This window comes from Escherichia sp. Lx600-2 (assembly GCF_036662595.1).
Classification (GTDB): Bacteria; Pseudomonadota; Gammaproteobacteria; order Enterobacterales; family Enterobacteriaceae; genus Escherichia; species Escherichia coli.
Genome location: NZ_JAYQWM010000012.1, coordinates 1 through 88,580, shown reverse-complemented (window position 1 = coordinate 88,580; position 88,580 = coordinate 1). Strand labels below are relative to the sequence as shown.

Below are 88,580 nucleotides of genomic sequence, written 5' to 3'. Positions count from 1 at the left end.
ATCGTTATGAAGGGAAGTCCTGAGAATTATTTAACTCCTGCGGAATATTTAATAGACGAGCTATTTCCTTGTTAGCTTCGCGTTGGTAACACGCCAGAATCTTGTTAGTAATCAGGTGTAATGAACTCTCATCTTTTCTTTCAAAGGACTTCCCTTCATAACGATTAGTCGAACCATCAGGTTGTGTAAATATAATGACTGTATGTCCTTCACGAATCCCATTATTAAAAGCTGAGGCAAGTGTAATTTCTATTTCCACCTTAGATAAATCCGCTCGCTCCCCTTCAGGATTATTCATAACAAACTTCATTATCTCACTACCATCATTATTTTTGATATAAGATGAGGACTTAATATGAGCCATCATATTTCTACCCGCTTCGTTGGAGCGTTTGCTAAAATCCACATAACCCAGGGTAAATATCTTAGCCAAAAACTCCAAAAATGCTCTGGGAGAAAGAATATTGCTTCTGCTATTCTGCCCTCCGGCAATTCGGGCAAAATCATTCATTCCCACATACCAGGTATCTAAGTCTTCATTTTTTTGTTTACAATTGTCGGCTGATGTAATGTTTTGAGAAAAATTCCAACCTGATATTTTGCTCATGACGGACTCCTTGAGTTAATAAGAACGTCTAAGCATTACAAATTTTACTCACAAAAAAATATCAAAAAACGCTCTTTTCACAAACTCGCCGTAAACCTGGAGTTATTTACGGCGAAAAGTCATCACGCCATCAGCATCTTCACTACTGCTTTGCGAACCTGGGCTGGTGCACCCACTGCGCACAGCGGTTTATGCACTTCCCCCGGATAAAACACAACAAAATCACCTTCATTAAGGATAACTGTTTTCTCATCAACGCCTTCCGGCAAAAATGCGATGTCTTTATCAGCTAACCAGTCGGTATCCGGCGTGCCTGCAGGTTGCGTGCTGAAGGTCATGCCTTCCTGACCTTTTAACACAATCTGAATGTCGAGATAGCGGGCATGGTACTCCGCACGGCGGGCTTCGTACGGCTCGGTCATATCTTCCGAGATAAGATAAAACAGACGATTGCCTTCGATATCGTGCTTGCCCTTTGGCGTTTCTGCCGTAACGTGTGCTTTGATATGCTCAATCGCCTGGCGTAACTCCTGGGGTAGCCACGGCTGAAGATTATGAATATTTCCGATGATCATCTTTTCCACTCCTTAATTAAAACAACGTTTCATTTCTATCGTTATACGAAAAGATGATCAATTCCGCTAGCCTTAACGCGTGAATTATTGTCTTATCACAACTTATCGGCAGGCGCGTTCCCGCCTTTCGGATCAAGGCCAGCATCACTCCTTGAGAAGAGTTTTTATCGCTTCCCCCGCCAGTGCAGCTGTTGCACAGAGTTGTTCGATTGAGTGCCCCTCCCGTGCCTTCGCAGAAAGCCCTGACATCACGGTACTCATAAAATCAGTCACACATTGTGCGCTTTGTGGATGCCGCCTGGCGATATAGTCATAAATGGTCGTTTCTGCGGCGTGATAATATTGAACGGCAATATCACGCGCTAGTGGATCATGACTATGAATACCTTCAAGAACCATACAGCCAGCGCAGCCGCCGTTTTGGCTATATCTGCGCGCCGCTTCTTTTAATACCTCAACCAGGCACTCGCCTACTGGACGATCATCACGAAGAATATCGGCAAGCGGAATAGCTTCCGTACCGACGTATTCATTGAGTACACGGCTAAATAACCCAGCTTTACTGCCAAAAGCCGCGTAGAGGCTCGGGGGGTTAATACCAAGATAATCAGTAACTTCAGCAACACTGACAGCATCGAAACCTTTTTGGTGAAAAAGCACTTTTGCCGCAGAGATTGCCTGCTCAGGAGCGAAACGTCTGGGACGACCTGGAACGCGAGATTGTTTTTTAGTGACCATTACAAAACCTGTTGACAGAAAGTTAAAACAGTTTTGTAATGCATGTTACATAATAAATCAAGGAGTCCTTATGGGCGCTTTTACAGGTAAGACAGTTCTCATCCTCGGTGGCAGTCGTGGTATCGGTGCCGCTATCGTACGTCGTTTCGTCACCGATGGGGCCAATGTACGATTCACCTATGCGGGGTCGAAAGATGCCGCTAAACGCCTGGCACAAGAGACTGGAGCGACAGCAGTATTCACAGATAGTGCTGACAGAGACGCTGTCATTGATGTCGTTCGTAAGAGCGGCGCATTGGATATCCTGGTGGTAAATGCAGGTATTGGCGTCTTTGGCGAGGCCCTGGAATTAAATGCCGACGATATTGATCGCCTTTTCAAAATCAATATTCATGCTCCTTATCATGCCTCTGTTGAAGCCGCCCGGCAGATGCCCGAAGGCGGGCGCATCTTAATCATCGGCTCCGTGAATGGCGATCGTATGCCTGTTGCAGGCATGGCTGCTTATGCCGCCAGCAAATCTGCCCTGCAAGGCATGGCGCGCGGGCTGGCCCGTGATTTTGGACCGCGTGGGATCACCATTAACGTCGTCCAGCCAGGGCCAATTGATACCGACGCTAATCCCGCCAACGGGCCAATGCGCGATATGTTGCATAGTTTGATGGCTATCAAAAGACATGGGCAACCGGAAGAGGTCGCTGGTATGGTCGCATGGTTAGCAGGGCCAGAAGCCAGTTTTGTTACCGGCGCGATGCATACCATTGATGGCGCGTTTGGCGCATAACCGACTACGCTCAATTAAGCCCAGCCATTATCCATGATGTCTGGGTTTTGTTTACTCACGTCGTCCGCTAAAAGCGGCTCCCGGTAAAGAGAAATCTTCTGTTCATGTCGTAAATCTTGAGGATAACCAAATGGTAGAAAGAACCGCTGTTTTCCCTGCTGGCCAACATTCACTGTATGCAGAACATCGTTATTCTGCGGCTATTCGTTCCGGCGATTTGCTGTTTGTTTCCGGGCAAGTAGGAAGTCGAGAGGACGGAACACCAGAACCCGATTTTCAGCAACAAGTCAGACTGGCATTTGATAATTTGCATGCGACCCTGGCTGCTGCGGGATGCACTTTTGACGATATCATTGATGTTACGAGCTTCCATACCGATCCAGAAAACCAATTTGAAGACATCATGACGGTGAAAAATGAAATATTTAGCGCCCCACCTTATCCAAACTGGACGGCGGTAGGTGTTACATGGCTGGCAGGCTTTGATTTTGAAATTAAAGTGATAGCGCGCATCCCTGAGCAGTAAGCAATAGTGTTAGCCGTTCGTTTTCACACTCCGCCCTATAAGTCGGATGAATGGAATAAAATGCATATCTGATTGCGTGAAAGTGAAAAAGAAAAAAGCAGGAAATGTCTGCAATTATTGATACCGAACGACCGTTCCCCTGCAGAATCACAACAAATAAAAATGCATGTATTTTGACTTATAATTCAAATAAACCGTTTGCGCTGACAAAATATTGCATCAAATGCTTGCACCGCTTCTGACGATGAGTATAATGCCGGACAATTTGCCGGGAGGATGTATGGTTCAGTGTGTTCGACATTTTGTCTTACCGCGTCTGAAAAAAGACGCTGGCCTGCCGTTTTTCTTCCCGTTGATCACCCATTCCCAGCCCCTCAATCGAGGGGCTTTTTTTTGCCCAGGCGTCAGGAGATAAAAGATGGCTAATCCGCTATATCAGAAACATATCATTTCCATAAACGACCTTAGTCGCGATGACCTTAATCTGGTGCTGGCGACAGCGGCGAAACTGAAAGCAAACCCGCAACCAGAGCTGTTGAAGCACAAAGTCATTGCCAGCTGTTTCTTCGAAGCCTCTACCCGTACCCGCCTCTCTTTCGAAACATCTATGCACCGCCTGGGTGCCAGCGTGGTGGGCTTCTCCGACAGCGCCAATACATCACTGGGTAAAAAGGGCGAAACGCTGGCCGATACCATTTCGGTTATCAGCACTTACGTCGATGCGATAGTGATGCGTCATCCGCAGGAAGGTGCGGCGCGCCTGGCCACCGAGTTTTCCGGCAATGTACCGGTACTGAATGCCGGTGATGGCTCCAACCAACATCCGACGCAAACCTTGCTGGACTTATTCACTATTCAGGAAACCCAGGGGCGTCTGGACAATCTCCACGTCGCAATGGTTGGTGACCTGAAATATGGCCGCACCGTTCACTCCCTGACTCAGGCGTTAGCGAAGTTCGACGGCAACCGTTTTTACTTCATCGCGCCGGACGCGCTGGCAATGCCGCAATACATTCTGGATATGCTTGATGAAAAAGGGATCGCCTGGAGTCTGCACAGCTCTATTGAAGAAGTGATGGCGGAAGTAGACATCCTGTACATGACCCGCGTGCAAAAAGAGCGTCTGGACCCGTCCGAGTACGCCAACGTGAAAGCGCAGTTTGTTCTTCGCGCCAGCGATCTCCACAACGCCAAAGCCAATATGAAAGTGCTGCATCCGCTGCCGCGTGTTGATGAGATTGCGACGGATGTTGATAAAACGCCACACGCCTGGTACTTCCAGCAGGCAGGCAATGGGATTTTCGCTCGCCAGGCGTTACTGGCACTGGTTCTGAATCGCGATCTGGTACTGTAAGGGGAAATAGAGATGACACACGATAATAAATTGCAGGTTGAAGCTATTAAACGCGGCACGGTAATTGACCATATCCCCGCCCAGATCGGTTTTAAGCTGTTGAGTCTGTTCAAGCTGACCGAAACGGATCAGCGCATCACCATCGGTCTGAACTTGCCTTCTGGCGAGATGGGCCGCAAAGATCTGATCAAAATCGAAAATACCTTTTTGAGTGAAGATCAGGTAGATCAACTGGCATTGTATGCGCCGCAAGCCACGGTTAACCGTATCGACAACTATGAAGTGGTGGGTAAATCGCGCCCCAGTCTGCCAGAGCGCATCGACAATGTGCTGGTCTGCCCGAACAGCAACTGTATCAGCCATGCCGAACCGGTTTCTTCCAGCTTTGCCGTGCGAAAACGCGCCAATGACATCGCGCTCAAATGCAAATACTGTGAAAAAGAGTTTTCCCATAATGTGGTGCTGGCCAATTAATTGCGGTTGGTAATAAAAGTCTGGCTCCCTATAATGAGCCAGACTTTTTACCGCTGTAATAAAGGAGAAATCATGAGCAAAACTATCGCGACGGAAAATGCACCGGCAGCTATCGGTCCTTACGTACAGGGCGTTGATCTGGGCAATATGATCATCACCTCCGGTCAGATCCCGGTAAATCCGAAAACGGGTGAAGTACCGGCAGACGTCGCTGCACAGGCACGTCAGTCGCTGGATAACGTAAAAGCGATTGTCGAAGCCGCTGGCCTGAAAGTGGGCGATATCGTTAAAACCACCGTGTTTGTGAAAGATCTGAACGACTTCGCAACCGTAAACGCCACTTACGAAGCCTTCTTCACCGAACACAACGCCACCTTCCCGGCACGTTCTTGCGTTGAAGTTGCCCGTCTGCCGAAAGACGTAAAAATTGAGATCGAAGCGATCGCTGTTCGTCGCTAATCTTGATGGAAATCCGGGCTATCATGCCCGGATTAAGTCTGATGACAAACGCAAAATCGCCTGATGCGCTACGCTTATCAGGCCTACGTGATTCCTGCAATTTATTGAATTTATTGGCCGGATAAGGCATTTACGCCGCATCCGGCATGAACAAAGCTTACTTTGTCTACAATCTGAATCGGGGCTATCGTGCCCAGTTTATTCTTTATTGCCAGCCGTAACGACGGCTATAAAATCCTTTCACCAACTGGGTTAACGTCATATACCCTGCCAGAATCGCAACCAGCCACGGGAAATAGCTTAACGGCAGCGCCTGCAGCTGCAGATAACTGGCCAGCGGTGAAAACGGCAATGCGATCCCGACAATCATCACGATCACGGTCATGATCATTAACGGCCACGATGCACAGCTCTGAATAAACGGCACACGGCGGGTACGGATCATATGCACAATCAGCGTTTGCGACAGTAAGCCCACCACAAACCATCCCGACTGGAACAGCGTTTGCGTTTCCGGCGTGTTGGCATGGAATACCCACCACATCAGGCAAAACGTCAGAATATCGAAGATCGAGCTGATCGGTCCGAAGAAGATCATAAAGCGCCCCAGATCCGCCGGATTCCAACGTTGCGGCTTTTGAATTTGCTCGTCGTCGACGTTATCAAACGGGATCGCCACCTGTGACACATCGTACAGCAGGTTCTGAATAAGCAAGTGTAACGGCAACATCGGCAGGAAGGGCAAGAAAGCACTCGCTACCAGCACGCTGAACACATTACCGAAGTTAGAGCTCGCCGTCATTTTGATGTATTTCAGCATGTTGGCGAAAGTGCGACGTCCCTCAATAACCCCCTCTTCCAGCACCATCAGGCTTTTTTCCAGCAGGATGATATCAGCCGCTTCACGGGCTATATCTACCGCGCCATCCACAGAAATGCCGATATCCGCAGCGCGTAAGGCGGGCGCATCATTAATACCATCGCCCATAAAGCCAACCACATGCCCTTCGCGCTTCAGTAAGGTCACAATGCGTTCTTTATGCATCGGCGTCAGACGAGCAAACAGCGTGGTGCGCTGTGCGAGATTTGCCAGTTCGTCGTCAGATAGCGTTTCAATATCACTACCAATGACCACCTCTCCCGCGTCCAGCCCCACTTCATGGCACACTTTCGCTGCAACTAACTCACTGTCGCCAGTAAGGATTTTTACGGTAATTCCACTCGCTTTTAATGCCTTCAGTGCCGGAGCAGTTGTCTCTTTTGGCGGATCAAGGAAAGCAATATATCCTTCGAGGATCAGGTCGGATTCATCCGCCCGCTGGTAATCTCCTTCACGCGCTGGCAGGTATTTCGTCGCCACCGCAACCACGCGCAGCCCCTGACGATTCAGCGTATCAGTAACCCGCTTAATCTTACGCAGCATGATGTCATCGAGCGGCACAATCTCGCCATTGTGACGCACCTGCGAACACACATTGAGGATTTCCTGCAATGCACCTTTGCAAACCAGCTGATGGTGCTCGGTATTTTCTGCCACTACCACCGACATCCGGCGACGCTCGAAATCAAACGGAATCTCATCGATTTTTTGCCAACGACTGGCCAGCGAGCGCGCTGACTCTTCATCCGTACCTTCGAGCACCGCTGTATCGAGCAGGTTTTTAAGTCCGGTCTGATAATGACTGTTCAACCACGCGCTATGCAGCACGCGTTCGCTGGTTTTACCGGAGATATCGGTATGATTCTCCAGCACAATTTTGTCCTGTGTCAGGGTGCCAGTTTTATCAGTGCACAGAATATCCATTGCGCCAAAGTTCTGAATAGCATCCAGATGTTTGACGATCACTTTCTGTTTCGACAGCTTTACTGCGCCGCGCGCCAGCGTCGAGGTAACAATCATCGGCAACATTTCCGGCGTTAAGCCTACCGCGACCGAAAGCGCAAACAGTGCCGCTTCCCACCAGTCGCCTTTGGTGTAACCATTGATTAACAGCACCACCGGAGCCATCACCAGCATAAAGCGAATCAGCAGCATACTGACGCGGCTGATCCCTTGCTGAAAGGCATTCGGCTCGCTTTCCTGCTCACTAACACGCCCCGCCAGTTGACCAAACCAGGTATTGGCACCTGTAGCAATCACCATTGCTTGTGCCGTGCCGCTCACCACGGTGGTGCCCATAAAACACAGGGTGTCGCACTCCAGCGGATTGCTGTGCTCCGGCTGGCGAGTGGTAGCTGCTTTTTCTACGGGCAGAGACTCACCGGTTAACGACGCCTGAGCGACGAACAGATCCCGCGCCTGCAAGATACGTAAATCTGCCGGGATCATATCCCCCGCCGCCAGTTTTATAATATCGCCGGGCACCAGCTGGTCGATCGGGATCTCCAGCCAGCCATTTTCGCCTTTGTCGTTAATTACGCGCAGCACCGTCGCAGTATTGCTGACCATCGCTTTCAGGGCATCTGCCGCTTTAGTGGAACGTGCTTCCTGAATAAAGTTCAGCAACGTAGAAATAGCGACCATTAGCGCGATAACGCCCGCGGCAAATAAATCTTCCGTGGCGTAAGAAATAGCGCCGAGAATGGTGAGTAAAATATTAAATGGGTTGCGATAGCAGACCCATAAATGTACCCACCACGGCGACGGTTGTTGTGCGGGTAATTTATTTTCACCATGTTGTTCGCGGGCAGATTCCACTTCCGCCTGATTTAACCCTTCCGGATGGGTGTCGAACGTTTTCCATAATTCTTCTTCGGGCATCACCGCCATTTTCAGGCAATGCGCACTTAAGGACGGCGGGACCGCCGTATTCACTGTCTGCTGCGCGCCAGGCAATGGATCGCGATGAACCAGACGGGAAGGTAAATGGCGAATGAGCCGGGTAAAAATTTCTTTAAACATAAGGAGTCCCTCCGCACTGTCTGAAACAGTACAGAAATGTCTTCAGGCGTGGCGAAGCCTTACCTGAAGGTAATAAAGCTGAGCAGGGACGTTAAAACGTCACGGCCTTACGCATCCGGTAACGCCGTGAAAAGACGGGCTTACCGGAAAAGTTTTAATCTCCGTCGAGGGAGAGGCGTGGGATCAGGTTCCATATAACCTCCGGTAAGTGAAAAAAGCGCCGCAAATAATAAGGAGAATCCAATAATATTCGTAGCATCTATGGCGATATAATACCTGCTGGCAACTAAACCAACGATAAACCAGACTTTACCCATTGCTGAATGCACGGGTAAAGTTAGGCTCAAATAATTAAACAACACGTTACAGGACAACAGGATGCAAAATCGGCTGACCATCAAAGACATCGCACGCTTAAGCGGCGTGGGGAAATCTACAGTTTCCCGGGTGCTGAATAACGAAAGCGGCGTGAGCCAGCGCACCCGCGAGCGTGTTGAAGCAGTGATGAATCAGCATGGATTTTCCCCTTCCCGCTCTGCGCGCGCTATGCGTGGGCAAAGCGATAAAGTGGTCGCCATCATTGTTACCCGTCTGGATTCGTTGTCAGAAAATCTCGCCGTTCAAACCATGCTGCCAGCGTTCTATGAACAAGGTTACGACCCAATCATGATGGAAAGTCAGTTTTCCCCACAATTAGTTGCCGAACATTTGGGGGTGCTGAAACGGCGTAATATCGACGGCGTAGTGCTGTTCGGTTTTACTGGCATAACAGAAGAAATGTTAGCCCACTGGCAGTCATCGCTGGTTCTGCTGGCGCGTGACGCAAAAGGTTTTGCTTCGGTCTGTTATGACGACGAAGGGGCAATCAAGATCCTGATGCAACGGCTGTATGACCAGGGGCATCGTAATATCAGTTATCTCGGCGTGCCGCATAGTGACGTGACGACCGGGAAGCGACGTCACGAAGCCTACCTGGCGTTCTGCAAAGCGCATAAACTGCATCCCGTTGCCGCTCTGCCAGGCCTTGCTATGAAGCAAGGCTATGAGAACGTAGCAAAAGTGATTACGCCTGAAACTACCGCCTTACTGTGCGCAACCGACACGCTGGCACTTGGCGCAAGTAAATACCTGCAAGAGCAACGCATCGACACCTTGCAACTGGCGAGCGTCGGTAATACGCCATTAATGAAATTCCTTCATCCGGAGATCGTCACCGTAGATCCTGGTTACGCCGAAGCTGGACGCCAGGCGGCCTGCCAGTTGATCGCACAGGTAACCGGGCGCAGCGAACCGCAACAAATCATCATCCCCGCCACCCTGTCCTGATCGTTTCCTGAACGATAAATTGTGATCTTCGCTGCGTTTCGGGAACGTTCCCGTTTTTAAATTTTTCCGCGCAATATATTCTGCAGCCAACCAAAAATGTCATCTGCCATGGGGCTTTATGATGAGCAAAATAAACCAAACGGATATCGATCGGTTGATTGAACTGGTCGGCGGGCGCGGCAATATTGCGACAGTGAGCCACTGTATTACTCGCCTGCGCTTTGTCCTCAACCAACCGGCCAATGCCAGACCGAAAGAAATTGAGCAACTCCCCATGGTGAAAGGCTGTTTCACCAATGCCGGGCAATTTCAGGTGGTGATTGGCACCAATGTGGGTGATTACTATCAAGCACTAATAGCGTCAACCGGACAGGCGCAGGTTGATAAAGAGCAGGTAAAAAAAGCCGCCCGGCAGAATATGAAATGGCATGAGCAGTTGATCTCTCATTTCGCGGAGATCTTCTTCCCGTTGCTGCCCGCGTTGATTAGCGGCGGTTTGATCCTCGGTTTTCGCAATGTGATCGGCGATTTGCCCATGAGCAACGGTCAAACGCTGGCGCAAATGTACCCTTCCCTGCAAACGATCTACGATTTTCTGTGGTTGATCGGTGAAGCGATCTTCTTCTACCTGCCGGTCGGGATTTGCTGGTCAGCGGTGAAAAAAATGGGCGGCACGCCGATCCTCGGTATCGTGCTTGGCGTGACACTGGTTTCTCCACAGCTGATGAACGCTTATCTGCTCGGGCAGCAGCTGCCGGAAGTGTGGGACTTTGGCATGTTCAGCATCGCCAAAGTAGGCTATCAGGCGCAGGTGATCCCGGCACTGTTAGCCGGACTGGCGCTGGGCGTTATTGAAACTCGCCTTAAACGCATCGTGCCGGATTACCTCTATCTGGTGGTGGTACCCGTCTGTTCGCTGATCCTCGCGGTGTTCCTCGCCCATGCGCTGATTGGTCCGTTTGGTCGCATGATTGGCGATGGCGTTGCCTTTGCGGTACGTCACCTGATGACCGGCAGCTTTGCTCCGATTGGTGCGGCATTGTTTGGCTTCCTGTACGCGCCGCTGGTGATCACCGGCGTACACCAGACCACCCTTGCTATTGATTTGCAGATGATTCAAAGCATGGGTGGCACGCCAGTGTGGCCGCTGATTGCGCTGTCGAATATCGCTCAGGGCTCCGCCGTGATAGGCATTATCATTTCCAGCCGCAAGCACAATGAACGCGAGATCTCCGTGCCTGCCGCTATCTCCGCCTGGCTTGGGGTCACTGAGCCTGCAATGTACGGCATCAACCTGAAATATCGCTTCCCGATGCTGTGCGCGATGATTGGTTCTGGTCTGGCAGGATTGCTATGCGGCCTGAACGGCGTTATGGCGAATGGCATCGGCGTAGGCGGCCTGCCGGGAATTCTCTCGATTCAACCGAGCTACTGGCAGGTGTTTGCGCTGGCAATGGCTATCGCCATCATCATCCCGATTGTACTCACCTCGTTTATCTATCAGCGGAAATACCGCCTGGGCACGCTGGACATTGTTTAATTTTCTTCGGGGCGCAATTGCGCCCTCTCGCATTTGCAGGAATAACGTAATGACTAATCTTCCCCACTGGTGGCAAAACGGCGTTATCTACCAGATTTATCCAAAGAGTTTTCAGGACACCACGGGTAGCGGCACCGGCGATTTACGTGGCGTTATCCAACGCCTGGGCTATCTGCATAAACTGGGCGTTGATGCCATCTGGCTAACCCCCTTTTATGTCTCTCCCCAGGTCGATAACGGTTACGACGTAGCGAACTATACGGCGATTGATCCCACTTACGGCACGCTGGACGATTTTGACGAACTGGTGACGCAGGCAAAATCGCGCGGGATTCGTATCATTCTCGATATGGTGTTTAACCATACCTCTACCCAACATGCCTGGTTTCGCGAGGCGCTGAACAAAGAAAGCCCTTACCGCCAGTTTTATATCTGGCGCGATGGCGAACCAGAAACGCCACCGAACAACTGGCGTTCAAAATTTGGCGGTAGTGCGTGGCGCTGGCATGCGGAAAGCGAACAGTACTATTTGCATCTCTTTGCACCAGAGCAGGCGGATCTCAACTGGGAGAATCCAGCGGTACGCGCAGAGCTGAAAAAAGTCTGTGAGTTCTGGGCCGATCGTGGGGTCGACGGGTTGCGCCTGGATGTGGTGAATCTGATCTCCAAAGACCCACGTTTCCCTGATGACCTGGATGGCGACGGGCGTCGCTTCTACACCGACGGGCCACGAGCACACGAGTTTTTGCACGAGATGAACCGCGATGTGTTTACGCCACGCGGGTTAATGACCGTAGGTGAAATGTCCTCCACCAGCCTTGAGCATTGCCAGCGATACGCGGCACTGACAGGCAGTGAATTGTCGATGACCTTTAATTTTCATCACCTGAAGGTCGATTATCCCGGTGGTGAAAAATGGACGCTGGCTAAACCTGACTTTGTGGCGTTGAAAACATTGTTCCGCCACTGGCAACAAGGAATGCACAACGTGGCATGGAATGCCTTGTTCTGGTGTAACCACGATCAGCCGCGCATTATTTCTCGCTTTGGTGATGAAGGTGAATACCGCGTGCCTGCGGCAAAAATGCTGGCGATGGTGCTGCATGGCATGCAGGGAACGCCGTATATCTACCAGGGCGAAGAGATTGGCATGACCAACCCGCATTTCACGCGCATTACTGACTATCGCGACGTGGAGAGCCTCAATATGTTTGCCGAGCTGCGCAACGATGGTCGTGATGCCGACGAGTTATTGGCAATCCTCGCCAGTAAATCCCGTGACAACAGCCGCACGCCCATGCAATGGAGCAACGGCGATAATGCCGGGTTTACGGCTGGCGAACCGTGGATTGGCCTGGGCGATAACTATCAACAAATCAACGTAGAAGCCGCGCTGGCCGATGAGTCCTCGGTGTTTTACACCTACCAAAAGTTAATCGCACTGCGTAAGCAAGAAGCCATCCTGACATGGGGCAATTACCAGGATCTGCTGCCAAACAGCCCTGTATTGTGGTGCTATCGCCGTGAATGGAAGGGGCAAACCTTGCTGGTCATTGCCAACCTTAGCCGTGAGATCCAACCCTGGCAGCCAGGGCAAATGCGCGGCAACTGGCAGCTTGTGATGCATAACTACGAAGAAGCCTCACCACAACCCTGTGCCATGAATTTACGGCCTTTTGAGGCTGTCTGGTGGTTACAGAAGTAAATCTTCCCTAAGCCCCGGTAATGCCGGTCATTCCGGGGTTTTGTCTGTCAGCATGTTGTTTTTGTTGATTTTTCAACCAGCAAATTCATTAAAAAATTTACATAACGCTGTAGCGCCCGTCATCCGTACGCTCTGCTTTTTACTTTGAGCTACATCAAAAAAAGTTAAAACATCCTTGATGCAAAGCACTATATATAGACTTTAAAATGCGTCCCAACCCAATATGTTGTATTAATCGACTATAATTGCTACTACAGCTCCCCACGAAAAAGGTGCGGCGTTGTGGATAAGCGGATGGCGATTGCGGAAAGCACCGGAAAACGAAACGAAAAAACCGGAAAACGCCTTTCCCAATTTCTGTGGATAACCTGTTCTTAAAAATATGGAGCGATCATGACACCGCATGTGATGAAACGAGACGGCTGCAAAGTGCCGTTTAAATCAGAGCGCATCAAAGAAGCGATTCTGCGTGCAGCTAAAGCAGCGGAAGTCGATGATGCCGATTATTGCGCCACTGTTGCCGCGGTTGTCAGCGAGCAGATGCAGGGCCGCAACCAGGTGGATATCAACGAGATCCAGACCGCAGTTGAAAACCAGCTGATGTCGGGTCCATACAAACAACTGGCTCGCGCTTACATCGAGTACCGTCACGATCGCGACATTGAACGTGAAAAACGCGGTCGCCTGAACCAGGAGATCCGTGGTCTGGTCGAGCAGACCAACGCCTCGTTACTCAACGAAAACGCCAACAAAGACAGCAAGGTGATTCCAACCCAGCGCGACCTGCTGGCCGGGATCGTGGCTAAACACTATGCACGTCAGCACCTGCTGCCGCGTGACGTGGTGCAGGCACATGAGCGTGGCGATATTCACTATCACGATCTCGATTACTCACCGTTTTTCCCGATGTTCAACTGCATGTTGATCGACCTGAAAGGCATGCTGACCCAGGGCTTTAAAATGGGGAACGCCGAGATTGAACCGCCGAAGTCGATCTCAACGGCAACCGCGGTAACTGCGCAGATTATTGCTCAGGTTGCCAGCCATATTTATGGCGGCACCACCATTAACCGTATCGATGAAGTGCTGGCACCGTTTGTCACCGCCAGCTACAACAAACATCGCAAGACCGCAGAAGAGTGGAGCATCCCGGACGCAGAAGGCTACGCTAACTCTCGTACCATTAAAGAGTGCTACGATGCCTTCCAGTCGCTGGAGTACGAAGTAAACACCCTGCATACCGCCAACGGTCAAACGCCGTTTGTAACTTTTGGTTTTGGTCTGGGCACCAGCTGGGAATCGCGCCTGATTCAGGAATCTATCCTGCGTAACCGTATCGCAGGTCTCGGTAAAAACCGTAAAACTGCGGTGTTCCCGAAACTGGTGTTTGCGATTCGCGATGGTCTGAACCATAAAAAAGGCGATCCGAACTACGACATCAAACAGCTGGCGCTGGAGTGCGCAAGCAAGCGCATGTATCCGGATATCCTGAACTACGATCAGGTAGTGAAAGTCACCGGTTCGTTTAAAACCCCGATGGGCTGCCGCAGCTTCCTCGGCGTGTGGGAAAATGAAAACGGCGAGCAGATCCACGATGGTCGTAACAACCTCGGCGTGATCAGCCTGAACCTGCCGCGTATTGCTCTGGAAGCAAAAGGCGATGAAGCCACCTTCTGGAAGCTGCTGGATGAACGTCTGGTGCTGGCACGTAAGGCGCTGATGACCCGTATCGCTCGTCTGGAAGGCGTGAAAGCGCGCGTGGCCCCGATCCTTTATATGGAAGGTGCTTGTGGCGTGCGTCTGAATGCTGACGATGATGTTTCTGAAATCTTCAAAAACGGTCGTGCGTCTATTTCGCTGGGTTACATCGGCATCCACGAAACCATTAACGCGCTGTTCGGCGGCGAGCATGTTTACGACAACGAGCAGCTCCGCGCGAAAGGTATCGCGATTGTTGAACGTCTGCGTCAGGCAGTGGATCAGTGGAAAGAAGAAACGGGTTATGGTTTCAGTCTCTACAGCACGCCGAGTGAAAACCTGTGCGACCGCTTCTGCCGTCTCGATACTGCTGAGTTTGGCGTGGTGCCGGGCGTGACCGATAAAGGTTACTACACCAACAGTTTCCACCTTGATGTGGAGAAGAAGGTTAACCCGTACGACAAGATCGACTTTGAAGCGCCTTACCCGCCGCTGGCGAACGGTGGTTTCATTTGCTACGGCGAGTATCCAAACATTCAGCACAACCTGAAAGCGCTGGAAGATGTCTGGGATTACAGCTATCAGCATGTACCGTATTACGGCACCAATACACCGATTGATGAGTGCTACGAGTGTGGCTTTACCGGTGAGTTCGAGTGCACCAGCAAAGGCTTTACTTGCCCGAAATGTGGTAACCATGACGCCTCCCGTGTGTCGGTAACTCGCCGCGTGTGCGGATATTTAGGTAGCCCGGATGCACGTCCGTTTAACGCTGGTAAGCAGGAAGAAGTTAAGCGCCGCGTTAAACATTTGGGGAATGGGCAGATAGGTTAATCTTCACTCTGCGCTAAGCAAATGCCGGATGCGGCGTAAACGCCTTATCCGGCCTACATTTGGCAACGGCTGTGTAGGCCTGATAAGACGCGACAGCGTCGCATCAGGCATTGATTACCGGATGCAGCCTACACGCGGACTGATAAGCCAGGCGAAATAATGAATTATCATCAGTACTATCCTGTCGACATCGTCAACGGCCCCGGCACTCGCTGCACCCTGTTTGTCTCCGGGTGTGTTCATGAATGCCCCGGTTGCTATAACAAAAGCACATGGCGGGTAAATTCTGGTCAGCCATTTACCAAAGCAATGGAAGACCAGATCATTAACGATCTGAATGACACTCGTATCAAACGCCAGGGGATTTCCCTCTCCGGCGGCGATCCGCTGCATCCGCAAAACGTGCCGGATATTCTGAAACTGGTACAACGCATCCGCGCCGAGTGTCCGGGTAAAGACATCTGGGTGTGGACAGGCTATAAACTCGACGAACTCAACGCTGCGCAAATGCAGGTTGTTGATTTGATTAACGTGCTGGTCGACGGCAAATTTGTGCAGGATTTAAAAGACCCTTCCCTGATCTGGCGCGGCAGCAGCAATCAGGTGGTGCATCATTTGCGATGATAAGTTCCCTGTTACCTGAGTGCAGGCAACAGGGAAATGAGGAATTAACGATACTTCTGGTGATAGGCGTTGCGGGTCGTTTTCAGTTGCTCTGCGGCAGCCTGCGCTTCTTTTACTTTACCTTCATTTGCCAGCTTCAGCGCGTCGTCAATCTGACCGACCAGAATATCGAAACCGTGGCGGAAGTCTTTCATTTCCGGGCTGTCCGGTGATTTGCCTTCAAGCTTCGGCGGCGTCGCTTTTTGCGCATCCAGCGCTGCGGCGCGCATCTTCGTTAACGCGTCTTTGACTTGCGCCGCGTTATCGGCTTTTTCGACCACTTTTAAATTGTCGTTGAGGGTTTCCATATTGTCTTCAAGATCAGCGGCAAACGACGCCGAACTGAATACCAACGAGGAGACTGCAAGAATAGCTAACAGGCTTTTACGCATTGCTCACTTCCTTTTTTATTATGAAGATTTGGCGCGGCAGGTCGCGCCAGTTTTTTACTGCCCGGCGATTTTCATCTCCGGCAACAGCACAGAACCACACTGTATATTACTGCGTGTTTCAATATCGTTACCGACGGTGACAATATTGCGCCACATATCTTTTAAATTACCTGCGATGGTGATTTCACTAACGGGATACTGAATTTCGCCATTCTCTACCCAGAAGCCCGCTGCACCACGGGAATAATCACCGGTAATGGCACTCACGCCCTGGCCCATCAGCTCCGTCACCACCAGCCCGGTGCCCATCTCTTTGAGCATTTGTTCGAAGCTTAGCCCTTGTCCGGCAATCCGCCAGTTGTGAATACCGCCCGCATGTCCGGTGCTTTTCAGCCCCAGTTTCCGCGCCGAGTAGCTGGTCAGCAGCCACTGAGTCAGGATGCCATCTTTAATAATATCGCGACGCTCGGTGCGCACACCTTCGCTGTCGAATGGCGTCGACGCCAGCCCTTTCAGCAGATGCGGATGCTCTTCAATGGTCAGCCAGTCCGGCAGAATTTGTTTACCCAGCGAATCCAGCAGAAAGGTAGATTTACGGTAAACCGAGCCACCCGCTATCGCCCCCACCAGATGGCCAAAAAGCCCGGTTGCCACTTCATTGGCAAAAATGACTGGCGCTTTCATGGTGGAGAGTTTACGCGGTGACAGGCGCGATAAAGTACGGCGAGCACAGTCGGCCCCAACCCACTCTGGCGTTTGCAGATCGCTCATCGCACGACCAATGGTGTAGGCGTAATCACGCTCCATATCGCCATTTTCTTCGGCAATTACACAGCTGGAGAGTGAATGACGCGTAGAGCAGTAACCCTGCAACATGCCGTGGCTGTTGCCAAAAACTTTGACACCGTAGTGGCTGTTAAAACTGCCGCCTTCGGTATTGGTAATGCGTTTGTCCGCCTGCAATGCCGCCTGTTCTGCGCGGGCCGCCAGTTCAATGGCATCATCCGGGGAAACTTCAGCAGGGTGGAACAAGTCGAGATCTGGTGCGTCAAAGGCCAGCAGTTCTTTGTCTGCCAGGCCGGCACAGGGATCTGGCGAGGTATAACGGGCAATATCCAGCGCCGCCTGTACAGTACGGGCAATGGCCTGCGGGCTTAAATCGGTGGATGATGCGCTACCTTTGCGGTTCTGGTGATAAACAGTGATCCCCAGCGCGCCATCGCTATTGAATTCAACATTCTCCACTTCACCATAACGCGTGCTTACGCTAATGCCGGTGGTCTTGCTGACGGCAACTTCCGCACCGTCCGATTTGCCTGAGGCCAACTCCAGCGCAGTGGAAACTGCTTCTTCCAGAATCTTGCGCTGCGCTTCAACTTGAGAGATTACTTTCATTGCAAGTGCCATAATGTAGAGAGTTTCTCTGAAGTCTAACAGAGAACCGTTTTTCAGTGCGCATCTTAACTGGTAACATTAGCCTCTTTTTTTTAAGGAGCCTGAGATGACTAAGCAGCCCGAAGACTGGCTCGACGACGTTCCCGGTGATGACATCGAAGACGAAGACGATGAAATTATCTGGGTCAGTAAAAGTGAAATTAAACGTGATGCCGAGGAGCTAAAACGCCTTGGCGCGGAAATTGTTGATCTGGGGAAAAACGCGCTGGATAAGATCCCGTTAGATGCGGATCTGCGCGCGGCTATTGAGCTCGCCCAGCGTATTAAGATGGAAGGTCGCCGCCGCCAGTTGCAGCTCATCGGTAAGATGCTGCGCCAGCGCGACGTAGAGCCTATTCGTCAGGCGCTGGATAAGCTGAAAAACCGTCACAACCAGCAGGTGGTGCTGTTCCATAAACTGGAAAACCTGCGCGATCGTCTGATCGATCAAGGTGATGACGCCATCGCTGAAGTATTGAATCTGTGGCCCGATGCCGATCGTCAGCAACTGCGTACACTGATCCGCAACGCGAAGAAAGAGAAAGAAGGGAATAAGCCGCCGAAATCCGCACGCCAGATTTTCCAGTATCTGCGCGAACTGGCGGAGAATGAAGGGTAATTTTCGTTGTTGATGTGAGTATGGTTTGCCGGATGCGGTGCACCTGTAGGCCTGATAAGACGCATCAAGCGTCGCATCAGGCACTATGCTCAAATGCCGGATGCGGCGTGAATGCCTTATCCGGCCTACGCACACTATATCAGGCTGAGGCCGAATTACTGCGCAGCTTCCGCCTTCTTCGCCAGACCATCCAGCAGTTTCTGATGGATCCCACCAAAACCGCCGTTGCTCATCACCAGAATATGGTCGCCAGGCTGAGCGGTTTTCACCACCATATCTGCCAGCGTATCCACATCGCCACTCCAGTGTGCAGGCTGAACGCAGGCTTCTGCCACTTCTGCCACCTGCCACGGAATATGCGCCGGTTGCAGCAGGAAGACTTCATCGGCACGACCTAATGAAGGTGCCAGATCGTCTTTGCAGATCCCCATTTTCATGGTATTCGAGCGCGGTTCCAGCACAGCAATAATGCGCGCCGTACCACCAACTTTGCCACGCAGCGCCGCAAGCGTTGCCAGAATCGCCGTCGGGTGATGGGCAAAATCGTCATATACCGTCACACCATTCGCTTCACCACGCAACTCCAGACGGCGACGAGCATTAATAAACGAACCCAGCGCGTTAGCGGCATCTGCCGGCGCTACACCAACATGGCGAGCCGCTGCAATCGCCATCAGGCCATTGTGCATATTATGTTCGCCTACCAGCGACCATTTCACTTCGCCCACTTTTTCGCCATCCAGCAAAACTTCCCATTCGGAAGCATCGGTGGTCAGCTTTTTCGCCTGCCAGTGACCCTGCTCACCCACCAGCTCCTGCTCGCTCCAGCAGCCCATCGCCATGGTCTGTTTCAGGTTGATGTCATTTTCCGGCCAGATAATACGGCCCTGCCCCGGAACGATACGCACCAGATGGTGGAACTGTTTCTGGATCGCTTTCAGGTCGTCAAAGATATCGGCGTGATCGAACTCAAGGTTGTTGAGGATCAGCGTACGCGGGCAGTAATGGACAAATTTAGAGCGTTTGTCGAAGAAGGCGCAGTCATACTCATCCGCTTCGATAACAAAGAAGTCGCTTTCGCCCAGACGCGCCGAAACCTCAAAGTTCCCCGGCACACCGCCGATCACAAATCCCGGTTTGTAACCGCACTGTTCCAGAATCCAGGTCGCCATTCCCGCGGTGGTAGTTTTGCCGTGTGTACCGGCAACGGCCAGCACCCAGCGGTCGCGCAGCACAAAATCGTGCAGCCACTGTGGACCTGACATATAAGGGATGTTTTTTTCCAGTACCGCTTCCACACACGGATTTCCACGGGTCATGGCGTTGCCAATAATCACCAGATCCGGCTGCGGATCGAGCTGGCTGGCATCGTAACCCTGAATCAGCTCAATGCCTTGCTTCTCAAGTAAGGTGCTCATCGGCGGATACACATTGGCGTCCGAACCCGTTACTTCATGGCCTAACTGGCGCGCCAGCATCGCCAGACCGCCCATAAATGTGCCACAAATTCCTAAAATATGAATGCGCATACGTCACTATCCTTTTTTAATCTGCCGCTCATTTTACGCATATGTCGGGCAAGTGAGAAACGCATTTCAGGATAATCCGCAATTTGCTGGCGCGATTCACCTGAGCGCAACATTGAGATTATTTGTTAAGATTGTTGCGGTCGCTTTACTCCATAAACATTGCAGGGAAAGTTTTATGAAAACGTTAGGTGAATTTATTGTCGAAAAGCAGCACGAGTTTTCTCATGCTACCGGTGAGCTCACTGCTTTGCTGTCGGCAATAAAACTGGGCGCCAAGATTATCCATCGCGATATCAACAAAGCAGGACTGGTTGATATCCTGGGTGCCAGCGGTGCTGAGAACGTGCAGGGCGAGGTTCAGCAGAAACTCGACTTGTTCGCTAATGAAAAACTGAAAGCCGCACTGAAAGCACGCGATATCGTTGCGGGCATTGCCTCTGAAGAAGAAGATGAGATTGTCGTCTTTGAAGGCTGTGAACACGCAAAATACGTGGTGCTGATGGACCCCCTGGATGGCTCGTCCAACATCGATGTTAACGTCTCTGTCGGTACCATTTTCTCCATCTACCGCCGCGTTACGCCTGTTGGCACGCCGGTAACGGAAGAAGATTTCCTCCAGCCTGGTAACAAACAGGTTGCGGCAGGTTACGTGGTATACGGCTCCTCTACCATGCTGGTTTACACCACCGGATGCGGTGTTCACGCCTTTACTTACGATCCTTCGCTGGGCGTTTTCTGCCTGTGCCAGGAACGGATGCGCTTCCCGGAGAAAGGCAAAACCTACTCCATCAACGAAGGAAACTACATTAAGTTTCCGAACGGGGTGAAGAAGTACATTAAATTCTGCCAGGAAGAAGATAAATCCACCAACCGCCCGTATACCTCACGTTATATCGGTTCACTGGTCGCGGATTTCCACCGTAACCTGCTGAAAGGCGGTATTTATCTCTACCCAGGCACCGCCAGCCACCCGGACGGCAAACTGCGTTTGCTGTATGAGTGCAACCCGATGGCATTCCTGGCGGAACAAGCGGGCGGTAAAGCGAGCGATGGCAAAGAGCGTATTCTGGATATCATCCCGGAAACTCTGCACCAGCGCCGTTCGTTCTTTGTCGGCAACGACCATATGGTTGAAGATGTCGAACGCTTTATCCGTGAATTCCCGGACGCGTAATCTCCTGCGCCTCTCCACACGGAGAGGCGTTTTTATCGCTGCGCAATATTGACTCTTGTCACTGGCGAACTCTGACGATTCTCCCACAGCACCGTTAATCCACGCTGTAAGGCAATAAAAATGAACAGCAAAATGCCGATGGCGATTTTCGTCCACCAGGAACTCAGCGTACCGTCAAAGTTGATATAAGTCTGAATTAGCCCCTGAATCGCCACGCCAAAAAGCGTCCCTAATACCGTTCCAACGCCACCGCTCAAAAGCGTACCGCCAATTACCACTGAGGCGATAGCATCCAGTTCCACACCTACGCCCGCCAGCGCATATCCGGCCTGGGTATAAATCGAGAAGACAATCCCCGCCAGCGTTGCCAGTCCGGTGGAGAGCATATAAATGCGAATAGTGGTGCTGCGGGTAGAAATCCCCATCAGGTTTGCCGACGTTGCGTTGCCGCCAATGGCGTATACCTGATTACCAAAACGGGTACGATGCGCGAGGAATATGCCGATAACCACCACCGCCAGCATCAGCAGTCCCATCGCACTTAAGCGACCGCCGCCAGGGATTTTCCACGCAAGGCTTGAGAGCGTGTCATAAATGGGATGGTTTATCGGAATCGACTCTTCCGAAACGAGATAGCTGACACCGCGCAAAAAGAACATCCCCGCCAGGGTAATGATAAATGCCGGGATCTTCAGGGCGTCGATCAAAAGCCCCATAAATGCGCCGAAGGCACAGCCCATCACCAGCACTAGCGGAAACGCCAGTAGCGGCGAGAGGCCGAAATCGCCAATCACTTTTGCCAGAAACACGCCAGTAAAGGCGATCACCGAACCGACGGAGAGATCGATCCCACCGGAGAGGATCACAAAGGTCATGCCAACGGCAATGATCCCAAGAAAGGCGTTATCGGTCAGGATATTGCAGATCACTCTTGTGGAAGCAAAACCGGGAAACTGGGTCAGGCAGTAAAGATAACCCAACACAAAGACGCCGATGGTGATCATCAGTGGCAAATTACGTTTTATCACGGCTACGTACTCCTTTAATCAGACTGATAAAGCGTTGCGACTGGACAATCAGCACGCAAAGAACCACCACCGCTTTTACAACCTGGTTCATCTCTGGCGGAAAGCCCGAAAGCAAAATTCCGGTGTTCATCCCCTGAATAATCAGCGCCCCCACCACCGAAAGCAGTAGGTTAAAACGTCCGCCCATCAGCGATCCGCCGCCAATAACCACCGCGAGAATGGCGTCCAGCTCCAGCCATAACCCGGCGTTATTGGCATCGGCACCGCGAATATCCGCCGCCACGATAATGCCCGCAATCGCCGCACACAGCCCGCTCAACACGTAGGTAAGCATGACGATGATCCGCGTGTTTACCCCGGCATTTTTTGCCGCCCGAATGTTGATACCAACGGCTTCGATAAACATCCCCAGCGCCGTTTTGCGGGTCAACAGCCAGAACAGGATAAGCGTCAGCACCGCGATAATGACCGGCGTTGGCAGGAACAACAGCGATCCACTGCCAAACCATGAGAGATCCGGCGAGTTAAACGTGACGATCTGTCCGGAGGTGATCAGTTGCGCCACGCCGCGCCCGGCGACCATCAGGATCAGGGTGGCAACAAACGGCTGAATTTTGAGGATCGCTACCAGTATGCCGTTCCACAATCCCGCCAGGATGCCAGTGCCCAGGGCGCTTAACAAAACAATCGGCAGGCTGAATCCCGCGACCGTCATCGCAGCCGTTGTGGCTCCGGCGATAGCCATCACCGCCCCCACGGAGAGATCAATCCCACCTGTTGCGATCACCAGCGTCATTCCGATAGCCAACAGCGCAACGGGGGCCGCACGGTTAAGAATGTCTATGGGGCTACCGAATAAACGCCCATCCTGGAGCACCACCTGCCAGAAATGCGGGGCCACCAGGCTATCGACCAGCAGCACCAGCAACAGTGCCGCCAGCTGCGGCATTCCCGTTGGCCAGCGAAAGCGCCTTTTCGGCGGCGTAGTGTCCGGGAGAGATTGAGGCATCACACTGTTCTCCTTACGCCGCAATGGCGTTCATGATCGCCGGAACGGAAAGCTCTGCCAGCGGGATCTCCGCCACCTGTTTGCGATCGCGCATGATGATCACCCGGTCGGCATAGCCCACCAGTTCTTCCAGTTCGGAGGAGATCACCAGCAGCGCCAGACCATCGGCGCATAGCGTTTCAATCAGGCGGATGATCTCGGCGTGGGCACCAACATCAATGCCGCGAGTTGGCTCATCAAGGATCAGAAATTGCGGTCGGGTCAGTAGCCAACGTGAAAGCAACACTTTTTGCTGATTGCCGCCAGAGAGAAATTCAATCGGTTGTTCAGTTGAAGGTGTGCGAATGCCAAGCTGGCGGATAAAGCGTTCGGCAATCTCTTGCTGTTCTTTGCGGGAAATGGGACGTAGCCAGCCGCGCTGGGCCTGGAGAGCGAGGATGATATTTTCCCGCACCGAGGCGGCAGCGATGATGCCATCGGTTTTCCTGTCTTCCGGGCAGAAGCCAATGCCCAGTACCGAAGCCTGATGTGGCGATCGCAGGTTTTGCGGTTTGCCTTTGATCAACGCCGTGCCGCTGTCAGCAGGTTTGATACCGAAGATCACTTCGGCGGTTTCGGTACGTCCTGATCCCAGCAATCCAGCCAGACCGACGATCTCGCCGGGGCGTACTTCGAGATCAAACGGTGCGATCGTTCCTTTTTTGCCGTAATTTTTGAACGCGGCAACGGGTTTGTCGCTCAACAATGTTCGCCCGGCACGCTGTAGCGCGTGGGTATCCAGCTCGCGCCCCAGCATCATTTTTACCAGTTCGATCTGCGGTAGCTCGCACGTTTCCCGACAGCCTACGAAACTGCCGTTGCGTAAGACGGTGATCCGATCGCTGACCTGATAGACCTGATCGAGAAAGTGAGTGACAAAAATCAGGCTGACGCCGCGATCGCGCAACTGACGCATCAGGTCAAACAGTAACTCCACTTCCTGGGTGTCGAGACTGGCGGTGGGTTCATCGAGGATCAGCACTTTGGCAGAGAGATCGATAGCCCGGCAAATAGCGACGATTTGCTGCATCGCGACTGAAAAGCGGTTGAGCGGTTCGCGCACGTCGAGGGAGAAACCGTAAGATGCCATCAGTTCGGTGGCGCGCTTTTCCATCTCTTTGCGGCGTAGAAGGCCGAAGCGTTTGGGTTCGCGGCCTATAAATAGATTATCAGCGACCGACATATTGGGTAGCAGGTTTACTTCCTGATAGACGGTGCCGATACCGAGTTGTTGTGCATGGGCGGTATTTTTCGGTGAGATAGCCTGGCCTTCCAGCCAGATGGTGCCGCGATCGGCGTGGTATACACCAGTTAATGCTTTGATTAGCGTTGATTTTCCTGCCCCGTTTTCACCGAGCAGCGCCATGATTTCGCCGCGGCGCAGGCTGAAATCAACGTTGTCTAACGCTTTGACGCCGGGGAAAAATTTACTTAATCCTTCGGTGCGGAGGATCTCCTGGTGTTGGTTAGTCGTCATGGTTTCCCCCGGTGTAAAGCGTGCTCCCAGTAGGCATGATAAGACGCGGTAAGCGTCGCATCAGGCTTCAGCGCACCACCGCCGGATGCGGCGCGAGCGCCTTATCCGGCCTACGAATCGGCATCAGGCATAGCAACCCTCAATACCCCATATTTTTCTTCTTCTCTAACTCTTCTTTTGCGGTATCAGGCAGATAAAGGGTGGATTTGGTCAGCGTCAGCTTTTCAGGCATGGTGCCGTCTTTTTTGTATTTCTCCAGCGCGTCGAAGGCGGGACCTGCCATATTCGGCGTCAGTTCAACACTGGCGTTCGCTTCGCCATCAATCATCGCTTTGTAGATATCCGGTACGCCGTCGATAGAACCTGTCAGAATATCTTTGCCTGGTTTCAGGCCCGCTTCTTTAATTGCCTGAATTGCACCAATCACCATGTCGTCGTTATGGGCGTAAACCATGCAGATGTTTTTGCCGTTGTTTTCCGCTTTGATAAAGCTCTCCATGACTTCTTTGCCTTTACTGCGGGTGAAGTCACCTGACTGCGAGCGGATAATTTTGATATTTGGCGCATTCTTAATGGCTTCGGCAAAGCCTTTCTTACGGTCAATGGCGACGCTGGCCCCAACAGTGCCCTGCAGCTCCACCACGTTGCATGGTTTGCCATTCACTTCTTTTACCAGCCAGTCACCAATCAACTTGCCTTCGAGAATGTTGTCGGCAGTGACGGTGGTCATATAGAGAGATTTGTCTTTCACATCAATAGAACGATCGAGCAAGAAGACCGGGATTTCGGCATCTTTCGCCTCTTTTAATACCGGTTCCCAACCAGTCGCAACCACCGGAGCGATAAAGATCGCATCCACCCCTTGCGCGACGAAGGAACGTACCGCTTTAATCTGGTTTTCCTGCTTTTGCTGACCATCGGCAATTTTCAGCGTAATTCCGCGTTTTTCGGCCTCACTTTTCGCCACATTGGTTTCTGCGGCGCGCCAGCCAGATTCCGATCCGACCTGCGAAAATCCTACGGTTAATGGAGCGGCCAACGCCATAGACGACATGGCTGCCGAGACTGCAGAGACTACAAGTAAGCGTTTCCACATAGGGTTGTCCTCGTCGGGGTAATTATTATTGGTGAAAAGATGTTCGCGAAAAAACTATAGACAATTCGTTATGTAACGGATTGCGTTACATCACACTTCAAAGAAGTAAATAAAACGTTAATCACAAGTTTGTAATCGCTTTCATCTCACTATGAAAAATGCGGCTACGGTTATGGATTTTCCTGCTCTGTATACCGTCTTAAAATTGGCGAAAAAGGAAAATGAAGACGAAAACAAGCGAAGACATTCGGCGCGAGTTGGCTATAATACTCGGCACTTGTTTGCCACATATTTTTAAAGGAAACAGACATGAGCTTACTCAACGTCCCTGCGGGTAAAGATCTGCCGGAAGACATCTACGTTGTTATTGAGATCCCGGCTAACGCAGATCCGATCAAATACGAAATCGACAAAGAGAGCGGCGCACTGTTCGTTGACCGCTTCATGTCCACCGCGATGTTCTATCCGTGCAACTACGGTTACATCAACCACACCCTGTCTCTGGACGGTGACCCGGTTGACGTACTGGTCCCGACTCCGTACCCGCTGCAGCCGGGTTCTGTGATCCGTTGCCGTCCGGTTGGCGTTCTGAAAATGACCGACGAAGCCGGTGAAGATGCGAAACTGATTGCTGTTCCGCACACAAAGCTGAGCAAAGAATACGATCACATTAAAGACGTTAACGATCTGCCAGAGCTGCTGAAAGCGCAGATCGCTCACTTCTTCGAGCACTACAAAGACCTCGAAAAAGGCAAGTGGGTGAAAGTTGAAGGTTGGGAAAACGCAGAAGCCGCTAAAGCTGAAATCGTTGCTTCCTTCGAGCGCGCAAAGAATAAATAAGTTCTTCTAGCGCAATAACCCTGAACGCCGGGCTTCGGTTAGTAAGGGTTTTTTTATGCCCGCGATAAATAAACTCTCTATTCCACCATCATTATTCTCAGCGGTTGCAAGGCTTGAACGGTAAGAACAAGCAAACCCGACCACCATTTTGCTGTTCATAGCCACTTGCTGGAAGTTAGCCGACCTCACTCATACTCACCGTTCAAAGCGTGCCCCCGTTTTACCCCTGCACATTTGTGAACGCCAGCAGAGTTTTTTATGCGATTGCAGATATGGAAAGCGGCTCGGAGAGAAAAGCAAAAGATGGAAAAGTTACAAAAAAAAATCGCGAGATACATCGCATAAAACAACGCCACCCGAAGGTGGCGTGCTTTTATTATTACTTATCCCTGTCTAACCAGTCGCCGCTTTCAATTAGCTTTAATCCATCGACGGGTCGTTGATAAACGTACATCCATGCACTCCCGTACGGCGTCTGAATCAACTGGCGCGCGTATTCACCGCCCCTGGTGCGCAAGGCATCAAGTTCGGCCAGCGTGGCGTTGTCAATACGATAAACTTCACCGTGTACTGTTCCGTTCCCCGGAACTGCGCCTGGATAGTGGCCCAGGCTATACAACTGGTAGTTATCGATACTGAAATCGCCCAGTAACTGGGCATTGGTCATCCAGTGACTGTTGCCTTGTTTGTGGCGTAAACTGCCGTAGACAAATATTCGCATTGCTAAAACTCGAACTGATAGAGCAAATCCAGTGCCTGGTCTACACCAGACACGGCTTCCAGATATAGCTTAGGCATCAGGCGATAACGTAACGTGAGTGTTGCTATAGAGTCAAATATACCCACGCCGTATTTCACTTGCAGACCTGGCAATACATAGCCGCTGACCACTACCTGGGAGGAGTCGCCTACTCCCTGGGTGTCGAGCGCTAAATTGCTTACGCCAAACGTCTCGCCGATTTTACCCACAATCTGGCCACTTTGCGCAACCCCCAGACCAATCAGCATCGAGGTCATTGCCGCACTGTCGCTCTGATCGCTCTCCAGCCCTTGTCCACGTAGCAAATAAGACAATGCAGCTTGTTGCGACATCGCCGGGTCAGAGAAGATCTCCGCTTTCGGTTCGTCCGCCAGACCAGTGACGCGAACTCCGGCGATTACGTCGTCTTCTGTAGCATCCGGGTTACGAATAGCTTCAATATTAAGATACGGTTGATCCGGCGGACCAGAGAACAGTAACTCACCTTTACGCACAATCAGATCCTGACCATAGGCATGGAAGCGCCCTTCAGGGATGTTGATCTGCCCGTTCAGGCCCAGCCCTTGTTTGTCCTGAACGACGTTAAGATCGCCCGTCAGCCGCGCTTTCAGGCCAAAGGCGTCAATGCGCACATTGTTGCCAACGTGGACAATCAGGTTACTGTTAATCGGAATCGACGCCGTTTTCGGCTCTTCCGGTTGCAGGTTATCGTTAAGCATCACCACATCGCTGGAGACGCCTACTGCGCTTTCCGGCAGATCGTGCACCACGATGCGCGCCCACGGGACATCCACGCGACCATCGAGGGTAAACAGGTTTGGTGTAGCCTCGAAGACAACATCTGGCGATACATCCATTCGTACCATCGGCGGCACGGTGATCCGCACTTTACTGCCTTTCGCCGTTACCCGCGCCCGCCAGTTTTCAATTTGGCTCCAGTCGGCATCACCGTTCAGGTAGATTTCACCCTGCTGGGTCCGTACTGTACCGGCAAGCGTCGAGCGCATACCATTAAAGTTGACCGCAAGCTGGCTCGGTTGCATATCAAACGGCATAAAGTTGCCGTCGATATCCACACCCGTAACCTGAAGCTGACCAAACAACTGCGGGCTTTGCACATCACCACCCAGACGCAAGTTGGCACTCACCATCCCCGCTGCTTTTTCCCCACGGGTAAAGATGGGGTTTATCATCGCAAGGTTGAAGTTACGGATATTGACGTTGCCACCAAGATTACGGCGGCCTTGCGGATCGGTCACCTGCACCTGTCCATCAAACTGGCCGTTATTGGTCAGGCGGATGGTCCAGCCCAATTCGGCACGGTTGTTACGCAATTCCGCCGTCAGATTCAGTGTCTGAAACGCCACGGGCAGCGCCGCATCGTTGACGGTTTGCGTTACCTGCACGTTACGCCCCGAAAGGGTGATACTGCCCTGCGGCAGCCCCTCTTTGGTGGTGTCCCAGGCAACGTCCGCTTTACCCGTGAAGATACCGCTGGCCTGAGTGGTTTCTGGCATAAATGGTTTCAGCATGGCCAGGTCGAAGCGGTTGAGATTCACCACCGCACGCCCTTCGGCACCCGCATCGATAGTTTGCGGCACGCACAGTTCCGCATTCGGGTTAAGCCAGCAGTGTGGCCCGATGCTGATTTTTTGCTCCTTATTGCGGTAATCCAGCGCAATATCGCGGGTCAGCGACCACGGGCCGACCGGCGTCTGGAAGCGGGTATTGCTAAGAGTTCCCTTCCAGCGTTCTTCTTTGCGATCAAAACTTCCTGCCAGATTAAGCTGCCCGGAGACAGGCTCGCCCTGAATCCGCAACTGTAACTCGTGCTGTTTTTCGCTGCCTTTGGCATTCAGGGTGACGAGGTTGATATTTACATCCGGCTGCGAAATTTGCTCAACGCGTACGTCGAGTTTCCCGGCGATCTGATCGGTGGATTTAATGTCGCCTTCCACGCGAACCTGCGCCACGGAAAGTTCCTGCCAGCGCAGGCCGCGCGCGGTGATATCTGCCAGTAGTTGTGGCGCTTCCACCGTGCCGCGTACTTTCACCAGCCCTTTCGCTGTACCGCCAAGCCCCGGCAGCGCGTTATCCAGCCCCGGCGCGTTGATGGTGGCATCAAGATTGAGATCTTTTACCCCCAGCTCGCCTTTCACTTCGGCACTGTTTGGCCCCAGTTCCAGATGAAGCCCTGGGATCATCCACTGCATATAACTGTTGCCTTTCAGCGTGCCGTCAACGTTCACTTTGTCCTGTTTGACGTTACCGGTCAGCTTCAGTTCTGGCACCTCCATCTGCCAGGTGCCGCCGTACAGGCTACCGCGGGTTTTAATCAAGCCATTGAGTTTCGACGGCCACTCTGGGATCTCTTTGGCGGTGTTAATGCCGTTAAGCGTTAGCTCACCGCGCCAACTAATGGCCTGCTGCCAGTCGAGCAACGCCTTGAGTTCAGTTTTCCCTTCCAGCGCCGCGACGGTGAGTTTGTCGAGATTGACCTGCTGTTCATTACCTTTGGCATCAAGGGTAATGGTGGCTGGCGGGATCTCCAGTCCCTTCACTGCCGTACGCATAGAGAGCGTGTAATCGGTCATTTTGCCGGTAAGTTTCAGTTTCAGATCATCCGCCTGATACTGCTTCTCACCAGTGAACGGCCAGTAAATCTGTTTGCTGTTCACTTCCACGTTGAGCGGCAATCCGGCTTCCGCCAGTCGCGTCTGGGCGCGTAAATCCATATCCACCGGACCGGAAAGATTAACGCCAATCTCCAGCTGTTCGCGCAGCGCGCCGCCCACTTTCAGCTTCACCTTTTCACCTTTCAACGGCTCCACGTTCAGTGTACTATTGAGAGTGATGTCCACCGGCCAGTTGTCTGACAGCTGCGCCGTGCCGCTGGCGTTGACGATCCCTTGACTGGAATCGATATCCAGGGCGTCCAGTTTAGTATTGCCGTCAATGCTGCTCACTTTCAGCAGCATGGTGCTCACGGTGATGTCCGTGTCGCCCGTCACGCGCAACTGCTCGCCCTTAAACTCTTCAATGTTCAGGTTAAGCGGCAAATGCACGTCGGTCATTTCCGGCAATACCGGGCGAGAAAAGAGATCTTTCAGCGTTTCGCCGAGCGGCTTTTCCTCCGGCTGCGGATTTTCAATTTTCGGTTCGACCACTTCTTCCTGCGCCACTTCCGCCACTTTCGGCAGAGCAATCAGCAGGCCTTTCAGCGACGTCGGTTTCAGGGTCAGGGTTTTCTCCTGCCAGTTCAGGCCGGAGGTAAAGTTCATCACCGATACCGTGGTGTCATCAATCTTGATGTTGACGTTGTCCAGTGCCACCCGTGTTAGGGTGATGGGATACGGCGTGGAGAGATCCAGCGGACCGCTATCTTCCTCTTCTTCAACCTGTTCAGAAGGGGGCATTTTTTTGCTGTCGATATTGACCTGGATGTCTTTCAGCGCCAGATCATTAATACAAACACTGCTGTTCCACAGGCACTCAAGCCCGACCGCCAGATGCAGATTGCCTGCTTTTACCGCCACGCCTGGCTGCTCATAACGAACGTCAGACAAGGTGAGATCGCGCCAGCCGCCGGTGACCTTGCCAACATCCAGTCCTGGCACCCAGCGATCCGCCGCTTTAAATACCAGATGCAGGCCGCTGGTGGTGCCCACCAGAAACGCCACCGATCCCAGCAACAGTAAGATAACGATAACCACGCCGAGGCTGATTTTTTTCCATAAACTCATAATTCTGGCCCCAGACCGATGTAAAACTGTAACCCGTGTTCGTCTTTATCCGCGACCGGTACGGCAAAATCGAGTTTGATTGGCCCGACCGGCGATTCCCAGCGTACGCCGACCCCGGTACCGGTTTTAAAGTCGCTGCGGCGAATATCGCTTACCGCTTCGCCACTATCGACAAACACCGCGCCCCACCATTTTCCGGTCACGTTGTACTGGTACTCCAGCGATCCGGTTATCAACTTCGAGGCCCCTTTCAGGTCACCGTTGGCGTATTTCGGAGCGATAGATTTGTATTTGTAGCCACGAATACTGCGGTCGCCCCCGGCGAAAAAACGCAGATCCGGCGGTACTTTGTCGAAATCACCGGTTTCAATCCAGCCCAGCGTGCCGCGTGTCACAAAACGATGGCGATCGTACAGTGTGCGGATCCAGACGTTTTGTGCCTGGAAAACGGAGAAATCGACATCTGAGCCCCAGGCAGTGTTGGAGTAGTCGATAGAGTAGCGTTGCGAGTCGCCCCAGGTTGGCATCAGGCCACCACGAGAACGCGTGCGGCTAATCATCACCCCAGGATAAAACAGCATCGTGGTGTTGGTAATTTCACCCTGGGTAAAGTGGTCGAGACTCCAGCGCAGGTTAATGGCACGCTGCCAGCCGCTGGAGAGATCCCAGTAGCGAGAAGCCACCAGCGTAGTGGAGTCAGATTCGGTATCGTTCAGGTCAGTGCGCTTAAAACCGCCCTGCACCAAATAATATTGTTCCAGTGGATTCTTCAGCAGCGGCATTTTATAGCTGAAGTCGAGGATCTGTTCCGGCGCGGAAATACTGGTACTGGTGGTCAGACTGTGACCGTATGAGTTCATCCACGGTTTTTTCCACGTCGCTTTCACGCGCGGTCCCACGTCCGTAGAGTAACCGACCCCGGTTTCGATGGTGTTTTCTGTTCGCGGCGAAACCACGCCCGTCAATGGTAATACTTTCGTTTCGCGCGCTTTATCAAATTGTGGAGCCACCACCACCGAGTTAAACCAGCCGGTAGCAGAAAGTCGGCGGTTCAGTTCCGCCAGATCTTTCGATTCGTACTCATCGCCCTCTTTAAACGGCACCAGATTTTGCAGGTATTCATCGCGGATTTGTGATCCTTCAAAGGTCACATGCCCAAAGCGGTAACGTTCGCCACTGTTATAATCAATATCCCAGAAGGCTTTATGCAGGCCGAGCGCAATGCCCAGCTGCGCTTTGGTAAATTCGCTATCGAAATAACCTTTACGCAACGCAATGCTGGTTAAGGACTTTTTGAAATTTTCATAATCGCCCTGGTTCAGCACCGTGCCAATAGCCGGGCGAGTATCGAGCAATTTCAAATAGTCTTTATCGGTCCGCGCGCCGCCGCGCAATACCACATCGGTGCCGCCAATTAACACCGGCACGCCTGGCGTGACTTTGGCGATCAATACCTGCCGCCCTTTCTTTGGCGGTGGACGGAGATCAAATTCAATGGTCGGCTGGTAATAACCCAGCGCTTTCAGACCTTCGCGGATGGCATCATCGACGCGTGCGCGAAAGCGACGGTCTGGCGTCACTTCATCACTTTCAATCGTAGAAAGCTGCGCACGAACGTTCTTTTCCAGCTGTCCCGATAACCCCTCGACCTGTAGACGGACGTTCGCGGCGACGGCAGATCCGCTTAAGCAGAGTAAGCTTACACAGCATAACTGTCGGATATAGCGCACATTTTCTCCTGAATATCCTTTTTTCCTGCCCCTGGAACGCCGTTAAACGGCTTAACAAAAATCCAGTAATATGGATTAAAAAGCAGACTAAACCCCAAATATTTCTTATGTTTTACTTTAGACCTATTCACGGTGGTTATTGTGTGCAAATACGCCTCTTGTTACAACCTTAACCCCAATGACCGATTTTCGGGAGAGCGACACCATGAGTTTATTTGATAAAAAGCATCTGGTTTCCCCCGCCGATGCCCTGCCTGGACGTAACACCCCGATGCCCGTAGCCACGCTGCATGCGGTCAACGGTCACTCAATGACCAATGTACCTGACGGAATGGAGATTGCCATTTTTGCGATGGGTTGTTTCTGGGGTGTGGAGCGTCTGTTCTGGCAGTTACCCGGCGTTTACAGCACCGCCGCAGGCTATACCGGAGGCTATACGCCAAATCCGACTTATCGGGAAGTGTGCTCCGGTGATACGGGTCATGCCGAAGCGGTACGCATTGTTTACGATCCTTCCGTCATCAGCTATGAGCAGTTGCTACAGGTATTTTGGGAGAATCACGATCCCGCCCAGGGAATGCGTCAGGGCAATGACCACGGCACGCAGTATCGTTCAGCGATTTATCCGCTGACCCCAGAACAGGATGCCGCAGCTCGCGCCAGTCTGGAACGTTTTCAGGCGGCGATGCTTGCCGCCGATGATGATCGTCACATCACCACGGAAATCGCTAACGCCACACCGTTTTATTATGCCGAAGATGACCACCAGCAATATCTGCATAAAAACCCGTATGGTTACTGTGGAATTGGCGGAATTGGCGTCTGTCTGCCACCGGAAGCATAGCGTTACGGGTACAAATGTAGATTGTTGATAAAGTGCGCTTTATTTATGCCAGATGCGGCGTAAACGCCTTACCAGGCCTACAAAATCGTCCAAATTCAATATATTGCAAGGACTGCGTAGGCCTGATTGGCATAGCGCATCAGGCAGTATTGCATTTATCAGCAGTCTGAATTTTAACCCTCTGGCGACTTTACAGTACCTTACGCTATACTAGCCACTGAAAATGCCGGTTCACTTTCTTCGAATCGGCTTTCAATGTGTATTTCACACAAATTAATCAACTTCCCCTTCCGAGGATCTGGCCTGAAAGGTCGGATAAGATATGTTAAACAGTATTTTAGTCATACTCTGCTTGATCGCTGTAAGTGCGTTCTTCTCGATGTCCGAGATCTCGCTTGCCGCCTCACGCAAAATCAAACTTAAACTGCTGGCTGATGAAGGCAATATAAATGCCCAACGCGTTCTGAATATGCAGGAAAATCCCGGCATGTTCTTTACCGTGGTCCAAATCGGTCTGAACGCAGTGGCGATTCTCGGCGGTATCGTCGGTGATGCGGCATTTTCTCCAGCTTTTCACAGCCTGTTCTCCCGCTATATGTCGGCAGAGCTCTCTGAGCAACTGAGCTTTATTCTCTCTTTCTCGTTAGTGACTGGCATGTTTATCCTGTTTGCGGATTTAACCCCGAAACGCATCGGTATGATTGCGCCAGAAGCTGTCGCTTTGCGTATCATCAACCCGATGCGCTTCTGCCTGTACGTTTGCACCCCGCTGGTGTGGTTCTTCAACGGACTGGCGAACATAATCTTCCGTATTTTCAAACTGCCAATGGTACGTAAAGATGACATCACTTCTGATGACATCTACGCGGTAGTGGAAGCCGGTGCGCTGGCGGGCGTGTTACGTAAACAGGAACACGAGCTGATTGAAAACGTCTTTGAGCTGGAATCCCGTACCGTTCCGTCGTCAATGACACCGCGTGAAAACGTGATTTGGTTTGATCTCCACGAAGATGAGCAAAGTCTGAAGAATAAAGTGGCGGAACATCCGCACTCTAAGTTCCTCGTCTGTAATGAAGATATTGACCACATCATCGGTTATGTCGATTCTAAAGACCTGCTGAACCGCGTGCTGGCTAACCAAAGCCTGGCACTGAACAGCGGCGTACAAATTCGCAACACGCTGATTGTGCCGGATACGTTAACCCTTTCAGAGGCGTTGGAAAGTTTTAAAACCGCAGGTGAAGACTTCGCGGTGATCATGAACGAGTACGCGCTGGTAGTGGGGATCATCACCCTCAACGACGTGATGACCACGCTGATGGGCGATCTGGTCGGCCAGGGGCTGGAAGAGCAGATTGTCGCCCGTGATGAGAACTCATGGCTGATTGACGGCGGCACCCCAATTGACGACGTCATGCGCGTGCTGGATATTGACGAGTTCCCGCAGTCGGGCAACTACGAAACCATCGGCGGCTTTATGATGTTTATGCTGCGTAAGATCCCGAAACGCACCGATTCGGTGAAATTCGCCGGCTACAAATTTGAAGTGGTGGATATCGATAACTACCGCATCGACCAGCTGCTGGTGACCCGGATCGACAGCAAGGCCACCGCCCTTTCGCCAAAACTGCCTGACGCTAAAGATAAAGAAGAAAGCGTCGCGTAACCCCCAGAAACATCAACGGCTCCTGAATCAGGAGCCGTCTTATTACTGCATAGCACTTTGGTTAAGCCATCTCTGTTTGCAGACGCATAACCTGACGGTTAACTTCGGACATCACTGACAAATGCAGCTTATCCTTCACTTTTGGGATAAGAATCTTACCCTTATCAAATTCAAAAGCGCCAACGTCCTTGATGTATAACCGTCCACGGAACAGGATCTTTACGTACTTCGCCACCTGAAGTGGGTTGTACCGTTGGAAAATTTTCATTGTTATCTCCTGCTGAGTATTACGCCTGTGCGGTGCCACAATCGGCCCAACTATTATGAGGCGCAAATTTTAATGCTTAGTGACTATAGACTATCCGGGCAATGTTTCCACCGCGTATAACTTTTTTTACCTAAAGGTTACAATTATTCAGAATTATCTTTTTACCGAAGCGCGGTCTTCAGTATAAGCATTCATTTTTCATATGATTTGTGCGCTTGACCGCAAACTGGCATCACACTTGCGGGAAATTCGATAAATAGCACATATGATTAAAACTCAGACCCAAGTGGTCGGATCACCTGCATATCATAAGAAGGAAACACCATGACCCTAAGCAAGATTCTGGCACTCACCTGCCTGCTGTTGCCGATGATGGCTTCCGCACATCAGTTCGAAACCGGTCAGCGAGTGCCGCCGATTGGCATTACCGATCGAGGCGAGTTGGTGCTTGATAAAGATCAGTTTAGCTACAAAACCTGGAACAGCGCACAGTTAGTGGGAAAAGTGCGAGTACTGCAACATATTGCTGGTCGCACCTCTGCAAAAGAGAAAAACGCGACGCTGATTGAAGCGATAAAATCAGCGAAGTTACCGCACGATCGCTACCAGACCACCACCATTGTTAACACCGACGACGCGATTCCGGGTTCAGGGATGTTTGTGCGCAGCAGTCTGGAGAGTAATAAAAAGCTTTATCCCTGGTCGCAGTTTATTGTCGATAGCAATGGCGTCGCGCGCGGTGCCTGGCAGCTGGATGAAGAAAGTTCCGCTGTAGTGGTGCTGGATAAGGATGGTCGCGTGCAATGGGCCAAAGACGGGGCGCTCACACAGGAAGAGGTGCAGCAAGTGATGGACCTGCTGCATAAATTAATTAATAAATAGACACTCTGAATCCCGGATTCAGGAACGACTCGCGCGGAGTGTAATCCAGCGGTTTACCCTGCCAGTCATGAACGTGCGCTCCGGCAGCTGCAGCCACAGCATGACCAGCGGCGGTATCCCAAATATTCGTTGGTCCGAAGCGCGGGTACAGCTGCGCCTGCCCTTCCGCCACCAGGCAGAATTTCAGCGAAGAGCCGATGGACGTGGTCTGATGTTCGCCAAGCTGTTGCAGATACTCTTTCAGCTCCGCATCTGCATGGGAACGGCTGATAACCACCAGCGGCGGGCGCGCATCGCGGACCTGAATCTGCTTGCGCACACCGCACTCTTCTTTCCAGGCCTTGCCTTCTGCCGCGCTGTACATTACGTTCATTACCGGCGCATACACCACACCTAAAATCGGTTTGCCATGGTCAATGAGCGCAATGTTAACGGTGAATTCGCCATTACGTTTAATAAACTCTTTAGTGCCATCCAGCGGGTCCACCAGCCAGTAACGCTGCCAGTGCTGACGGACTTCCCAACCGGGAGGATCTTCTTCAGAAAGGACCGGAATCTCCGGTGTCAGCGTACGTAAACCGTCCATGATAACGGTGTGAGCGGCAATATCCGCTGCCGTTACCGGAGAATTGTCCGCTTTGCTGACGACGTCCATCGGTTTCGTCCCGTCGTAGACCTGCATAATGGCATCGCCTGCATTCCGTGCAAGCTGGCATACTTGATCTAACATTTCTCCACCTCGTCTCTGTGAGCGGTGTTAACTTATTGTTTTACTTATACCCTATCGTTAATGAATGCGCCAACTGTGATAGTGTCATCATTTTCAAAGCGTAAAATTGTGGCATTCTTCACTGTTCTATAAGTAAGGCGTTTATTCTCCCTTTTCTTTCGTATTCCCGATGATAAAAGGATGTCCCTGATGATTAAGTTTAGCGCAACGCTCCTGGCCACGCTGATTGCCGCCAGTGTGAATGCAGCGACGGTCGATCTACGTATCATGGAAACCACTGATCTGCATAGCAACATGATGGATTTCGATTATTACAAAGACACCGCCACGGAAAAATTCGGACTGGTACGTACGGCAAGCCTGATTAACGATGCCCGCAATGAAGTGAAAAACAGCGTACTGGTCGATAACGGCGATTTGATTCAGGGGAGTCCGCTGGCCGATTACATATCGGCGAAAGGATTAAAAGCAGGTGATGTTCATCCGGTTTATAAGGCGCTGAATACGCTGGATTATACGGTCGGTACACTCGGCAATCATGAATTTAACTACGGTCTGGATTACCTGAAAAATGCGTTGGCGGGAGCGAAATTCCCTTATGTAAATGCCAACGTCATTGACGCCAGAACCAAACAGCCAATGTTTACACCGTATTTAATTAAAGATACCGAAGTGGTCGATAAAGACGGAAAAAAACAGACGCTGAAGATTGGCTATATTGGCGTCGTGCCGCCGCAAATCATGGGCTGGGATAAAGCTAATTTATCCGGAAAAGTGACGGTGAATGATATTACCGAAACCGTGCGCAAATACGTGCCTGAAATGCGCGAGAAAGGTGCCGATGTCGTTGTCGTTCTGGCGCATTCCGGGCTATCTGCCGATCCGTATAAAGTGATGGCGGAAAACTCAGTTTATTACCTCAGTGAAATTCCTGGCGTTAACGCCATTATGTTTGGCCATGCTCACGCCGTTTTCCCAGGTAAAGATTTTGCTGATATCGAAGGGGCTGATATCGTATCGAAGGGGCTGATATCGCGAAAGGCACGCTGAATGGTGTTCCGGCGGTAATGCCGGGCATGTGGGGCGATCATCTTGGGGTGGTCGACTTACAACTCAGTAATAACAGCGGTAAATGGCAGGTGACGCAGGCGAAAGCGGAAGCACGGCCGATTTACGACATCGCCAATAAAAAATCCCTCGCGGCGGAAGACAGCAAGCTGGTAGAAACACTCAAAGCCGATCACGATGCCACACGCCAGTTCGTCAGCAAGCCAATCGGTAAATCCGCCGACAATATGTATAGCTATCTGGCGCTGGTGCAGGACGATCCGACCGTGCAGGTGGTGAACAACGCGCAAAAAGCGTATGTCGAGCATTACATTCAGGACGATCCGGATCTGGCAAAACTGCCGGTGCTTTCAGCTGCTGCACCGTTTAAAGTTGGTGGTCGCAAAAATGATCCGGCAAGCTATGTGGAGGTGGAAAAAGGCCAGTTGACCTTCCGTAATGCCGCCGATCTTTATCTCTACCCCAATACGCTGATTGTGGTGAAAGCCAGCGGTAAAGAGGTGAAAGAGTGGCTGGAGTGCTCCGCCGGACAGTTTAACCAGATTGATCCTGACAACACGAAACCACAGTCACTCATCAACTGGGATGGTTTCCGCACCTATAACTTTGATGTGATTGATGGTGTGAATTATCAGATTGATGTTACCCAGCCTGCCCGTTATGACGGCGAGTGCCAGATGGTTAATGCCAATGCGGAAAGGATTAAGAACCTGACCTTTAACGGCAAGCCGATTGATCCGAACGCCATGTTCCTCGTTGCCACCAATAACTATCGCGCTTACGGCGGCAAATTTGCCGGTACGGGCGACAGCCATATCGCTTTTGCTTCACCGGATGAGAACCGCTCGGTGCTGGCAGCGTGGATTGCTGATGAGTCGAAACGTGCGGGGGAAATTCACCCGGCGGCAGATAACAACTGGCGTTTAGCACCGATAGCCGGCGATAAGAAACTGGATATCCGTTTCGAAACTTCCCCGTCAGATAAAGCCGCAGCGTTTATTAAAGAGAAAGGGCAATATCCGATGAATAAAGTCGCGACCGATGATATCGGGTTTGCGATTTATCAGGTGGATTTGAGTAAGTAAAACACTTCTTTTTCGGCCTATAAATCATCAACCGCATCCGGCACTTTTGTCGGATGCGATGCTGGCGCATCTTATCCGCCCTACAAGCCATGCACCGTAGACCAGATAAGCTCAGCGCATCCGGCAGTTATGCCGCACGTTCATCCCGCACCGCCAACACCTCGGGCAAATTCAACTCAATCCAGTCCGCCAGTGCAGCAACCTTTTCGCTCACCTGCTCGCCCAGCGGCGTGAGGCTGTATTCCACATGCGGCGGCACCACCGGATACGCGATACGGTTAAGAAAACCATCCTGTTCTAACGCCTGTAACGACTGCGCAAGCATCTTTTCACTCACCCCACCGATTTTGCGCCGCAGGTCGCTAAAGCGATGAGTACCTTCGCGTAGCGCCACCAGAATCAATACCCCCCAACGGCTGGTGACGTGTTTCAACACCTCGCGCGACGGGCACTGTTCCGCAAAGAGATTACCCTCTTTCAGTTGTTGCGACAGGCTAACCTGACTCATTTCATACTTACCTTTTTGTACGTACTTACTAAAAGTAAGTTTAGGTGTTAGCGTATTTAAACACAAGACAAAACGATGGAGACTTCCCATGATCGCTATTACTGGTGCCACTGGCCAACTTGGTCACTATGTTATTGAATCCTTGATGAAAACGGTTCCTGCCAGCCAACAAATAGTGGCTATCGTTCGTAATCCGGCAAAAGCCCAGGCCCTGGCAGCACAAGGCATTACCGTGCGTCAGGCTGACTACGGCGATGAAGCCGCACTGACATCTGCACTTCAGGGAGTGGAAAAACTACTGCTGATCTCTTCCAGCGAAGTGGGTCAACGTGCCCCGCAGCATCGTAATGTTATTAATGCCGCAAAGACGGCTGGCGTGAAATTTATCGCTTATACCAGTCTGCTTCACGCGGATAAATCTCCGCTCGGCCTCGCCGATGAGCACATCGAGACGGAGAAAATGTTGGCTGATTCTGGCATCGTTTACACCCTGCTGCGCAACGGCTGGTACACCGAAAACTATCTCGCCAGCGCCCCGGCAGCACTGGAGCACGGCGTATTTATCGGTGCCGCGGGCGATGGCAAAATTGCCTCGGCAACGCGGGCAGATTATGCGGCAGCTGCGGCACGCGTGATTAGCGAAGCCGGTCACGAAGGCAAGGTTTACGAGCTGGCGGGCGATAGTGCCTGGACGTTGACACAGTTAGCGGCAGAGCTGACCAAACAGAGCGGCAAACAGGTTACCTATCAAAATCTGAGCGAAACCGATTTCGCTGCGGCGCTGAAAAGCGTTGGCCTGCCTGACGGACTGGCGGATATGCTGGCGGATTCTGACGTTGGCGCATCGAAAGGCGGTCTGTTTGATGACAGCAAAACGCTGAGCAAATTGATTGGCCGCCCAACGACAACGTTAGCCGAAAGCGTAAGCCATCTTTTTAATGTTAATAAATAGTTAATTAAAGTGGCATCCTCCCGCATCCTCTCTGATAATGACGGGATGCCGGGAGCAATCATGTCTGCTTCCTGAACGTTTCTTCTGACAGACCAATGGATGCCAGTAATGATTAGCGGCGTGCTGTACGCCCTGTTAGCAGGGTTGATGTGGGGGCTTATTTTTGTCGGGCCGTTGATCGTGCCGGAATACCCGGCGATGTTGCAGTCGATGGGGCGTTATCTGGCGTTAGGGTTAATTGCGCTACCCATTGCCTGGCTGGGACGCGTGCGTCTGCGTCAGTTGGCGCGTCGCGACTGGCTTACCGCCTTGATGCTCACTATGATGGGCAACCTCATCTATTACTTCTGCCTTGCCAGTGCCATTCAACGTACTGGCGCGCCTGTTTCTACGATGATTATTGGCACCCTGCCGGTGGTCATTCCTGTCTTTGCCAATCTGCTTTATAGCCAGCGCGACGGCAAACTCGCGTGGGGAAAACTCGCCCCGGCACTGATTTGTATTGGCATCGGCCTGGCGTGTGTGAATATTGCTGAGTTAAACCACGGACTCCCCGATTTTGACTGGGCACGTTATACCTCTGGCATCGTGCTAGCGTTAGTTTCCGTGGTCTGCTGGGCATGGTATGCCCTGCGCAACGCCCGCTGGCTGCGGGAAAATCCCGACAAACATCCGATGATGTGGGCGACGGCGCAGGCGCTGGTCACGCTGCCGGTTTCTCTCATCGGCTATCTCGTCGCCTGTTACTGGCTGAATATACAAACGCCGGACTTCTCCTTACCTTTTGGCCCCCGTCCGCTGGTGTTTATTAGTCTGATGGTTGCGATAGCCGTGCTTTGCTCATGGGTTGGCGCACTCTGCTGGAACGTCGCCAGCCAGCGATTACCGACAGTGATTCTCGGGCCGCTGATCGTTTTCGAAACACTGGCAGGTTTGCTGTACACCTTTTTGATACGCCAGCAAATGCCGCCGCTGATGACGCTGAGCGGTATCGCGCTGTTAGTGGTTGGCGTGGTCATTGCAGTCAGAGCAAAACCGGAAAAGCCTTTAACTGAATCTGTCTCAGAAAGTTGACATACTGGCAGTGAGTTAAATAAGCCTCTGCTACGTAAGGGTTATAGCATTTGCCTTAAAGATGCATTTAAAATACATCTTATCTTATTAAGAATGAGGTATCAGCTATGGCTTATCGCGACCAACCTTTAGGTGAACTGGCGCTCTCTATCCCTCGCGCTTCGGCTCTGTTTCGTAAATATGATATGGATTACTGCTGCGGCGGTAAGCAAACGCTGGCGCGTGCGGCGGCACGTAAAGAACTGGATGTTGAGGTCATTGAAGCTGAGCTGGCAAAGCTTGCTGAACAACCGATTGAGAAAGACTGGCGTAGCGCCCCGCTGGCAGAAATCATCGACCATATCATCGTGCGCTACCACGATCGTCACCGCGAGCAACTGCCGGAGCTGATCCTGCAAGCGACTAAAGTCGAGCGCGTTCACGCCGACAAACCGAGCGTGCCAAAAGGGCTGACAAAATACCTGACCATGCTGCATGAAGAGCTTTCCAGCCACATGATGAAAGAAGAGCAGATCCTCTTCCCGATGATCAAACAAGGCATGGGCAGCCAGGCAATGGGGCCAATCAGCGTAATGGAAAGCGAGCACGATGAAGCGGGCGAACTGCTGGAAGTGATCAAACACACTACCAATAACGTCACACCGCCGCCAGAAGCCTGCACCACCTGGAAAGCGATGTATAACGGCATTAATGAACTGATTGATGACCTGATGGATCACATCAGTCTGGAAAACAATGTACTGTTCCCACGCGCGCTGGCGGGTGAGTAATCTAAAAGCTGGATGGCATTGCGCCATCCAGCATGATAATGCGGTTATTTCCGCAGTTCAGCAGCCCGCTTCTTACCAATAAACAACCAGCCCAGCCCCAGCGCGATAAACCACAGTGGGGTAACCAGCAGAGCCTGGCGGGTGTCATCTTCCAGCGTCAGCAGCACGATGACGAACACAAAGAACGCCATACATACCCAGCACATCAGCTTGCCGAGCGGCATCTTGTAGATTGACTTCTCATGCAGGTGCGGACGCTGTTTGCGATACACAAGGTATGAGCAAAGGATAATCGTCCAGACAAACATAAACAGAATCGCGGAAACCGTCGTGATCATCGTGAACGCGCCAATCACGCTTGGATTCACGTACAACATCACCACGCCGCCGAGCAGACAGATACAAGAGAAGGTCAGCCCTTTCGCGGGTACTGCGCGTTTAGAGAGTTTAGCGAACGCTTTCGGTGCAACACCTTCCTGCGCCAGACCAAACAGCATGCGACTGGTAGAGAAGACGCCACTGTTAGCGGAAGAAGCCGCAGACGTCAGCACCACAAAGTTGATCACGCTGGCAGCAGCAGGCAGCCCCACCAACACGAACAGTTCAACAAACGGGCTTTTATCCGGGACTACCGAACTCCACGGCGTCACGGACATAATCACAATCAGCGCGAAGACGTAGAACATAATGATGCGGATCGGAATAGAGTTAATTGCACGCGGCAGTGATTTCTCTGGATCTTTGGTTTCCGCAGCAGTAGTACCTACCAGCTCAATCCCCACGAAAGCGAAAACCGCTATCTGGAATCCGGCAAAGAAGCCACTTAAGCCTTTCGGGAACCAGCCGCCGTCATTCCACAAATGCGCAAATGACGCTTCCACACCAGTCGGTGACTGAAAGTGCATCGCCACCATGACCAGGCCGACGACAATCAACGACACGATGGCGACGATTTTGATCATCGCAAACCAGAACTCCATCTCACCGAACATTTTCACGGTGGCGAGGTTCAGGGTCAGCAACAGCACTATCACCGCCAACGAGGCGACCCAGTCAGATAGCCCCGGAAACCAGAACTGCGCATAAGCCGTGATGGCAACCACGTCCGCCATACCGGTAACCACCCAGCAGAACCAATAAGTCCAGCCAGTGAAATATCCTGCCCACGGCCCTAATAAATCGGAAGCGAAGTCACTAAAAGATTTGTATTCCAGATTCGAAAGCAGCAATTCCCCCATTGCCCGCATCACGAAAAAGAGCATAAAACCGATGATCATATAAACGAAAATGATCGACGGCCCGGCAAGGCTGATTGTTTTACCGGATCCCATAAACAACCCCGTACCAATGGCGCCGCCAATGGCAATAAGCTGAATATGCCGGTTTGTGAGATTGCGCCGTAGCGACTGTTCAGCCGGAGCCTGATCATCGGCAACGACTTTTACCTGATCTACCATGTTTTTTCTTCCTGTCTGTGTTGTTCAGGCTCTGCGGCCTTTAGTCAGTCTATGATACGACGAATCTGTATCGGGACTCATCGATATTAGGAAACAATACGTGGGATGAATACTAAGATTTAGATCTAATGTTAATTTTATGTTTAAAGTGAGTGTCATATCACGGTGATAACGCGAAACAGCTCACAAAAATACACGCTTACGGAGCGTTTGCAACACAAAATATCGCCGATTGGCAAACTGAAGGGTTTATTGCTAAATGCCTGCTCCCCTCTGGCTCGAGGGGAACAGAATACGCTGCTTAGAGGATTTCCAGCAGCTCGACTTCAAACACCAGGGTGCTGAACGGAGGGATGGATGCGCCAGCGCCGCGCTCGCCATAGGCCAGTTCCTGCGGGATAGTCAGTTCCCATTTAGAACCTACCGGCATCAGAGTCAGTGCTTCAATCCAGCCAGGGATCACGCCATTAACCGGGAATTCAGCGGGTTCACCACGAGCAACGGAGCTGTCAAACACGGTGCCGTCGATCAGTTTACCGGTGTAATGAACACGAACGCGGTCAGTACGTGCCGGAATTGCGCCTTCACCCTGGTTGATCACGCGGAATTGCAGGCCAGATTCGGTGCTGTTCACACCTTCTTTTTTGGCATTTTCTTCAAGATATTTCACACCTTCGGCAGCCATCGCCTGGAAACGCTGACGACGAACGGCATCGGCGCGTTCGTGGATTTCACGCAGCGCGCGATGCACCACATCAACCGGAACAGCCGGATGTTTGCCTTCCAGCGCATCTGCAATACCAGCCACCAGCGCCTCCGGCAGCAGCCCTTGCAGGCCAGATTCACTCAGTTGTTGGCCTACCTGTAAACCAATGCCGTAGCTTGCTTGCGCTTCGATGGTGTCAAAAGTTGGGGTGGTCATCGTATTTCCTTTCTTAGGGTATAAAAGTAGCGGGCAGCATATCAGCCACACTTCTTTGGGTAAAACTTTGTCGCAGGAATGATGACAAATCCCGGGGAAAAAGAAACAATAGCAATATCCCGTATGAATATAATAAAGGCGGGTTTACCACGGACATCATAGCGTTAGCTTATTCATAGGCTATGATTGAGGAACAAGACGCGGAGCAGGAGGAAACCATGCCCGGGCGCTTTGAACTAAAACCAACCCTGGAGAAAGTCTGGCACGCGCCGGACAATTTTCGCTTCATGGACCCGCTGCCGCCGATGCATCGTCGGGGGATCATTATTGCCGCCATTATATTGGTGGTCGGATTTCTGCTTCCATCTGATGATACGCCCAACGCGCCGGTGGTGACGCGTGAAGCGCAGTTAGATATTCAGTCGCAATCACAACCGCCGACAGAAGAACAGCTGCGGGCGCAATTAGTCACACCACAAAATGATCCTGATCAGGTGGCTCCGGTCGCTCCAGAACCTATACAGGAAGGCCAGCCAGAAGAACAGCCGCAAACTACCCAAACACAACCATTCCAGCCAGATAGCGGAATTGATAATCAATGGCGCTCTTACCGTGTCGAACCCGGTAAAACGATGGCGCAGCTGTTCCGCGACCACGGACTGCCCGCTACCGATGTCTATGCAATGGCGCAGGTAGAAGGCGCGGGTAAGCCGCTGAGTAATTTGCAAAACGGGCAGATGGTGAAAATCCGCCAGAACGCCAGCGGCGTGGTGACGGGCTTAACTATTGATACGGGGAATAATCAACAGGTCCTGTTTACCCGCCAGCCGGATGGCAGTTTTATTCGTGCGCAGTAGATGAAGGATCAACCAAAAGCCAGCTAAGGAGCGTCTCTTTGATGACCTTACGTCTGGCTTCCAGTGCCTGGGGGGAAACCATACTGATATGATAAACCAGGCCAAGCGTATGCTGGTTGATCAAATAATATCCCCCAAGCGCAGCAATATTAATATTCACCTGCAATGGGTCGATATCTGGCTTAAAAATATTGTGTTTCTTCCCTTCATCCAATAAGGATTCCATTAACTGCAAGTGCGCATGGTTAATTTCTAAGAGACGCTGTGATTTTGCATAATGCACACCTTTACTTTGATTTTCACTATGCACAATTTTTAAAAACCAGGGGTTAGCAATATAATAATCCCATGTAAAATCAATAATTTTCTCAATGGCTTTTTGTGGCGGAAGATCTGAGAAATCAAGGGCCTTTTCTTTTTGTCGAATATCGTTCCAGGTATATTCCAGTACTTCAATAAATAAATTTTCTTTATTACCAAAGTGATGATAAACCGTCTGTTTACTACACCCCGCAGCCTTAACAATATTATCGACCCTGGCCCCTTCATAACCATATTCGGCAAATTCATTAACCGCGCATAACAGCAGCTTTTCCTTCAGGCTCTGTACGTTGCTGGTATCAAGATACATAACGCTTCCCCACGACCTCTTCAAGATAACTATCTTAACCCGATTAATTAGAAGCTCCAGTAAAAAGGATAAAAACTTGTACTTTCATCAAGTTATCAAATGTCCTGTGATCACTATCGCATATCAACCAACCAGATGGTTGATCTTTCTTGCGGCACGTCGCAAGCTAATTGTCACTTAGAAAACAATATTCAAAAAAAGAGAGCTATTGTATGAAATCCACTCGTCCTGTTGCCGTGATTACCGGAGCCGCTCGTGGTATTGGAAAGGGCTGTGCGCTGGAGCTTGCTCGTGGCGGATTTAACCTGCTGATTAACGATCTTCCCGATGCCGACAGCGTAGAAAAACTGCATATCACACAACAAGAATGTATAGCTGAAGGCGTGGAAGTGATTTGCTTCCCTGCCGATGTCGGCGATCTCTCCTTGCATGAAGAGATGCTCGACGCGGCGCAAAACCTGTGGGGACGTCTGGACTGCCTGCTCAACAACGCAGGCATTTCAGTGAAAAAACGCGGTGACCTCCTCGACCTCGAACCAGACAGCTTCGATCAAAACATTGCCATTAACACCCGCGCGCCGTTCTTCCTTGCTCAGGCATTCAGTAAGCGCTTACTGGCACAGCCGAAACCGGAAGCGGAGCTGCCGCACCGCTCGATTATTTTCGTCAGTTCCATCAACGCCATCATGCTGGCGATGAATCGCGGCGAATACACCATTGCCAAAACCGCCGTTTCTGCCGCTGCTCGTCTGTTTGCTGCTCGCCTTTGTAATGAACAAATTGGCGTTTATGAAGTGCGCCCTGGTCTCATCAAAACCGATATGACTATTCCAGCAACGGCTTATTACGACGAACTGATTGCCAAAGGTCTGGTGCCGTGGGGACGTTGGGGTTATCCGGCTGATATTGCTTCCACCGTCCGCGCGATGGCGGAAGGTAAACTGATTTACACCTGTGGTCAAGCGGTCGCCATCGACGGCGGCTTAAGTATGCCGCGCTTCTGAGGCTGAATCATGAGAGATCTGTTACAACGCCCGGATTTATTCAGTATCAATACCGCGACACTGGGCTATAAAACGCCGCTACCCGCCATTATTGATGCCTGCGCCGCACGCGGTATTGGCGCAATTGCCCCCTGGCGCAGGGAGTTGCAGGGTGAAGATCTCCAGCAAATCGCCCGCCAGCTTGCCGCCAGTAACATGAGCGTTTCCGGTTTGTGCCGTAGCACTTACTACACCGCGCCGACACTGGCGGAACGCAAACTGGCGATTGATGATAACCGCCGGGCGCTGGACGACGCAGCGGTCCTTAACGCCGCCTGTTATATGCAGGTGGTTGGCGGGTTACCGCAGGGAACAAAAGATTTGTACGAAGCGCGGGAACAAGTAAAACAAGGGATTCGCCAGTTGCTGCCACATTCGAAAGATGTCGGCGTGCCAATTGCGCTGGAGCCGCTGCACCCGATGACTGCTGCCGACCGCTCTTGCCTGTGCACGTTACGTCAGGCGCTGGACTGGTGTGATGAACTCGATCCCGATGGTGAGTTTGGCCTCGGCGTGGCGGTGGATGTTTATCACGTCTGGTGGGATCCGGAGCTCGCCAGTCAGATCCTGCGTGCCGGAAAACGCATCCTCGCGTTTCATGTTTCCGACTGGTTAGTACCGACCACCGATCTGGTCAATGACCGGGGAATGCCGGGAGATGGCGTCATCAATATTCCGTCAATTCGTCGGCTGGTTGAAAACGCCGGATTTAATGGCGCTATAGAACTGGAAATATTCTCGCCTTACTGGTGGCAGAAAGATATTAACAGCACGCTGGATATTAGCGTCGATCGCATCGCGCATTATTGTTAAGGAATGATCATGAGTGACCAACCCGTTCTGTTCAGCAGAGCGGCGGCTTCTTGCCGCCTGACATTGAACCGTGAAGATAAATGTCATGCTATTAATGAAGAAATGATCGAATCTCTCGACCATTATTTAAATGAAATTGAAAACGACACCACATTACGATTAGTCGAATTAACGGCAACCGGCGATAAATTCTTTTGTGCGGGTGGCGATATTAAATCGTGGTCGGCCTATTCGCCATTAGATATGGGCAGAAAATGGATTAAACGCGGTAATGACGTTTTTAATCGCCTGCGCAACTTACCCCAATTAACCGTTGCGAATCTCAACGGTCATACCATCGGCGGTGGTATTGAACTGGCCTTGTGCTGCGATATTCGTATTGCCCGCCCCGGCGCGAAATTCTCTAACCCGGAAGTGATGCTCGGCATGGTGCCTGGCTGGATGGGCATTGAACGTGTGCTTAATCAGGTTGGTCCGGTGGTCGGTCGCCAGATGCTGATGCTGGGTAAACGCCTGACGGCGCAGGAAGCCCAGGCGGCGAATTTAATTGATGAAGTGGTAGAAAAAGAACAGGTGGAAAACTGGATGGCGAACCAGTTAGCGCAGCTGGAAAAATGCGGTCCGGTGGCACTGGCGCATATTAAGCAACTGATTCTGGCACTGGAAAATAAACATGCCGATTACCCGCACCAGCTACTGGCCGGATTAATGTCTGCCACTCAGGATTGCCAGCAGGCGACGCGCGCCTTTGCCGAAAAAAGTAGCGTGAGCTTCCATAATCAATAAGGAAATTGTATGCGTAAGATAACAACCGCCGAGGCACTGGCGGCGCAAATTCAGGACGGTGCGATTATTGCTATTAGCGGTAACGGCGGCGGTATGGTGGAAGCCGACCATATTCTGGCTGCTATTGAAGCGCGTTTCCTGCAAACCGGACACCCTCGCGACCTGACGCTAATCCACTCGCTGGGTATTGGCGATCGCGACTGCAAAGGCACTAATCGTTTTGCGCACGCAGAGATGCTCAAACGCATTATTGCCGGGCACTTTACCTGGTCGCCCAAAATGCAGGCGCTGGTAAAAAATAACACGATTGAAGCCTACTGCTTTCCTGGTGGCGTGATTCAGGCACTGCTACGGGAGATCGGCGCCGGACGTCCGGGGCTTTTTACCCACGTTGGGCTGGGATCGTTTGTTGATCCACGCAATGGCGGCGGTAAGTCGAATGAATGCACTACCGACGAGCTGGTAGAACTGATTGAAATCGACGGTGAAACCAAACTTCGTTATCGCCCTTTCAAAGTGGATTACGCGATTTTGCGTGGCACTTATGCCGATCCTCGAGGCAACGTCAGCCTTGAAGAAGAAGCGATTGATATGGATAGCTATTCCATGGCGCTGGCAGCACACAACAGCGGCGGTAAAGTGTTCGTACAGGTACGCGATGTGCTGGAAGCTGGCGCGATTGAACCACGCCGGGTTAAATTACCGGGCATTCTGGTTGATGGCATCGTTGAACACCGCGAACAGCCACAAACCTATCTTGGCGGTTACGACCTGACCATCAGCGGCCAACATCGCCGTCTGAGTTCTAACGACGCTATTGAACTGGTTAGTCATCCGGTACGTCGCCTGATTGCCCGTCGGGCAGCACGCGAACTGGTAGCTGGCGCTTCAACCAACTTTGGCTTTGGTATTCCCGGCGGCATTCCAGGAGTAGCGCTGCGCGAAGGCGTTCCTTACCAAAGTTTATGGCTGAGCGTCGAGCAAGGCGTACATAACGGCATGATGCTGGATGATGCTCTGTTTGGTTGTGCCCGCAACGCCGATGCCATTATTCCATCACTCGATCAATTTGAGTTCTACAGTGGCGGAGGGATCGATATCACCTTCCTCGGCATGGGAGAGATGGATCAGTACGGTAACGTCAACGTCTCCCATCTCAATGGCAATCTGATTGGCCCCGGCGGATTTCTCGAAATTGCGCAAAATGCCCGTAAAGTGGTGTTCTGCGGCACGTTCGACGCTAAAGGCAGCAAGATCGATATAACACCAGATGGCTTGCATATCGCCCAGTCAGGTCAAATCCCTAAACTGGTTACCAAGGTGGAAAAAATCACTTTTAGCGCCGCCTACGCACAGCAAAGTGGTCAGGAAGTGTTGTATATCACTGAACGCGCAGTATTCCAGTTAACGGCAGAAGGCGTTGAATTAATTGAAATCGCGCCGGGTGTGGAGATTGAGCGCGACATTCTGCCGTATATGGCTTTCCGTCCAATTATCAAGCACCCACGCCTGATGGAAAGTAGCCTGTTTACGCCGATGGAGGATGCATGAGTCAGCTTGATGACACCATCCTTGATGCGCTGACGCACGTTACTTTCCCAAAGGGTTTTGCACAGGCAGAGCCCGCATGGGTTGTCACGGTAGACGGTGTTGATTACCCACTCTGGCAAACAGATGCCCTGGTAGTCGGCAGTGGTGCAGCCGGGCTGCGTGCAGCTGTGGAACTTAAACGCCGCCAGCAAAATGTGCTGATCGCCACCGCCGGGTTATATATGGGGACGTCGGCATGTTCTGGTTCCGATAAACAGACACTGTTTACCGCCGCTACCGCGGGCAACGGCGACAACTTCACCAAACTGGCAGAGGCACTGGCGAGCGGTGGGGCGATGGATCACGACACCGCTTATGTCGAAGCGGTAGGTTCTCTGCACACTCTTGGCGGGTTGCAATATCTTGGTCTGGAATTACCGGAAGATCGCTATGGCGCGATTCTTCGTTATCAAACCGACCATGACGAAGCCGGGCGTGCAACCTCGTGTGGGCCGCGTACCTCAAGGTTAATGGTGAAAGTGCTGTTGGAAGAAGTACAGCGCCTCGCCATTCCAGTGTTGACCAGTGCAACAGTGATTAAACTGCTGCATCAGCGTGACGAAAACGGCGAAGACCGTGTTGCGGGGGCAATCCTCGCGACCGGTCATCGCGCCCATACCCCTTGGGGGCTGGCAATTGTGACTGCGCCCAATGTGGTACTGGCAACAGGAGGGCCTGGCGAGCTTTATCGCGACAGTGTGTACCCACACAAATGTTTTGGCTCGCTGGGGCTGGCGCTGGAGGAAGGCCTGACGCTAACCAATCTGACCGAAAGCCAGTTTGGTATAGGCACGCCGCGTAGCACGTTTCCGTGGAATTTATCCGGCACCTATGTACAGGTGATCCCGTATATCTATTCCGTGGATGCTGAGGGTAACGAGTATAACTTCCTCGCGGATTACTATCGCACCACCCAGGAGCTGGCTTCAAACATTTTCCGTAAAGGCTATCAGTGGCCGTTCCACGCCACTCGGGTGATGGATTTTGGCTCCAGCTTGTTAGATATGGCGGTGGCGCAAGAGCAGCAACATGGTCGTCGGGTGTTTATGGATTTCAATCGCAATCCTGAAGCGGTGCCTGGTGATTTGCCCTTCACATTAGATCGACTGGACGACGACGTTCGCGCGTATCTGGAAAATAACGACGCTCTGGCAGCATCGCCCATCGAACGGCTGCAACGAATGAATCCGCTGTCTATCTCGCTGTATAAGATGCACGGTTACGATCTCACCGCGCAGCCTCTGCAGTTCGCCATGAATAATCAGCACATGAATGGCGGCATTGAAGTGGATATCTGGGGACAAACATCCCTGCCCGGTTGTTTTGCGGTGGGAGAAGTAGCCGGAACTCACGGCGTTACCCGACCAGGCGGTGCGGCGCTGAATGCCGGACAGGTTATTGCCGTGCGTCTGGCGCGCTTTATTGGTTGCACACAAAAGCGGTCTGTTGAGGGTGATGTCGCGCAGCTGGTAGCCTCATCTCTGAATATAGTCAGAGAAGTTATCGCTCAGGCACTGGTAAATGAGAACGGAATGGCGCTGGTAACGGTGAAAGAAAAAATCCAGGCGCGAATGTCTGATTACGCCGGATTTATTTGTCATGCCGATAAAGTTCGTCACGCCACCCGTGACGCCCTGCTGCTAAGTGAGTTTGTACAACAACACGGTTTAACCATCAATCACGCAGGCGAAATTGCCGAACTATTTATGTGGCGGCATATGGCGCTGACTTCGGCCGCGGTATTAACGCAATTGACGCATTATATTGACGCAGGTGGTGGCAGTCGTGGGGCGCGGATGGTTATTGATCCACAAGGCAAATGCCTCCCACAAACTCGTCGCGGCGCAAAAGAAGAATGGCGTTTTCGCTCTGAACGGGCTGAAGACAAAAATCACAGATTAACGATTAAATATTCGCAAGGTTCTTTTATTACCGAAGTGAAGTCTTTACGTATGCAACCGTGTATTAACGGTATTTACTTTGAAAAAAACTGGCCAGAATTTTTAAATGGAGAAATTTACACACAATAATTTTCAATATTTCCTCTGTACCTGATTTTTATTACCTATTACACGGAAACACCAACAACCAGGGTTTATTAATATAATTAAAAGGTTTAAACATGAATAAAATAAAGAATTACCGGTGGCATATGATTGCCCTCGTATGCTTTATCACTGTAATCAATTATCTGGACAGAACGGCGTTAGGTATTGCGGCTCCAACGATTATGGAGACAACCGGAATAACTAAAGAGCAATATTCATGGATTGTCAGTGCATTCCAGTTGGCCTATACATTAGGGCAACCGGTAATGGGCTTCTTTATTGATACCGTGGGTCTGAAGTTAAGTTTTGCGATATGTGCCGCAATTTGGGGCCTGGCGACAATGGGCCATGCACTAACCGGAACGTGGTCAGGTCTGGCATTTATGCGCGCCCTGATGGGTTTCAGCGAAGCGTCGGCAATTCCGGCGGGTGTAAAAACCGCATCAACATGGTTCCCGGCAAAAGAGCGTGGCGTGGCGACAGGTGTTTTCAATATGGGCACCTCACTCGGCGCGATGCTTGCTCCACCGTTGATTGCCTGGTGCATTATGTTTCATAGCTGGCAATTTGCGTTTATTGTTTCAGGTAGCCTTGCTTTGCTCGCGGCTTTATTTTGGTTCTTTTGTTATAAAGATCCGAAAGATGCCAAACGCCTTTCTGATGAAGAGCGCCACTATATTGAATCAGGGCAAGAACAGCATCTTAAAACAGATAAGAAAGAAAAAACGTCAATCAAGCATATCCTCAGCCAACGTAATTTCTGGGGGATTGGCATCGCGCGTTTTCTCGCAGACCCGGCATGGGGAACCATTAACTTCTGGGTGCCGATTTTCTTCGTCGAAACGCTGCATTTTAGCCTGAAAGAAATTGCCATGTTCGTCTGGCTGCCTTTCCTGCTGGGCGATCTCGGCTGTTTAGCCAGTGGTTTTGTCGCGAAGTTCTTCCACGATCGCGGCGTGAGTTTAATTAACTCACGAAGAATTACCTTCACTATTGCAGCCGTCATTATGATGACGATTGGCCTGGTGAGTATTGTCGAAAATCCCTACATTGCCGTATTACTGATTAGTATTGGCGCGTTCTCGCATCAATGTCTTTCTACTGTAGCAGCAACTCTGGGTGGCGATCTGTTCAAAAAAGACGAAGTAGCTACCGCAGTGGGTATGGCAGGAGCCTGTGCGTGGAGCGGTCAGTTGATTTTCAACCTGTTTATCGGGGCATTCGTTCACATTATCGGCTTCGCGCCGTTCTTTATTGCCCTGGCTTTCTTTGACATTATTGGCGCCATTGCGCTGTGGACGCTTATCAAAGTTAAAGATGAAGAACCGCAAGTACAGTTAGCGACAAGCTAATTAATAGATATCAGAGCGTTATACTACCAGTTGTAACGCTTTCGCTATAAAGCAAAACGCCGACCACTGGTCGGCGTTTTTACGTCTCGTTGAATAACGAATTATTCAGCTACTACGTTTACGATCACTTTCGCGAATACTTCGCTGTGAACCTGGAAGCTCACTTCGTGTTCGCCAGTGGTACGCAGAACGCCGTTCGGCAGACGAACTTCGCTCTTAGCCACTTCAACGCCAGCTGCAGTTACAGCGTCAGCGATGTCGCGAGTACCGATGGAACCGAACAGTTTACCTTCGTCGCCAGCTTTAGACGCGATGGTAACAGTTTCCAGTGCATTGATTTTCTCAGCGCGAGCATTAGCAGCTGCCAGAACTTCAGCCAGTTTAGCTTCCAGTTCAGCGCGACGTGCTTCGAAGAATTCAATGTTTTTCTTGGTAGCTGGAACAGCTTTACCCTGCGGTACCAGGAAGTTACGAGCATAGCCCGCTTTAACGTTTACCTGATCACCCAGGCTACCCAGGTTTGCTACTTTATCAAGCAGAATAACTTGCATTACCTTATCCTCTCAAAGTCGTATTAATGGACCGTGACCGATTACTGATGGCGATCAGTGTACGGCAGCAGGGACAGGTAGCGAGCGCGTTTGATAGCGCGAGCCAGCTGACGCTGGTATTTTGCACGGGTACCGGTGATACGGCTTGGGACAATCTTACCGCTTTCGGTGATGTAGTTTTTCAGCGTAGCGATATCTTTATAGTCGATCTCTTGAACGCCTTCCGCGGTGAAACGGCAGAACTTGCGACGACGGAAATAACGTGCCATATGGCTAGTCTCCAGAATCTATCAATTCAATCTGCTCGGCATGCAAAACCATTTTGCTCAGTCCGTTCTTTGCCTTGTGGCATGAAATGAACCCCTGAACGGTTATGCGACTGCCGACCGTTATACTGTGAGTAATGGCCTGGTTTTCGTGTCCGCTAACAATAACGGGCATTTGACACCATGCCTGCCGGTGAAAACCGGCTTCCTCCTGCACAGAACGATGCTCAAGCACGAACTGGCAGTGAGGAATTCCTGATGGACTGACCTTTCGAAGGGGAGTCCTGCACACGGTGCCGGACAACACCAGACGGTTGGTCATCAGAAATTACTCTTCAGAATCCCCAGCTTCAGCATCATCAGCGGTTTCGTTTGCGAAATCATCGCGACGCTCACGGCGCTCGTCTTTCGCTTTAACCATTGGAGATGCTTCGGTAACAGCGTGCTTGGTACGCATAACCATGCTGCGGATAACGGCATCGTTGAAGCGGAAGGTAGTTTCCAGCTCATCGATCACTTCCTGCGGAGCTTCAACGTTCATCAGAACGTAGTGTGCTTTGTGCAGTTTGTTGATCGGGTAAGCCAGCTGACGGCGGCCCCAGTCTTCCAGACGGTGGATCTTGCCTTCTGCACCAGTGATGGCAGCAGTGTAGCGCTCGATCATGCCCGGAACCTGTTCGCTCTGGTCAGGATGGACCATAAAAACGATTTCGTAATGACGCATCGAATTGCTCCTTACGGATTATTCAGCCTCCTGTCTGGGTCAGCCGAATCCCGGGGAGGCAAGGAACGTGTTAAAGGTCGGCTGAAAAATGACGCGTTATAGTACTGACATACCCCGCTAAACTCAAGGGCGGAGCAGAAATAAATCTCCCCTTTCGCAAATAACCTCTAAACCGCTGATTTGAAGTTCATCACATTCCGTCACAGTGTTTTTTCGAACAACTGCATCAGAAATGGTCACCATCAACTTCTTTATCATTGATTAAAATTAAATCAGAAGATCATCACAGAGGAGAGCACACAAAGTCAGCCGTCGAGGAGGTATCTATGTTCAGTCGAGTTTTAGCCCTTCTGGCTGTGCTTTTGCTAAGTGCAAATACATGGGCAGCCATTGAAATTAATAACCACCAGGCCAGAAATATGGACGATGTGCAAAGCTTAGGCGTGATTTATATCAATCATAATTTCGCCACTGAAAGCGAAGCACGTCAGGCATTAAATGAAGAAACAGATGCGCAAGGCGCAACGTACTACCACGTAATTCTGATGCGGGAACCGGGGAGTAACGGCAATATGCACGCCAGCGCGGATATTTATCGCTAGCACCAGGTATAACCAACGAAACATTGCCATAGTTTGCTTTGCCCCCTTCGCAGGGGGCTTTTTTTGAAAAACGGCTGCGGAATTAGACCAGTTATCTCCCGAGGAAGGAAATTTCCGCAGCGCGTGTTTTACTTCTGCCCGTAATAAGCGTTAGGGCCGTGCTTACGCATGAAGTGTTTATTCATCAGGAAGCTGTCGATGTGATTGAGTTGTGGATTAATACTGCGCGCAATCCACGCCATTTTCGCCACTTCTTCCATCACTACCGCGTTATGCACCGCGTCGTGGGCATCTTTCCCCCAGGCGAACGGTCCGTGCTGATACACCACAATTCCCGGCGTATGCAGCGGCTCGGCGTTGCCCAGCGTTTCGATAATCACTTTGCCAGTGTTCAGTTCATACTCACCCTGCACCTCTTCTTCGCTTAATCCACGCGTACACGGGATATCACCAAAGAAGTAGTCAGCGTGCGTGGTGCCTAACGCCGGGATCGCCAGCCCCGCCTGCGCCCATGCGGTGGCATGAGTGGAGTGGGTATGGACAATGCCGCCAAGCGACGGGTAACGACGGTAGAGTTCGAGATGCGTCGCAGTGTCGGAAGATGGGCGATACTCCCCTTCCACCACCTTGCCGCTCATATCAACCACCACCATATCGGCCGCTTTCATGGTTTCGTAGGCAACGCCGCTGGGCTTGATCACCACCAGCCCGCGTTCGCGGTCGATAGCGCTGACGTTGCCCCAGGTAAAGGTCACCAGCCCGTAGCGCGGCAGCTCCATGTTGGCTTCAAATACCTGCTGTTTTAGCTTTTGCATTATGCCGCCTCCACCATGCCCGCTTTCGCCATGCGCGCTTTCACCCAATCACGCGCTTTCGCCACTTCTGCCGCCGGGTCTTCCGCCGTTTCGCTCCACATCTCAATCAGGTACGGCCCGCAATAGCCACTCTGTTTGAGCGTTTCGAAACAACGTTCGAAATCCACTACACCTTCGCCAAACGGCACGTTTTTGAAGACGCCAGGTTTGGTGTCTTTCACATGTACTGCGACGATATGCCCGATTCCGGCCTGCAACTCCATCTGCACATCGTTGTCCCACGCCGACAGGTTGCCGATATCCGGGTAGAGCTGGAACCACGGATTGTTGAGATAGTGCGCGTAGCCCAGCGCCTTGCTGATGGAGTTCATCAACGGATAATCCATGATCTCCATCGCCAGCGTCACCTGCGCGCGGCTTGCCATCTCAACGCTCTCTTTCAGGCCGTCACGAAAACGACGACGCGTTTCGTTATTGGCTTCCTGATAGTAAACGTCATAGCCCGCCAGCTGGATCACGCGAATGCCGACGTCCTGAGCGAACTGGATAGCTTTACGCATAATCTCCAGCCCCTGCGCCCGCACCGCGTCATCTTCGCTACCCAGCGGGAAACGACGATGAGCAGAAAGGCACATTGACGGTACGCGTACGCCGGTTTCAACAATCGCGTTCACCAGCGCCAGACGCTGATCGCGGCTCCAGTCGAGGCGCGACAGGCGCTCGTCCGTTTCATCTACCGACATCTCGACAAAATCGAAGCCCAACGTTTTTGCCAGTTGCAGGCGTTCCAGCCAGCACTCCCCGGCGGGGAGCGCTTTTTCATAGATGCCAAGCGGGATTTGTTTGGACAACATATCCGCTCCTTAGCCCCACAGTTCGGCGATGGAACGTTTGAACTGACGTGCGGCTTCCACCGGAGAAGCGGCATCACGGATACTACGGCCCGCGATAAAGACGTGAATCGGAATGCCTTTGAACAGTGGCAGATCTTCCAGCGCCAGGCCACCAGTGACGGTCACTTTGAAGCCCATATCGGAAAGACGTTTGATCGCGGTAATGTCCGCTTCGCCCCACGCCACGCCTGCGGCCTGCGCGTCACGGCTGCGGTGATAAACCACCTGCTGAATGCCTGCGTCGCGCCACTGCTGCGCCTGTTCCCAGGTCCAGTAGCCGGTCAGTTCAATCTGCACGTCGCCGTTAAACTCTTTTGCTACGTCCAGCGCGCCTTTGGCGGTGTTGATATCCGCACAGCAAATTACCGTCACCCAGTCAGCATTGGCTTCGAAGCACATACGAGAAAGAATTTTGCCCGCATCGGCAATTTTGGCGTCTGCGAGTACGATTTTGTGCGGGTAAAGCGCTTTCAGATCGCGAACCGCACGCACGCCTTCGCCCACGCACAGAATGGTGCCCACTTCGATAATGTCGACTTCTTCGGCAATCAGGCGAGTGGTTTCGTAGGCGCTATCCATAGTCTGGTTGTCCAGCGCGACTTGCAACATCGGTAATGACATCTTCAATTCCTTCTTAAGCTGCCGCGTTGGTGCGGTCAATGAGATCCAGTACTTCCTGCTCGGTACGGCAGGCACGTAAACGGTCGAAATTTTCTTCATCTTCAAACAGGTTGACGATCTGCATGATGCCTACTTCCTGGTGCGTGTTGGCATCGACCGCCGCCATGGTGATGAGGATATCCACAGGGTCATTATCTTCGTGGTTGAACTCCAGCGGCTTTTTCAGCGTCACTAGCGCAAAACCGGTTTTCTTAACGCCCTCTTCCGGGCGACCGTGCGGCATTGCCAGGCCTGGTGCGAGCACAAAGTACGGACCGTGCTGTTCAACCGCATCCAGAATCGCCTGGTAGTAACGCGGCTCGACAACATCCGCCGCCACCAGCAGGTCAACGCCGATTTTCACTGCGTCCTGCCATGTCTCTGCTTCAGCCTGCAGGCGGATGGATTTATTCTCCGCCAGCGAATCACGTAATTTCATGGCGCGTCCTTACTTCACGTCCTGCGGGAAATGCTCTTTGATCACTTCCAGCAGTTTCGGGCCAAAGTCGGCAGGAGAGAGCATGTTGCGCACGCCGACCACGTATTTGTTGCCGGTCACGGTGATTTCGCCCGCAATGTGCGTAGAAGCGATGATGATATCCGCGCCGCTCAACTCGCTTTTGTATTCGCCAACCGCGCAGCTGTTTACCGTGTGGTCAATGTTTGATTGGGTTAAAAACTGGTCCACTTTCATCTTCATGATCATGGAACTGCCTTGTCCGTTGCCACACACAGCCAGAATACGTACGGTCATAATCAAAACTCCTTATTAAGCAGACTGTTCTGCCAGTTGTTTTTCTGCATCTTCTTCTGCGCGCAGTGCGCGGCCAGCGAAGAACATATAAGCCAGTGCAATTACAATGATGACAGCCATAAAGGCGATACCGATGGAGAAGAAGCCCTGCATCATCGGCGGTGCCAGAATCGACCAGTCCGCCATACCCATCCAGGCACTCATACCGGTAAGTTTCACCGCCCAGACGCAACCAAAGATTTCGATCATCCCCATCACCAGACAAATCTTCAGCGCCGCACGCCAGCCGCCGAAGTGGTTAGCGAACACGCCGATGGTGGCGTTGGAGAAGAACATCGGGATAAAGCCGGGAATAATCAGGATCGAGGAGCCGCAGGCGACCAGGATGCCAACCGCAATCAGCTGACCGATGGTGCCCCACATAAAGCCCCAAACCACGGCGTTCGGCGCGAAGCTATAGATAGCCGCACAGTCAATCGCCAGAACCGCACCTGGGATCAGGCGCTGAGAGATACCGTTAAACGCTTCAGAGAGTTCCGCCACAAACATGCGCACGCCCTGAGTGATGATGAAGATCGCCACCGCGAAGGAGAAACCGGTTTGCAGGATGTAGACCGTCCAGTTCACTTTGCCTGCCATCGTCTGCACGGTGTCGATACCGAAGGAGAGCAGAATGGCGCCAAAGAAGATGGTCATGACAATCGCCGTGGAGACGATGTTGTCGTGGAAAATGTTCAGCCAGCCAGGCAGTTTGAGATCTTCAACGCTCTCCTCTTTTTTGCCCAGGAACGGCGCGACTTTATAAGCAATCCATGATGCAAACTGCTGCTGGTGACCGATGGAGAAACCGCAGCCATCCGTCACTTCCTGAGTCGGCTTGTACATCATATTGGAGGTAATGCCCCAGTAGAGCGAAACCAGAATCGCGGTGCAGATAATGGTCGTCCACATGGAATAGCCGAAAATAAACAACGTAACGGCAATCAGCCCCGCCTGCTGGAACATGATGTGACCAGTCAGCATGATGGTACGAATACCGGTAATGCGACGCAGCAGCACGTAACAGATGTTCAGTGCCAGCGCTAACAACACCGCGTAACCTACCCAGCTATAAGCATCGCCCATGCGTTCAATGGTTGCCATCATCGACGCGTAAGTATCTGAAATCGCACCGTTGATGCCGTAGACTTCCGACATTTTCGCCACCACCGGTTTGAAGGTACTGGTCAGGATGCCGGACCCTGCCTGCAACAACATGAAACCAATAATGGTTTTTATCGTACCTTTGATAATAACGCTGACACTTTTGCGCAGCAGGATATAGCCCAGACAGGTCACAATACCCAGCAGTAACGGGGCATTGGTCATGACCTGGTTAAAAAACACGGTAAAGATGTTGTAGAGGATCTCCATAACGATCTCCTGAAGAAGAGGTAACCGGGTATTCCGCACACCCGGAATGTTGTGCACTCACTCTAATTTTCAAAAGTAATCACAACAAGATTATTTATGATTAAATGTGACGCGACCCGCAAATAATTCCACACGGATAGAGTGGGATTCACACAACGAAACAATTATTTATTTAAATTCATTTAGTTAATTTAACTACACATTCCATTAAATCTTTCCACACTCAAAATCAACAACAACTTCCCTGGCAAAAAGTCAAAAAATGGTCATTGCCTTCCTGAAAAAATAGTGTCAGGATTAATCAAAACCAATCACATATTGATTCGAATTGAACTATCATGAAGGTAAATGGCGATGAGTAAAGTGAAAAGTATCACCCGTGAATCCTGGATCCTGAGCACTTTCCCGGAGTGGGGTAGCTGGTTGAATGAAGAAATTGAACAAGAACAGGTCGCTCCTGGCACATTTGCGATGTGGTGGCTTGGCTGCACCGGGATCTGGTTAAAATCGGAAGGTGGCACCAACGTTTGCGTTGATTTCTGGTGCGGCACTGGCAAACAAAGTCACGGTAACCCGTTAATGAAACAGGGTCACCAAATGCAGCGCATGGCTGGCGTGAAAAAACTGCAGCCAAACCTGCGCACCACCCCGTTTGTTCTTGATCCGTTTGCGATTCGCCAGGTCGACGCGGTACTGGCGACTCACGATCACAACGATCATATCGACGTCAACGTCGCTGCTGCTGTGATGCAGAACTGTGCTGATGACGTACCGTTCATTGGACCGAAAACCTGTGTGGATTTGTGGATTGGCTGGGGCGTACCGAAAGAGCGTTGCATCGTGGTCAAACCGGGCGATGTTGTAAAAGTGAAAGACATTGAAATTCATGCGCTTGACGCTTTCGACCGTACTGCACTGATCACCCTGCCTGCCGATCAAAAAGCGGCTGGCGTACTGCCGGACGGCATGGACGATCGCGCGGTGAACTATCTGTTCAAAACGCCTGGCGGCTCCCTGTATCACAGCGGCGACTCCCACTACTCTAACTATTATGCGAAGCACGGTAACGAACATCAGATCGACGTGGCTTTAGGTTCATACGGCGAAAACCCGCGCGGTATCACCGACAAAATGACCAGCGCCGATATGCTGCGTATGGGTGAAGCCCTGAATGCGAAAGTGGTTATCCCGTTCCACCACGATATCTGGTCAAACTTCCAGGCCGATCCGCAAGAGATCCGCGTGCTGTGGGAGATGAAAAAAGATCGCCTGAAGTATGGCTTCAAGCCGTTTATCTGGCAGGTTGGCGGCAAATTTACCTGGCCGTTGGATAAAGACAACTTCGAGTACCACTATCCGCGTGGTTTCGATGATTGCTTCACTATTGAACCGGATCTGCCGTTCAAGTCATTCCTGTAATCTGTCGTTTATACCGGATAGCGTGGAGTAGTTCGCGCTATCCGGCGTAGTATTTCCTGGCTATTTCAAATATCATCTAAAAAAATCAAATTTTATCGGAATAGCTCATGACTGAAGCACAAAGACATCAAATCCTCCTGGAAATGCTCGCACAATTGGGCTTTGTGACCGTTGAGAAAGTCGTTGAGCGTCTGGGAATTTCGCCTGCCACTGCGCGACGCGATATCAATAAACTTGACGAAAGCGGCAAACTGAAAAAAGTGCGCAATGGCGCAGAAGCTATTACCCAACAGCGCCCGCGCTGGACGCCGATGAATCTGCATCAGGCGCAGAATCACGATGAAAAAGTACGTATCGCTAAAGCGGCCTCGCAGCTGGTTAATCCGGGCGAAAGCGTAGTCATCAACTGCGGCTCCACCGCGTTTCTGCTTGGGCGGGAAATGTGTGGCAAGCCAGTGCAAATCATCACTAATTATCTACCGCTGGCAAATTACCTGATCGATCAAGAACATGACAGCGTGATCATTATGGGCGGACAGTACAACAAAAGTCAGTCCATCACTTTAAGCCCGCAGGGCAGCGAAAACAGTCTCTATGCCGGGCACTGGATGTTTACCAGCGGCAAAGGACTGACAGCAGAAGGGTTGTATAAAACCGATATGCTGACGGCAATGGCAGAGCAGAAGATGCTGAGCGTGGTAGGGAAACTGGTGGTACTGGTTGATAGCAGTAAGATTGGCGAACGCGCGGGAATGCTTTTTAGCCGTGCCGATCAAATTGATATGCTGATCACCGGCAAAAATGCTAACCCGGAAATCCTGCAACAACTGGAAGCGCAAGGGGTCAGCATTCTGCGTGTTTAAAGATGCTGGCGGAAAAATGTCACTGCAGCATCTAACGCCTCAGGCGTAATGCGGTGACGCACGCCTGGCTGCCATGAACAGGTTAGCAGTTTATCCCGTCCCGTCTCGCTTAAGGCCTGCTGCAAACGTAGTGATTCGTCGGCAGGCACAACGTCATCGTCGAGGCCATGCCACAGCAGTAGAGGTCTGTCACTAAGTTGTTCCAGGTGGTTTGTCGCTTCCCACTCTGCCAGCGGCGCGACAATGTTATTGAATTCATTCTGCTGTGCTGTCGTTTCAGGTATCAGCGGTGGAAACAGTGAACGGGCGAGTGATGTAAAATAGCCCGATCCCATCATGCTGGCGGTACATCTCACCGTGGGGTGGCGAGCGGTAATCCCCAGTGCCGTCATCGCGCCCATCGACGCACCACCGACTGCCAGACGGTCATCAAGCAGCCACTTTTCTTCGGCTATTGCCGCACGTAAAGTAGTGAATTCCTGCATACTTTGTAGCAAGATTTGCCAGAATTGATTTAACCGCCGCGCTGCGTCGCCACTAAAACGACTACCGTGATCGGGCGCATCCGGCATGATCACCCGCAAACCAGCCTGCGCCAGCGCAACGGCAAAATAGCTATACACCAGACTGGACGAAGTAAAGCCGTGATAAAAAATCGCGCACGGTAACGGGGTATCTTTTTGTCCGACAGGATAAGCATGAAGAACGGGAATATCTGCCAGCTCGCGTGATTCTATTTCAATCATCTGTCTCTCCTTTTTGTCTGGTATGACATGAAGAAATCCTTAGCACAAGTTTCTGCTGGCGGTATTAGTTCATAATGTTGAGATGTGGGTTACGCTTTCGTCACGTTTTCATTCGAAAATCGCGTACCAGGTAACAATTCGGGAACATTCCCCCAAAGTTAAATTAATAAGGCACTACACTATGGTTAGCAGGAAACGTAATAGCGTTATTTACCGGTTTGCCAGTTTATTATTGGTGTTGATGTTAAGTGCCTGTAGCGCACTGCAAGGTACGCCACAGCCAGCACCGCCAGTAACGGACCATCCGCAAGAGATTCGCCGCGACCAGACGCAAGGGTTACAGCGAATAGGTAGCGTAAGCACGATGGTTCGGGGTTCTCCGGATGACGCATTAGCAGAAATCAAAGCGAAAGCTGTCGCTGCAAAAGCTGATTATTACGTTGTCGTCATGGTGGACGAAACCATCGTGACAGGACAGTGGTATTCACAAGCCATTTTGTACCGTAAATAAATCAGACAACTTACATAGTCAGCTTTACATTGCTTTGCGTCCCTATGCGTTTACCTGTGCACAATAAATTACCGGCTGGAAGCCTGGGCGTTTATTACCGCGATGGAATGCCCTGCAACATGTGGGGAAACGAAAAATGGAGCTGACGATGAAACAATTACTTGCCTCACCCTCGCTGCAATTAGTGACTTATCCTGCGAGCGCCACGGCACAGTCTGCAGAATTCGCCAGTGCTGACTGCGTGACGGGCCTGAATGAAATAGGTCAGATCTCAGTTAGCAATATTTCAGGGGATCCGCAGGACGTGGAACGTATCGTGGCGTTAAAGGCCGATGAACAAGGTGCGTCATGGTACCGCATTATTACCATGTACGAAGACCAGCAGCCTGATAACTGGCGCGTACAGGCGATACTGTATGCATGAGTGTCATCTACAGCAAATGAACAATGCCGGATGCGGCGCGAGCGCCTTGTCCGGCCTACAATTTTCACATATTTCATTTAGTTAATCGAAACCAGCGTCGCATCAGTCGTATACGCTTACACACACACTCCCCCCGTCGCCCGCAGCAATAAATCATTCTGGATCTGCTCTGACAACCGTACGCCGCCGCGCGTATCTAACATCACCTGACACCACGCCTGCGCCATTGGCGGAGAAGCATATTTCAACATTTGCGCACCGCAGCCCAGCAGGAATAGCTGATGAGTAATCTCTCGCCCCAGTTCTTCAGCTGGCTTACGCAGCTGCTGCTGTAAACGACGAACCGCGCGATCAAAATAGCGATCCTGCCCTTTCACTTCCACAAATGCTTCCGACAATAAGTCGTATACGCCCGCTTGCTTATTGAGAACGCGCAACACATCCAGGCACATAATATTGCCGGAACCTTCCCAAATACTGTTTACCGGCATCTCCCGGTAAAGCCGCGGCAGCTCGCTCTCCTCGCAATAACCAATGCCGCCCAGCACCTCCATCGCTTCGGCCACAAACGGCATACCTCTTTTGCAGATCACAAATTTTGCCGCAGGCGTAAATAAACGCGCCCACAGGGCTTCTTTGGCATCGGCACGCCGGTCCCACGCTCGCGCAAGACGAAACAGCAACGCCGTTTGCCCTTCAAGCTGAAGTGCCATGCGACTTAAGACATGACGCATAAGGGGCTGTTGGATCAATGGATTACCAAAAACATGGCGTTGATGTGCATGATAAATCGCCAGCGAAAATGCACGGCGCATCATGGCATGGCTACCCAGGGCGCAATCAAAACGCGTCATCCCACCCATTTTCAGGATCAGACGAATTCCTTCCCCTTCCTGCCCCAACAACCAACCAATGGCATCCTGAAACTCCACTTCGCAACTGGCGTTAGAGCGATTACCCAGCTTATCTTTCAGCCGCTCGAGGCGAATCGCGTTGCGTTGCCCGTCAGGCAAAAAGCGCGGCACAAAAAAGCAGGACAGACCACCCGCGGTCTGCGCCAGCACCAGATGCGCATCGCTTTGCGGAACCGAGAAAAACCATTTATGCCCCACCAGCCGATAAGAGCCATCTTCCAGACGCTCTGCACGGGTGGTGTTGCTCATAACATCGGAACCGCCCTGCTTTTCCGTCATTCCCATGCCAATCAACAAACCGCGTTTTTGCCCACCTGGCAATAAGTGAGAATCGTAGCGATCGCTCAATAGCGGCGTGGTCCAGTCCTGAAACGGCGCGGGTAACATCTGTAACAACAATGGCGTGGCGGCAAAGGTCATGGTTATCGGACATAACGACCCTGCCTCAACCTGCGCATGTAACATAAAACGCGCCGCGCGCGCCACAAATGCGCCGGAGCGAGCGTCTTCTTCCCAGGCAAGATTGTGCACCCGATTGGTACATAGCGCCTGCATCAGCAGGTGCCAGGCGGGGTGAAAACGCACATCGTCCAGACGGCGTCCTTGCGCATCGTAGCGCAATAATTCAGGCGGATTCACATTCGCCAGCCGCCCCAGTTCAAGGGATTCAGCCGTTCCTAACTGCTGACCAATACTGGCTAGAAAATCGCTATCCCAGCCAGCACCTTCACGCGTTACCGCTTCGCAAAGCGCGCCATCAGACAGGTATAAGTTGCTGTTATTTAATGGTATAGCTTGATTAAAAACGGTGTGAGTTTGCCAGTGCACTGTGTCTCCCTCCATCAATGGCAGTCACCATTAGTATGGTCACCGCCATGGATTCATGACAGAAAGAGATTGCTAAAACATTCTTATCCAGCAATGTAATGCGGAATGAAACGTGAGGTGTCTTTGGTGATCAGCGTGTTATCTTCACGGATCCCCATTCCGCACGCTTCATCATCGACAATCCAGCTACCGATGAGTGTGTAGCTATCGCCAAATCGCGGCAGAGGTTGAAACGCCTGGTAGATCATCGGTTCATCGGCGTAATCACCATCAGCGTGGTCAACGACGTTATTCTGGCCGTCGAAAATGGTGACATTTCCGCCTTCGCGCGAGTAGATCGGTTTACGCACATAGCTTTCGCCAGCGGCAATCTGCGGTTTTTCACCCTCAAACCAGGATGCAAGAAGGTTAGGATGACCAGGGAAGAAGCGCCAAAGCAGCGGCATTAGCCCTTTATTACTCAAGATACTTTTCCATAACGGCTCCACCCATTGCTCGCGACGCTTGCGCAGCAGCGGACCGTTATCGTCACGCATCATCCACTCCAGCGGATACAGCTTAAATGCACGCTGGATGACATTATCATCAAGATCGGTCAGTACGCCGCCGACGCCCAAACCGAGATCTTCAATGTAGATAAACCGCGACTCCTGCCCTGCCTGCTGGGCGCAGTCCTGCAAGTACAGCACGGTACTCCTGTCTTCATCGGTGTCCTGACAGCAGCAAAAATAAAACGGTTCCCGACTGTAAAGCTCGCTAAAGCGTGAAATCAGGCGTTCCTGAATGGCATTGTACTGATCGGCATCACGCGGAATAATGCCACTGCGCCGGGCATCCTCCAGCCACAACCACTGGAAATAAGCCGACTCATACAACGAGGTCGGCGTATCGGCGTTGTACTCCAGCAGCTTCACCGGCGCATTGCCACACCAGGCAAAATCCATCCGGCCATACAGCGAAGGATCGCGTGCGCGCCAGCTTTCAGCGATCACATCCCAGTACAACGGCGGGATCGCCAGTTGCGTCAGGATCTCTTCGTCTTTAACCGCGCGATCCACCACCTCAAGGCACATCTGATGCAGTTCCGCAGTCGGTTTTTCGATCTGCTCTTCAATCTGGCGCAGAGTAAAACGGTAAGCCCGACTCTCATCCCAATAGATTTCATTGTCGATGATATGAAAGTCGAAACCGTTGTCAGCGGCGATCTGGTCCAGATCCCGTCGCACAGGAACGTTGTGTCTCAGCATGGTTAGCCTCCCCAATGCCCACGGGCGCTGGAAGAACGACCATAGCCGCCGCGCGAAACGGTCGACGCTTTTCTGGTGGTAAAGCCGCCTGAAGAGTAAGACTCTTTTTTGCCAGAACCGGAGCGCCAGGAGTAATCACCAGAAGTGTTGCGCCAGACGGGGCGCGAAGCAAAAGAGGAACCGCCGCTGTTATAAACAAACTGCTCATCGCGATCTTTACGAATAACCCGGCTTAACAAAAATCCAGAAACGACCGGGATCCAACTCTGTTCAACGTTGTCGTAGTAGCAATTTTCGTACTTAGACTGACAATTCTGCTGAGTCATATTCTTCGGAACATCGGCATAAAATGCTGCTTTGGCGTTGTTCCAGCCACGCGCGCAAATGTCGGCATTATTACCGTCATCAATACAATCCTGCACAGTCGAGTAAAACGTTCCGTCGCCGTCGTTATCGACATCGCTACTTTCACTCCATCCTTTGACTATTAAAAAAGCGGCACCGCCCATTAGCGCCAACGTTAAGTATTTTTGTGCGTAGCGATTGCGACGCGGTTCAAAAGGATTATTCGGTCTACCAATGCGACTGATCGCTCCGTGACCAATTTTACTGTTATTTCTTGATTTGCGTTTTCTGGCCATGATCGTCCATTACCATGTCATACAAGCTGCGTTAAAAATACCGCCAGCCAGCGCGGCGGTTCCCATAAACATTCCTGCTGCGGTATTGTGATTAATAATTTTTTCGCTTAATGCGGGCATATAAAGTCTGACACCAGCAAAAACGAGTAACTGAATCACCAGTGCAATCCCGCCCCAGGCGAAATAGTCTGGAATACTCACCGCATTGATTGCCGCACTGGATAAGGGGATCACGTAACCCAACAATGTACCGCTGAACGCCAGTGACGCTGCGGTATTATTGTTTTTGATTAATTGCCATTCATTGTGCGGTGTAATTTTGGAGTAGATAAACAGAAAAATAATCACCATAGCCACGCCAATAAAAAAATAGGCACTAAAGGCAAGAAGTGAATCCAGTATATGCATTGTAAACGTCCTTGTAATTAACCAATAATATGAAGTGATGTCAGCGGGATATCGACACCCAACGCGCGCGAAAATAACCACTCTGGCTCGCCGAGATCGTTAAAAGATTCCTCACCATTTAGCAGCAAATATTCGTAAGTATCTTCGGTCACTTGCCGCTGGTAGCCCATGGTAAAATTATGGACTTCCCATTTAGCATGATTTTGATTTTCTACTTTTTCCAGCATGTAGACGGGTTCGATATTTCCCGGTTCTTCGCTGTTAAAAAATCGCTGCCAGCGTTTTTCCTGCCAGTTTAAGGTCATTGCCCCCATCGTTTTGGCGTTGATCGCCTCGCGCCAGTGACTCTCTTTACTGATACCGTAGCTCTCTTCATAGACAAAGAGCTTGATATCATCAATATCATCAATATCTTCGCCGCCGGTGGTATTGATTTGCAGAAACTCATTGCCTGAAGTGTAGTAGCGGAAAATCTGACTACCGCCGCCCAGATCGATGTGGCTGACAGCGGCTACCGTAAATTCCTCACCCGGCAGCGCAATCAGCAATTCATCTTCCAGCAAACGAAACGCTAACGTGTCGAGCGTAAAGCCACTATTGAGATGAAGTCCCAGCGGACCGCGAGCGATAGCAGGCTTATTATCCTTGCCAAACAGACGCTGGAAAAAACCAGACATATTTTATCCTTAAAATAGTTGCCAGCCTTGCAGTGAGGCTGGCAAAAAAATTACTCGCCCTGTTGGCGTTGCAGTCTTGCTAATACATCCTGGGCGCTACTTTTATTGCTACCGCCAATTCCGGCTTCCGCCAGCTTTTCGTCAAGGTCGCGACCGTCTGCGACTTTCTCCAACTGTGCGGCAGCATCCAGGCGAGCCTGACGTTCTGCCTGACGCGTTTGCAGGCGTTTTAAGGATTCTGCCGCTGTCGAAACGCTGGAAGATGCGCCAACGGTAGAGGTTGTTACAGCCTGTTGTGCACGCTGCATGGCTTCAGTGGCTTTAACGACTTCCATTTGCTGCTCAAACTGAGCGATACGCTGCGCTGTCGCTGTAACTGCTTTTTCCACGCCATCACGGGAGACTTCCAGATTCGACAACACTTGCTCTTCAGCGGTAATGAGATTCTCAAGGCGCGCGATTTCTTCAGCAACTTCGTTAATCAGCGACGGATTAACGTTCTTGCTTAACGCTTCCAGCGCACGGGCTTCCAGACTGGCTTTGCGCTCACGTAAATCTTTCAGCTTATCGTGACTTAATTTCACCCGCGCCAGCAGATCAACGCGAGATTTTCCGGCTTTATCGAGTTCAGCTTTAGCGTCACGAATATGCTGTTCCAGCATGCGCACACCCTGGGTTTCTTCAATGGATTCTTCCGCCTGGGAGATAAACGATTTCCCCAGCGTAAATAAACTTTTTAAAATTCCCATAAATACCCGTCCTTGTAATTAGTGTGAATATTCTTCTGTAATTTCAGCCAGATCCAATGCGTTATCTACCAGCGAGGTTATCTCAAGCAGGATATCTTCAAGAGAAGATTTAAGCGATAACGCCCCGAAAACAATGTAATACTCTTCCTGTTGCACGCTGGAGATTCCTACCGATGACAACGGCATCATCTTCTGATTTCTTAATAAGAAGGTATTAAATTTATCTGGATTGCTGATACTACTTACCGGACAAATAAAGGTTTCGATAATCATTTGGCGGGAAGTAAAAAGAATATTGATTTGCAAATCGCCATAATCATTCATTTTAATAATTAATGCGTTCTCGCTATTTGTTACATCAATATTTTGTTCAGGTACAGTTTGCAGCGCCGTCGCCAGCGCCAACGGATTCCATGTCATATATTATTCCATATAGATTTAGTTTAAATATTAATAAAATGAATATTTGCAGTACGTAATTATCTTACCAGCTATAGACAAAAAAAAACCATCCAAATCTGGATGGCTTTTCATAATTCAGAGGAACTAGCTGCGCTGACGAACCGCTTCAAATAAGCAAATTCCGGTTGCAACCGAAACGTTCAGAGAAGAAACACTTCCTGCCATTGGGATGCTGATCAACTCATCGCAATGTTCACGGGTCAGGCGACGCATACCTTCACCTTCCGCGCCCATCACCAGCGCCAGGCGTCCGGTCATTTTGCTCTGATAGAGTGTATGATCCGCCTCGCCTGCCGTACCGACGATCCAGATATTCTCTTCCTGCAACATACGCATGGTGCGCGCAAGGTTAGTCACCCGAATCAGTGGAACGCTTTCTGCCGCGCCGCAGGCTACTTTTTTCGCCGTGGCGTTGAGCTGTGCGGAGCGATCTTTCGGCACAATCACCGCGTGAACGCCAGCAGCGTCCGCGCTACGCAGGCACGCGCCGAGGTTGTGCGGATCGGTTACACCGTCGAGGATCAGCAGGAACGGTTGATCGAGCGAAGCGATCAGATCCGGCAGATCGTTTTCCTGATACTGACGTCCTGGCTTCACGCGGGCGATAATGCCCTGATGCACGGCACCGTCGCTTTTCTCGTCGAGATATTGGCGGTTTGCCAACTGGATAACCACGCCCTGAGACTCAAGGGCGTGAATCAGCGGTAACAGACGTTTATCTTCACGGCCTTTTAAAATAAAGACTTCCTGAAAACGTTCAGGGGCGCGCTCCAGCAGGGCCTGCACTGCGTGGATGCCGTAAATCATTTCGCTCATTAATGTACTCGTTGTTTACGTTTTGCCTGATGCACTACGTTTATCCGGTCTACATGATCCCTGCAATATATTGAATTTGCGTGATTATGTAGGCCGGATAAGGCGTTCACGCCGCATCCGGCATGAACAAAGCGCATTTTGTCAGCAATCTAACCCTCTTCTGTTTGAAGAGGGTAATGATCACTCTGCCACTTTTTTCTTCGCCGCACGCTTCGCTTTGGTCGCTGCAGCTATTTTCTGCGTTTTCGCCGATGGCTTTTTCGCTTTTCTCGCGTCTTTCTTCGCTGCTTTCGGCTTCGTTTTTTTCTCACCGCGGAAGGCGCTGTCTGGCTCAAAGTTTACCTTTTTACCGACCTGACGACGCTTGCCGCCTTTTTTACCTGCATCGCCTTTTTTCGCTTTCTCGCGCGCCGTTTTACCGACGTTGCGCGGTGCGCGTTCGCTGGAGATCAGGCTAAAGTCGATTTTGCGCTCGTCCATATTAACCGCTTCGACGCGAACTTCCACGCGATCGCCCAGGCGATAAGTCTGGCCGCTGGATTCACCCATCAGGCGTTGCCCTACCTGGTCAAAGCGATAGTAGTCATTGTCCAGCGAAGAGACATGGACCAGCCCATCAATGAACAAGTCGTCCAGACGGACGAAGAAGCCAAAGCCAGTGACGCTGGAAATTACGCCTTTAAAGACGTTACCTACCTGGTCGAGCATGAAGTCACACTTCAGCCAGTCAGCCACATCGCGCGTTGCTTCGTCGGCACGACGTTCCGCCATCGAACAGTGCTGACCCAGTTGCAGCATCTCTTCCATCGAATAATGGTAGCCACCGGTTTCAGTGGTGTTGCCCTGATGCCCCTGCTCTTTCGCCGACAGATACTTAATGGCGCGGTGCAGCGTCAGGTCAGGATAACGACGAATCGGCGAAGTAAAGTGCGCATAGGACTGCAATGCCAGGCCAAAGTGACCACGGTTTTCCGGATCGTAAATCGCCTGTTTCATCGAGCGCAGCAGCATGGTTTGCAGCATTTCTGCATCAGGACGGTCGGCAACCGACTCCAGCAGCTCCGCGTAGTCGCGCGGTTCCGGCTTGTTACCGCCCGGCAGTTCCAGCCCCAGCTCTGCCAGCACTGAACGGAAAGAGGTAATCGCTTCGGTGCTCGGCTTGTCGTGAATACGGAACAGTGCCGGTTCTTTGGCTTTCTCAACGAAACGCGCCGCCGAGATATTCGCCAGAATCATGCACTCTTCAATTAACTTGTGCGCGTCGTTACGCTGAGTCTGTTCGATACGCTCAATACGGCGTTCAGCGTTGAAAATAAACTTCGCTTCTTCGCTCTCAAATGAGATCCCGCCACGTTCTTCACGGGCTTTATCCAGCACTTTATAGAGGTTATGCAACTCTTCGAGATGCTTAACCAGCGGAGCGTACTGCTCGCGCAGATCCTGATCGCCCTGCAGAATATGCCAGACTTTGGTGTAGGTCAGACGCGCGTGAGAGCTCATCACCGCTTCGTAGAATTTGTAGCCCGTCAGGCGGCCTTTCGACGAAACCGTCATCTCGCACACCATACACAGGCGGTCTACCTGCGGATTGAGCGAGCACAGACCGTTAGAGAGCACTTCCGGCAGCATCGGGATAACCTGCGAAGGGAAGTACACCGACGTGCCACGGTTACGCGCTTCTCTGTCCAGCGGCGTTGGCGGACGCACATAGTAGCTGACGTCAGCAATCGCGACCCATAAACGCCAGCCGCCGCCGCGTTTTTTCTCGCAGTAAACTGCATCGTCAAAGTCACGGGCGTCTTCGCCATCAATGGTGACCAGCGGTAAATCGCGCAGATCAACACGGCCCGCTTTTGCTTCTTCCGGCACTTCTTCTTTCAGCCCGGCAACCTGTTGCTCAACAGCCTGCGGCCAGATGTACGGAATTTCATGGGTACGCAGAGCGATATCAACCGCCATGCCGGTGCCCATATTATCGCCAAGGACTTCGACGATTTTACCCACCGCTTTGGTGCGGCGAGTCGGACGCTGAGTCAGTTCGACTACGACCACAAAGCCCATCCGCGCGCCCATGATCTGATCGGGCGGGATTAAGATATCGAAGCTCAGACGGCTATCGTCAGGAACCACAAAGCCGACGCCCGCTTCGGTAAAGTAGCGACCAACAATCTGGCTGGTTTTTGGCACCAGTACGCGGACAATACGCGCTTCACGACGACCTTTACGGTCAGCGCCCAGCGGCTGCGCCAGCACCTGATCGCCATGAATGCAGGTTTTCATCTGCTCGCTGGAGAGATACAAATCATCTTTACGCCCTTCAACCCGCAGAAAGCCGTAGCCATCACGGTGGCCAATAACGGTACCTTTCACCAGGTCGAGGCGTTCCGGCAGCGCATAGCACTGACGACGAGTGAAGACCAGTTGACCATCGCGCTCCATCGCGCGCAGGCGGCGACGCAGGCCTTCAAGCTGCTCTTCGCCTTCAATGTGCAGTTCTACCGCCAGCTCATCACGGCTGGCCGGTTTTTCACGTTTGGTTAAATGTTCGAGGATAAATTCCCGACTAGGGATGGGATTCGCGTATTTTTCAGCTTCGCGTTCCTGGAAAGGATCTTGTGACATCTCGGTTCCTCCGTTGTCATCTCTGATGAAGATTTTCGTCACTCCACCAGCAATAATTTATAAAGCGGTTGATTCTCTTCAACCAAATCGGCAAGCGTGTAGTTATCCAGTTCCGTAAGAAAACTTTGCACGGCCTTAGAAAGCGCCTGTTTCAACCGACAGGCAGGTGTAATGTGGCAAAACTCACTGCTGCAATTCACCAGCGATAAGGGCTCCAGCTCGCGCACCACATCACCAATACGTATCGCACTCGCCGGTTTACCCAGGCGAATGCCGCCATTTTTTCCACGAACAGCAGTCACGTAGCCGGCACGACTAAGTTGATTGATTATTTTGACCATATGATTACGGGAGACGCCGTAGACGTCAGTCACTTCAGAAATACTGGTCATCCGCCCTTCTGGCAATGACGCCATGTAGATCAGCGCACGTAATCCGTAATCAGTGAAACTCGTTAACTGCACATCAACCTCAAAAGGGAAATCGGGAAAAAATACATTTATATTGATGATAAACCAGCCACAAGCTGTGTCGCTAATTTATTTCAGTTCGGGGAAGGAAAAAAGCGAGGATTTAACACTGTGTCGGATAGCGTAATGGCTTAACCGACACAGCAATGTATCACACTGTTAGCCCGGCAGGCAAAATATCTGCCAGGCGTACCAGAATTACGCGTCGAACGGGTCGCGCAGAATCATGGTTTCAGTACGATCCGGACCGGTAGAGATGATATCGATCGGCACACCGGTCAGCTCTTCAATACGTTTGATGTAGTTCAGCGCCGCCTGCGGCAGACCGCTACGATCTTTCACGCCGAAGGTGGATTCAGACCAGCCCGGCATGGTTTCGTAAATCGGCTCTACACCTTTCCAGTCGTCAGCTGCCAGCGGAGTGGTAGTCACTTCACGACCATCCGGCATACGGTAAGCCACGCAGAGTTTAACCTCTTTCAGGCCATCCAGAACGTCCAGTTTAGTCAGGCAGAAGCCAGACAGGGAGTTCAACTGTACCGCACGACGAACGGCAACGGTGTCCAGCCAGCCGGTACGACGACGACGACCCGTAGTTGCGCCGAATTCGTTACCCTGCTTGCAGAGGAACTCGCCAGTTTCATCAAACAGTTCAGTCGGGAATGGACCTGCACCCACACGAGTGGAGTAAGCTTTGAGGATACCCAGAACGTAATCAACATAACGCGGGCCCAGGCCGGAACCGGTCGCCACGCCACCAGCAGTGGTGTTGGAAGAAGTTACGTACGGATAAGTACCGTGGTCGATATCCAGCAGCGTACCCTGCGCACCTTCGAACATGACGAAATCGCCACGCTGACGCGCCTGGTCGAGCAGGTCAGAAACGTCAACCACCATAGAAGTCAGGATGTCGGCAACAGCCATCGTATCATCCAGAACTTTCTGGTAATCAACCGCTTCAGCTTTGTAGTAGTTAACCAACTGGAAGTTGTGATATTCCATCACTTCTTTCAGTTTTTCAGCGAAGGTTTCTTTGTCGAAAAGGTCGCCAACACGCAGACCGCGACGTGCCACTTTATCTTCATAAGCAGGCCCGATACCACGACCGGTGGTGCCGATCGCTTTCGCGCCACGCGCTTTCTCACGCGCGTTATCCAGCGCAACGTGATAATCAAGGATCAGCGGACATGCTTCAGACAGCAGCAGACGCTCACGAACGGGGATGCCACGGTCTTCCAGTTCTTTCATCTCTTTCATCAGCGCGGCCGGAGACAGCACAACACCGTTACCGATGATGCTGGTTACATTCTCGCGGAGAATACCTGATGGAATAAGATGGAGAACGGTTTTTTCACCGTTGATTACGAGAGTATGGCCTGCGTTGTGACCGCCCTGGTAGCGTACAACATATTTAGCCCGTTCAGTCAGAAGATCGACGATCTTACCTTTACCTTCGTCACCCCATTGGGTGCCCAGTACGACGACGTTGTTACCCATTTTTCAAAATCACCGTTTGCTTAAAAATGGATTCTACCATCGCTTTTTCAGAGTTACAGCACTTTTTGCACTCAAAAATGACCTCGATCAGTCTGTTTTTTGTTCAGCCAATCGTTTTCCTCAACATGTAGTAGACCACAACGCCCGCAACCACAAGTCCACCGCCAAAACGACGTAAAATATTATCGGGCAAATTGGACATCGCAGAGATCATCTTCTTCCATGCCTTCGGGTAAAGCATCGGCCCTAAACCTTCCAGTACCAAAACCAGGGCAAGCGCCAGCCAGATTGTCGAATTCATTCATTATCCTTATAGAAAAAGAAAACCACCGACATCCCTGAGGATGCGGTGGCTTTATTGACCTGTACCGCAGTCGTTATATTAACGCGTTGCGGAAGTCGGCGTCTTCATGTAGCGGAAGAAATCGCTATCCGGGCTCATGACCATCACGTCCTGATTGCCAGAGAAGCTGTTCTCATAAGCACGCAGGCTACGGATGAATGCGTAGAAGTCCGGATCTTTACTGAATGCATCAGCAAACAGTTTGGCTGCTTCGGCATCGCCTTCACCACGCATGATACGGCCCTGACGCTCAGCTTCTGCCAGCGTTCTGGTCACTTCATAGTCGGCAGTCGCGCGCAGTTTTTCCGCTTCTTCCTGACCTTGTGAACGGTGACGACGCGCTACCGCTTCACGCTCGGCGCGCATACGGTTGTAGATCGCTTCAGACACTTCAGTCGGCAGGTTGATCTGCTTGATACGCACATCGACAACTTCAATACCCAGCGCCGCCATACTGTTCGGGTTGATGACCGGAACTTTGCCCTTCGTCTCAGCCGTTACGCGCTCTGCCGCTTCGGCAATGGCGTTATCTGCCGCCGGGGTAGTAACTTCATCTTCTGTACCCGCAGAACCGGAGTTCAGCGCGTCACGTACTTCGAGGGTCAGACGACCACGGGAATCAGTGACGATATCTTTCACGTCCAGGCGACCAATTTCAGAACGCAGACGGTCAGAGAACTTACGTTTCAACAGCACTTCCGCTTGCGAAATGTCGCCACCACCCGTTGCCAGGTAGTAACGGCTGAAATCGCTGATGCGCCATTTGATGTAAGAGTCGACGATCAGGTCTTTCTTCTCTTTGGTCACAAAGCGGTCGGCCTGGTTGTCCATGGTCTGAATACGTGCGTCGAGCATTTTCACCGTTTCAATGAACGGTATCTTGAAATGCAGACCCGGCTCATAAACCAGAGGTTTGTTGTCATCGTCACGCAGTACCTTACCAAAACGCAGCGTAATACCGCGCTCACCTTCTTTGACGACAAAGACAGACATGTAAAGCACTACCAGCACGATGATGATAATCGCGATAACTGACTTACGCATCGTTATTCCCCCTGACGCTGGTAGTCGTTACGCTGCGCATTGGCGCGGCGTTGGTCCATAATATCGCCCTGACTGGTGGACGACGTGTTGCTTGCTCCACTGGTTGTGGAGGAAGAGGCTGGCGGCAGACGCAGCAGATTGCTGGCACCGTTATCGCTCTTCGCCGCAGGGGCGTTACCACCTTTCAGCATCTGGTCTAACGGCAGAACCATCAGGTTGCCACCTTTGTCGTTAACCAGCACTTTGCGGGTGTTGCCCAACACTTTTTCCATCGTCTCGATATACAGACGCTCGCGAGTAATTTCCGGCGCGGCTTTATATTCCGGCAGAAGTTTAGCAAAGCGCGCCACTTCACCCTGAGCTTCCAGGATGGTCTGGGCCTTGTACGCACGCGCCTCTTCGAGGATACGTTGCGCCTGACCGTTCGCACGCGGCTGAACTTCGTTGGTATACGCTTCTGCTTCACGAATGTATTGCTGTTCGTTTTCACGCGCGGCAATCGCATCGTCAAACGCCGCTTTTACTTCTTCCGGCGGACGAGCTGCCTGGAAGTTGACGTCCAGCAGAGTGATACCCATGTCATACGGACGAATCGTCTCTTCCAGTTCGCGCTGGGTATCGCTACGAATCACGGTACGACCTTCCGTCAGAATGCGGTCCATGGTGTATTTACCGATAACTCCACGCAGGGCGCTGTCGGTAGCCTGACGCAGGCTGTCATCCGGGCTGGTCACGCTATACAGATATTTTTCCGGATTGGTGACGCGGTACTGCACGTTCATCTCAACGCGCACTACGTTCTCGTCCGACGTCAGCATCACACCAGAAGCGGCCAGTTCACGCACGGCTTCCACGTTCACCGGTTTGACTTCGTCGATAAACGTCGGTTTCCAGTTCAGACCTGGCTCAACCAGATGGCTGAATTTACCAAAGCGTGTTACCACGCCGCGTTCGGCTTCTTTAATGGTATAGAAACCACTGGCCGCCCAGATAATGACAATCGCTGCCGCTGCGATGGTAACGACACGACCGCCAAGCTGCGGGCGCGGGCCTTGCGATGAACTGCCACCGCCAGATCCGGTGCCTTTACCGCCGCCCAGACCACCGAGCTTTTTGCTCAGTTTGCGGAAGATATCATCTAAATCAGGTGGCCCTTGATCGCGACCGCCTTTGTTTCCATTTCCCTCAGAGTTGCCGCCAGGTTTGCTGCTTCCCCACGGGTCGCGGTCTTGTCCGTTATTACCGGGCTGATTCCACGCCATGTTTGTGCTCCATATTTGTTATGCGGTGATCCCTGTTGTCTTTCGACGCCAGAGGATATGACTCCACGCTTCAGACGCTACGCCGTTAGATCAGGTAATCGATCAACGCCGGTTCTTGTTTACAGAGGCGACGCCAGTCAACGATCGGCATACGAACTTGCAGACTTACGCTGCCGTCCTCCTCCATCCACTCTTTTTCTATTGCCTGAAGCTGATAAAAACGACTTCTCAGACGCCCTTCCTGCGGTGGCAGACGCAATGTATGCTGCGCCACCTCGCCGGAAAGCCGCTCCGTCAAAGCCTGAAAAAGCTGTGGTATCCCCGCTCCGGTCTGTGCGGAAAGCCAGACACGGATCGGTTTGTTCTCTTCGTCCCGATCAATACGCGGTTCGAAATCTTCCAGCATATCGATCTTGTTCATCACCAGCAGGGTTGGGATCTCGTGAGCGTCGATCTCTTCAAGAACCGTATTCACCGCTTCGATGTTTTCTTGTACACGCACATCCGCCGCATCAATGACGTGCAGCAGTAATGTGGCTTGCCGCGTCTCTTGTAACGTGGCTTTAAATGCTGCCACCAGATCGTGCGGCAGGTGGCGAATAAACCCTACGGTATCTGCAAGTACGGTTTCACCGACATCTGCAACGTCAATACGCCGCAACGTCGGGTCGAGGGTGGCAAACAACTGGTCTGCCGCGTAGACCCGCGCTTCGGTGATGCGATTGAAAAGGGTAGATTTACCGGCGTTGGTATATCCCACCAGCGAAACAGTAGGAACGTCGGCTTTGATACGCGATTGCCGCCCCTGCTCACGCTGCTTTTCAACTCTTTCCAGGCGCGACTGTATCTGCACGATGCGATTACGCAACAAACGACGGTCGGTTTCGAGCTGGGTTTCACCCGGACCACGCAAACCAATCCCGCCTTTCTGTCTTTCAAGGTGGGTCCAGCCACGCACCAGGCGCGTAGCCAGATGGCGCAGCTGCGCCAGCTCAACCTGCAACTTACCCTCATGGGTACGCGCACGTTGGGCGAAAATATCTAAAATAAGGCCGGTGCGGTCGATAACACGACACTCGCACAAACGCTCCAGGTTACGCTCTTGCGCCGGGCTCAGGGCATGGTCAAAAAGAACGACCGAAGCACCCGTCGCTTTGACAGCTTCCGCAATTTCAACTGCTTTACCTTCACCTACAAAATACTTTGGGTGCGGCGCTTTACGGCTACCGGTAATCACCTGCAATGCTTCGACACCGGCGGAAGAGACCAGAGATTCAAACTCCTGGAGGTCTTCCATATCTTTGTCTTGCGTAAAATAGATGTGTACCAGTACCGCCTGCTCACCAGCATCATAACGGTCAAACAAGCGTATAACCCTCTAAATAGATCAGCGGGGAACGCAGGATCGCTGGCTCCCCGTGTAAAAAAAACAGCCCGAAACCTTATTCGGTTTCTTCGCTGTCCTGTTGCGCGGAAGTATTCTGCGCGCTGCTACCATGATGGTAGTTACTGCTGGTACCGCCACCGGCGTTGTTACTGTGATGAGAAACCGGGCGAGACGGGACAACAGTAGAAATCGCGTGCTTGTAAACCATCTGGCTGACCGTGTTTTTCAACAGGATCACGAACTGATCAAAAGACTCGATTTGCCCTTGCAGCTTAATACCATTCACCAAATAAATAGAAACTGGAACACGTTCCCGACGCAGTGCGTTCAGGAACGGATCTTGTAAAGATTGCCCCTTAGCCATTCTCTCTTTTCCTTATATGCTTATTTGTACTTTGAACCTTTCGATTCTGAAAAAATTGCGCACGATACGTCTCAATTGTACACATTCAGCCTGCGATAGCACCAACAACCTGTAATACTTCGTCACGCGCCTGTTCTGGTTTTTCACTATCAAGCCAGTGAACCCCTTCCCAACCACGCAGCCAGGTTATCTGCCGCTTCGCCAACTGTCTCGTGGCGCAAACACCTCGATAAACCATTTCATCGTATGAGATTTCGCCTTCAAGGTAAGACCACATCTGGCGATAACCCACGCAACGAATGGAAGGCAAGTCCGTATGCAAATCTCCTCGGGCAAAAAGCGCCCGGACTTCTGCTTCAAAACCTGAAGCCAACATCTGATGAAAACGCTGCTCAATGCGTTGATGGAGCAGTTCACGGCTCGCCGGGGCGATGGCGAACTGATGCACCTGATACGGTAGAGCGTCTCCTGACGTTTGCGTCAGTTCCGTTAAAGTTTTACCCGAAATGAAAAAAACTTCCAGTGCCCGGGAAAGCCTTTGTGGATCATTTGGATGAATCCTTGCTGCCGCAACCGGATCGATCTCCTGAAGTTGACGATGCAATGACTCCCAACCTTGCTCTGCCGCCTGTTGCTCAATTCTGGCCCGCACTTCCGGGTCTGCCGACGGTAGCGGCGACAACCCTTCCAGCAATGCCTTGAAATACAACATCGTACCGCCCACTAACAGTGGGATCCGCCCCGCCGCGGTGATATCGGCCATCTCCGCCAGCGCATCGCGGCGAAAATCAGCAGCCGAGTAAGCCTGCGACGGATCGCGAATATCCAGCAATCGGTGCGGCGCGGCGAGTAACTCTTCAGCGTTCGGCTTCGCCGTCCCGATATCCATCCCTTTGTAAATAAGGGCAGAATCAACGCTTATCAACTCTACTGGTAAAATTTTACGCAGCTCAATGGCTAACGCCGTTTTACCGGAGGCCGTCGGCCCCATCAAAAAAATCGCCTTAGGCAGGCTCGCCTTACTGATATCACTCATCTTTCAGGGCTTTTATCGCCGGATGTAAATCAACAGATTGTAACAGACCACCCGGCGGCGTTTTCACAAGTTGCGGACATAACCGTTCCACGTCCGCCAGCAGGGTTATGGCCTGTGCCATTGACCACTGCGCATGTTCGCTCATCAGATTTCGTGCAATCCACTGCGCAATATTGCCAGGTTCGAATACGGACTGCTTCGCCAGGTAGCCTATCAGTTCAGGAATCAAGATTTGTAAATTTTGTTGGCGTAAGGGTAAAGGCACGGCCCTGATGGTCACATGCTGCGCATCGGACTGAAATTCAATACCCAATTCCGCCAGGGCAGACTGCGCTTTTTCTAATGCCGATTTTTCTTCGCCAGAAACTTTTAGCCGCAACGGAATCAGCAACGGCTGGGCGCAAACGGACGCTTCACCCGGCGTCAATTGTGCCTGACGCAGCCAACGTTCTGCCACTGGCAAGGCTAAAAGTGAAATGTTGCCGTCGCGCTCCAGCAACGCACAGTCGGAATGGACGATAGTCAGTACCCGACCAAAACTCTGACTGTTCGCCGCAAGTGCAGGTTCCTGCGGTTCCGGCGCTTTTGGTTTTTGCATCGGCGCGGGCGTTTGCAAAAGCTGGCGATACACTTCACCTTGCTGTTTCTGATAGCCTGGCTGCGCATTCGGCCAAGGGGCAGCCGGACGACTGCCTGAGGCGGGCGCAGGAGAGTAGCGCGAAGCTACCGGCTCACGAGCTGCCGGTTCTGCAAAGTGATTGCGCCCCGCCGCCACGCGGTTTTCCGGAATGGGACGCGGTGCAGGTTGGGGTTCATCGTCCAGCGGTAGCGGCGTTTCCAGTTGCTGTTGTAGCACGCTCAGCACGCCCTGATAGATAAAATCATGCACCAGACGCGACTGATGGAAACGCACTTCGTGTTTGGCGGGGTGTACGTTGACGTCCACCTGATGCGGGTCGATCTCCAGATACAACACAAATGCAGGTTGCTGATCGGCCCCCAGTTTGTCTTCACAGGCCTGGCGGATCGCGTGATTGATCAGGCGATCGCGCATCATGCGACCATTCACGTAGCAATACTGAATTTCCGCCAGTGCGGGCGTGGTGTGATTTGGATCGGCCACCCAGCCGCGCAGCGTGAGATCGCCGTGTTGCCATTCAATCGCCAGCGCTTGTTCGAGAAAAGCGGTGCCACAAATCGCGCCTAAGCGCCGTTCTTTTTGCCCGCCTTCCGGCACCGCGCGGTACTGGCGTACGATTTTGCCGTTATGCGACAGGTTGATCGTGACGTCGAAACGCGCCAGTGCGATGCGGCGGATGATTTCATCGATATGGTTAAATTCGGTTTTCTCGGTGCGCAGGAATTTGCGCCGCGCCGGGGTGTTGTAGAACAGGTCCAGTACCTCCAGCGTCGTTCCCACCGGATGCGCCGCCGGTTTAACCGTCACGTCCATATCGCGCCCTTCGGCATAGGCCTGCCAGGCTTCCTGCTGTTCTGCGGTGCGTGAAGTGAGCGTCAGGCGGGAAACCGAACTGATACTCGCCAGCGCCTCACCGCGAAAGCCCAGGCTGATAATGGCTTCGAGATCGTCCAGAGAGGCGATTTTACTGGTGGCATGACGCGCCAGCGCCAGCGCCAGCTCGTCTTTTTTGATACCGCAGCCGTTATCACGAATGCGGATAAGTTTCGCCCCACCGCGTTCGATATCAATATCGATACGCGTCGCACCTGCATCGAGGCTGTTTTCCACCAGTTCTTTGACTACCGACGCAGGTCGCTCGACCACCTCACCTGCGGCAATCTGGTTCGCCAGTTGTGGCGGTAAGACCTGAATTGGCATCAATCGTCCTTAGTTTGGCAGCGTGCGATCTGGCGTCGTCACCGTACTGGCCGTTTGTGCCGTTGCCCCCTGCGGCGCAGATTGCATCGGATGCGCAAGGAAATAATTGCGCAGGCCTTTGTAAATGGCTTCTGCCAGCTGTTGTTGGTAATCGTCGCTCGCCAGCAAACGTTCTTCGCTGTTGTTGCTGATAAAACCGGTTTCGACCAGTACTGATGGGATATCCGGCGAACGCAGAACGCCAAGGCTGGCATGTTCTGGCCGACGTTTATGTATTTCGCCAATGCGTTGCAACTGACTGATCATACTGGTCGCTACATCATACCCTACCCGCTGGGAATGACCGAACTGTAAATCCAGCACCGCCTGGCTTAAATAGGGGTCAGACTGACTGTTCGCCAGCACATCACCCGCCCCGCCCAGCAGCTCCGACTGTTTCTCGTGCTGCTCCAGCCAGCTGGCCATTTCGCTGTTGGCGCGACGGTTAGAGAGCACCCATACGGAAGCGCCAGTCGCACTGCGGTTCGGTGCGGCATCAGCGTGAATCGACACGAGGAAATTGGCGTTTTGCTTACGTGCCACATCGCTGCGCCCCATCACCGAGATAAAGTAATCCCCGTCACGGGTTAAAACGCCCTTAAACATCGGATCGTCATTGAGCAAGGTACGTAATTTACGCGCAATGGCGATGGTGACATTTTTCTCCCGCGTACCGCCGGGGCCGATAGCGCCAGGGTCCTGACCGCCGTGTCCGGCATCAATAGCGATGATAATTTTATCGCCAGTGTTAGCCGTCGCGCGGGCTGCCGGACGCGTTACCGTATTACTGCTGATAACACCCGTAGTGCGGTTACTTTCCGTTTTAAACGGATTGCGCGCCGGTTCGCTGACGCGCGGTGCGACAACCGCAGGCGTTTCAACGCGTTTCGCAACCACGGGCGGCGGCGGTGGCACATCTGCGTTAATCGTAAAGACGACAGTGTAATTGCTGCCATTCTGCCGCTTCACCGCTTCGGTTTTACCGTTTTCGGTAAGATCGACCACCAGCCGTAGCGTTTGTGCATCTTTAGGCGTTCCGGAGCGAATCGCCTTCACCAGATTATTACCGCTGAACAACAACGGCAGTCCCTGAATCACGCCCGTTTGTTTGATATCGAGCGCCACGGTGCGTTTGCTTTGATGGCTAAACGCATAATCAGGATCGCCAATAAAACTCAACGTTATCCGCGCCTGTTGATTGCCGTTAGAAACCTGAATATCAGAGAGCGTCGCGGCACCCACCTGCGCGCACAGCAGCAGCAACGTCGCTACCAACCAATTTCTGATGCGATACATCATCCCGCCACCTTTCAAAGGTTAACCGGCTAAACGCGCCAGCAACAATTCACCCGCAGAGGAAACCGCACTCACGCGCGCCTCACGGCCTTGTGCCTGATAATCAATGTGTATTTCGACATCCGGGTCAGGAAGAACACCTGTACCTTGTTGTGGCCACTCCACCAGGCAGATGGCATCGTTGGCAAAATAATCGCGGATCCCCATAAACTCCAGCTCCTCGGGATCGGCAAGGCGGTACAAATCAAAGTGATAAACCATTAAGTTGTCGAGCGTATAGGGTTCGACCAGCGTATAAGTGGGGCTTTTGACATTACCCTGATGGCCCAAAGCCTGCAAAAAGCCCCGGCTAAAGGTGGTTTTACCTGCGCCTAAATCGCCATACAGATAGATTACGGTTGCGCCATCGCAGGCTTTCGCTACCCGCTCGCCCAGGTCTAATGTTGCCTGCTCATCAGGGAGCGGAATTACTCGATTCATCATGGTTTTTATCAGTCACTTCCGGGTTAACAATACGCTGTAGCGTGGAAAAGAGATCGGTTGCCAGCATCCCGCGCGTTCCAAAACGCGCCGCCAGTACGTCAGCTGCCGCACCGTGCGCGACACAGCCCGCACAGGCTGCATCATACGGCGATAGTTTTTGCCCAAGCAATGCGCCAATAATACCAGAGAGCACATCGCCCATGCCGCCGCTCGCCATGCCTGCATTTCCGGCGTCAATAATGCCTAATAAATCAGGATGGGCGGCGACCACGGTTCCGGCACCTTTCAGCACCGCGACGCCACCGTAACGTTGTACCAGACGTTGCGCCGAAAGTAAGCGGTCACTTTCAATTTCAGCAACGGAACAGCCTAACAACCGTGCGGCCTCGCCAGGATGCGGCGTGATCACGCGATTGTGACGCTTATCGGGATTGATTGCCAGCAGGTTCAATGCATCGGCATCCCACAACATCGGTTTGCGAAAATTCTCAACTTTTTGCAGGGCTTTTTTCCCCCACTCTTGCTGGCCCAGACCGGGACCAATCACCACCACATCGGCCCATTCCAGGCTTTCGGTAAGAGAGTCCATAGTCAGTTCATGCACCATCAATTCTGGTCGTGCAGTCAGCAGCGGCGCAATGTTCTCACTGCGGGTCAGTACTCGGACTAAACCAGCACCAGCACGTAGCGCCGCTTCCCCCGTCATACGAATAGCCCCCGCCGTGCCGTGATCGCCACCGATAATCACCAGCCGCCCGTGATCGCCTTTATGCGAAGTCGGGCGACGCGGTTTCAGCCAGTGAGAAAGTTGTTCTGCCGAAAACCGCTGAATTTTCGTCTCCTGACCTGCCAGCCAGCTATCCAGCCCCAGTGAGTCAAAATGCAGTTGTCCTGTAACATCCCGCGCTTTTCCTGTGAGCAAGCCTGGTTTCAGCGCAATAAAAGTGATGGTGTGATCGGCGTTGATCACTGCGCCTGGCGTAGCGCCGGTTTCAGCCAGCAGGCCGGAAGGGATATCAACCGCCACAATCGGCGCAGGATGGGAATTAGCGTGGTCGATTAACTGGCTAATGGATTCGCGGGGCGCTTGCTGCAAGCCGGTACCGAGCAGCGCATCAACAATCAGATCTACCGATTCGGGCCAGACAATATTCGAAGCATGGATCTCGCCACCCGCGTTTAACCATGCTTCGCGTGCCAGCGCGGCCTCTTCCGGCAACGGTTTGTCGCTATCCTGGGCCAACAACGTGACCTCAATGCCGACCGCTTTGGCCAGTCGCGCGACCACGTAGCCATCGCCGCCGTTATTACCATGACCGCACAGCACCAGCCAGTGGCGGGCGTCAGGATAAGCCGTGCGACACACCTGGAATGCGGCTTCGCCAGCGCGAAGCATCAGCTCATAGAGTGTGAGCCCCAGCACATCTGCCGCCTCGCGTTCTCCGCGGCGGATATCGTCGGCGTACCAGACGGTGTGTGGTATACTTACGGGGTTTTTCTTCATTGTATGGTCCGTCATGTCAGAGCCCCTCGATCTCAATCAGTTAGCGCAAAAAATTAAACAGTGGGGGCTGGAACTGGGCTTTCAGCAGGTAGGTATTACCGATACCGATCTCAGCGAGTCCGAGCCCAAACTGCAAGCATGGCTGGACAAACAATACCACGGCGAAATGGACTGGATGGCACGTCACGGTATGCTGCGCGCTCGCCCCCATGAGTTATTGCCCGGTACGCTGCGCGTGATCAGCGTGCGGATGAATTACCTTCCTGCTAACGCCGCATTTGCCAGCACGCTGAAAAACCCCAAACTCGGCTATGTTAGCCGTTATGCGCTGGGCCGTGACTATCACAAACTTCTGCGCAACCGACTCAAAAAGCTGGGCGAGATGATTCAGCAACATTGTGTTTCGCTGAATTTTAGACCGTTTGTCGATTCTGCGCCTATTCTCGAGCGCCCGTTAGCTGAAAAAGCTGGGCTCGGCTGGACAGGTAAGCACTCACTTATCCTCAATCGCGAGGCCGGTTCGTTCTTCTTTTTAGGCGAATTGCTGGTCGATATTCCGCTGCCCGTGGATCAACCAGTCGAGGAAGGATGCGGCAAATGCGTGGCCTGTATGACGATTTGCCCGACCGGTGCCATCGTCGAGCCATATACCGTCGATGCTCGCCGCTGTATCTCTTATCTCACCATCGAACTGGAAGGGGCGATCCCGGAAGAGTTGCGACCGTTAATGGGAAACCGTATTTACGGTTGCGATGACTGCCAGCTTATCTGCCCGTGGAATCGCTATTCACAACTCACTACAGAAGACGATTTCAGCCCGCGTAAGCCGCTACACGCACCGGAACTCATTGAGTTATTCGCCTGGAGCGAAGAGAAGTTTTTAAAAGTCACGGAAGGTTCGGCGATTCGCCGTATAGGTCACCTGCGCTGGCTGCGTAATATCGCCGTGGCATTAGGCAATGCGCCCTGGGATGAAACGATTCTGGCGGCGCTGGAGAGTCGCAAAGGTGAGCACCCACTTCTTGATGAGCACATAGCGTGGGCGATGGCGCAGCAAATCGAGAGGCGAAATGCGTGCATAGTCGAAGTGCAATTGCCGAAAAAACAGCGTCTGGTTCGGGTAATTGAAAAAGGGTTACCGCGTGACGCCTGATTCATCCACAGCTTGTGAATAAAAATAAAAACGCATTGCAATTCAAGACGAATAAAATCGTCAAGTGATCGACTCGACAAAACGAAATCTTAATTTTTAAATTATCTATCAATAGGTTAAAAAAATACTATTCACCGTGCGAAGTTTCTTTGAAGTTAAGATTACGGCCTGAGGCTGTGGATAACTCTGTTTACAAGAGTTTGTCAGAGACAACAAAAACCAGCAATAACGCATCGCGTCGCTGTGGATATTTTATTGAGAGAAGAATTTGGAGCGGGAAACGAGACTCGAACTCGCGACCCCGACCTTGGCAAGGTCGTGCTCTACCAACTGAGCTATTCCCGCTTGGGTGGTCTGTGCTTTGCAGCACTTTTCAAATTTTGGAGCGGGAAACGAGACTCGAACTCGCGACCCCGACCTTGGCAAGGTCGTGCTCTACCAACTGAGCTATTCCCG

General features: G+C 51.8%; 86 protein-coding genes, 1 tRNA gene and 2 pseudogenes. 34 read left to right on the top strand and 55 right to left on the bottom strand.

Annotation, left to right across the window (positions count from 1 at the left end):
• Window positions 1–19: 19 nt before the first annotated feature.
• The 3 genes and pseudogenes from OQV04_RS06975 to OQV04_RS06965 all read right to left on the bottom strand — a co-directional run.
• A pseudogene (locus OQV04_RS06975) lies at window positions 20–607 on the bottom strand (DNA-binding protein); the annotation flags it as partial.
• 122 nt (window positions 608–729) lie between these two features.
• A complete protein-coding gene (gene tabA / locus OQV04_RS06970) occupies window positions 730–1,182 on the bottom strand; it encodes a toxin-antitoxin biofilm protein TabA (protein WP_000583470.1) in 453 nt (150 codons plus the stop codon).
• 144 nt (window positions 1,183–1,326) lie between these two features.
• A complete protein-coding gene (locus tag OQV04_RS06965; protein ID WP_000256656.1) occupies window positions 1,327–1,920 on the bottom strand; it encodes a TetR/AcrR family transcriptional regulator in 594 nt (197 codons plus the stop codon).
• 70 nt (window positions 1,921–1,990) lie between these two features.
• Here OQV04_RS06965 and bdcA point away from each other — a divergent pair, with 70 nt between their 5' ends.
• The 6 genes from bdcA to ridA all read left to right on the top strand — a co-directional run bounded on the left by bdcA (window position 1,991) and on the right by ridA (window position 5,517).
• Window positions 1,991–2,704 (top strand): SDR family oxidoreductase, encoded by a 714-nt coding sequence (gene bdcA / locus OQV04_RS06960; RefSeq protein WP_000500727.1) that lies wholly within the window; start codon window positions 1,991–1,993, stop codon window positions 2,702–2,704.
• A 130-nt stretch (window positions 2,705–2,834) separates the two neighbouring features.
• Window positions 2,835–3,230, top strand: coding sequence for a RidA family protein (locus OQV04_RS06955; RefSeq protein WP_000230262.1), 396 nt, complete (start codon window positions 2,835–2,837; stop codon window positions 3,228–3,230).
• A 280-nt stretch (window positions 3,231–3,510) separates the two neighbouring features.
• The gene (pyrL, locus tag OQV04_RS06950) at window positions 3,511–3,645 is read left to right on the top strand and encodes a pyr operon leader peptide (protein ID WP_001296693.1); all 135 of its coding nucleotides are present in this window, start codon (window positions 3,511–3,513) and stop codon (window positions 3,643–3,645) included.
• A 3-nt stretch (window positions 3,646–3,648) separates the two neighbouring features.
• Window positions 3,649–4,584: an aspartate carbamoyltransferase gene (gene pyrB / locus OQV04_RS06945; protein WP_000013046.1), complete on the top strand. Its 936-nt coding sequence runs from the start codon at window positions 3,649–3,651 to the stop codon at window positions 4,582–4,584.
• 12 nt (window positions 4,585–4,596) lie between these two features.
• On the top strand, window positions 4,597–5,058 hold the full coding sequence (pyrI, locus tag OQV04_RS06940) for an aspartate carbamoyltransferase regulatory subunit (protein ID WP_000148581.1): 462 nt from the start codon (window positions 4,597–4,599) through the stop codon (window positions 5,056–5,058).
• 72 nt (window positions 5,059–5,130) lie between these two features.
• Complete coding sequence (gene ridA, locus OQV04_RS06935; protein WP_000047539.1) at window positions 5,131–5,517, top strand: 2-iminobutanoate/2-iminopropanoate deaminase; 387 nt, start codon at window positions 5,131–5,133, stop codon at window positions 5,515–5,517.
• Between the two features lie 205 nt (window positions 5,518–5,722).
• Here the strand turns inward: ridA and mgtA are convergent, their stop codons facing one another.
• On the bottom strand, window positions 5,723–8,419 hold the full coding sequence (gene mgtA, locus OQV04_RS06930; protein WP_000471866.1) for a magnesium-translocating P-type ATPase: 2,697 nt from the start codon (window positions 8,417–8,419) through the stop codon (window positions 5,723–5,725).
• 140 nt (window positions 8,420–8,559) lie between these two features.
• Window positions 8,560–8,613, bottom strand: a complete 54-nt coding sequence (gene mgtL / locus OQV04_RS06925) for a mgtA regulatory leader peptide MgtL (protein ID WP_001387276.1) — start codon at window positions 8,611–8,613, stop codon at window positions 8,560–8,562.
• Between the two features lie 184 nt (window positions 8,614–8,797).
• Between mgtL and treR the strand changes: the two genes are divergently transcribed.
• The 5 genes from treR (at window position 8,798) to nrdG (ending at window position 16,146) form a co-directional block, all read left to right on the top strand.
• A complete protein-coding gene (gene treR / locus OQV04_RS06920; RefSeq protein ID WP_001181324.1) occupies window positions 8,798–9,745 on the top strand; it encodes a trehalose operon repressor TreR in 948 nt (315 codons plus the stop codon).
• A gap of 118 nt (window positions 9,746–9,863) precedes the next feature.
• Complete coding sequence (gene treB / locus OQV04_RS06915; RefSeq protein ID WP_001299664.1) at window positions 9,864–11,285, top strand: PTS trehalose transporter subunit IIBC; 1,422 nt, start codon at window positions 9,864–9,866, stop codon at window positions 11,283–11,285.
• 49 nt (window positions 11,286–11,334) lie between these two features.
• A complete protein-coding gene (gene treC, locus OQV04_RS06910; RefSeq protein WP_001329675.1) occupies window positions 11,335–12,990 on the top strand; it encodes an alpha,alpha-phosphotrehalase in 1,656 nt (551 codons plus the stop codon).
• A gap of 393 nt (window positions 12,991–13,383) precedes the next feature.
• Entirely contained in the window at window positions 13,384–15,522 is a 2,139-nt protein-coding gene (gene nrdD / locus OQV04_RS06905; RefSeq protein WP_000187791.1) for an anaerobic ribonucleoside-triphosphate reductase, read from the top strand.
• A gap of 159 nt (window positions 15,523–15,681) precedes the next feature.
• Complete coding sequence (gene nrdG, locus OQV04_RS06900) at window positions 15,682–16,146, top strand: anaerobic ribonucleoside-triphosphate reductase-activating protein (protein WP_001106233.1); 465 nt, start codon at window positions 15,682–15,684, stop codon at window positions 16,144–16,146.
• A 44-nt stretch (window positions 16,147–16,190) separates the two neighbouring features.
• Here nrdG and cybC read toward each other — a convergent pair whose 3' ends face one another.
• Window positions 16,191–16,577 carry a cytochrome b562 gene (gene cybC / locus OQV04_RS06895; protein WP_001232246.1) on the bottom strand — a complete coding sequence of 129 codons (387 nt, stop codon included), beginning with the start codon at window positions 16,575–16,577 and terminating at the stop codon, window positions 16,191–16,193.
• Window positions 16,578–16,631: 54 nt separating this feature from the next.
• Complete coding sequence (gene pmbA / locus OQV04_RS06890) at window positions 16,632–17,984, bottom strand: metalloprotease PmbA (RefSeq protein WP_001162160.1); 1,353 nt, start codon at window positions 17,982–17,984, stop codon at window positions 16,632–16,634.
• A 94-nt stretch (window positions 17,985–18,078) separates the two neighbouring features.
• On the opposite strand from pmbA, the gene yjgA reads away from it, so the two are divergent.
• Window positions 18,079–18,630, top strand: coding sequence for a ribosome biogenesis factor YjgA (gene yjgA, locus OQV04_RS06885; protein ID WP_000166270.1), 552 nt, complete (start codon window positions 18,079–18,081; stop codon window positions 18,628–18,630).
• A gap of 155 nt (window positions 18,631–18,785) precedes the next feature.
• On the opposite strand, the gene mpl is transcribed toward yjgA, so the two are convergent.
• Complete coding sequence (gene mpl, locus OQV04_RS06880) at window positions 18,786–20,159, bottom strand: UDP-N-acetylmuramate:L-alanyl-gamma-D-glutamyl-meso-diaminopimelate ligase (protein ID WP_001219792.1); 1,374 nt, start codon at window positions 20,157–20,159, stop codon at window positions 18,786–18,788.
• A gap of 175 nt (window positions 20,160–20,334) precedes the next feature.
• Here mpl and fbp point away from each other — a divergent pair, with 175 nt between their 5' ends.
• The gene (gene fbp / locus OQV04_RS06875) at window positions 20,335–21,333 is read left to right on the top strand and encodes a class 1 fructose-bisphosphatase (protein ID WP_332641606.1); all 999 of its coding nucleotides are present in this window, start codon (window positions 20,335–20,337) and stop codon (window positions 21,331–21,333) included.
• A gap of 32 nt (window positions 21,334–21,365) precedes the next feature.
• Here fbp and yjfF read toward each other — a convergent pair whose 3' ends face one another.
• The 4 genes from yjfF to ytfQ form a co-directional block, all read right to left on the bottom strand.
• The gene (yjfF, locus tag OQV04_RS06870; RefSeq protein WP_000596015.1) at window positions 21,366–22,361 is read right to left on the bottom strand and encodes a galactofuranose ABC transporter, permease protein YjfF; all 996 of its coding nucleotides are present in this window, start codon (window positions 22,359–22,361) and stop codon (window positions 21,366–21,368) included.
• Entirely contained in the window at window positions 22,348–23,370 is a 1,023-nt protein-coding gene (ytfT, locus tag OQV04_RS06865; RefSeq protein ID WP_001297255.1) for a galactofuranose ABC transporter, ATP-binding protein YtfT, read from the bottom strand. Before ytfT ends, yjfF begins: the two co-directional genes overlap by 14 nt.
• Before the next feature lie 13 nt (window positions 23,371–23,383).
• Window positions 23,384–24,886 carry a galactofuranose ABC transporter, ATP-binding protein YtfR gene (gene ytfR / locus OQV04_RS06860; RefSeq protein WP_000210557.1) on the bottom strand — a complete coding sequence of 501 codons (1,503 nt, stop codon included), beginning with the start codon at window positions 24,884–24,886 and terminating at the stop codon, window positions 23,384–23,386.
• A 139-nt stretch (window positions 24,887–25,025) separates the two neighbouring features.
• Window positions 25,026–25,982 (bottom strand): galactofuranose ABC transporter substrate-binding protein YtfQ, encoded by a 957-nt coding sequence (gene ytfQ, locus OQV04_RS06855; protein ID WP_000265933.1) that lies wholly within the window; start codon window positions 25,980–25,982, stop codon window positions 25,026–25,028.
• 309 nt (window positions 25,983–26,291) lie between these two features.
• Here ytfQ and ppa point away from each other — a divergent pair, with 309 nt between their 5' ends.
• Window positions 26,292–26,822, top strand: a complete 531-nt coding sequence (gene ppa, locus OQV04_RS06850; RefSeq protein ID WP_000055072.1) for an inorganic diphosphatase — start codon at window positions 26,292–26,294, stop codon at window positions 26,820–26,822.
• Window positions 26,823–27,201: 379 nt separating this feature from the next.
• Here ppa and OQV04_RS06845 read toward each other — a convergent pair whose 3' ends face one another.
• Genes OQV04_RS06845 through tamA form a run of 3 tightly spaced genes read right to left on the bottom strand, consistent with a single transcriptional unit; the run spans window position 27,202 to window position 33,055 of the window.
• Window positions 27,202–27,543 (bottom strand): gamma-glutamylcyclotransferase family protein, encoded by a 342-nt coding sequence (locus tag OQV04_RS06845; protein WP_001219160.1) that lies wholly within the window; start codon window positions 27,541–27,543, stop codon window positions 27,202–27,204.
• 2 nt (window positions 27,544–27,545) lie between these two features.
• Window positions 27,546–31,325, bottom strand: coding sequence for an autotransporter assembly complex protein TamB (tamB, locus tag OQV04_RS06840; protein ID WP_332641605.1), 3,780 nt, complete (start codon window positions 31,323–31,325; stop codon window positions 27,546–27,548).
• A complete protein-coding gene (gene tamA, locus OQV04_RS06835; RefSeq protein WP_001269316.1) occupies window positions 31,322–33,055 on the bottom strand; it encodes an autotransporter assembly complex protein TamA in 1,734 nt (577 codons plus the stop codon). The genes tamB and tamA overlap by 4 nt, the downstream gene beginning before the upstream one ends.
• 205 nt (window positions 33,056–33,260) lie before the next feature.
• On the opposite strand from tamA, the gene msrA reads away from it, so the two are divergent.
• Both msrA and OQV04_RS06825 read left to right on the top strand, forming a co-directional pair.
• Window positions 33,261–33,899 (top strand): peptide-methionine (S)-S-oxide reductase MsrA, encoded by a 639-nt coding sequence (gene msrA / locus OQV04_RS06830; protein ID WP_001295196.1) that lies wholly within the window; start codon window positions 33,261–33,263, stop codon window positions 33,897–33,899.
• 322 nt (window positions 33,900–34,221) lie between these two features.
• Window positions 34,222–35,565, top strand: a complete 1,344-nt coding sequence (locus OQV04_RS06825) for a hemolysin family protein (protein ID WP_000935036.1) — start codon at window positions 34,222–34,224, stop codon at window positions 35,563–35,565.
• A 61-nt stretch (window positions 35,566–35,626) separates the two neighbouring features.
• On the opposite strand, the gene OQV04_RS06820 is transcribed toward OQV04_RS06825, so the two are convergent.
• Entirely contained in the window at window positions 35,627–35,833 is a 207-nt protein-coding gene (locus OQV04_RS06820) for a DUF1107 domain-containing protein (protein WP_000689228.1), read from the bottom strand.
• Window positions 35,834–36,157: 324 nt separating this feature from the next.
• On the opposite strand from OQV04_RS06820, the gene OQV04_RS06815 reads away from it, so the two are divergent.
• Window positions 36,158–36,715: a YtfJ family protein gene (locus tag OQV04_RS06815; RefSeq protein WP_000175868.1), complete on the top strand. Its 558-nt coding sequence runs from the start codon at window positions 36,158–36,160 to the stop codon at window positions 36,713–36,715.
• Here OQV04_RS06815 and cysQ read toward each other — a convergent pair.
• Window positions 36,705–37,445 carry a 3'(2'),5'-bisphosphate nucleotidase CysQ gene (gene cysQ, locus OQV04_RS06810; RefSeq protein WP_000886921.1) on the bottom strand — a complete coding sequence of 247 codons (741 nt, stop codon included), beginning with the start codon at window positions 37,443–37,445 and terminating at the stop codon, window positions 36,705–36,707. The genes OQV04_RS06815 and cysQ overlap by 11 nt on opposite strands.
• Window positions 37,446–37,634: 189 nt before the next feature.
• Between cysQ and cpdB the strand changes: the two are divergent.
• Window positions 37,635–39,598, top strand: a pseudogene (cpdB, locus tag OQV04_RS06805) (2',3'-cyclic-nucleotide 2'-phosphodiesterase).
• Between the two features lie 127 nt (window positions 39,599–39,725).
• On the opposite strand, the gene OQV04_RS06800 reads toward cpdB, so the two are convergent.
• The gene (locus OQV04_RS06800; protein WP_000084622.1) at window positions 39,726–40,106 is read right to left on the bottom strand and encodes a winged helix-turn-helix transcriptional regulator; all 381 of its coding nucleotides are present in this window, start codon (window positions 40,104–40,106) and stop codon (window positions 39,726–39,728) included.
• Between the two features lie 88 nt (window positions 40,107–40,194).
• Here OQV04_RS06800 and qorB point away from each other — a divergent pair, with 88 nt between their 5' ends.
• The 3 genes from qorB to ytfE all read left to right on the top strand — a co-directional run bounded on the left by qorB (window position 40,195) and on the right by ytfE (window position 42,902).
• Complete coding sequence (gene qorB / locus OQV04_RS06795; protein WP_001328973.1) at window positions 40,195–41,058, top strand: NAD(P)H:quinone oxidoreductase; 864 nt, start codon at window positions 40,195–40,197, stop codon at window positions 41,056–41,058.
• A gap of 108 nt (window positions 41,059–41,166) precedes the next feature.
• Window positions 41,167–42,132: a DMT family transporter gene (locus OQV04_RS06790; protein WP_001295194.1), complete on the top strand. Its 966-nt coding sequence runs from the start codon at window positions 41,167–41,169 to the stop codon at window positions 42,130–42,132.
• A gap of 107 nt (window positions 42,133–42,239) precedes the next feature.
• Window positions 42,240–42,902 (top strand): iron-sulfur cluster repair protein YtfE, encoded by a 663-nt coding sequence (ytfE, locus tag OQV04_RS06785; protein ID WP_000331456.1) that lies wholly within the window; start codon window positions 42,240–42,242, stop codon window positions 42,900–42,902.
• 44 nt (window positions 42,903–42,946) lie between these two features.
• On the opposite strand, the gene cycA is transcribed toward ytfE, so the two are convergent.
• Both cycA and fklB read right to left on the bottom strand, forming a co-directional pair.
• Window positions 42,947–44,359 carry a D-serine/D-alanine/glycine transporter gene (cycA, locus tag OQV04_RS06780; RefSeq protein ID WP_000228357.1) on the bottom strand — a complete coding sequence of 471 codons (1,413 nt, stop codon included), beginning with the start codon at window positions 44,357–44,359 and terminating at the stop codon, window positions 42,947–42,949.
• A 301-nt stretch (window positions 44,360–44,660) separates the two neighbouring features.
• On the bottom strand, window positions 44,661–45,281 hold the full coding sequence (fklB, locus tag OQV04_RS06775) for an FKBP-type peptidyl-prolyl cis-trans isomerase (RefSeq protein WP_000211237.1): 621 nt from the start codon (window positions 45,279–45,281) through the stop codon (window positions 44,661–44,663).
• Between the two features lie 218 nt (window positions 45,282–45,499).
• Between fklB and ytfB the strand changes: the two genes are divergently transcribed.
• Window positions 45,500–46,138 (top strand): cell division protein YtfB, encoded by a 639-nt coding sequence (ytfB, locus tag OQV04_RS06770; protein WP_001565397.1) that lies wholly within the window; start codon window positions 45,500–45,502, stop codon window positions 46,136–46,138.
• On the opposite strand, the gene OQV04_RS06765 is transcribed toward ytfB, so the two are convergent.
• Window positions 46,122–46,769 carry a TetR/AcrR family transcriptional regulator gene (locus OQV04_RS06765; protein ID WP_001355698.1) on the bottom strand — a complete coding sequence of 216 codons (648 nt, stop codon included), beginning with the start codon at window positions 46,767–46,769 and terminating at the stop codon, window positions 46,122–46,124. The two genes, ytfB and OQV04_RS06765, sit on opposite strands and share 17 nt — an antisense overlap.
• 212 nt (window positions 46,770–46,981) lie before the next feature.
• Between OQV04_RS06765 and OQV04_RS06760 the strand changes: the two genes are divergently transcribed.
• The 6 genes from OQV04_RS06760 to OQV04_RS06735 all read left to right on the top strand — a co-directional run bounded on the left by OQV04_RS06760 (window position 46,982) and on the right by OQV04_RS06735 (window position 54,401).
• Entirely contained in the window at window positions 46,982–47,773 is a 792-nt protein-coding gene (locus OQV04_RS06760) for a 3-ketoacyl-ACP reductase (RefSeq protein ID WP_000843384.1), read from the top strand.
• 9 nt (window positions 47,774–47,782) lie between these two features.
• The gene (locus OQV04_RS06755) at window positions 47,783–48,625 is read left to right on the top strand and encodes a sugar phosphate isomerase/epimerase family protein (RefSeq protein WP_001205235.1); all 843 of its coding nucleotides are present in this window, start codon (window positions 47,783–47,785) and stop codon (window positions 48,623–48,625) included.
• A gap of 9 nt (window positions 48,626–48,634) precedes the next feature.
• Window positions 48,635–49,411: an enoyl-CoA hydratase/isomerase family protein gene (locus OQV04_RS06750; protein ID WP_001283543.1), complete on the top strand. Its 777-nt coding sequence runs from the start codon at window positions 48,635–48,637 to the stop codon at window positions 49,409–49,411.
• A gap of 9 nt (window positions 49,412–49,420) precedes the next feature.
• Window positions 49,421–50,962: an acyl CoA:acetate/3-ketoacid CoA transferase gene (locus tag OQV04_RS06745; protein ID WP_112918943.1), complete on the top strand. Its 1,542-nt coding sequence runs from the start codon at window positions 49,421–49,423 to the stop codon at window positions 50,960–50,962.
• Window positions 50,959–53,031, top strand: a complete 2,073-nt coding sequence (locus OQV04_RS06740) for an FAD-dependent oxidoreductase (RefSeq protein ID WP_032282044.1) — start codon at window positions 50,959–50,961, stop codon at window positions 53,029–53,031. The genes OQV04_RS06745 and OQV04_RS06740 overlap by 4 nt, the downstream gene beginning before the upstream one ends.
• A 92-nt stretch (window positions 53,032–53,123) precedes the next feature.
• Window positions 53,124–54,401 (top strand): MFS transporter, encoded by a 1,278-nt coding sequence (locus OQV04_RS06735; protein ID WP_001033615.1) that lies wholly within the window; start codon window positions 53,124–53,126, stop codon window positions 54,399–54,401.
• A 101-nt stretch (window positions 54,402–54,502) separates the two neighbouring features.
• Here the strand turns inward: OQV04_RS06735 and rplI are convergent, their stop codons facing one another.
• Genes rplI through rpsF form a run of 4 tightly spaced genes read right to left on the bottom strand, consistent with a single transcriptional unit; the run spans window position 54,503 to window position 55,942 of the window.
• Window positions 54,503–54,952 (bottom strand): 50S ribosomal protein L9, encoded by a 450-nt coding sequence (gene rplI / locus OQV04_RS06730; protein ID WP_001196062.1) that lies wholly within the window; start codon window positions 54,950–54,952, stop codon window positions 54,503–54,505.
• 41 nt (window positions 54,953–54,993) lie between these two features.
• Window positions 54,994–55,221, bottom strand: a complete 228-nt coding sequence (gene rpsR / locus OQV04_RS06725) for a 30S ribosomal protein S18 (protein WP_000135199.1) — start codon at window positions 55,219–55,221, stop codon at window positions 54,994–54,996.
• Window positions 55,222–55,225: 4 nt separating this feature from the next.
• Window positions 55,226–55,540: a primosomal replication protein N gene (gene priB, locus OQV04_RS06720; RefSeq protein ID WP_001296681.1), complete on the bottom strand. Its 315-nt coding sequence runs from the start codon at window positions 55,538–55,540 to the stop codon at window positions 55,226–55,228.
• A 6-nt stretch (window positions 55,541–55,546) separates the two neighbouring features.
• The gene (rpsF, locus tag OQV04_RS06715) at window positions 55,547–55,942 is read right to left on the bottom strand and encodes a 30S ribosomal protein S6 (protein ID WP_001216676.1); all 396 of its coding nucleotides are present in this window, start codon (window positions 55,940–55,942) and stop codon (window positions 55,547–55,549) included.
• A 326-nt stretch (window positions 55,943–56,268) separates the two neighbouring features.
• On the opposite strand from rpsF, the gene yjfY reads away from it, so the two are divergent.
• Window positions 56,269–56,544: a DUF1471 family protein YjfY gene (gene yjfY / locus OQV04_RS06710; protein ID WP_000492914.1), complete on the top strand. Its 276-nt coding sequence runs from the start codon at window positions 56,269–56,271 to the stop codon at window positions 56,542–56,544.
• A gap of 128 nt (window positions 56,545–56,672) precedes the next feature.
• On the opposite strand, the gene ulaF is transcribed toward yjfY, so the two are convergent.
• From ulaF to ulaA, 6 genes are read right to left on the bottom strand one after another with little or no spacing between them, the layout of a single operon-like run.
• Window positions 56,673–57,359, bottom strand: coding sequence for an L-ribulose-5-phosphate 4-epimerase UlaF (ulaF, locus tag OQV04_RS06705; RefSeq protein WP_001170848.1), 687 nt, complete (start codon window positions 57,357–57,359; stop codon window positions 56,673–56,675).
• Complete coding sequence (gene ulaE / locus OQV04_RS06700; RefSeq protein ID WP_000949504.1) at window positions 57,359–58,213, bottom strand: L-ribulose-5-phosphate 3-epimerase UlaE; 855 nt, start codon at window positions 58,211–58,213, stop codon at window positions 57,359–57,361. Before ulaE ends, ulaF begins: the two co-directional genes overlap by 1 nt.
• A gap of 9 nt (window positions 58,214–58,222) precedes the next feature.
• The gene (ulaD, locus tag OQV04_RS06695; RefSeq protein WP_000056760.1) at window positions 58,223–58,873 is read right to left on the bottom strand and encodes a 3-keto-L-gulonate-6-phosphate decarboxylase UlaD; all 651 of its coding nucleotides are present in this window, start codon (window positions 58,871–58,873) and stop codon (window positions 58,223–58,225) included.
• A 13-nt stretch (window positions 58,874–58,886) separates the two neighbouring features.
• Complete coding sequence (ulaC, locus tag OQV04_RS06690; protein WP_000776505.1) at window positions 58,887–59,351, bottom strand: PTS ascorbate transporter subunit IIA; 465 nt, start codon at window positions 59,349–59,351, stop codon at window positions 58,887–58,889.
• A 9-nt stretch (window positions 59,352–59,360) separates the two neighbouring features.
• Window positions 59,361–59,666, bottom strand: coding sequence for a PTS ascorbate transporter subunit IIB (gene ulaB, locus OQV04_RS06685; RefSeq protein ID WP_000218362.1), 306 nt, complete (start codon window positions 59,664–59,666; stop codon window positions 59,361–59,363).
• Between the two features lie 15 nt (window positions 59,667–59,681).
• The gene (gene ulaA / locus OQV04_RS06680; protein ID WP_001351893.1) at window positions 59,682–61,079 is read right to left on the bottom strand and encodes a PTS ascorbate transporter subunit IIC; all 1,398 of its coding nucleotides are present in this window, start codon (window positions 61,077–61,079) and stop codon (window positions 59,682–59,684) included.
• Between the two features lie 354 nt (window positions 61,080–61,433).
• On the opposite strand from ulaA, the gene ulaG reads away from it, so the two are divergent.
• The gene (ulaG, locus tag OQV04_RS06675) at window positions 61,434–62,498 is read left to right on the top strand and encodes an L-ascorbate 6-phosphate lactonase (RefSeq protein ID WP_001301370.1); all 1,065 of its coding nucleotides are present in this window, start codon (window positions 61,434–61,436) and stop codon (window positions 62,496–62,498) included.
• 107 nt (window positions 62,499–62,605) lie between these two features.
• Window positions 62,606–63,361 carry an HTH-type transcriptional regulator UlaR gene (gene ulaR, locus OQV04_RS06670; RefSeq protein WP_000133631.1) on the top strand — a complete coding sequence of 252 codons (756 nt, stop codon included), beginning with the start codon at window positions 62,606–62,608 and terminating at the stop codon, window positions 63,359–63,361.
• Here ulaR and yjfP read toward each other — a convergent pair.
• Window positions 63,358–64,107 carry an esterase gene (gene yjfP / locus OQV04_RS06665; protein WP_000569679.1) on the bottom strand — a complete coding sequence of 250 codons (750 nt, stop codon included), beginning with the start codon at window positions 64,105–64,107 and terminating at the stop codon, window positions 63,358–63,360. The two genes, ulaR and yjfP, sit on opposite strands and share 4 nt — an antisense overlap.
• A 181-nt stretch (window positions 64,108–64,288) precedes the next feature.
• On the opposite strand from yjfP, the gene bsmA reads away from it, so the two are divergent.
• Together bsmA and yjfN are read left to right on the top strand one after the other, a co-directional pair.
• Window positions 64,289–64,618 carry a biofilm peroxide resistance protein BsmA gene (gene bsmA / locus OQV04_RS06660; protein ID WP_000254633.1) on the top strand — a complete coding sequence of 110 codons (330 nt, stop codon included), beginning with the start codon at window positions 64,289–64,291 and terminating at the stop codon, window positions 64,616–64,618.
• A 148-nt stretch (window positions 64,619–64,766) separates the two neighbouring features.
• Window positions 64,767–65,042 carry a DUF1471 family protease activator YjfN gene (gene yjfN / locus OQV04_RS06655; protein ID WP_000811566.1) on the top strand — a complete coding sequence of 92 codons (276 nt, stop codon included), beginning with the start codon at window positions 64,767–64,769 and terminating at the stop codon, window positions 65,040–65,042.
• Between the two features lie 116 nt (window positions 65,043–65,158).
• On the opposite strand, the gene OQV04_RS06650 is transcribed toward yjfN, so the two are convergent.
• From OQV04_RS06650 to nnr, 21 genes are all read right to left on the bottom strand, one after another.
• The gene (locus OQV04_RS06650) at window positions 65,159–66,784 is read right to left on the bottom strand and encodes an isovaleryl-CoA dehydrogenase (protein ID WP_032288382.1); all 1,626 of its coding nucleotides are present in this window, start codon (window positions 66,782–66,784) and stop codon (window positions 65,159–65,161) included.
• Between the two features lie 83 nt (window positions 66,785–66,867).
• Window positions 66,868–68,031, bottom strand: a complete 1,164-nt coding sequence (locus tag OQV04_RS06645) for a glutathionylspermidine synthase family protein (RefSeq protein WP_032282042.1) — start codon at window positions 68,029–68,031, stop codon at window positions 66,868–66,870.
• A 2-nt stretch (window positions 68,032–68,033) separates the two neighbouring features.
• Window positions 68,034–68,672, bottom strand: a complete 639-nt coding sequence (locus OQV04_RS06640; RefSeq protein WP_000101690.1) for a DUF1190 domain-containing protein — start codon at window positions 68,670–68,672, stop codon at window positions 68,034–68,036.
• Between the two features lie 9 nt (window positions 68,673–68,681).
• On the bottom strand, window positions 68,682–69,080 hold the full coding sequence (locus tag OQV04_RS06635) for a DUF350 domain-containing protein (protein WP_000547760.1): 399 nt from the start codon (window positions 69,078–69,080) through the stop codon (window positions 68,682–68,684).
• A 17-nt stretch (window positions 69,081–69,097) separates the two neighbouring features.
• The gene (locus OQV04_RS06630) at window positions 69,098–69,757 is read right to left on the bottom strand and encodes a YjfK family protein (protein WP_053292429.1); all 660 of its coding nucleotides are present in this window, start codon (window positions 69,755–69,757) and stop codon (window positions 69,098–69,100) included.
• 50 nt (window positions 69,758–69,807) lie between these two features.
• Window positions 69,808–70,506: a PspA/IM30 family protein gene (locus tag OQV04_RS06625; protein ID WP_000511955.1), complete on the bottom strand. Its 699-nt coding sequence runs from the start codon at window positions 70,504–70,506 to the stop codon at window positions 69,808–69,810.
• Between the two features lie 18 nt (window positions 70,507–70,524).
• Entirely contained in the window at window positions 70,525–70,926 is a 402-nt protein-coding gene (locus OQV04_RS06620; RefSeq protein ID WP_000220132.1) for a YjfI family protein, read from the bottom strand.
• 126 nt (window positions 70,927–71,052) lie between these two features.
• Entirely contained in the window at window positions 71,053–71,784 is a 732-nt protein-coding gene (rlmB, locus tag OQV04_RS06615; RefSeq protein WP_001293282.1) for a 23S rRNA (guanosine(2251)-2'-O)-methyltransferase RlmB, read from the bottom strand.
• 180 nt (window positions 71,785–71,964) lie between these two features.
• Window positions 71,965–74,406 (bottom strand): ribonuclease R, encoded by a 2,442-nt coding sequence (gene rnr / locus OQV04_RS06610; protein ID WP_032282040.1) that lies wholly within the window; start codon window positions 74,404–74,406, stop codon window positions 71,965–71,967.
• Window positions 74,407–74,444: 38 nt separating this feature from the next.
• Entirely contained in the window at window positions 74,445–74,870 is a 426-nt protein-coding gene (gene nsrR / locus OQV04_RS06605) for a nitric oxide-sensing transcriptional repressor NsrR (RefSeq protein WP_001177639.1), read from the bottom strand.
• 204 nt (window positions 74,871–75,074) lie between these two features.
• A complete protein-coding gene (gene purA / locus OQV04_RS06600) occupies window positions 75,075–76,373 on the bottom strand; it encodes an adenylosuccinate synthase (protein ID WP_000527955.1) in 1,299 nt (432 codons plus the stop codon).
• Window positions 76,374–76,476: 103 nt separating this feature from the next.
• Window positions 76,477–76,674 (bottom strand): DUF2065 domain-containing protein, encoded by a 198-nt coding sequence (locus OQV04_RS06595; protein ID WP_032282039.1) that lies wholly within the window; start codon window positions 76,672–76,674, stop codon window positions 76,477–76,479.
• A gap of 81 nt (window positions 76,675–76,755) precedes the next feature.
• A complete protein-coding gene (gene hflC, locus OQV04_RS06590) occupies window positions 76,756–77,760 on the bottom strand; it encodes a protease modulator HflC (protein WP_001232412.1) in 1,005 nt (334 codons plus the stop codon).
• Window positions 77,761–77,762: 2 nt separating this feature from the next.
• Window positions 77,763–79,022 (bottom strand): FtsH protease activity modulator HflK, encoded by a 1,260-nt coding sequence (gene hflK, locus OQV04_RS06585; RefSeq protein ID WP_000312488.1) that lies wholly within the window; start codon window positions 79,020–79,022, stop codon window positions 77,763–77,765.
• Between the two features lie 85 nt (window positions 79,023–79,107).
• The gene (gene hflX, locus OQV04_RS06580) at window positions 79,108–80,388 is read right to left on the bottom strand and encodes a ribosome rescue GTPase HflX (RefSeq protein WP_000460360.1); all 1,281 of its coding nucleotides are present in this window, start codon (window positions 80,386–80,388) and stop codon (window positions 79,108–79,110) included.
• A gap of 76 nt (window positions 80,389–80,464) precedes the next feature.
• On the bottom strand, window positions 80,465–80,773 hold the full coding sequence (gene hfq / locus OQV04_RS06575) for an RNA chaperone Hfq (RefSeq protein ID WP_001051883.1): 309 nt from the start codon (window positions 80,771–80,773) through the stop codon (window positions 80,465–80,467).
• Between the two features lie 85 nt (window positions 80,774–80,858).
• Window positions 80,859–81,809 carry a tRNA (adenosine(37)-N6)-dimethylallyltransferase MiaA gene (gene miaA, locus OQV04_RS06570; RefSeq protein WP_001280339.1) on the bottom strand — a complete coding sequence of 317 codons (951 nt, stop codon included), beginning with the start codon at window positions 81,807–81,809 and terminating at the stop codon, window positions 80,859–80,861.
• Window positions 81,802–83,649, bottom strand: coding sequence for a DNA mismatch repair endonuclease MutL (gene mutL, locus OQV04_RS06565; protein ID WP_032282038.1), 1,848 nt, complete (start codon window positions 83,647–83,649; stop codon window positions 81,802–81,804). The genes miaA and mutL overlap by 8 nt, the downstream gene beginning before the upstream one ends.
• A 9-nt stretch (window positions 83,650–83,658) precedes the next feature.
• On the bottom strand, window positions 83,659–84,987 hold the full coding sequence (gene amiB / locus OQV04_RS06560) for an N-acetylmuramoyl-L-alanine amidase AmiB (RefSeq protein WP_032282036.1): 1,329 nt from the start codon (window positions 84,985–84,987) through the stop codon (window positions 83,659–83,661).
• Between the two features lie 18 nt (window positions 84,988–85,005).
• Window positions 85,006–85,467 carry a tRNA (adenosine(37)-N6)-threonylcarbamoyltransferase complex ATPase subunit type 1 TsaE gene (gene tsaE / locus OQV04_RS06555; RefSeq protein ID WP_000981977.1) on the bottom strand — a complete coding sequence of 154 codons (462 nt, stop codon included), beginning with the start codon at window positions 85,465–85,467 and terminating at the stop codon, window positions 85,006–85,008.
• Entirely contained in the window at window positions 85,439–86,986 is a 1,548-nt protein-coding gene (gene nnr / locus OQV04_RS06550) for a bifunctional ADP-dependent NAD(P)H-hydrate dehydratase/NAD(P)H-hydrate epimerase (protein WP_077757443.1), read from the bottom strand. The genes tsaE and nnr overlap by 29 nt, the downstream gene beginning before the upstream one ends.
• Here nnr and queG point away from each other — a divergent pair.
• A complete protein-coding gene (queG, locus tag OQV04_RS06545; RefSeq protein ID WP_001294212.1) occupies window positions 86,985–88,124 on the top strand; it encodes a tRNA epoxyqueuosine(34) reductase QueG in 1,140 nt (379 codons plus the stop codon). The genes nnr and queG overlap by 2 nt on opposite strands.
• Here the strand turns inward: queG and OQV04_RS06540 are convergent.
• Both OQV04_RS06540 and OQV04_RS06535 read right to left on the bottom strand, forming a co-directional pair.
• A complete protein-coding gene (locus OQV04_RS06540; RefSeq protein WP_010723271.1) occupies window positions 88,107–88,160 on the bottom strand; it encodes a hypothetical protein in 54 nt (17 codons plus the stop codon). The two genes, queG and OQV04_RS06540, sit on opposite strands and share 18 nt — an antisense overlap.
• Window positions 88,161–88,393: 233 nt before the next feature.
• Window positions 88,394–88,469, bottom strand: a tRNA-Gly gene (locus tag OQV04_RS06535).
• Window positions 88,470–88,580: the final 111 nt, after the last annotated feature.

Bases quoted from the DNA above. Each gene is read 5' to 3' on its own strand.
- tabA (WP_000583470.1), bottom strand. From the start codon at position 1,182: ATGATCATCGGAAATATTCATAATCTTCAGCCGTGGCTACCCCAGGAG.
- OQV04_RS06965 (WP_000256656.1), bottom strand. From the start codon at position 1,920: ATGGTCACTAAAAAACAATCTCGCGTTCCAGGTCGTCCCAGACGTTTC.
- bdcA (WP_000500727.1), top strand. From the start codon at position 1,991: ATGGGCGCTTTTACAGGTAAGACAGTTCTCATCCTCGGTGGCAGTCGT.
- OQV04_RS06955 (WP_000230262.1), top strand. From the start codon at position 2,835: ATGGTAGAAAGAACCGCTGTTTTCCCTGCTGGCCAACATTCACTGTAT.
- pyrL (WP_001296693.1), top strand. From the start codon at position 3,511: ATGGTTCAGTGTGTTCGACATTTTGTCTTACCGCGTCTGAAAAAAGAC.
- pyrB (WP_000013046.1), top strand. From the start codon at position 3,649: ATGGCTAATCCGCTATATCAGAAACATATCATTTCCATAAACGACCTT.
- pyrI (WP_000148581.1), top strand. From the start codon at position 4,597: ATGACACACGATAATAAATTGCAGGTTGAAGCTATTAAACGCGGCACG.
- ridA (WP_000047539.1), top strand. From the start codon at position 5,131: ATGAGCAAAACTATCGCGACGGAAAATGCACCGGCAGCTATCGGTCCT.
- mgtA (WP_000471866.1), bottom strand. From the start codon at position 8,419: ATGTTTAAAGAAATTTTTACCCGGCTCATTCGCCATTTACCTTCCCGT.
- treR (WP_001181324.1), top strand. From the start codon at position 8,798: ATGCAAAATCGGCTGACCATCAAAGACATCGCACGCTTAAGCGGCGTG.
- treB (WP_001299664.1), top strand. From the start codon at position 9,864: ATGATGAGCAAAATAAACCAAACGGATATCGATCGGTTGATTGAACTG.
- treC (WP_001329675.1), top strand. From the start codon at position 11,335: ATGACTAATCTTCCCCACTGGTGGCAAAACGGCGTTATCTACCAGATT.
- nrdD (WP_000187791.1), top strand. From the start codon at position 13,384: ATGACACCGCATGTGATGAAACGAGACGGCTGCAAAGTGCCGTTTAAA.
- nrdG (WP_001106233.1), top strand. From the start codon at position 15,682: ATGAATTATCATCAGTACTATCCTGTCGACATCGTCAACGGCCCCGGC.
- cybC (WP_001232246.1), bottom strand. From the start codon at position 16,577: ATGCGTAAAAGCCTGTTAGCTATTCTTGCAGTCTCCTCGTTGGTATTC.
- pmbA (WP_001162160.1), bottom strand. From the start codon at position 17,984: ATGGCACTTGCAATGAAAGTAATCTCTCAAGTTGAAGCGCAGCGCAAG.
- yjgA (WP_000166270.1), top strand. From the start codon at position 18,079: ATGACTAAGCAGCCCGAAGACTGGCTCGACGACGTTCCCGGTGATGAC.
- mpl (WP_001219792.1), bottom strand. From the start codon at position 20,159: ATGCGCATTCATATTTTAGGAATTTGTGGCACATTTATGGGCGGTCTG.
- fbp (WP_332641606.1), top strand. From the start codon at position 20,335: ATGAAAACGTTAGGTGAATTTATTGTCGAAAAGCAGCACGAGTTTTCT.
- ytfT (WP_001297255.1), bottom strand. From the start codon at position 23,370: ATGCCTCAATCTCTCCCGGACACTACGCCGCCGAAAAGGCGCTTTCGC.
- ytfR (WP_000210557.1), bottom strand. From the start codon at position 24,886: ATGACGACTAACCAACACCAGGAGATCCTCCGCACCGAAGGATTAAGT.
- ytfQ (WP_000265933.1), bottom strand. From the start codon at position 25,982: ATGTGGAAACGCTTACTTGTAGTCTCTGCAGTCTCGGCAGCCATGTCG.
- ppa (WP_000055072.1), top strand. From the start codon at position 26,292: ATGAGCTTACTCAACGTCCCTGCGGGTAAAGATCTGCCGGAAGACATC.
- OQV04_RS06845 (WP_001219160.1), bottom strand. From the start codon at position 27,543: ATGCGAATATTTGTCTACGGCAGTTTACGCCACAAACAAGGCAACAGT.
- tamB (WP_332641605.1), bottom strand. From the start codon at position 31,325: ATGAGTTTATGGAAAAAAATCAGCCTCGGCGTGGTTATCGTTATCTTA.
- msrA (WP_001295196.1), top strand. From the start codon at position 33,261: ATGAGTTTATTTGATAAAAAGCATCTGGTTTCCCCCGCCGATGCCCTG.
- OQV04_RS06825 (WP_000935036.1), top strand. From the start codon at position 34,222: ATGTTAAACAGTATTTTAGTCATACTCTGCTTGATCGCTGTAAGTGCG.
- OQV04_RS06820 (WP_000689228.1), bottom strand. From the start codon at position 35,833: ATGAAAATTTTCCAACGGTACAACCCACTTCAGGTGGCGAAGTACGTA.
- OQV04_RS06815 (WP_000175868.1), top strand. From the start codon at position 36,158: ATGACCCTAAGCAAGATTCTGGCACTCACCTGCCTGCTGTTGCCGATG.
- cysQ (WP_000886921.1), bottom strand. From the start codon at position 37,445: ATGTTAGATCAAGTATGCCAGCTTGCACGGAATGCAGGCGATGCCATT.
- OQV04_RS06800 (WP_000084622.1), bottom strand. From the start codon at position 40,106: ATGAGTCAGGTTAGCCTGTCGCAACAACTGAAAGAGGGTAATCTCTTT.
- qorB (WP_001328973.1), top strand. From the start codon at position 40,195: ATGATCGCTATTACTGGTGCCACTGGCCAACTTGGTCACTATGTTATT.
- OQV04_RS06790 (WP_001295194.1), top strand. From the start codon at position 41,167: ATGATTAGCGGCGTGCTGTACGCCCTGTTAGCAGGGTTGATGTGGGGG.
- ytfE (WP_000331456.1), top strand. From the start codon at position 42,240: ATGGCTTATCGCGACCAACCTTTAGGTGAACTGGCGCTCTCTATCCCT.
- cycA (WP_000228357.1), bottom strand. From the start codon at position 44,359: ATGGTAGATCAGGTAAAAGTCGTTGCCGATGATCAGGCTCCGGCTGAA.
- fklB (WP_000211237.1), bottom strand. From the start codon at position 45,281: ATGACCACCCCAACTTTTGACACCATCGAAGCGCAAGCAAGCTACGGC.
- ytfB (WP_001565397.1), top strand. From the start codon at position 45,500: ATGCCCGGGCGCTTTGAACTAAAACCAACCCTGGAGAAAGTCTGGCAC.
- OQV04_RS06765 (WP_001355698.1), bottom strand. From the start codon at position 46,769: ATGTATCTTGATACCAGCAACGTACAGAGCCTGAAGGAAAAGCTGCTG.
- OQV04_RS06760 (WP_000843384.1), top strand. From the start codon at position 46,982: ATGAAATCCACTCGTCCTGTTGCCGTGATTACCGGAGCCGCTCGTGGT.
- OQV04_RS06755 (WP_001205235.1), top strand. From the start codon at position 47,783: ATGAGAGATCTGTTACAACGCCCGGATTTATTCAGTATCAATACCGCG.
- OQV04_RS06750 (WP_001283543.1), top strand. From the start codon at position 48,635: ATGAGTGACCAACCCGTTCTGTTCAGCAGAGCGGCGGCTTCTTGCCGC.
- OQV04_RS06745 (WP_112918943.1), top strand. From the start codon at position 49,421: ATGCGTAAGATAACAACCGCCGAGGCACTGGCGGCGCAAATTCAGGAC.
- OQV04_RS06740 (WP_032282044.1), top strand. From the start codon at position 50,959: ATGAGTCAGCTTGATGACACCATCCTTGATGCGCTGACGCACGTTACT.
- OQV04_RS06735 (WP_001033615.1), top strand. From the start codon at position 53,124: ATGAATAAAATAAAGAATTACCGGTGGCATATGATTGCCCTCGTATGC.
- rplI (WP_001196062.1), bottom strand. From the start codon at position 54,952: ATGCAAGTTATTCTGCTTGATAAAGTAGCAAACCTGGGTAGCCTGGGT.
- rpsR (WP_000135199.1), bottom strand. From the start codon at position 55,221: ATGGCACGTTATTTCCGTCGTCGCAAGTTCTGCCGTTTCACCGCGGAA.
- priB (WP_001296681.1), bottom strand. From the start codon at position 55,540: ATGACCAACCGTCTGGTGTTGTCCGGCACCGTGTGCAGGACTCCCCTT.
- rpsF (WP_001216676.1), bottom strand. From the start codon at position 55,942: ATGCGTCATTACGAAATCGTTTTTATGGTCCATCCTGACCAGAGCGAA.
- yjfY (WP_000492914.1), top strand. From the start codon at position 56,269: ATGTTCAGTCGAGTTTTAGCCCTTCTGGCTGTGCTTTTGCTAAGTGCA.
- ulaF (WP_001170848.1), bottom strand. From the start codon at position 57,359: ATGCAAAAGCTAAAACAGCAGGTATTTGAAGCCAACATGGAGCTGCCG.
- ulaE (WP_000949504.1), bottom strand. From the start codon at position 58,213: ATGTTGTCCAAACAAATCCCGCTTGGCATCTATGAAAAAGCGCTCCCC.
- ulaD (WP_000056760.1), bottom strand. From the start codon at position 58,873: ATGTCATTACCGATGTTGCAAGTCGCGCTGGACAACCAGACTATGGAT.
- ulaC (WP_000776505.1), bottom strand. From the start codon at position 59,351: ATGAAATTACGTGATTCGCTGGCGGAGAATAAATCCATCCGCCTGCAG.
- ulaB (WP_000218362.1), bottom strand. From the start codon at position 59,666: ATGACCGTACGTATTCTGGCTGTGTGTGGCAACGGACAAGGCAGTTCC.
- ulaA (WP_001351893.1), bottom strand. From the start codon at position 61,079: ATGGAGATCCTCTACAACATCTTTACCGTGTTTTTTAACCAGGTCATG.
- ulaG (WP_001301370.1), top strand. From the start codon at position 61,434: ATGAGTAAAGTGAAAAGTATCACCCGTGAATCCTGGATCCTGAGCACT.
- ulaR (WP_000133631.1), top strand. From the start codon at position 62,606: ATGACTGAAGCACAAAGACATCAAATCCTCCTGGAAATGCTCGCACAA.
- yjfP (WP_000569679.1), bottom strand. From the start codon at position 64,107: ATGATTGAAATAGAATCACGCGAGCTGGCAGATATTCCCGTTCTTCAT.
- bsmA (WP_000254633.1), top strand. From the start codon at position 64,289: ATGGTTAGCAGGAAACGTAATAGCGTTATTTACCGGTTTGCCAGTTTA.
- yjfN (WP_000811566.1), top strand. From the start codon at position 64,767: ATGAAACAATTACTTGCCTCACCCTCGCTGCAATTAGTGACTTATCCT.
- OQV04_RS06645 (WP_032282042.1), bottom strand. From the start codon at position 68,031: ATGCTGAGACACAACGTTCCTGTGCGACGGGATCTGGACCAGATCGCC.
- OQV04_RS06640 (WP_000101690.1), bottom strand. From the start codon at position 68,672: ATGGCCAGAAAACGCAAATCAAGAAATAACAGTAAAATTGGTCACGGA.
- OQV04_RS06635 (WP_000547760.1), bottom strand. From the start codon at position 69,080: ATGCATATACTGGATTCACTTCTTGCCTTTAGTGCCTATTTTTTTATT.
- OQV04_RS06630 (WP_053292429.1), bottom strand. From the start codon at position 69,757: ATGTCTGGTTTTTTCCAGCGTCTGTTTGGCAAGGATAATAAGCCTGCT.
- OQV04_RS06625 (WP_000511955.1), bottom strand. From the start codon at position 70,506: ATGGGAATTTTAAAAAGTTTATTTACGCTGGGGAAATCGTTTATCTCC.
- OQV04_RS06620 (WP_000220132.1), bottom strand. From the start codon at position 70,926: ATGACATGGAATCCGTTGGCGCTGGCGACGGCGCTGCAAACTGTACCT.
- rlmB (WP_001293282.1), bottom strand. From the start codon at position 71,784: ATGAGCGAAATGATTTACGGCATCCACGCAGTGCAGGCCCTGCTGGAG.
- rnr (WP_032282040.1), bottom strand. From the start codon at position 74,406: ATGTCACAAGATCCTTTCCAGGAACGCGAAGCTGAAAAATACGCGAAT.
- purA (WP_000527955.1), bottom strand. From the start codon at position 76,373: ATGGGTAACAACGTCGTCGTACTGGGCACCCAATGGGGTGACGAAGGT.
- OQV04_RS06595 (WP_032282039.1), bottom strand. From the start codon at position 76,674: ATGAATTCGACAATCTGGCTGGCGCTTGCCCTGGTTTTGGTACTGGAA.
- hflC (WP_001232412.1), bottom strand. From the start codon at position 77,760: ATGCGTAAGTCAGTTATCGCGATTATCATCATCGTGCTGGTAGTGCTT.
- hflK (WP_000312488.1), bottom strand. From the start codon at position 79,022: ATGGCGTGGAATCAGCCCGGTAATAACGGACAAGACCGCGACCCGTGG.
- hfq (WP_001051883.1), bottom strand. From the start codon at position 80,773: ATGGCTAAGGGGCAATCTTTACAAGATCCGTTCCTGAACGCACTGCGT.
- miaA (WP_001280339.1), bottom strand. From the start codon at position 81,809: ATGAGTGATATCAGTAAGGCGAGCCTGCCTAAGGCGATTTTTTTGATG.
- mutL (WP_032282038.1), bottom strand. From the start codon at position 83,649: ATGCCAATTCAGGTCTTACCGCCACAACTGGCGAACCAGATTGCCGCA.
- amiB (WP_032282036.1), bottom strand. From the start codon at position 84,987: ATGATGTATCGCATCAGAAATTGGTTGGTAGCGACGTTGCTGCTGCTG.
- tsaE (WP_000981977.1), bottom strand. From the start codon at position 85,467: ATGATGAATCGAGTAATTCCGCTCCCTGATGAGCAGGCAACATTAGAC.
- queG (WP_001294212.1), top strand. From the start codon at position 86,985: ATGTCAGAGCCCCTCGATCTCAATCAGTTAGCGCAAAAAATTAAACAG.
- nnr (WP_077757443.1), bottom strand. From the start codon at position 86,986: ATGACGGACCATACAATGAAGAAAAACCCCGTAAGTATACCACACACC.